Source organism: Streptomyces marincola (assembly GCF_020410765.1).
In the GTDB taxonomy this organism is placed as follows: Bacteria; Actinomycetota; Actinomycetes; order Streptomycetales; family Streptomycetaceae; genus Streptomyces; species Streptomyces marincola.
In genome coordinates this window covers 6300616-6415958 of the sequence record NZ_CP084541.1, presented here as the reverse complement: position 1 = coordinate 6415958, position 115343 = coordinate 6300616, and the positions used below count along the sequence as shown (strand labels likewise).

At 72.6% G+C, this 115343-nt stretch carries 62 protein-coding genes and 5 pseudogenes (2 of these 67 only partly in view); 41 read left to right on the top strand and 26 right to left on the bottom strand.

The genetic code is table 11. The features are described 5' to 3' along the window. The 3 genes and pseudogenes from LC193_RS28180 to LC193_RS28175 form a co-directional block, all read right to left on the bottom strand. Positions 1 to 4718, bottom strand: a pseudogene (locus tag LC193_RS28180) (SDR family NAD(P)-dependent oxidoreductase) (its annotated part extends 15580 nt beyond the left edge of the window); the annotation flags it as partial. Positions 4719 to 4814: 96 nt separating this feature from the next. Beyond that, a pseudogene (locus tag LC193_RS29275) lies at positions 4815 to 4865 on the bottom strand (polyketide synthase docking domain-containing protein); the annotation flags it as partial. A gap of 64 nt (positions 4866 to 4929) precedes the next feature. Further along, the gene (locus LC193_RS28175; RefSeq protein ID WP_226078199.1) at positions 4930 to 52353 is read right to left on the bottom strand and encodes a type I polyketide synthase; all 47424 of its coding nucleotides are present in this window, start codon (positions 52351 to 52353) and stop codon (positions 4930 to 4932) included. A gap of 430 nt (positions 52354 to 52783) precedes the next feature. Between LC193_RS28175 and LC193_RS28170 the strand changes: the two genes are divergently transcribed. Together LC193_RS28170 and LC193_RS28165 are read left to right on the top strand one after the other, a co-directional pair. Beyond that, positions 52784 to 53236, top strand: coding sequence for a nuclear transport factor 2 family protein (locus tag LC193_RS28170; protein ID WP_226078198.1), 453 nt, complete (start codon positions 52784 to 52786; stop codon positions 53234 to 53236). Between the two features lie 27 nt (positions 53237 to 53263). Then, positions 53264 to 53686 (top strand): nuclear transport factor 2 family protein, encoded by a 423-nt coding sequence (locus tag LC193_RS28165; protein WP_226078197.1) that lies wholly within the window; start codon positions 53264 to 53266, stop codon positions 53684 to 53686. Between the two features lie 88 nt (positions 53687 to 53774). Here the strand turns inward: LC193_RS28165 and LC193_RS28160 are convergent, their stop codons facing one another. Together LC193_RS28160 and LC193_RS28155 are read right to left on the bottom strand one after the other, a co-directional pair. After that, a complete protein-coding gene (locus tag LC193_RS28160) occupies positions 53775 to 55208 on the bottom strand; it encodes an FAD-dependent monooxygenase (RefSeq protein ID WP_226078196.1) in 1434 nt (477 codons plus the stop codon). Between the two features lie 307 nt (positions 55209 to 55515). Then, entirely contained in the window at positions 55516 to 56052 is a 537-nt protein-coding gene (locus LC193_RS28155) for a GbsR/MarR family transcriptional regulator (RefSeq protein ID WP_226078195.1), read from the bottom strand. Between the two features lie 90 nt (positions 56053 to 56142). Here LC193_RS28155 and LC193_RS28150 point away from each other — a divergent pair, with 90 nt between their 5' ends. The 3 genes from LC193_RS28150 to LC193_RS28140 all read left to right on the top strand — a co-directional run bounded on the left by LC193_RS28150 (position 56143) and on the right by LC193_RS28140 (position 62309). Next, a complete protein-coding gene (locus LC193_RS28150; RefSeq protein WP_226078194.1) occupies positions 56143 to 57063 on the top strand; it encodes an ABC transporter ATP-binding protein in 921 nt (306 codons plus the stop codon). After that, a complete protein-coding gene (locus tag LC193_RS28145) occupies positions 57060 to 58667 on the top strand; it encodes an ABC transporter permease (protein ID WP_226078193.1) in 1608 nt (535 codons plus the stop codon). Before LC193_RS28150 ends, LC193_RS28145 begins: the two co-directional genes overlap by 4 nt. 822 nt (positions 58668 to 59489) lie before the next feature. Then, complete coding sequence (locus LC193_RS28140; protein ID WP_226078192.1) at positions 59490 to 62309, top strand: AAA family ATPase; 2820 nt, start codon at positions 59490 to 59492, stop codon at positions 62307 to 62309. 221 nt (positions 62310 to 62530) lie between these two features. Here the strand turns inward: LC193_RS28140 and LC193_RS28135 are convergent, their stop codons facing one another. Further along, complete coding sequence (locus tag LC193_RS28135; RefSeq protein ID WP_226078191.1) at positions 62531 to 63241, bottom strand: GntR family transcriptional regulator; 711 nt, start codon at positions 63239 to 63241, stop codon at positions 62531 to 62533. Between the two features lie 346 nt (positions 63242 to 63587). Here LC193_RS28135 and LC193_RS28130 point away from each other — a divergent pair, with 346 nt between their 5' ends. After that, the gene (locus LC193_RS28130; protein ID WP_226078190.1) at positions 63588 to 64637 is read left to right on the top strand and encodes a zinc-dependent alcohol dehydrogenase; all 1050 of its coding nucleotides are present in this window, start codon (positions 63588 to 63590) and stop codon (positions 64635 to 64637) included. A gap of 7 nt (positions 64638 to 64644) precedes the next feature. Here LC193_RS28130 and LC193_RS28125 read toward each other — a convergent pair whose 3' ends face one another. Then, positions 64645 to 65127 carry a MarR family winged helix-turn-helix transcriptional regulator gene (locus tag LC193_RS28125; protein WP_226078189.1) on the bottom strand — a complete coding sequence of 161 codons (483 nt, stop codon included), beginning with the start codon at positions 65125 to 65127 and terminating at the stop codon, positions 64645 to 64647. Between the two features lie 93 nt (positions 65128 to 65220). Here LC193_RS28125 and LC193_RS28120 point away from each other — a divergent pair, with 93 nt between their 5' ends. The 9 genes from LC193_RS28120 to LC193_RS28080 all read left to right on the top strand — a co-directional run bounded on the left by LC193_RS28120 (position 65221) and on the right by LC193_RS28080 (position 76233). After that, positions 65221 to 67311 carry an MMPL family transporter gene (locus tag LC193_RS28120; RefSeq protein ID WP_226078188.1) on the top strand — a complete coding sequence of 697 codons (2091 nt, stop codon included), beginning with the start codon at positions 65221 to 65223 and terminating at the stop codon, positions 67309 to 67311. Between the two features lie 89 nt (positions 67312 to 67400). Further along, positions 67401 to 68648: a helix-turn-helix domain-containing protein gene (locus tag LC193_RS28115; protein ID WP_226078187.1), complete on the top strand. Its 1248-nt coding sequence runs from the start codon at positions 67401 to 67403 to the stop codon at positions 68646 to 68648. 105 nt (positions 68649 to 68753) lie between these two features. After that, complete coding sequence (gene exaC, locus LC193_RS28110) at positions 68754 to 70271, top strand: acetaldehyde dehydrogenase ExaC (protein WP_226078186.1); 1518 nt, start codon at positions 68754 to 68756, stop codon at positions 70269 to 70271. Beyond that, positions 70271 to 70678, top strand: coding sequence for a DUF779 domain-containing protein (locus tag LC193_RS28105; protein WP_226078185.1), 408 nt, complete (start codon positions 70271 to 70273; stop codon positions 70676 to 70678). Before exaC ends, LC193_RS28105 begins: the two co-directional genes overlap by 1 nt. 213 nt (positions 70679 to 70891) lie before the next feature. Beyond that, positions 70892 to 72868, top strand: a complete 1977-nt coding sequence (gene htpG / locus LC193_RS28100) for a molecular chaperone HtpG (protein ID WP_226078184.1) — start codon at positions 70892 to 70894, stop codon at positions 72866 to 72868. Positions 72869 to 73130: 262 nt separating this feature from the next. Then, positions 73131 to 73922, top strand: a complete 792-nt coding sequence (locus tag LC193_RS28095; protein ID WP_226078183.1) for a cupin domain-containing protein — start codon at positions 73131 to 73133, stop codon at positions 73920 to 73922. A gap of 74 nt (positions 73923 to 73996) precedes the next feature. After that, complete coding sequence (locus LC193_RS28090; RefSeq protein ID WP_226078182.1) at positions 73997 to 74563, top strand: type 1 glutamine amidotransferase domain-containing protein; 567 nt, start codon at positions 73997 to 73999, stop codon at positions 74561 to 74563. After that, positions 74563 to 75312 carry an HAD family hydrolase gene (locus tag LC193_RS28085; protein ID WP_226078181.1) on the top strand — a complete coding sequence of 250 codons (750 nt, stop codon included), beginning with the start codon at positions 74563 to 74565 and terminating at the stop codon, positions 75310 to 75312. Before LC193_RS28090 ends, LC193_RS28085 begins: the two co-directional genes overlap by 1 nt. A gap of 144 nt (positions 75313 to 75456) precedes the next feature. After that, on the top strand, positions 75457 to 76233 hold the full coding sequence (locus LC193_RS28080) for a type 1 glutamine amidotransferase domain-containing protein (protein ID WP_226078180.1): 777 nt from the start codon (positions 75457 to 75459) through the stop codon (positions 76231 to 76233). Here the strand turns inward: LC193_RS28080 and LC193_RS28075 are convergent. Both LC193_RS28075 and LC193_RS28070 read right to left on the bottom strand, forming a co-directional pair. Beyond that, positions 76205 to 76510 carry a putative quinol monooxygenase gene (locus LC193_RS28075; protein ID WP_318842196.1) on the bottom strand — a complete coding sequence of 102 codons (306 nt, stop codon included), beginning with the start codon at positions 76508 to 76510 and terminating at the stop codon, positions 76205 to 76207. The two genes, LC193_RS28080 and LC193_RS28075, sit on opposite strands and share 29 nt — an antisense overlap. 86 nt (positions 76511 to 76596) lie before the next feature. After that, positions 76597 to 77325: a type 1 glutamine amidotransferase domain-containing protein gene (locus LC193_RS28070; RefSeq protein WP_226078179.1), complete on the bottom strand. Its 729-nt coding sequence runs from the start codon at positions 77323 to 77325 to the stop codon at positions 76597 to 76599. Between the two features lie 217 nt (positions 77326 to 77542). Between LC193_RS28070 and LC193_RS28065 the strand changes: the two genes are divergently transcribed. Further along, positions 77543 to 78235: a type 1 glutamine amidotransferase domain-containing protein gene (locus LC193_RS28065; protein ID WP_226078178.1), complete on the top strand. Its 693-nt coding sequence runs from the start codon at positions 77543 to 77545 to the stop codon at positions 78233 to 78235. Between the two features lie 183 nt (positions 78236 to 78418). Next, positions 78419 to 79315, top strand: coding sequence for a LysR family transcriptional regulator (locus LC193_RS28060; RefSeq protein ID WP_226078177.1), 897 nt, complete (start codon positions 78419 to 78421; stop codon positions 79313 to 79315). A 173-nt stretch (positions 79316 to 79488) separates the two neighbouring features. Here the strand turns inward: LC193_RS28060 and LC193_RS28055 are convergent, their stop codons facing one another. The 4 genes and pseudogenes from LC193_RS28055 to LC193_RS28040 form a co-directional block, all read right to left on the bottom strand. After that, positions 79489 to 79734 (bottom strand): hypothetical protein, encoded by a 246-nt coding sequence (locus LC193_RS28055; protein ID WP_226078176.1) that lies wholly within the window; start codon positions 79732 to 79734, stop codon positions 79489 to 79491. A gap of 36 nt (positions 79735 to 79770) precedes the next feature. After that, positions 79771 to 80625 (bottom strand): helix-turn-helix domain-containing protein, encoded by an 855-nt coding sequence (locus LC193_RS28050; RefSeq protein ID WP_226078175.1) that lies wholly within the window; start codon positions 80623 to 80625, stop codon positions 79771 to 79773. Positions 80626 to 80646: 21 nt separating this feature from the next. Continuing rightward, positions 80647 to 81168, bottom strand: a pseudogene (locus tag LC193_RS28045) (DUF6879 family protein). After that, positions 81149 to 81406 carry a hypothetical protein gene (locus tag LC193_RS28040; protein WP_226078174.1) on the bottom strand — a complete coding sequence of 86 codons (258 nt, stop codon included), beginning with the start codon at positions 81404 to 81406 and terminating at the stop codon, positions 81149 to 81151. The pseudogene LC193_RS28045 and the gene LC193_RS28040 overlap by 20 nt, the downstream one beginning before the upstream one ends. 195 nt (positions 81407 to 81601) lie before the next feature. On the opposite strand from LC193_RS28040, the gene LC193_RS28035 reads away from it, so the two are divergent. The 6 genes from LC193_RS28035 (at position 81602) to LC193_RS28010 (ending at position 83681) form a co-directional block, all read left to right on the top strand. Next, positions 81602 to 81979, top strand: coding sequence for a hypothetical protein (locus LC193_RS28035; protein ID WP_226078173.1), 378 nt, complete (start codon positions 81602 to 81604; stop codon positions 81977 to 81979). Then, positions 81976 to 82137: a hypothetical protein gene (locus LC193_RS28030; protein WP_226078172.1), complete on the top strand. Its 162-nt coding sequence runs from the start codon at positions 81976 to 81978 to the stop codon at positions 82135 to 82137. The genes LC193_RS28035 and LC193_RS28030 overlap by 4 nt, the downstream gene beginning before the upstream one ends. Positions 82138 to 82146: 9 nt before the next feature. Continuing rightward, positions 82147 to 82326: a hypothetical protein gene (locus tag LC193_RS28025; protein ID WP_226078171.1), complete on the top strand. Its 180-nt coding sequence runs from the start codon at positions 82147 to 82149 to the stop codon at positions 82324 to 82326. Beyond that, positions 82323 to 82556 (top strand): hypothetical protein, encoded by a 234-nt coding sequence (locus tag LC193_RS28020; RefSeq protein WP_226078170.1) that lies wholly within the window; start codon positions 82323 to 82325, stop codon positions 82554 to 82556. The genes LC193_RS28025 and LC193_RS28020 overlap by 4 nt, the downstream gene beginning before the upstream one ends. A gap of 209 nt (positions 82557 to 82765) precedes the next feature. Further along, positions 82766 to 83041 carry an endonuclease/exonuclease/phosphatase family protein gene (locus tag LC193_RS28015; protein WP_226078169.1) on the top strand — a complete coding sequence of 92 codons (276 nt, stop codon included), beginning with the start codon at positions 82766 to 82768 and terminating at the stop codon, positions 83039 to 83041. Positions 83042 to 83147: 106 nt separating this feature from the next. Next, positions 83148 to 83681 carry a glycine-rich domain-containing protein gene (locus LC193_RS28010; RefSeq protein WP_226078168.1) on the top strand — a complete coding sequence of 178 codons (534 nt, stop codon included), beginning with the start codon at positions 83148 to 83150 and terminating at the stop codon, positions 83679 to 83681. A gap of 112 nt (positions 83682 to 83793) precedes the next feature. Here LC193_RS28010 and LC193_RS28005 read toward each other — a convergent pair whose 3' ends face one another. After that, positions 83794 to 84630, bottom strand: coding sequence for an NAD(P)-dependent oxidoreductase (locus tag LC193_RS28005; RefSeq protein ID WP_226078167.1), 837 nt, complete (start codon positions 84628 to 84630; stop codon positions 83794 to 83796). Continuing rightward, positions 84627 to 85964: a hypothetical protein gene (locus LC193_RS28000; RefSeq protein WP_226078166.1), complete on the bottom strand. Its 1338-nt coding sequence runs from the start codon at positions 85962 to 85964 to the stop codon at positions 84627 to 84629. The genes LC193_RS28005 and LC193_RS28000 overlap by 4 nt, the downstream gene beginning before the upstream one ends. A gap of 318 nt (positions 85965 to 86282) precedes the next feature. Between LC193_RS28000 and LC193_RS27995 the strand changes: the two genes are divergently transcribed. The 6 genes from LC193_RS27995 (at position 86283) to LC193_RS27970 (ending at position 90327) form a co-directional block, all read left to right on the top strand. Then, positions 86283 to 86444 (top strand): hypothetical protein, encoded by a 162-nt coding sequence (locus LC193_RS27995; RefSeq protein WP_226078165.1) that lies wholly within the window; start codon positions 86283 to 86285, stop codon positions 86442 to 86444. Positions 86445 to 86453: 9 nt separating this feature from the next. Next, positions 86454 to 86621 (top strand): hypothetical protein, encoded by a 168-nt coding sequence (locus LC193_RS27990; RefSeq protein ID WP_226078164.1) that lies wholly within the window; start codon positions 86454 to 86456, stop codon positions 86619 to 86621. Beyond that, complete coding sequence (locus LC193_RS27985; protein WP_226078163.1) at positions 86618 to 86845, top strand: hypothetical protein; 228 nt, start codon at positions 86618 to 86620, stop codon at positions 86843 to 86845. Before LC193_RS27990 ends, LC193_RS27985 begins: the two co-directional genes overlap by 4 nt. Positions 86846 to 87180: 335 nt before the next feature. Next, the gene (locus tag LC193_RS27980; RefSeq protein ID WP_226078162.1) at positions 87181 to 88833 is read left to right on the top strand and encodes a PP2C family protein-serine/threonine phosphatase; all 1653 of its coding nucleotides are present in this window, start codon (positions 87181 to 87183) and stop codon (positions 88831 to 88833) included. Then, positions 88830 to 89930 (top strand): cobalamin B12-binding domain-containing protein, encoded by a 1101-nt coding sequence (locus LC193_RS27975; RefSeq protein ID WP_226078161.1) that lies wholly within the window; start codon positions 88830 to 88832, stop codon positions 89928 to 89930. Before LC193_RS27980 ends, LC193_RS27975 begins: the two co-directional genes overlap by 4 nt. 13 nt (positions 89931 to 89943) lie before the next feature. Further along, positions 89944 to 90327, top strand: coding sequence for an STAS domain-containing protein (locus LC193_RS27970; RefSeq protein WP_226078160.1), 384 nt, complete (start codon positions 89944 to 89946; stop codon positions 90325 to 90327). 33 nt (positions 90328 to 90360) lie between these two features. On the opposite strand, the gene LC193_RS27965 is transcribed toward LC193_RS27970, so the two are convergent. Then, the gene (locus LC193_RS27965; RefSeq protein ID WP_226078159.1) at positions 90361 to 91929 is read right to left on the bottom strand and encodes a cryptochrome/photolyase family protein; all 1569 of its coding nucleotides are present in this window, start codon (positions 91927 to 91929) and stop codon (positions 90361 to 90363) included. Positions 91930 to 92223: 294 nt separating this feature from the next. Between LC193_RS27965 and LC193_RS27960 the strand changes: the two genes are divergently transcribed. Next, the gene (locus LC193_RS27960; protein WP_226078158.1) at positions 92224 to 93834 is read left to right on the top strand and encodes an RICIN domain-containing protein; all 1611 of its coding nucleotides are present in this window, start codon (positions 92224 to 92226) and stop codon (positions 93832 to 93834) included. A gap of 111 nt (positions 93835 to 93945) precedes the next feature. On the opposite strand, the pseudogene LC193_RS27955 reads toward LC193_RS27960, so the two are convergent. Both LC193_RS27955 and LC193_RS27950 read right to left on the bottom strand, forming a co-directional pair. After that, positions 93946 to 94444: pseudogene (locus tag LC193_RS27955) on the bottom strand (Asp23/Gls24 family envelope stress response protein). Between the two features lie 338 nt (positions 94445 to 94782). Further along, positions 94783 to 95175 carry a hypothetical protein gene (locus LC193_RS27950; RefSeq protein WP_226078157.1) on the bottom strand — a complete coding sequence of 131 codons (393 nt, stop codon included), beginning with the start codon at positions 95173 to 95175 and terminating at the stop codon, positions 94783 to 94785. Between LC193_RS27950 and LC193_RS27945 the strand changes: the two genes are divergently transcribed. The 6 genes from LC193_RS27945 (at position 95156) to LC193_RS27920 (ending at position 101651) form a co-directional block, all read left to right on the top strand. Further along, positions 95156 to 95848 (top strand): pectate lyase family protein, encoded by a 693-nt coding sequence (locus LC193_RS27945; RefSeq protein ID WP_226078156.1) that lies wholly within the window; start codon positions 95156 to 95158, stop codon positions 95846 to 95848. The two genes, LC193_RS27950 and LC193_RS27945, sit on opposite strands and share 20 nt — an antisense overlap. Before the next feature lie 680 nt (positions 95849 to 96528). Then, entirely contained in the window at positions 96529 to 97356 is an 828-nt protein-coding gene (locus LC193_RS27940) for a helix-turn-helix domain-containing protein (protein WP_226078155.1), read from the top strand. Between the two features lie 209 nt (positions 97357 to 97565). After that, the gene (locus LC193_RS27935) at positions 97566 to 98591 is read left to right on the top strand and encodes a FecCD family ABC transporter permease (protein WP_226078154.1); all 1026 of its coding nucleotides are present in this window, start codon (positions 97566 to 97568) and stop codon (positions 98589 to 98591) included. Positions 98592 to 98611: 20 nt separating this feature from the next. After that, positions 98612 to 99712 carry a FecCD family ABC transporter permease gene (locus tag LC193_RS27930; RefSeq protein WP_226078153.1) on the top strand — a complete coding sequence of 367 codons (1101 nt, stop codon included), beginning with the start codon at positions 98612 to 98614 and terminating at the stop codon, positions 99710 to 99712. Further along, positions 99709 to 100605, top strand: coding sequence for an ABC transporter ATP-binding protein (locus tag LC193_RS27925; protein WP_226078152.1), 897 nt, complete (start codon positions 99709 to 99711; stop codon positions 100603 to 100605). Before LC193_RS27930 ends, LC193_RS27925 begins: the two co-directional genes overlap by 4 nt. After that, positions 100602 to 101651, top strand: a complete 1050-nt coding sequence (locus LC193_RS27920; RefSeq protein ID WP_226078151.1) for an iron-siderophore ABC transporter substrate-binding protein — start codon at positions 100602 to 100604, stop codon at positions 101649 to 101651. Before LC193_RS27925 ends, LC193_RS27920 begins: the two co-directional genes overlap by 4 nt. 22 nt (positions 101652 to 101673) lie before the next feature. Here LC193_RS27920 and pulA read toward each other — a convergent pair whose 3' ends face one another. Next, complete coding sequence (pulA, locus tag LC193_RS27915) at positions 101674 to 104373, bottom strand: pullulanase-type alpha-1,6-glucosidase (protein WP_226078150.1); 2700 nt, start codon at positions 104371 to 104373, stop codon at positions 101674 to 101676. Between the two features lie 206 nt (positions 104374 to 104579). Continuing rightward, positions 104580 to 105551 carry a GlxA family transcriptional regulator gene (locus tag LC193_RS27910; protein ID WP_226078149.1) on the bottom strand — a complete coding sequence of 324 codons (972 nt, stop codon included), beginning with the start codon at positions 105549 to 105551 and terminating at the stop codon, positions 104580 to 104582. 52 nt (positions 105552 to 105603) lie between these two features. Here LC193_RS27910 and LC193_RS27905 point away from each other — a divergent pair, with 52 nt between their 5' ends. Both LC193_RS27905 and LC193_RS27900 read left to right on the top strand, forming a co-directional pair. Then, positions 105604 to 106023 carry a cupin domain-containing protein gene (locus LC193_RS27905; protein WP_226078148.1) on the top strand — a complete coding sequence of 140 codons (420 nt, stop codon included), beginning with the start codon at positions 105604 to 105606 and terminating at the stop codon, positions 106021 to 106023. Beyond that, positions 106020 to 106724 (top strand): RraA family protein, encoded by a 705-nt coding sequence (locus tag LC193_RS27900; protein WP_226078147.1) that lies wholly within the window; start codon positions 106020 to 106022, stop codon positions 106722 to 106724. Before LC193_RS27905 ends, LC193_RS27900 begins: the two co-directional genes overlap by 4 nt. Positions 106725 to 106788: 64 nt before the next feature. Here LC193_RS27900 and LC193_RS27895 read toward each other — a convergent pair whose 3' ends face one another. Then, entirely contained in the window at positions 106789 to 108546 is a 1758-nt protein-coding gene (locus LC193_RS27895; RefSeq protein ID WP_226078146.1) for an ABC transporter ATP-binding protein, read from the bottom strand. Further along, positions 108543 to 110333 carry an ABC transporter ATP-binding protein gene (locus LC193_RS27890; protein ID WP_226078145.1) on the bottom strand — a complete coding sequence of 597 codons (1791 nt, stop codon included), beginning with the start codon at positions 110331 to 110333 and terminating at the stop codon, positions 108543 to 108545. Before LC193_RS27890 ends, LC193_RS27895 begins: the two co-directional genes overlap by 4 nt. A 95-nt stretch (positions 110334 to 110428) precedes the next feature. On the opposite strand from LC193_RS27890, the gene LC193_RS27885 reads away from it, so the two are divergent. Further along, complete coding sequence (locus LC193_RS27885) at positions 110429 to 111121, top strand: helix-turn-helix domain-containing protein (RefSeq protein ID WP_226078144.1); 693 nt, start codon at positions 110429 to 110431, stop codon at positions 111119 to 111121. 78 nt (positions 111122 to 111199) lie between these two features. Here the strand turns inward: LC193_RS27885 and LC193_RS27880 are convergent, their stop codons facing one another. From LC193_RS27880 to LC193_RS27865, 4 genes are all read right to left on the bottom strand, one after another. Then, complete coding sequence (locus LC193_RS27880) at positions 111200 to 112072, bottom strand: AraC family transcriptional regulator (RefSeq protein ID WP_226078143.1); 873 nt, start codon at positions 112070 to 112072, stop codon at positions 111200 to 111202. 214 nt (positions 112073 to 112286) lie between these two features. Beyond that, on the bottom strand, positions 112287 to 113261 hold the full coding sequence (locus LC193_RS27875) for a phosphotransferase family protein (protein WP_226078908.1): 975 nt from the start codon (positions 113259 to 113261) through the stop codon (positions 112287 to 112289). A gap of 294 nt (positions 113262 to 113555) precedes the next feature. Continuing rightward, complete coding sequence (locus tag LC193_RS27870; protein WP_226078142.1) at positions 113556 to 113879, bottom strand: DMT family transporter; 324 nt, start codon at positions 113877 to 113879, stop codon at positions 113556 to 113558. Further along, positions 113876 to 114541, bottom strand: coding sequence for an FMN-dependent NADH-azoreductase (locus LC193_RS27865; protein ID WP_226078141.1), 666 nt, complete (start codon positions 114539 to 114541; stop codon positions 113876 to 113878). Before LC193_RS27865 ends, LC193_RS27870 begins: the two co-directional genes overlap by 4 nt. Positions 114542 to 114652: 111 nt before the next feature. On the opposite strand from LC193_RS27865, the gene LC193_RS27860 reads away from it, so the two are divergent. Beyond that, positions 114653 to 115210 carry a TetR/AcrR family transcriptional regulator gene (locus tag LC193_RS27860; protein ID WP_226078140.1) on the top strand — a complete coding sequence of 186 codons (558 nt, stop codon included), beginning with the start codon at positions 114653 to 114655 and terminating at the stop codon, positions 115208 to 115210. An 81-nt stretch (positions 115211 to 115291) separates the two neighbouring features. Further along, positions 115292 to 115343, top strand: a pseudogene (locus LC193_RS27855) (two-component system response regulator) (its annotated part continues 113 nt past the right edge of the window); the annotation flags it as partial.

Here is a 115343-nt window from a genome sequence, read left to right as displayed (position 1 = left end):
GGAGCGCCGGTGCCGAGCGCCGCGTCGAACAGGGCAAGTCCGTGGTCGGCGGCCAGAGGCAGCAGGCCCTCCTCGGCCATGCGCGACCTGCTCTGCTGGTCGAGCTGCCCGGACATGCCGCCGTCCTGTTCCCACAGGCCCCAGGCGAGGGAGGTGCCGGGCAGGCCGAGGCCGCGCCGGTGCGCCGCCAGGCCGTCGAGGAACGCGTTCGCCGCCGCGTAGTTCCCCTGACCAGGCCCACCGAACACACCCGCCGCCGAGGAGAACAGCACGAACATCTCCAGATCGGCATCACGCGTCAGCTCATGCAGATTGATCGCCGCGTCCACCTTCGGCCGCAGCACCCGCCGCACCTGCTCATCCGAAAGCGACACCACCAACCCGTCGTCCAGCACACCCGCCGCATGCACCACACCCGACAACGGATACTCGGCCGGAACCCGCGCGAGCACACCCGCCAACGCCTCGCGGTCAGCGGCATCGCACGCCGCCACCTCAACCCGCGCCCCCAGCGACTCCAACTCCCCCACCAACTCCACCGCACCATCCGCCGCCAACCCACGACGACTCGTCAACACCAACGACCCCACCCCGTACCGCTCCACCAGATGCCGAGCCACCAGCGCACCCAACGCACCCGTACCACCCGTCACCAACACCGTGCCCTCCCGCTGGTGCGCCCGGTCGGTGAGGGTGTCGTCCACGGGGGGCGCGTCGGCCCTGGCGAGCCTCGGCGCGTGGGCCTGCTCCTCCCGTATCGCGATCTGCGGTTCGCCACCGGCGAGAGCGGAGGCGATGCCCGCCGCCGCGTCGACGGTGGGATCGAGGTCGAGGTCCACCAGCACCAGGCGCCCGGGGTTCTCCGTCTGCGCGCTGCGCAGCAGTCCCCAGACGGCGGCGGCGGCCGGGTCCGAGACCGGCTCGGAGGGCAGGGTGGCCACCGCGCCCCGAGTCACCACGACCAGGGTCGAGCCCGCCCCGGCGAGCGCGGGGGCGGTGAGCCACGACTGGACGAGCGCGAGGGTGTGGAGCACCAGTTCCTCGGCGGAACCGGCGATGCCGTGCGCGCCGGTGGTCTGCGGCGTGTGCACCACGACGGGCGGGAGATGGCCGTCCTCGGCGGACAGCAGCGCGGCGACATCGGCGTGGGAGGGGAGGCCGAGCGCCAGGGTGTCGGCCCCGAGAACGGCCCACTGGGTCTGTGGTTCCACGGTCAGCTTCTGGGCCACGGGCTGCCAGTCGACGCGGAACAGCGCGTCGCGCGTCACGGAGGGCGCGGCGGCGAGTTGTTCCGCGGACACGGGGCGGGTCGCCAGCGAGTCGACGGTGAGGACGGGACGGCCTTCTCCGTCCGCGATGTGCAGGGACAGCCCGTCCGTTCCCGCTCCGGTCAGGCGGACGCGCGCCGCCTCGGCGCCGACGGCGAGCAGGGAGACACCGGACCAGGCGAACGGCAGCCGCAGCGTCTCGTCGCCGCCGTCCGCGAGCCGGCCCGCGTGCAGGACGGCGTCGAGCAGCGCGGGATGCATGCCGTAACGGCCCGCCTGGGCACGGATGTCCTCCGGCAGGGCCACTTCGGCGAAGATCTCGTCACCGCGCCGCCAGGCCGCGCGCAGCCCTTGGAACACCGGGCCGTACCCGTACCCGGCCTCGGCGGCGGCCGGGTAGAACGCGGAGAGGTCCACCGGCCTGGCGTCGGCGGGAGGCCATGCGGTCAGCTCGAACGAGGCGGACGCGGCAGTCGTTTCCTCCTGAGCGAGCACGCCGTCGGCGTGGCAGGTCCACGCCTCGTCGCCGTCGGCGTCCTCCGGCCGGGAGTAGATCCGCACGGGGCGGCGGCCGGCGTCGTCCGGGGCAGCGACGACCACCTGTACCTGGACGGCACCGCGCTCGGGCAGCAGCAGCGGCGCCTGAAGGGCCAGCTCGTGCAGGTGCGGGCAACCCGCTTCGTCGCCCGCGCGGATGGCGAGTTCGACGAAGCCGGTGCCGGGGAAGAGGACCGTTCCGCCGATGGCGTGGTCCGCCAGCCACGGGTGCGTGTGCAGGGAGAGCCGGCCGGTGAGGATGACGCCGCTTTCGGCGGCCAGGGACACGGCTGCGCCGAGCAGCGGGTGTCCGGCGGCGCTCTGGCCGAGACCGGCCGGGTCCCCGATGGTCTCGTGCTCCAGCCAGTAGCGGCGGCGTTGGAAGGCGTAGGTCGGCAGGTCTGCGTAGCGCACGGCGCGCCCGGCGAAGGCCGCCTTCCAGTCCACGGACACACCACGCCCCCAGATGCGGGACAGGGCACTGGTGAACGTCTGCACCTCGTCGCGTTCGCGCCGGGTCGTGGGCACGAAGGCGGTGGTGGTGTCGTCCTCGGGCAGGCACTCCGCACCCATCGCGGTCAACGTCGCGTCCGGGCCCAGCTCCAGGAACGTCGACACACCGGCGTTGCGCAGCGCGTCGATGCTGTCCGCAAAGCGGACGGTGGCGCGCACGTGTCGCACCCAGTACCCGGCCGTGCCGATCTCCTCGCCCGCCAGCTCACCCGTGACATTGGAGATCACCGGAATCCCGGGGACCTGATAGGTGATCTGCGCGGCGACCCGCTCGAACTCCTCCAGCATCGGGTCCATCAGGCGCGAGTGGAACGCGTGCGACACCGACAGCCGCCGCGTCTTCACATCCGCCTCGGTGAACGACTCCCGCAGCCGCTCGACCACCGCCTCCTCACCGGCCACGACGACCGACCGCGGCCCGTTGACCGCCGCGATGTCCAGACCGTCGACCTCGCCCAGGGCCTCGGTGACCTGCTCGGGCGTGGCCTGTACGGACAGCATCGCCCCACCGGCCGGCAACGCCTGCATCAGCGAGCCACGCGCGGCCACCAGACGGCAGGCGTCCTCAAGACCGAACACCCCCGCCACGTGCGCGGCGGCGATCTCACCGATCGAGTGCCCCGCGACGAAGTCGGGCCTGACGCCGAACGATTCGGCCAGGCGCCACAGCGCCACCTCGACCGCGAACAGCCCCGCCTGCGTGAACACCGTCCGATCCAGATCATCACTGGTCTCGTCGGCCAGCACATCCGCCAGCGGACGCGGCAGCAGACCATCGAACCCGGCACACACCTCGGCCAGAGCATCCGCGAACACCGGGAACGCGGCAGCCAGCTCCGCACCCATCCGGGCCCGCTGCGCACCCTGCCCCGTGAACAGCACCGCGACCCGGCCCTCGACCACCTGCTCCGCAGACGAGACCTCACCCAGAGCCGCGACCAGTTCCCCGGCATCCCGGCCCCACACCACCGCGCGGGACGCCAACTCCGCACGCCCGGAGGCCAACGACCACCCGACATCCCCCGCGTCCAGCTCGGCAGCCACGCCCGCCAGCCGTTCCGCCTGCGCCAGCAACGCCTCGTTCGTGCGCGCCGAGACGACCCACGGCACCACCGGCAACCGGCCGCCCGGCAGCACGACTTCGCCCGGCTCCGCGTCCTCGGCCGGTGCCTGCTCCAGGATCACGTGCGCGTTCGTGCCCGACACACCGAACGCCGAGACACCCGCGCGGCGCGGACGCTCGTTCTCCGGCCATTCCCTGGCCTCGGTCAGCAGCTCCACCGCGCCCGCCGACCAGTCCACATGCTGCGACGGTTCATCGATGTGCAGCGTCGGCGGAAGCACACCCGCCCGCATCGCCATCACCATCTTGATGACGCCCGCGGCACCCGCCGCCGCCTGCGTATGCCCGATGTTCGACTTCACCGATCCCAACCACAACGGCCGGTCCTCGGGCCGGTCCTGGCCGTACGTCGCCAGCAGCGCCTGCGCCTCGATCGGGTCGCCCAACGAGGTGCCCGTGCCGTGCGCCTCCACCGCGTCGACGTCGGCGGCCGTCAGGCGTGCGCTGTCCAGCGCGGAGCGGATGACGCGCTGCTGCGAGGGGCCGTTCGGCGCGGTCAGGCCGTTGCTGGCGCCGTCCTGGTTGACGGCGGAACCCCGCAGTACGGCCAGGACCCGGTGGCCGTTGCGCCGCGCGTCCGACAGGCGCTCGACGAGCAGCAGGCCGATGCCCTCCGCCCAGCCGGTGCCGTCGGCCGCCGAGGAGAACGGCTTGCACCGGCCGTCGGCCGCCAGACCGCGCTGCCGGCTGAACTCGACGAAGACTCCCGGGCTCGGGAGCACGGTGACGCCGCCGGCCAGGGCCATGTCGCACTCGCCGTTGCGCAGCGCCTGCGCCGCCAGGTGCAGGGCGACCAGCGACGAGGAGCAGGCGGTGTCGATGGTCACCGCCGGGCCTTCGAGGCCGAGTGTGTAGGCGACGCGCCCGGAGAGGATGCTGGTCGCGACACCGGTCATGGAGAAGCCCTCGGCGCTCTCCGGCACGTGCAGCGTGTCGATGTAGCCGAAGTGCGCGCCGCCGACGAAGACGCCGGTGCCGTGGCCCTTGAGCGAGGTGGGGGCGATCCCGGCCCGTTCGAACGCCTCCCAGGCGGTTTCCAGCAGCAGGCGCTGCTGCGGGTCCATCGCCAGTGCCTCACGGGGGCTGATGCCGAAGAACTCCGCGTCGAACTCGGCCGCGTCGTAGAGGAAGCCGCCCTGGTCCGCGTAGCTGGTGCCCGAGTGGTCGGGGTCGGGGTGGAACAGTTCGTCCAGGTTCCAGCCCCGGTCGGCCGGGAAGTCGCCGACCGCGTCCGTGCCCTCGGCGACGAGGCGCCACAGCTCCTCGGGCGAGTTCACCCCACCGGGGAACCGGCAGGCCATGCCGACGATCGCGATCGGCTCCTTGCTCCTCGCCTCGGTGAGTTGCAGACGCTGGCGGGTTTCCCGCAGGTCGGCCGTCACCAACTTGAGGTATTCGCGGAGCTTCGCTTCGTTGCTGGACATTGTGCCTCGTCTCCAGGGACGGTCGTGGTGGGGCTGCGGGGCGGGAGTGACGGAGTAAGGCGGCTCAGCCGAGGCCGAGCTCTTTGTTGATCAGGTCGAACATCTCGTCGTCCGTGGCGGTGTCGAGGGACGCGGGACCGCTCTCGGGCTCGTCGCCCGGGGCGTCGGCCGGGGTCTCGCCGTCGAGTTTCCACAGCAGCGACTGGAGTTGCTTGACCATGCGGGCGCGTTGCGTCTCGTCCAGCGGCGCGGACGTGAGGACCGCCTGAAGCCGTTCGAACTCGTCGAACGCCGTCGGCTGGGACGGGCCTCCCGCGGCGTCCTCGACGGGGAACTGCTCGTCGAGGTACGCGGCGAGCGCGGCCGGGCTCGGGTAGTCGAAGACGAGCGTGGCGGGCAGTCGCAGGCCGGTGGCGCCGCTGAGCCCGTTGCGCAGTTCCACGGCTGTCAGCGAGTCGAAGCCGAGTTCGGCGAACTCCCGTCCGGCGTCCACTGTTTGGGAGGCGCCGTAGCCGAGGGCCGCGGCGACATGGTGGGCGACCAGGTCGGTGAAGAACGCGGTCCGCTGCTCGCCGGTGAGCCCGGCGAGCCGCTGGGCCATGGACGGTCCCGCGGAGTCGGCCGCCCCGGTGGTCCGCGCCGTGGTGGGCCTGCCCGTGCCCGCGGGCGCCGGCAGGGCGCTGCTGAGCACGGTGGGCAGGAGCCCGGCCTGTGCCTTCTCGCGCAACGCGGCGGAGGCGAGGGCGGCGGCCACCAGCAGCGGCCGGCCGGTGTGCTCCGCGGCGTCGAGGAGGGCGAGTCCGGCCTCGGCGGTGAGGGGCTCGACCCCGGACTGGGTGATCCGGTCGCGTTCCGCCCGGGTGAGGGCGCCGGCCATGCCGCCGGCCTGCTGCCACAGCCCCCAGGCGACGGAGGTCGCGGGAAGGCCGTGCGCCCTGCGGTGGTGGGCGAGTGCGTCGAGGAACGCGTTGGCCGCGGCGTAGTTGCCCTGGCCGGCGCCGCCGATGACTCCCGCGATGGACGAGAAGAGCACGAACGCGCCCAGGTCGGCGTTCCTCGTCAACTCGTCGAGGTGGAGCGCCGCGTCCGTCTTCGGGCGCAGCACGGTGGCCAGTTGCTCGTCGGTGAGTGCCGCGACGAGCCCGTCGTCCACGACGCCGGCCGTGTGGAACACGCCGGTGAGGGGGCGGTCGGCCGGGATGCCGTCGAGCAGCGCCGCCAGGGCGGCCCGGTCCGCGGTGTCGCACGCGACGACGTCGGCGCGGGCACCGCTCTCGGCGAGGGCCGCGACAAGCGCGTCGGCGCCGGGCGCCGCCGGGCCGCGGCGGCTGGTGAGCAGCAGGTGGCGCACGCCTCGCGTCTCCACCAGGTGGCGGGCGACCAGGGCGCCGAGCGCCCCGGTTCCGCCGGTGACGAGGACGGTGCCCTCGGCGAGCCGGCCGTGCCGCGTGTCGTCGGCCGGCGTTCCACTCGTCGTGGCGGCGGGCGCCGACTCCGGTGTGACGCGCGGGACGAGGATGTCGGTGCCGCGCAGGGCGATCTGGGTCTCGTCCCGGGCGACGGCGCGGGCGATCGCGTCACTGAGTGATTCGTCCGCGCTGCCGACGGCCTGGTCGATGTCGACGAGGAGGAACCGCCCGGGGTTCTCGGTCTGCGCGCTGCGCAGCAGGCCCCAGGTGGGCGCGCCCGCGAGATCGGTGACGTCCTCGTCGGCGGAGGCGGCGACGGCGCCGCTGGTGACGACGACCAGGCGGGTGTCCGCCAGCCTCGGGTCGGCCAGCCAGGTGCGGACGGCGGCCAGGGTGGCGCGGGTCGCGGCGTGGGCCGCCACCGCGCGGTCGTCCGGGGCGTGCTTGGGCGAACTCGGCGTGAACAGCACCACCTCGGGTGCGGGGATGCCCGCGTCGAGGGTCGCGTTGAGGTGGTCGATGTCCTCGTAGGTGCTGACCATCATCTCGGCGTACTGGAGGGCGGCGCCGGTGGCGAGCGGGTCGGTGCCGAGTGTGGCCCAGCTGGTCCACGGCGCGGGCTCCTCGCGTTCCTGGGCCGGCAGCGGCGTCCAGTCCAGGCGGTACAGCTTGTCGGCGTGGGCCGCCGAGGTGAGCTGCTCGGGCGAGATGACGCGGAACGCCAGCGACGAGGCGGTCAGTACGGGCTGGCCGGCCGGGTCGGTGACGGTGACGCGCAGCGCGTCCGAGCCGTCGGCGGTGAGGGCGACGCGCACCCGGCTGGCGCCGCCGGCGTGGAGGGTGACCTCGTTCCAGGAGAACGGGAGCCGCAGGGCGTTGCCGCCGCTCTCGATGTAGCGGCCGGCGTGCAGTACGGCGTCGAGCAGGCCGGGGTGGATGCCGTAGCGGGCGGCCTGGCCCTCCTCGGCTTCCGGCAGGGCGACTTCGGCGAAGACCTCGTCGCCGCGGCGCCAGGCCGCGCGCAGCCCTTGGAACACCGGGCCGTAGCCGTAGCCCGTCTCGGCGGCGAGCGGATACAGGTCGGTGACGTCGATCTCCTCGGCGTCGGCCGGCGGCCAGACGACCAGGCCGGCGCCGACGGGCGCGGGGGCTTCCGGAGCGAGCAGGCCCTCGGCGTGCAGGGTCCACGGTTCGTCCGCGGCGTTGTCCGGCCGGGAGTGGATGCGGAGGTCGCGCTGGCCGGTGCCGTCGGGGGCGCCGACGCTCACCTGGACGGCGACGCCGCCGTGCTCGGGCAGCGCGAGGGGCGCCTGGAGCGTGAGTTCCCGCAGGTGGGCGCAGCCGACCTCGTCACCGGCGCGGATGGCGAGTTCGACGAAGCCGGTGCCGGGGAAGAGGACGGTGCCGCCGATGGCGTGGTCCGCCAGCCACGGGTGGGTCCGCAGCGAGAGCCGGCCGGTCAGCATCGCGCCGTCGTCGGCCGCCAGCCGCACGGCGGCGCCGAGCAGCGGGTGGCCGGCGGAGGCCAGGCCGAGCCCGGCCGGGTCGCCGCTGCCCGCGGCGGGCCGCAGCCAGTACCGCTGCCGCTGGAAGGCGTAGGTCGGCAGGTCGACCCGGCGCACGGCGCGCCCGGCGAACGCGGCCCGCCAGTCGAGGCGGACGCCGCGCGCCCACAGGCGGGACAGGGCGCTGGTGAACGTCTGCACCTCGTCGCGTTCGCGCCGCGTGGCGGGGACGAACGCGGTGGTGGTGTCGTCCTCGGGCAGGCACTCCGCGCCCATCGCGGTGAGCGTGGCGTCCGGACCCAGTTCGAGGAACGTCGTCACCCCCGCGGCGCGCAAGGCCGTGATGCCGTCCGCGAAGCGAACGGTGGCGCGCACGTGCCGCACCCAGTACTCGGCCGTTCCGATCTCCACGCCGGCCGGTTCACCGGTGACGTTGGAGATGACCGGGATCGCGGGGGCACGGTAGGTGAGCGTCGAGGCGACGTCCTCGAACTCGCCCAGCATGGGGTCCATCAGGCGGGAGTGGAACGCGTGCGAGACCGTCAGCCGCCGCGTCTTCACACCGGCTTCGGTGAGCACCGTGCCGAGCCGGTCGATCGCGGCCTCGTCACCGGCCACGACGACCGAGCGCGGCCCGTTGACCGCCGCGATGTCCAGGCCGTCGACCTCGCCCAGGGCTTCCGACACCTGCTCGGGCGTGGCCCGCACGGACAGCATCGCGCCACCGGCCGGGAGGGCCTGCATCAGCGAGCCGCGCGCGGCCACCAGACGGCAGGCGTCCGCGAGGTCGAACACGCCCGCCACGTGCGCGGCGGCGATCTCACCGATCGAGTGCCCCGCGACGAAGTCGGGCTTGACGCCGAACGATTCGATCAGCCGCCACAGCGCCACCTCGACCGCGAACAGCCCCGCCTGCGTGAACACCGTCCGATCCAGATCATCACTGGTCTCGTCGGCCAGCACCTCAGCCAGCGGACGCGGCAGCAGACCGTCGAACCCGGCGCACACCTCGGCCAGAGCATCCGCGAACACGGGGAAGGCGTCGGCCAGTTCGCCGCCCATCCGGGCCCGCTGCGCACCCTGCCCCGTGAACAGCACCGCGAGTCGGCCCTCGACCACACCCTCACCGGCCGACACCGCACGCAGCGCCGCGACCAGTTCATCGGTGTTCCGGCCCCACACCACCGCGCGGGTCGGCAGCGCCGCACGCCCGGAGGCCAGCGACCACCCGACATCGGCAGCGTCCAGCTCGACAGCGGCCTCCGCCAGCCGTTCCGCCTGCGCGGTCAGGGCGTCGGCGCCGCGCGCCGACACCGGCCACGGCACCACAGGAAGGCGGTCGCCCGGCAGCACCACCGGGCCCGGCTCGGCGTCCGCCGGCGCCTGCTCAAGGATGACGTGCGCGTTCGTGCCCGACACGCCGAACGCCGAGACGCCGGCGCGGCGCGGTCGGCCCGTCTCGGGCCAGTCCACGGACTCGGTGAGCAGTTCCACGGCGCCCGCGGCCCAGTCCACGTGCGGCGTCGGCTCGTCGACGTGCAGGGTGGGCGGCAGGACACCGGCCCGCATCGCGAGCACCATCTTGATCACGCCGCCGACACCAGCCGCGCCCTGCGTGTGGCCGATGTTCGACTTCAGCGAGCCGAGCCACAGCGGCCGGTCCTCCGCACGGCCCTGCCCGTAGGTGGCGAGCAGCGCCTGCGCCTCGATCGGGTCGCCGAGCGTGGTGGCGGTGCCGTGTGCCTCGACGGCGTCGACCTCGGCCGTGGTGAGCCGGGCGCTGGCCAGGGCCTCCCGGATGACCCGCTCCTGCGAGGGGCCGTTCGGCGCGGTGAGGCCGTTGCTCGCCCCGTCCTGGTTGACCGCGGAACCGCGGATGACCGCGAGGACGGGGTGCCCGTTGCGGCGGGCGTCAGAGAGCCGTTCCAGGAGCAGCATGCCGGCGCCCTCGCCCCAGCCGGTGCCGTCCGCGGAGGCCGCGAACGAGTGGCAGCGGCCGTTGGCGGACAGGCCGCCCTGGCGCGAGAACTCGATGAACGCGCTGGGCGTGGCCATGACGGTCGCGCCGCCGGCCAGGGCGAGCGAGCACTCGCCGTTGGTGAGCGAGCGGGCGGCCAGGTGGATGGCGACCAGCGAGGACGAGCAGGCGGTGTCGATGGTGATCGCCGGGCCTTCGAGACCCAGGGTGTAGGCGACGCGCCCGGAGATGACGGCGGCCGAGCTGCCGGTCACGCGGAAGCCCTCGACCTCCTTCGTCTCCTGCTGGAGCCGCTGGTTGTAGTCGTGGCCGACGACACCGGCGAAGACGGCCGTCCTGCTGCCGCGCAGCACCTCGGGGTCGATACCGGCGCGTTCGATGGCCTCCCACGCGGTTTCGAGGACCAGTCGCTGCTGCGGGTCCATGGTGACGGCCTCGCGCGGGCTGAGTCCGAAGAACGCCGGGTCGAAGTCGCCCGCGTCGTGCACGAAGCCGCCCTGCCGGGTGCGGCTGGTGCCCAGGCGCCCGGGTTCGGTGGAGAACAGCGCTTCCAGGTCCCAGTCGCGGTCGGTCGGGAAGTCCGACATCGCGTCGGTGCCGGTCGACACCAGGCGCCACAGCTCGTCGGGGCCGGTGACGCCGCCGGGGTAGCGGCAGGCCATGCCGACGATGGCGATCGGCTCGTCCTCCGCGGTGGCGGCGAGCGCGGGGCTCGTCTCCTGGGCCGGGTCGGCCGAGTCGGCCGGGTCGTCCCCGAGCAGCGCGGTGCGGAGGTGGTCCGCGAGCGCCTCGGACGTGGGGTGGTCGAACACGACGGTCGCGGGCAGCCGGAGCCCGGTGGCGGCGCTGAGCTTGTTGCGCAGTTCGACGGCGGTCAGCGAGTCGAAGCCCATGTCGCGGAACGCCCGATCCGCCTCGACGGCCTCGGGCCCGGAGTGGCCGAGGACGAGTGCCGCCTGCGTGCGCACGATGTCCCGCAGGATCGCGACCCGTTCGGGCGCCGTGGCGGTGGCGAGGCGTTCGGCCAGCTCGCTGTCGGCGCCCGCGGCCACGGTCTCGGACTCGGCCGCGGCGCGCCGCGCCTCGGGGATGTCGGCGAGCAGCTGGCTGGGGCGCGCGGCGGTGAAGCCGACGACGAACCTGGACCAGTCGATGTCCGCCACCACCAGGTCGGGCTGGTCGTCCCGGATGGCGTGGTCGAGCGCTTGGAGCGCCAGTCGCGGCTCCATCGGTGACAGGCCGCGGCGGCGGAGCTGCGCACCGCCCTCGCCGCTGCCCATGCCGCCCTCGTCCCACAGGCCCCAGGCGACGGACGTGGCGGGCAGGCCGCGGGCACGCCGCCGCTGGGCCAGGGCGTCCAGTCGGGCGTTGGCGGCGGCGTACGGGCCCTGGGCGCGCCCGCCCCAGATCGCGGCTCCCGAGGAGAACAGCACGAAGGCGTCGAGTTCGGCGTCCGCGCCGAACAGCTCGTCCAGGTGCGCGGCTCCGGCCGCCTTGGCGTCGGCTGCTTCGGCGAGTTCGGCCGGCCCCGCCTCGTCCAGCGGGACGGTGGTCGCCATGCCGGCCGCGTGGAAGACCGCGCGGAACGGGGTGCCGGTGGCCGCCATGTCGGCCACGACGCGGGCCAGGGCCTCCCGGTCCGCCGCGTCGCAGGCCACGACGGTGGCCTCGGCGCCCAACTGCGCCAGTTCCTCGACCAGTTCAGTTGCCCCGGGGGCGGCCGTGCCGCGCCTGCTCGTCAGCACGATCCTGTCGACGCCGTTGCCGGCGAGGTGCCGGGCGAGGTGTGCGCCGACCGCGCCGGTGCCGCCGGTGATCAGCGCGGGGCCGCGCGGGGGCTCGGGCCGGCTGTCCGGCGCGGTGTCGAACGGGTAGCGGCGCAGGCGGCGCGCGAAGAGGCCGGTGGCGCGCAGCGCGATCTGGTCCTCGTCGTCGCGCCCGGCCAGCACCGCGCACAGGCGGGTGAGGTCCCGGCTTTCGAGCGCGGCGGGCAGGTCGATCATCCCGCCCCAGCGGCCGGGGTGTTCCAGGGCCGCGACGCGGCCGAGTGCCCAGATCATGGCCTGGGTGTCGTCGCGCACGGCATCGTCGCCACCGGTGGAGACCGCGCCGGACGTGAGGCACCACAGGCGTCCGGTCACGTTCGCGTCGCCCATGGCCTGGATGAGCGCCATGGTCGTGGGAAGCGCGGACGAGAACGCGGAGCCGGTTCCGGCCTCGGGGTCGCGGGCCAGGGCGAGGGTGGAGACGACCCCGGCGACCTGGCGTTCCCCGACGGTCTCCGTCAGGAGCGCCGCCAGCTCCTCGCGGTGTGCCGCGTCCGCGGGCACCGTGAGGCGCCGCACCGTCGCGCCGCGCTCGTCGAGGGCGCGGCCGAGGTCATCGGCCCAGCCCGAGGTGTCCTCGGCACCGGCCGGGGTGACCAGGAGCCAGGTGCCGGTGAGGTCGGGAGCCGTGGTGTCGGGCAACGGGGTCCAGGCGACCCGGTAGCGCCAGTTCTCGACGGTGGTCAGCGAGTTCCGCCTGCGCCGCCAGGAGGCGAGTTCGGGCAGGACCGTCTGCCAGGAGTCCCGTTCGCCGTCGACCGGGAGCGTCGCGGACAGGGCGTCGAGGTCTTCGCGTTCCACGGCCCGCCAGAACGCGGCCTCGACGGAGTCCGAACGCTGTGCGCGGGCGTCCTCGCCGGTGTCGGTCTCGTCGGCGCGCTCGATCCAGTAGCGCTTGCGTTGGAAGGCGTAGGTGGGCAGGTCCACGCGGTGCACGGCGCGCCCGGCGTAGAACGCCGTCCAGTCCACCGTGGCGCCGTTGACCCACAACTCGGCAGCGGACGCCACCAACCGCGCGGCCTCGTCCTCGTTGCGGCGCAGCGTGCCCACGACGACGACCGGCCCGGTTTCGGTCTCCTCGGCCACCGCCTGCACGCTCATCGTCAGCACCGGGTGGGCGCTGACCTCGACCACCGACCGGAACCCCAACGACAAAGCCGTGCCCACCGCGTCGGCGAACCGCACCGGCTGCCGCAGATTCCGATACCAGTACCCCGCATCCATCCCGGCCGTGTCCAGCACCTCACCCGACACCGCCGACACCAACGGCACCCGCGACGCCCGAGGCTCGATCGGGGCGAGGTCGGCCAGGATGCGTTCCTCGATGGCTTCGACGTGCGGGGAGTGGGAGGCGTAGTCCACCGGCACCCGACGCGCCCGCACCCCCGCCGCCTCCGCGGCAGCGATCACCGCGTCGAGCCCCGCCACATCACCCGCCACCACCGTCGCCGACGGCCCGTTCAACGCCGCCACCGACACCCCACCCGACACACCGGCCTCAGCCAGCAGCTCCTCCACCCGCTCCGCGCCCGCGGCCAGGGACACCATGCCCCCGCCACCGGCCAACTCACGGATCGCGAGCGAGCGCAGCGCCACCACCCGCGCGCCATCCGCCAGCGACAACGCACCCGCCACCACAGCAGCCGCGATCTCGCCCTGGGAATGCCCCACCACCGCCGAGGGCACCACACCCACCGACTCCCACACCGCCGCCAACGACACCATCACCCCCCACAACACCGGCTGCACCACATCCACCCGCTCCAGCCAGCTCTCATCCGCACCCCGCAGCACCTCCACCAACGACCACTCCACGAACGGCGCCAACGCCTCCCCGCACTCACCCAACCGCGCCGCGAACACCGGCGACGCATCAAGCAACCCACGCCCCATACCGATCCACTGCGACCCCTGCCCCGGGAACACAAACACCGGCCCAGAGGCAGAACCGGAAGCCGCGACACCACGCGCCACATTCACCGCGGCGTCGCCATGACCCACCGCGCGCACCCCGGCCAGCACCTCACCGGCCTCCGCGCCCCACACCACGGCCCGGTGCTCCAACACCGCACGCGACGACGCCAACGCCCAACCCACATCCACCGCATCCACACCAGCACCGCCGACCGCCTCCGCGAGCCGGCCCGCCTGACCCGCCAACGCCTCCGCACCACCCGCGGAAACCACCCACGGCAGCACCTGTGCGCCGGTCAGGGCGGGTTCGCCGGAGACGATGAGCGGGCTGTCGGCCGCGGCCTCGACCTCGGCAGGCGGCTGCTCGACGATGACATGGGCGTTCGTTCCCGACATGCCGAAGGCGGACACGCCGGCGCGGCGCGGACGGTCGTGCGTGGTCCACTCCCGGTCCTGGTCGAGGACCCGGACGGCGCCGGAGGACCAGTCGACGTGCGGGGTCGGTTCGTCCGCGTGCAGCGTGCGCGGCAGGACACCGGCTCGCATCGCCATCACCATCTTGATGACGCCGGCGACCCCGCCGGCGGCCTGGGTGTGGCCGATGTTCGACTTCACCGAGCCGAGCCACAGCGGCCGGTCCGCCGGCCGGTCCTGGCCATAGGTGGCGATCAGTGCCTGGGCCTCGATCGGGTCACCGAGCGGCGTGCCGGTGCCGTGGGCCTCCACGGCGTCCACGTCGGCGGTCGCGAGACCCGCGTTCGCCAGGGCCGCGCGGATGACGCGCTGCTGCGACGGGCCGTTCGGCGCGGTCAGACCGTTGCTCGCACCGTCCTGGTTGACCGCAGAGCCCGAGACCACGGCCAGCACCCGGTGGCCGTTCCGCCGGGCGTCCGAGAGGCGTTCGAGGAGCAGCATGCCGACGCCCTCGCCCCAGCCGGTGCCCTCCGCGCCGCCGGCGAAGGCGCGGCAGCGCCCGTCGCTAGACAGCCCGCGCTGCTTGCTGAACTCGATGAACGCGCCGGGCGTGGACATCACGGTGACGCCGCCGGTGAGCGCCAGGTCGCATTCGCCGTTCCGCAGCGCCTGGGCGGCGAGGTGCAGGGCGACCAGCGACGAGGAGCACGCCGTGTCGACGGTGACCGTGGGGCCTTCGAGCCCGAGGGCGTAGGCGATCCGGCCGGAGACGACGGCGGCGGAGGAGCCGGTGGCGTGGTAGCCCTCGACGAGTTCGGCCGCTTCGCTCAGCAGGGTGCTGTAGTCCTGGAGGTTGGAGCCGATGAACACGCCGGTGCCGCTGCCTCGCAGCGTCTGCGGGTCGATGCCGGCGCGTTCCAGGGTCTGCCAGGACGTCTCAAGCAGCAGGCGCTGCTGCGGGTCCATCGCCAGCGCCTCACGCGGGCTGATCCCGAAGAACCCGGCGTCGAAGTCCGCGACGTCGTGCAGGAAGCCGCCCTCCCTGACGTAGGAGGTGCCGGGGCGTTCGGCGCGCGCGTCGTACAGCGCGTCCAGGTCCCAGCCGCGGTCGGTGGGGAAGGAGCTGATGGCGTCGGTTCCGTCGGCGATCAGGCGCCACAGGTCCTCGGGGGACTCCACGCCGCCGGGGAAGCGGCAGGCCATGGCGACGATGGCGATCGGCTCGCGGGTGCCCGCGCCGCCGCCCGTTCCGGCCACGAGCGCGGCATCGGTGCGCACGCTGTCCTGGGCCGGCTGCCCGGTGCCGAGCAGTTCACCGCGCAGGAAGCCGGCGAGCGCGTGCGGCGTCGGGTAGTCGAAGACCAGCGTGGCGGGCAGGGAGAGGCCGGTCGCGGCGTTGAGCCGGTTCCGCAGGTCGACGGCGGACAGGGAGCTGAAGCCGAGGTCCTTGAACGTCTGCGCGGTCTCGATGCGGTCGGCGGACGCGTGCCCGAGGACGGCGGCGGCCTCGGTGAGCACGATGTGCGCGAGTGCCTGCTGCTGCTCGGCGGCGGAGAGGCCGGAGAGCCGCCGGACGAGGTCGGAGTCGCGCGGCGCGGACGGCCGTTCCGCGGCTTCCGGGGCCGCGAGGTGGCGGCGCGCCTCCGGCAGGTCGGCGAGCAGCGCGCTCGGCCGGGTCACGGTGAACGCCGGGACGAACCGCTCCCAGTCCAGATCAGCGACCGTGACGGTGGTGTCCCCGTGGTCGAGTGCCTGCTGAAGGGCGCTGATCGCGAGCGCGGGCCGCATCGGCCGGATGCCGAGCCGCAGCATGTGCTCGACCTTGTCCTCGGTCACCATGCCGCCCTCGGCCCACGCGCCCCAGGCGACGGCGGTGGCCGCGAGGCCGCGGGAGCGGCGGTGTTCCGCGAGGGCGTCGAGGTAGGCGTTGGCGGCTGCGTAGGCGCCCTGGCTTCCGCTGCCCCAGACACCGGAGATGGACGAGAAGAGGACGAACGCGTCGAGCGCGCGGTCGCCCAGGAGTTCGTGCAGGTGCGTGGCGCCGGCCACCTTGGCGGACAGCACGTGGGACAGCTCGTCCTGGTCCATGGCCGCGACGGCGGTGAACTGGCCGGTGCCGGCGGCGTGCACGACCGTGGTGAGCGGCGGCAGCTCCTGCGAGCCGTCGAGGTCGGCCAGGAGCCGCGCGACGGCTGCCCGGTCGCTGACGTCGCAGGCGGCGACGGTGACCTCGGTGCCGGTGGCGCGCAGTTCCTCGGCCAGTTCAGCCGCGCCCGGGGCGTCCTCGCCGCGCCGGCTGGTGAGCACCAGGTGCTCGGTACCGGCGTGGGCGAGCCAGCGGGCGACGTGTGCGCCCAGGCCGCCGGTGCCGCCGGTCACCAGCGCGGTGCCCGCGGGGCGCCAGGTCCCGGCGCGGCCGTCCTCGGTGGTGAGGGAGGCGCGTGCGAGGCGGCGCAGGAAGACGCCCGAGGGCCGGACGGCGCACTCGTCCTCACCCGCGCTGTTGCCCAGCACGTCGGCGTACCGGTCGGCGGTGGCGGTGTCGATGGTGGCCGGGAGGTCCACCAGACCGCCCCAGGCGTGCGGGTGTTCCAGGGCGAACGTGCGGCCGAGGCCCCACAGTTGAGCCGCGGCGGGGGCGTCGGTGCCCTCGGCGGGCGTGGTGGCGACCGCTTCACGGGTCACGCACCACAGGGCCGCGTCGAGACCGGCGTCCACCGTCGCCTGCATGAGAGCGAGCGTCGCGCCGAGGCCGGCGGACACCGCGGGGCGGCCGGGCAGCGGCTGCTCGGCAAGCGCGAGGTAGGAGAGAACGCCCGCGACCGGGCCCGCGGCGGTGGCGGACGCGAGAAGGGCGGCGAAGCCCTCGCGGTCGGTGGTGGCCGGGTCCACGACGAGCCGCTCGGCACGGATGCCGCGGTCCTCAAGGGCGCGGAGGGACGCTGCGACCCAGTCGGCGGCGACGGGGGCCGGGCCGCCGTCGGCGGCGGGGCCGGTGCCCGGGGCGGCGGGCAGGACGACCAGCCACGTGCCGGCGAGCGGCCCGGTCGGCAGCTCGGCGACGGGCTGCCAGGTCACCCGGTAGCGCCAGGTGCCGCTGGTGGTGCGCTCGCGCTGTGTGCGGCGCCAGGCGGCGAGGGCGGGCAGCAGGGCGTCGGGGTCGGTGCGCGGGTCGGTGCCCGCGGGCAGCTCCAGGCCGAGCGTTCCGGCGAGGTCGCCCAGGTCACCGCGTTCCACAGCCGCCCAGAAGCGGGCATCCACCTCGTCGGTGGCGTGGGCGCGTTCCGCACCCGCCGGGGCCGCCGCGTTCTGGAGCCAGTACCGCTCCCGCTGGAACGGGTAGGTGGGCAGGGCGATCGTCGTCGCGCCGGTGCCGGCGTAGTGGGCGGTCCAGTCGACGGTGATGCCGCGGACGTGCAGTTCGGCCAGCGCGCGCAGCAGCGTGACCGGCTCCGGCTGGTCGCCGCGCAGTGCGGCGGTGAGCAGCGGCGGGGCGGATGCGGTGCCGTCATCCTCGGGCGAGGCGTCGGCGGGGCCGGCGGCGAGGCAGTCGTCGGCCATCGCGGTGAGGGTCCCGTCCGGGCCGAGTTCGAGGAACGCGGTGACGCCCTGGGCGCGCAGCCAGCGGATGCCGTCGAGGAAGCGGACCGGCTGCCTGACGTGCCGGACCCAGTACTCGGGCGACGTCAGCTCCGCGGCCGGGGCGGCCGTTCCGAGCAGGTTGGAGACGACGGGGATGCGCGGCTCGTGGAAGGTGAGGGTGCGCGCGAAGGCGGCGAACTCCTCCAGCATGCCGTCCATGTGCGGGGAGTGGAAGGCATGGCTGACCCGCAGGCGCTTGGTCCTGCGGCCCCTCGCCCGCCACACCTCGACGACCTCGGCCAGGGCGTCGGCGTCGCCGGCGATGACGACGGAGTCGGGGCCGTTGATCGCGGCCAGGGCAACGGTGTCGTCCCGCCCGGTCAGGGTTTCGACGACTTCTTCCTCGGTGGCCTGGATCGCGGCCATCGCGCCCCCGGCGGGCAGCGCCTGCATCAGCCGGCCGCGGGCCGCGACGAGGGCGGTCGCGTCGGCGAGCGAGAGCACTCCGGCGACGTGGGCGGCGGCCAGCTCGCCGATCGAGTGACCGGCGACGAAGTCGGGCCGCACGCCGAGGCGTTCGACGTGGCGGAAGAGAGCCACCTCGATGGCGAACAGCGCGGGCTGGGTGTAGGCGGTCTGGTCGAGCAGATCGGCGTCCGGGCCGTCCGGTGCCGCGAAGACCGCGTCGCGCAGCGGCCGTTCGAGGTGCGCGTCGAATCCGTCGAGGATGGCGTCCAGGTCGGCCGCGAACGTTGGGTCCGCCGCAGCCAGCGCCTGCCCCATGCCCAGGCGCTGGCTGCCCTGACCGGTGAAGAGGAAGGCGACGGAGCCGTCGGCCGCCTCGGTGGTGCCGCGCACGAGTGCGGGCGCGGTTCCCCCGGCGGCGAGCGCTTCCAGCGCGCGGAGAGCGGCGGCCTCGTCGTCGGCGACGATCACGGCGCGGTGCTCAAGGGCCGCGCGGGTCGAGGCCAGCGAGTGACCCACGTCGAGGAGCGACCCGGTGCCGCCGGGCTGGGCCGCGCGTTCGGCGGCGAACGCGGCCATGCGTCCGGCCTGGGCGTGCAGCGCGGCCTCGGTGCGGCCCGAAAGGGCCAGCGGCACCACGGGCGGCTGGGCCTTGGCAACCGGCTCCGCGGGCGCTTCCGGCTCGGCTGCCTGCTCGATGATGACGTGCGCGTTCGTGCCACTGATGCCGAACGACGACACGCCCGCCCGACGGGGCCCGTCGTGCTCCTGCCACGGCTGGGCCCGGCCGAGCAGCGCCAGACCGCTGGTCTCCCAGTCGACCTGCGGCGAGGGCTCGTCGATGTGCAGGGAGCGCGGGAGCACGCCCTGCCGCATGGCCATCACCATCTTGATGACGCCGGCGATGCCGGAGGCGGCCTGGGTGTGGCCGATGTTCGACTTCAGCGAGCCGAGCCACAACGGCCGGTCCTCGGGCCGGTCCTGCCCGTAGGTCGCGATGAGCGCCTGGGCTTCGATGAGGTCGCCGAGGGAGGTGCCGGTGCCGTGGGCCTCGACGGCGTCGATGTCGGTGGTCGCGAGGCCGGCGTTGGCCAGGGCCTGGCGGATGACGCGCTGCTGCGAGGGGCCGTTCGGCGCGGTGAGGCCGTTGCTGGCGCCGTCCTGGTTGATCGCCGAGCCGCGCACCACCGCGAGCACCTGGTGGCCCTTGCGCCGCGCGTCCGAAAGCCGCTCGACGACCAGGACGCCGACGCCCTCGCTCCACGCGGTGCCGTCGGCCTGCGCGGAGAACGTCTTGCAGCGGCTGTCGGGCGCGAGGCCGCGCTGCCGGCTGAACTCGACGAACATGTTGGGCGACGGCATGACCGCGACGCCGCCGACCAGCGCCATCTCGCACTCGTCCTGGCGCAGGGCCTGGGTGGCGAGGTGCAGGGCGACCAAGGCGGAGGAGCACGCCGTGTCCACCGTCACCGCGGGCCCCTCAAGCCCGAACGTGTAGGCGAGTCGGCCGGAGGCGACGCTCGCGGCGTTGCCCAGCCCGAGGAAGCCCTCGACGTTCTGCGGCACCTCGGGAAGCCGGGAGGCGTAGTCGGCGGACACCATGCCGGCGAAGACACCGGTCTGGCTGCCGCGCAGTGAGGTGGGGGGCAGGCCGGCGCGTTCGAGGGCTTCCCAGGACGCTTCCAGCAGCAGGCGCTGCTGCGGGTCCATCGCCAGCGCCTCGCGCGGGCTGATCCCGAACAACTGCGGATCGAAGTCCGCCGCGTCATACAGGAACCCGCCCTCACGGGCGTACGACGTACCGGAACGCGCCGGGTCCGGGTCATACAGACCCTCCAGGTCCCAGCCACGGTCGGTCGGGAACGCACCGATCGCGTCCACACCCTCCTCGACCAGCCGCCACAGCCCCTCGGGCGAGGACACCCCACCCGGGAACCGGCACGCCATACCCACAATCGCGATCGGCTCATCCACCGACACCACCGACACAGCCGACGCCGCAGCCACCGGCGCCGCCTCATCCCCGCCCTGCCACACCTGCCCCAGCACGAACGCGCCCAGAGCAGCCGGAGTCGGGTAGTCGAACACCACACCCGCCGGCAACCGCACACCCGCCGCCGCGTTCAACCGGTTCCGCAACTCCACCGCCGTCAACGAGTCGAAACCCAACTCCTTGAACGACCGGTCCACCGCCACCGCCTGCGCCGACCCATGCCCCAACACCGACGCCACATGACCACGCACCACATCCACCACATACCGCTCCCGCTCCACCGCCGTCCCCAACCCCGCCAACGCCGCACCCAACGCCCCACCACCGGAACCACCCGACACACCCTCCGCCACACGCCGACCCGCACCACGCACCAACCCACGCAACACCGACGGCACCACACCCCCACCAGCCACACGACCCCGCAACCCCGCCACATCCAACCGCGCAGCAACCAACAACCCCTCATCCACCCCACACGCCACATCGAACGCCGCGAGTCCATCGGCGTTCGACAACGGCTGGATGCCGCTGCCGGCCATCCGGCCCAGTTCAGCACTGCCGAGGTGGCCGGTCATCCCGCTGCTCTCGCCCCACAGGCCCCAGGCGAGGGAGGTGGCGGGCAGGCCGTTCGCACGACGGTGGACAGCCAGGGCGTCGAGGAACGTGTTCGCCGCCGCGTAATTCGCCTGCCCCGGATTACCGAACACACCAGCAGCCGACGAATACAACACGAACAACGACAGACCCGCATCACGCGTCAACTCATGCAGATTCCACGCAGCCTCCACCTTCGGCCGCATCACCCGCCGCAACCGCTCCCCAGACAACGACCCCACCACACCGTCATCCACCACACCCGCAGCATGCACCACACCGGTCAGCGGGTGCTCAGCCGGAACAGCGGAAAGCACAGCGGCCAGTTCATCACGGTCGGCCGCGTCGCAGGCGGCGATCTCGACCCGCGCGCCCGCCTGCTCCAACTCAGCCGCCAGCTCCACCGCGCCCGGGGACTCAAGGCCCCTGCGACTGGTCAGCACCAGCGAACGCACCCCGTGCTCGACCACCAGATGACGAGCCAGCAGCGAACCGAGCGTCCCCGTACCACCCGTGATCAGCACCGTGCCCCGCGAGTCGAGAGCCGGCGGCACGGTCAGCACGATCTTCCCGATGTGCCGGGCCTGGGACATGAAACGGAACGCCTCCGGCGCCCGCCGCACATCCCACGACCTCACCGGCAACGGACGCAGCACACCCCGCTCAAACAGCTCCAACAACTCACCGAGCATCCCAGCAATACGATCCGGCCCCGCATCCTGCATATCAAACGCCGCATACCACACACCCGCAAAATCAGCCGCAACCCGATCCGCATCACGAATATCCGTCTTCCCCATCTCCAAGAACCGCCCACCACGCGGCAGCAACTCAAGAGAGGCGTCCACGAACTCACGCGCCAGCGAATCCAACACCACATCCACACCCGCACCACCGGTCGCCGCAAGGAACGCGTCGCGGAAGTCCAGGTCGCGCGAGGACGCGATCCGCTCCACCGGCACCCCCAGCTCCCGCACAACCTCCTGCTTGGCCTCACTGGCCGTGGCGAACACCGTCGCGCCCAGGTGCTGGGCGAGCTGCACCGCCGCCATGCCCACGCCGCCCGCGGCGGCATGGACCAGCACCGACTCCCCCGCCCGCAACCCGGCCAGATCCACCAGGCCGTAGTACGCGGTCAGGAACACCACCGGCACCGACGCCGCCTGCTCGAACGACCACCCCACCGGCATCCGCGCCACCAACCGCGCGTCCACCACCGCCAACGGACCGAACCCGCGCTGGATCAGACCGAACACCCGATCCCCCACAGCCAGACCCTCAACACCCTCACCCACCTCGACCACCACACCAGCAGCCTCACCACCCAAAACCGCCTCACCCGGATACATCCCCAACCCCATCAACACATCACGGAAGTTCAACCCCGCAGCACGCACCGCAACCCGCACCTCACCCGCACCCAACACACCCCGAGCCCCCGGCTCCCCCACCAACGCCAACGACTCCAACGTCCCCCCACCCACAGACTGCACCGACCACGCCACCTCACCCACCGGCGGCACCAAACCAACCCCACCACCCGACACCACCCGCACCAACCGCGGCACCAACACCACACCACCCCGCACCACCACCTGCGACTCACCCGAGGCCAAAGCGGCTTCCACCGCACCGACAAGGTGCTCGTCACCGTCTCGGTCGATGTCGACCAGGAGCAAGCGGTCGGGAAGTTCGGACTGGGCGGAGCGGATCAGACCCCATACCGGGGCGTGCGCGAGATCCGTCACGTCCTCGCCCGCACCCGCGGCCACCGCACCCCGCGTCACCACGACCAGACGCGACCCCGCCAACCGCTCATCCGCAACAAACTCCCGCACCCACTCCAACACCCCACCAGCAACCTGAACCGCACCCTCAGCACCCACACCACCCGACACCAACGGCAACACCACCACCGACGGCACCACACCACCCTCCAGCTCACCCAAAGACCCCACCCGCGCAACCCCAAGCCCCACCCCATCCTCACCCAACACCACCCAATCACCCGCAGAACCCACCCCGGCCCCGGCAACCTCCCCACCCACCGGCGTCCACTCCACCCGGAACAACGTCTCCAACTCCGCACCCGCACCCGCCGCAGCCGACAACTGCCCCACCGACACCGGCCGCAACACCAACGACTCCACCCGCGCCACCAAACCACCCACACCATCCGCCACCACCACCGACAACCCATCCACCCCAGAACGCACCAACCGCACCCGCACCGACACCGCACCCGACGCCACCAACGACACACCCGACCACACAAACGGCAACCGCAACCCCGACACCCCACCATCCATCACCAACGCCCCATGCAACACCGCATCCAACAACGCCGGATGCATCCCAAAACCACCCGCACGCTCCCGCTCACCCTCCGGCAACACAACCTCGGCGAACACCTCGTCCTCACCACGCCGCCACACCCCACGCAACCCACGGAACGCCGGCCCATACCCATACCCCGCCCCAGCAACCTCCCCATACAACCCCGACACATCAACCGCCACCGCACCCACCGGCGGCCACTCCACCAACCCCGTCACGGCGGAGACAGACTGCTCCCGTGCGAGCACGCCTTCCGCATGCATGACCCAGACCTGGTCGGTGTCGTTGTGCTCAGGGCGGGAGTAGACGCGCACGTCCCGCTGACCGGAGTCGTCGGCCCCACCGACAACCACCTGCACCTGCACCCCACCACGCTCCGGCAGCACCAAAGGCGCCTGAAGCGTCAGCTCCCGCAGATGACCACACCCGACCTCGTCACCAGCACGAATCGCCAGCTCGACAAACCCGGCCCCCGGGAACAACACCGCCCCACCCACCGCGTGGTCCGCCAGCCACGGGTGAGTCCGGAGAGAAAGCCGCCCGGTCAGCACCAGGCCGTTGTCCCCCGCCAGGTTGACGGCGGCACCGAGCAGCGGGTGTTCGGCCGCGCCGAGGCCGAGTCCAGTCGGGTCGCTGCTGGTGTCGCCTTCGAGCCAGTACCGCTGCCGCTGGAAGGCATACGTCGGCAAGTCGACCCGGCGCACCGCGCGCCCGGCGAACGCAGCCTTCCAGTCCACGGACACACCACGCCCCCAGACCCGGGACAGGGCACTGGTGAACGTCTCCACCTCGTCACGCTCACGCCGCGTGGCAGCGACGAACGCGGCGGTGGCGTCGTCCTCGGGCAGGCACTCCGCACCCATCGCGGTGAGCGTCGCGTCCGGCCCCAGCTCCAGGAACGTCGACACACCGGCGTCACGCAGCGCGGCAATACCGTCCGCGAACCGCACCGTGGCGCGCACGTGCCGCACCCAGTACTCCGCCGACCCGATCTCCACCCCGGCCAGCTCACCCGTGACGTTCGACACCACGGGAATGGCGGGGGCGCGGTAGGTGAGCGTCGAAGCGACCCGCTCGAACTCCTCCAGCATCGGATCCATCAGCCGCGAGTGGAACGCATGCGACACCGACAGCCGCCGCGTCTTCACACCAGCTTCGGTGAACGACTCCCGCAGCCGCTCGACCGCCGCCTCCTCACCGGCCACCACAACGGACCGCGGCCCGTTGACCGCCGCCACATCAAGCTCAGGAACATCCGCCAGGGCCTCGCTGACCTGCTCCGGCGTGGCCTGAACCGACAGCATCGCACCACCGGCAGGCAACGCCTGCATCAGCGAACCGCGCGCCGCCACCAGACGGCAGGCGTCCTCAAGACCGAACACCCCCGCCACGTGCGCGGCGGCGATCTCACCGATCGAGTGCCCCGCGACGAAGTCCGGCTTGACGCCGAACGACTCGATCAGCCGCCACAGCGCCACCTCGACCGCGAACAGCCCCGCCTGCGTGAACACCGTCCGATCCAGGTCGTCACTGGTCTCGTCGGCCAGCACCTCAGCCAGCGGACGCGGCAGCAGACCATCGAACCCGGCACACACCTCGGCCAGGGCCTCCGCGAACACCGGGAACGCGGCAGCCAGTTCCGCACCCATCCGAGCCCGCTGCGCACCCTGCCCCGTGAACAGCACCGCGACCCGGCCCTCGACCACCTGCTCCGCAGCCGAGACCTCACCCAGAGCCGCGACCAGTTCCTCAGTGTCCCGGCCCCACACCACCGCACGAGACGGCAGCGCCGCACGCCCGGACACCAACGACCACCCGACATCCGCCGGATCCAGCTCAACAGCGGCCTCGGCCAGCCGTTCCGCCTGCGCCACGACGGCATCCGCATCCCGCGCGGACACCACCCACGGGATCACCGGCAGGCGGTCGCCCGGCAGCACCACGGGCTTCGGCTCGACGTCCTCGGCCGGGGCCTCCTCCAGGATCACGTGCGCGTTCGTGCCCGACGCACCGAACGACGACACACCCGCCCGACGCGCACGCCCCGTCTCCGGCCAGGCCCGCTCCTCCACCAGCAGCTCGACCGCACCCGCCGACCAGTCCACATGCTCCGACGGCTCATCAATGTGCAGCGACCGCGGAAGCACACCCTCCCGCATCGCCATCACCATCTTGATCACACCAGCCACACCCGCAGCCGCCTGCGAATGACCGATGTTCGACTTGATCGACCCCAACCACAACGGCCGGTCATCCGCCCGATCCCGCCCGTACGTCGCCAGCAACGCCTGCGCCTCAATCGGGTCACCGAGGGTCGTACCGGTGCCGTGTGCCTCCACCGCATCGACCTCGTCGGACGCGAGGCCGGCGCTGGCCAGCGCGGCCCGGATCACGCGCTGCTGCGAGGGGCCGTTCGGCGCGGTGATGCCGTTGCTGGCGCCGTCCTGGTTGATCGCCGAACCGCGCACCACCGCCAGGACCTGGTGGCCGTTGCGCCGCGCGTCCGAAAGACGCTCAAGCAACAGCACACCCACACCCTCGGACCAGCCCGTGCCGTCCGCCGCCGAAGCAAACGACTTGCAGCGGCCGTCCGCCGACAAACCACGCTGCCGCGAGAAATCAACGAACGTCGTCGGCGTCGACATCACCGTCACACCACCGGCAAGCGCCATCTCGCACTCACCGTTCCGCAACGCCTGCGCTGCCAAATGCAACGCCACCAGCGACGAGGAGCACGCCGTGTCCACCGTCACCGCGGGACCCTCAAGCCCGAACGTGTAAGCCAACCGACCGGAAACGGCACTACCCGATGCACCGATTCCGACGTAGCCCTCCATGTCCTCCGGAATCCTGCTGAACCTGCTGGCGTAGTCGTGGTACATCGATCCCACGAAAACGCCCGTGCGGGACCCACGCACACCATCCGCCGGAACACCAGCCCGCTCGAACACCTCCCACACCGTCTCCAACAACAACCGCTGCTGCGGATCCATCGCCGTCGCCTCACGCGGACTGATACCAAACAACCCCGCATCAAACTCCGCCGCGTCATACAAGAACCCACCCGCACGCGCATACACCTTCCCCCGCGCATCCGGATCCGCATCATACAAACCCTCATCCCAACCCCGATCCACCGGAAAATCACCCACCGCATCCCCACCCGCACGCACCAACCCCCACAAATCCTCAGCCGAACCCACCCCACCCGGATAACGACACGCCACACCCACAATCACCACCGGATCATCCACCACACCCGAACCCACCGACACCACACCAGAACCCACACCCTCCACCACACCACCCATCAACTCACCCAACACAAACCGCGCCAACGCCACCGGCGTCGGATAATCAAACACCAACGTCGCCGGCAACCGCACCCCCACCAACTCACCCAACCGATTACGCAACTCCAACGCCAACAACGAATCAAACCCCAAATCCTTGAACGCCCGCTCCCCACCAATCACCTCACCCGACACATGCCCCAACACACCAGCAACCGCACCCCGCACCACCTCCAACACCACACCCAACCGCTCACCCTCCGACACCCCCACCAAACGCCCCACCAACCCCGAACCCCCACCCACAACCCCACCACCACGCACCACACGCCGACCCCCCACCGACACCAACCCACGCAACACCGACGACCCCACACCACCACGCACCTGCCCCCGCACCACACCCCAATCAAAACGCACCCCAACCACCAACCCACCCAACCCCACACCCCGATCAAACACACCCAACCCCTCACCCACCGACAACCCCACCACCACACCCGCACCCACACCACGACCCACCACACCACCAGTCAACCCCGACTCCACACCCCACAACCCAAACGCCAACGACACACCCGACAACCCCAACCCACGCCGATACGCCACCAACCCATCCACAAACGCATTCCCCGCCGCATAATTCCCCTGACCCGCATTACCGAATATGCCGGCAGCCGAGGAATAGACGACGAACAGCGACAGGTCGGCATCACGCGTGAGGTCGTGCAAGTGCAGTGCCGCGTCGACCTTCGGGCGCATCACCGCATGCAGCCGCTCGTCGTTCAGCGAGGTGATCAGCCCGTCGTCGAGGACGCCGGCCGCGTGCACCACACCACGCAACGGGAACTCCGCCGGCACCGACGCCAACGCCCGCGCCAACTCCTCACGATCCGCCGCATCACACGCCACCACCTCGACGGACGCACCAGCCGCCCGCAGCTCCGCCACCAACTCCACCGCACCATCCGCCGCCAACCCACGACGACTCGTCAACACCAACGACCGCACCCCATACCGCTCCACCAGATGCCGAGCCAGCAACCCACCCAACACACCCGTACCACCCGTAATCAGCACCGTCCCCGACGCATCCACACCCTCAACCCCAGCCCCAACCGCGGCCTGCTCCGAACCCGCCCCGGCCCGCACCAACCGCGGCACCACCACACCACCACCACGCACCGCTACCTGCGGCTCATCCAACGCGAGAGCATCTTCGATCCACGCCGCGCCCCGTGCGTGCTCGTCCGTGCCGACCGCTTCGGGATCAAGATCGACAAGGAGCAGGCGCCCGGGGTTCTCCGACTGGGCGGAACGCACCAGGCCCCACACCGCGGCTTGCGCCAGCCCGGTCATCCGCTCGTCGTCGCCGGCGGCCACCGCGCCCCTGGTCACCACGACCAGACGGGACTCGGCGAAACGCTCGTCCGCCAGCCACCGTTGCACCGTGTCGAGCACCCGCGCCGAGGTCTCGTGCACGACTCCGGCCAGGTCGCTGCCGACCTCGCCCTCCAGCACGTCGCCGCCCACAGGCAGGAGCACCACGGGCGGCACCTCGCCGGCCGCCAGCTCATCCAGTTCCGCGACACCGCGCAGGCCGAGACCGAGGTGGTCCTCGCCCAGCGAGACCCAGGTCTCCGGCGAGGCGACCTGGTGCGTCTCGTCCGCGGGCAGGCCCGTGGCGGTCCACTCCAGGCGGAAGGCGACGTTGTCCACATCGGAGCCGCCGGCTCCCGCGGTCGCCAGCTGCTCGGCGGACACCGGCCGGACAGACAACGAGGCGACCGTCGCCACCGGCCGGCCGGCCGTGTCCGCGAGATCGACGGACAACGCGTCCTCACCCACCACGGACAGCCGGACCCGCACCGAGGCCGCGCCCACGGCCAGGAGGGACACTCCCGACCAGGCGAACGGCAGACGCACGTCTCCCTCCGTGCCGGCTACGAGGCCGTTCGCGTGGAGGGCGGCGTCGAGGAGCGCGGGGTGGATACCGAACGACGCGGCCGAAGCCTGCTCGTCCTCCGGCAGGGCGACCTCGGCGAAGATCTCCTCACCGCGCCGCCAGGCCGCACGCAGCCCCTGGAACACCGGCCCGTACCCGTACCCCGCCGCGGCGGCCTCCGAGTAGAACTCCGACACGTCGACCGGCTCCGCACCCACCGGCGGCCACACCGACAGATCCGCCCCGTCGGCCGCGTCGACCCGCTCGCCAAGCAGCACACCTTCGGCATGGCAGGTCCACGCGTCACGAGGATCGGCGTCCTCGCCACGGGAGTAGACATGGACGTCTCGTCGCCCGGCACCGTCCGGCGCCGCGACAACGACCTGCACCCGAACCCCACCGCGCTCCGGGAGCACGAGCGGCGCCTGCAACGTGAGCTCGGCCAGGTGCTGGCAGTCGACTTCGTCGCCGGCGCGGATGGCCAGCTCGACGACACCGGTCCCCGGGAACAGCACCGTGCCGTTCACCGCGTGATCCGCCAACCACGGATGCGTACGCAACGACAACCGGCCCGTCAGCACCACAGCGCCATCGGCCGCCAGCGTGACCGAGGCACCGAGCAACGGGTGCTCCGCCGCCGCCAGCCCCGCACCACTCACATCCCCACGACCCGACTCCTCCACCAACCAGAACCGCTCACGCTGGAAGGCGTAGGTGGGCAGGTCCACGCGGTGCACGGCGCGCCCGGCGTAGAACGCCGCCCAGTCCACCGTGGCGCCGTTGACCCACAGTTCGGCAGCGGACGCCACCAACCGCGCGGCCTCGTCCTCGTTGCGGCGCAGCGTGCCCACGACGACGACCGGCCCGGTGTCGGTCTCCTCGGCCACCGCCTGCACGCTCATCGTCAGCACCGGATGCGCGCTGACCTCGACCACCGACCGGAACCCCAACGACAGAGCCGTGCCCACCGCGTCGGCGAACCGCACCGGCTGCCGCAGATTCCGATACCAATACCCCGCATCCATCCCGGCCGTGTCCAGCACCTCACCCGACACCGCCGACACCAACGGCACCCGCGACGACCGAGGCACAATCGGCGCCAGGTCGGCCAGGATCCGCTCCTCGATCGCCTCGACGTGCGGGGAGTGGGAGGCGTAGTCCACCGGCACCCGCCGCGCCCGCACCCCCGCCGCCTCAGCGGCAGCGATCACCGCGTCGAGCCCCGCCACATCACCCGCCACCACCGTCGCCGACGGCCCGTTCAACACCGCCACCGACACCCCACCCGCACCAGCAGAAGCCAGCAGCTCCTCCACCCGCCCCGCACCCGCAGCCAGGGACACCATGCCCCCGCCACCGGCCAACTCACGGATAGCCAACGAGCGCAGCGCCACCACCCGCGCGCCATCCGCCAACGACAACGCACCCGCCACCACAGCAGCCGCGATCTCACCCTGCGAATGCCCCACCACCGCAGAGGGCACCACACCCACCGACTCCCACACCGCCGCCAACGACACCATCACCCCCCACAACACCGGCTGAACCACATCCACCCGCTCCAACCACCCCTCATCCGCACCCCGCAGCACCTCGACCAACGACCACCCCACAAACGGCGCCAACGCCTCCCCGCACTCACCCAACCGCGCCGCGAACACCGGCGACGCATCAAGCAACCCACGCCCCATACCGATCCACTGCGACCCCTGCCCAGGAAACACAAACACCGACCCAGCACCCGCATCAGACCCCGCCACACCTACGACGGCCCGGCCCGACACCTCACCCGACAGCACACCCCGCAACCCGGACACCAACTCGCCGGTCTCCGCACCCCACACCACGGCCCGGTGCTCCAACACCGCACGCGAGGACGCCAACGCCCAACCCACATCCACCGCATCCACACCAGCACCGCCGACCGCCTCAGCGAGCCGACCCGCCTGACCCGCCAACGCCTCCGCACCACCCGCGGAAACCACCCACGGCAGCACCTGACCCTGCCAAACGGGGCCGTTGTCCGCGCGGACGACCAGCGCACCCGGGTCGCCGTCAACCGGCGCCTGCTCGATGATGACGTGCGCGTTCGTGCCACTGATACCGAACGAGGACACACCTGCCCGGCGCGGGCGGCCGTTCTCCGCCCACTCCCGCGCCTCGGACAGCAGCTCCACCGCACCCGCCGACCAGTCCACATGCGACGTCGGCTCGTCAATGTGCAGGGAACGCGGCAGCACGCCCTGCCGCATCGCCATCACCATCTTGATGACGCCGGCGATGCCGGAGGCGGCCTGGGTGTGGCCGATGTTCGACTTCAGCGAGCCGAGCCACAGCGGCTGGCCCTCGGGCCGGTCCTGCCCATAGGTGGCGATCAACGCCTCGGCCTCGATCGGGTCCCCGAGCGGCGTGCCGGTGCCGTGGGCCTCGACGGCGTCGATGTCGGTGGTCGCGAGGCCGGCGTTGGCCAGGGCCTGGCGGATGACGCGCTGCTGCGAGGGGCCGTTCGGCGCGGTGAGGCCGTTGCTGGCGCCGTCCTGGTTGATGGCCGAGCCGCGCACGACGGCCAGGACCTGGTGGCCCTTGCGCCGCGCGTCCGAAAGCCGCTCCACCACGATGACGCCGACGCCCTCGGCCCACCCCGTGCCGTCCGCCGCCGACGCGAACGGCTTGCACCGCCCGTTCGGCGCCAGCCCACGCTGCCGGCTGAACTCCACGAAGATGCCGGGCTTCGGCATCACCGTCACACCGCCGGCCAGCGCCATCTCGCACTCGCCGTTCCGCAGCGACTGCACCGCCAGGTGCAGCGCCACCAGCGACGAGGAGCACGCCGTGTCCACCGTCACCGCGGGACCCTCAAGCCCCAACGTGTACGCCACTCGGCCGGAGATCACGCTCGTCGTCGTGCCGGTGAGAGAGAAGCCCTCGGCGACGTCCGGCGTGTGCTGGAGGTCCGAGAGGTAGCTCGGGTAGCCGGCACCGATGAAGACTCCGCTGGCCGTGCCCTTCAGTGAGGTGGGAGGCAGGCCGGCGCGTTCGAGGGCTTCCCAGGACGCTTCCAGCAGCAGGCGCTGCTGCGGGTCCATCGCCAGCGCCTCACGCGGGCTGATCCCGAACAACTGCGGATCGAAGTCCGCCGCGTCATACAGGAACCCGCCCTCACGCGCATACGACGTACCGGAACGCGCCGGGTCCGGGTCATACAGACCCTCCAGGTCCCAGCCACGGTCGGTCGGGAACGCACCGATCGCGTCCACACCCTCCTCGACCAGCCGCCACAGCCCCTCGGGCGAGGACACCCCACCCGGGAACCGGCACGCCATACCCACAATCGCGATCGGCTCATCCACCGACACCACCGACACAGCCGACGCCGCAGCCACCGGCGCCGCCTCATCGGCGGCCTGCCACACCTGCCCCAGCACGAACGCGCCCAGAGCAGCCGGAGTCGGGTAGTCGAACACCACACCCGCCGGCAACCGCACACCCGCCGCCGCGTTCAACCGGTTCCGCAACTCCACCGCCGTCAACGAGTCGAAACCCAACTCCTTGAACGACCGGTCCACCGCCACCGCCTGCGCCGACCCATGCCCCAACACCGACGCCACATGACCACGCACCACATCCACCACATACCGCTCCCGCTCCACCGCCGTCCCCAACCCCGCCAACGCCGCACCCAACGCCCCACCACCGGAACCACCCGACACACCCTCCGCCACACGCCGACCCGCACCACGCACCAACCCACGCAACACCGACGGCACCACACCCCCACCAGCCACACGACCCCGCAACCCCGCCACATCCAACCGCGCAGCAACCAACAACCCCTCATCCACCCCACACGCCACATCGAAGAGCTTCAACCCCTCGTCGGCCGTGAGAGCGACAACGCCGGAACGTCCCAGACGGGCCACGTCGGCCTCGTCCAACTCACCGCCCATGCCGCCGACGCCTCCCCACAGGCCCCAGGCGAGGGAGGTGGCGGGCAGGCCGTTCGCACGACGGTGGACAGCCAGGGCGTCGAGGAACGTGTTCGCCGCCGCGTAATTCGCCTGCCCCGGATTACCGAACACACCAGCAGCCGACGAATACAACACGAACAACGACAGACCCGCATCACGCGTCAACTCATGCAGATTCCACGCAGCCTCCACCTTCGGCCGCATCACCCGCCGCAACCGCTCCCCAGACAACGACCCCACCACACCGTCATCCACCACACCCGCAGCATGCACCACACCGGTCAGCGGGTGCTCAGCCGGAACAGCGGAAAGCACAGCGGCCAGTTCATCACGGTCGGCCGCGTCGCAGGCGGCGATCTCGACCCGCGCGCCCGCCTGCTCCAACTCAGCCGCCAGCTCCACCGCGCCCGGGGACTCAAGGCCCCTGCGGCTGGTCAGCACCAGCGAACGCACCCCGTGCTCGACCACCAGATGACGAGCCAGCAGCGAGCCGAGCGTTCCCGTACCACCCGTGATCAGCACCGTGCCCTGCGAGTCGAGAGCCGGCGGCACGGTCAGCACGATCTTCCCGATGTGCCGGGCCTGGGACATGAAACGGAACGCCTCCGGGGCCCGCCGCACATCCCACGACCTCACCGGCAACGGACGCAGCACACCCCGCTCAAACAGCTCCAACAACTCACCGAGCATCCCAGCAATACGATCCGGCCCCGCATCCTGCATATCAAACGCCGCATACCACACACCCGCAAAATCAGCCGCAACCCGATCCGCATCACGAATATCCGTCTTCCCCATCTCCAAGAACCGCCCACCACGCGGCAGCAACTCAAGAGAGGCGTCCACGAACTCACGCGCCAGCGAATCCAGCACCACATCCACACCGGCGCCGCCGGTCGCGGCGAGGAACGCGTCGCGGAAGTCGAGATCGCGCGAGGACGCGATCCGCTCCACCGGCACCCCCAGCTCCCGCACAACCTCCTGCTTGGCCTCACTGGCCGTGGCGAACACCGTCGCGCCCAGGTGCTGGGCGAGCTGCACCGCCGCCATGCCCACACCACCCGCGGCAGCATGGACCAGCACCGACTCCCCCGCCCGCAACCCGGCCAGATCCACCAGGCCGTAGTACGCGGTCAGGAACACCACCGGCACCGACGCCGCCTGCTCGAACGACCACCCCACCGGCATCCGCGCCACCAACCGCGCGTCCACCACCGCCAACGGACCGAACCCGCGCTGGATCAGACCGAACACCCGATCCCCCACAGCCAGACCCTCAACACCCTCACCCACCTCGACCACCACACCAGCAGCCTCACCACCCAAAACCGCCTCACCCGGATACATCCCCAACCCCATCAACACATCACGGAAGTTCAACCCCGCGGCACGCACCGCAACCCGCACCTCACCCGCACCCAACACACCCCGAGCCCCCGGCTCCCCCACCAACGCCAACGACTCCAACGTCCCCCCACCCACAGACTGCACCGACCACGCCACCTCACCCACCGGCGGCACCAAACCAACCCCACCACCCGACACCACCCGCACCAACCGCGGCACCAACACCACACCACCCCGCACCACCACCTGCGACTCACCAGCAGCCGCCTCAACACTCAGCGCCGAGGAGACCGCAAACGCGATGGCCTCGTCCGACACCTCGACTGCCGCGTCCAGGTCGACCAGCAGCAAACGCCCCGGCAGCTCGGACTGGGCGGAGCGGATCAGACCCCATACCGGGGCGTGCGCGAGATCCGTCACGTCCTCGCCCGCACCCGCGGCCACCGCACCCCGCGTCACCACGACCAGACGCGACCCCGCCAACCGCTCATCCGCAACAAACTCCCGCACCCACTCCAACACCCCACCAGCAACCTGAACCGCACCCTCAGCACCCACCCCACCCGACACCAACGGCAACACCACCACCGACGGCACCGCACCACCCTCCAGCTCACCCAAAGACCCCACCCGCGCAACCCCAAGCCCCACCCCATCCTCACCCAACACCACCCAATCACCCGCAGACCCCACCCCGGCCCCGGCAACCTCCCCACCCACCGGCGTCCACTCCACCCGGAACAACGTCTCCAACTCCGCACCCGCACCCGCCGCAGCCGACAACTGCCCCACCGACACCGGCCGCAACACCAACGACTCCACCCGCGCCACCAAACCACCCACACCATCCGCCACCACCACCGACAACCCATCCACCCCAGAACGCACCAACCGCACCCGCACCGACACCGCACCCGACGCCACCAACGACACACCCGACCACACAAACGGCAACCGCAACCCCGACACCCCACCATCCATCACCAACGCCCCATGCAACACCGCATCCAACAACGCCGGATGCATCCCAAAACCACCCGCACGCTCCCGCTCACCCTCCGGCAACACAACCTCGGCGAACACCTCGTCCTCACCACGCCGCCACACCCCACGCAACCCACGGAACGCCGGCCCATACCCATACCCCGCCCCAGCAACCTCCCCATACAACCCCGACACATCAACCGCCACCGCACCCACCGGCGGCCACTCCACCAACCCCGTCTCGACAGGCTGGGCCACCTCGGCAGCGAGCAGACCCTCGGCGTGGCAGGTCCACGCCTCATCAGCCTCGGCGTTCTCCAGACGGGAGTAGACGCGCACGTCCCGCTGACCGGCGTCATCGGCCCCACCGACAACCACCTGCACCTGCACCCCACCACGCTCCGGCAGCACCAAAGGCGCCTGAAGCGTCAACTCCCGCACATACCCGCACCCGACCTCGTCACCAGCACGAATCGCCAACTCGACAAACCCGGCCCCCGGGAACAACACCGCCCCACCCACCGCGTGGTCCGCCAGCCACGGGTGGCTGCGCAACGACAGACGGCCGGTGAGCATGGCACCGCCTCCGGCCGCCAACGTGACGGCCGCGCCGAGCAGCGGGTGCTCGGCCGCGCTCTGGCCCACGCCGCTCAGGTCGCCGCTGGTGTCGCCTTCGAGCCAGTACCGCTGCCGCTGGAAGGCATACGTCGGCAAGTCGACCCGGCGCACCGCGCGCCCGGCGAACGCAGCCTTCCAGTCCACGGACACACCACGCCCCCAGACCCGGGACAGGGCACTGGTGAACGTCTCCACCTCGTCACGCTCACGCCGCGTGGCAGCGACGAACGCGGCGGTGGCGTCGTCCTCGGGCAGGCACTCCGCACCCATCGCCGTCAGCGTCGCGTCCGGCCCCAGCTCCAGGAACGTCGACACACCGGCGTCACGCAGCGCGGCAATACCGTCCGCGAACCGCACCGTGGCGCGCACGTGCCGCACCCAGTACTCCGCCGACCCGATCTCCACCCCGGCCAGCTCACCCGTGACGTTCGACACCACGGGAATGGCGGGGGCGCGGTAGGTGATCTGCGCGGCGATGCGCTCGAACTCCTCCAGCATCGGGTCCATCAGGCGGGAGTGGAACGCGTGCGAGACCGACAGCCGCCGCGTCTTCACCCCAGCTTCGGTGAACGACTCCCGCAGCCGCTCGACCGCCGCCTCCTCACCGGCCACGACGACCGAGCGCGGGCCGTTGACGGCCGCAATGTCCAGACCGTCGACGTCGTCCAGAGCCTCGCTGACCTCTTCCGGCGTGGCCTGAACCGACAGCATCGCGCCACCGGCAGGGAGCGCCTGCATCAGCGAACCGCGCGCGGCCACCAGACGGCAGGCGTCCGCGAGGTCGAACACCCCCGCCACGTGCGCGGCGGCGATCTCACCGATCGAGTGCCCCGCGACGAAGTCGGGCTTGACGCCGAACGATTCGATCAGGCGCCACAGCGCGACCTCGACCGCGAACAGCCCCGCCTGTGTGAACACCGTCCGATCCAGATCATCACTGGTCTCGTCGGCCAGCACCTCAGCCAGCGGACGCGGCAACAACCCATCGAACCCGGCACACACCTCGGCCAGAGCATCCGCGAACACCGGGAAAGCGGCAGCCAGCTCGGCACCCATCCGGGCCCGCTGCGCACCCTGCCCCGTGAACAGCACCGCGACCCGGCCCTCGACCACCTGCTCGGCAGCGGAGACCTCACCCAGAGCCGCGACCAGTTCCTCAGTGTCCCGGCCCCACACCACCGCACGAGACGGCAGCGCCGCGCGCCCGGACACCAACGACCACCCGACATCCACCGGGTCAAGACCAGGCGTGACGTTCGCGAGTCGTTCCGCCTGCGCCGCCACAGCGTCGGCGCCATGGGCGGATATCACCCACGGGATCACCGGCAGGCGGTCGCCCGGCAGCACCACGGGCTTCGGCTCGATGTCCTCGGCCGGGGCCTGCTCCAGGATCACGTGCGCGTTCGTGCCCGACGCGCCGAACGACGACACACCCGCCCGACGCGCACGCCCCGTCTCCGGCCAGGCCCGCTCCTCCACCAGCAGCTCGACCGCACCCGCCGACCAGTCCACATGCTCCGACGGCTCATCAATGTGCAGCGACCGCGGAAGCACACCCTCCCGCATCGCCATCACCATCTTGATCACACCAGCCACACCCGCAGCCGCCTGCGAATGACCGATGTTCGACTTGATCGACCCCAACCACAACGGCCGGTCATCCGCCCGATCCCGCCCGTACGTCGCCAGCAACGCCTGCGCCTCAATCGGGTCACCCAACCGCGTGCCGGTCCCGTGGGCTTCGACCGCGTCCACGTCCGCAGCTGCCAGACCAGCGCTGGCGAGTGCCTGCCGAATGACGCGCTGCTGCGAAGGACCGTTCGGCGCGGTCAGACCGTTGCTGGCGCCGTCCTGGTTGATCGCCGAACCGCGCACCACCGCCAGGACCTGGTGGCCGTTGCGCCGCGCGTCCGAAAGACGCTCAAGCAACAGCACACCCACACCCTCGGACCAGCCCGTGCCGTCCGCCGCCGAAGCAAACGACTTGCACCGGCCGTCCGCCGACAAACCACGCTGCCGCGAGAAATCAACGAACGTCGTCGGCGTCGACATCACCGTCACACCACCGGCAAGCGCCATCTCGCACTCACCGTTCCGCAACGCCTGCGCCGCCAGGTGCAGCGCGACCAGCGACGAGGAGCACGCCGTGTCCACCGTCACCGCGGGACCCTCAAGCCCGAACGTGTAAGCCAACCGACCCGAGATCACGCTGCCGGAAGAACCCGTGCCGATGTAGCCCTCGATGTCTTCGGGGACTCGATTCAGGCGGCTCGTGTAGTCGTGGTACATCGATCCCACGAAAACGCCCGTGCGGGACCCACGCACACCATCCGCCGGAACACCAGCCCGCTCAAACACCTCCCACACCGTCTCCAACAACAACCGCTGCTGCGGATCCATCGCCGTCGCCTCACGCGGACTGATACCAAACAACCCCGCATCAAACTCCGCCGCGTCATACAAGAACCCACCCGCACGCGCATACACCTTCCCCCGCGCATCCGGATCCGCATCATACAAACCCTCATCCCAACCCCGATCCACCGGAAAATCACCCACCGCATCCCCACCCGCACGCACCAACCCCCACAAATCCTCAGCCGAACCCACCCCACCCGGATAACGACACGCCACACCCACAATCACCACCGGATCATCCACCACACCCGAACCCACCGACACCACACCAGAACCCACACCCTCCACCACACCACCCATCAACTCACCCAACACAAACCGCGCCAACGCCACCGGCGTCGGATAATCAAACACCAACGTCGCCGGCAACCGCACCCCCACCAACTCACCCAACCGATTACGCAACTCCAACGCCAACAACGAATCAAACCCCAAATCCTTGAACGCCCGCTCCCCACCAATCACCTCACCCGACACATGCCCCAACACACCAGCAACCGCACCCCGCACCACCTCCAACACCACACCCAACCGCTCACCCTCCGACACCCCCACCAAACGCCCCACCAACCCCGAACCCCCACCCACAACCCCACCACCACGCACCACACGCCGACCCCCCACCGACACCAACCCACGCAACACCGACGACCCCACACCACCACGCACCTGCCCCCGCACCACACCCCAATCAAAACGCACCCCAACCACCAACCCACCCAACCCCACACCCCGATCAAACACACCCAACCCCTCACCCACCGACAACCCCACCACCACACCCGCACCCACACCACGACCCACCACACCACCAGTCAACCCCGACTCCACACCCCACAACCCAAACGCCAACGACACACCCGACAACCCCAACCCACGCCGATACGCCACCAACCCATCCACAAACGCATTCCCCGCCGCATAATTCCCCTGACCCGCATTACCCATGATGCCCGCGTACGACGAATACACGGCGAAGAGCCGGATATCCATGTCCAGCGTCAATTCGTGCAGGTTTATCGCCGCGTCGACCTTCGGGCGCAGAACGCGTTCGAAACGCTCCGGGGTGAGGTTCTGCGTGAGCCCGTCGTCGAGGACGCCGGCCGCGTGCACCACACCACGCAACGGGAACTCCGCCGGCACCGACGCCAACGCCCGCGCCAACTCCTCACGATCCGCCGCATCACACGCCACCACCTCGACGGACGCACCAGCCGCCCGCAGCTCCGCCACCAACTCCACCGCACCATCCGCCGCCAACCCACGACGACTCGTCAACACCAACGACCGCACCCCATACCGCTCCACCAGATGCCGCGCCAGCAACCCACCCAACACACCCGTACCACCCGTAATCAACACCGTCCCCGACGCATCCACACCCTCAACCGCGGCCTGCTCCGAACCCGCCCCGGCCCGCACCAACCGCGGCACCACCACACCACCACCACGCACCGCCACCTGCGGCTCATCCAACGCGAGAGCCGAGGCGAGGGCAGACGTCACCCCTTCTTCCGCACCGGCGCTCGGGTCCAGGTCCACGAGCACCAGGCGCCCGGGGTTCTCCGACTGCGCCGACCGGATCATGCCCCACACCGACGTGTGGGCCAGGTCCGTGACGTCCCCGTCCGCCCCAGCGGCCACCGCGCCCCTGGTCACCACGACGAGACGGGACTCGGCGAAACGCTCGTCCGCCAGCCACGCGCACACCTGCTGCCACACGCGCAGCACCGAGGCATGCACGGCCGAAGCCATCTCGCCGGCGGCAAGCGCGGCGGAGGTGGCCTCCCGCCCGGCGTCCGCGGCGCACAGGACCACGGTGGCGGGGACGGTGCCGTCCTCCAGAGCCTCAAGCCCGGCCATGGTCGGCCCGGAAACGCCGAGGGTGTCGTCGCCCCACACGGTCCAGTCGGGGGCGGGAACGGCTTCCGGCGTCGGCAGAGCAGGCCAGTCCAGCCGGAACAGCACGTCCTGCCCAGCCGGCGCCGCGCCGAGCAGCTGCTCGTCCGTGATGGACCGCAGAGTCAGGGAGTTGACAGCGGCGACCGGCTGCCCGGTCCCGTCGGCGATGTCGACGGCAAAGGTGTCCTGGCCCAGCATCTCCAGCCGGACCCGAGCCGCCACGGCGCCCGAGGCCAGCAGGGAGACGCCTGACCAGGTGAACGGCAGCCGCAGGCCACCGTCTCCCTCCGACACCATGGCGTGGAGGGCGGCGTCGAGAAGCGCGGGGTGGATACCGAACGACGCGGCCGAAGCCTGCTCGTCCTCCGGCAGGGCGACCTCGGCGAAGATCTCCTCACCACGCCGCCAGGCCGCACGCAGCCCCTGGAACACCGGCCCGTACTCGTAGCCGGCTTCGGCGGCGGCCGGGTAGAACGCGGAGACGTCGACCGGCTCCGCGCCCTGCGGCGGCCACACCGACAGGTCCGGGCCCGCAGCCGCGTCCGCCGGTTCCTCCGTCAGCACGCCTTCGGCGTGACAGGTCCAGGACTGTTCGATGTCCGCGTTCTCCGGCTGGGAGTAGACGCGCACCTCGCGGCGCCCGGAGGCGTCGGCGGCGCCGACGACGACCTGCACCAGCACGGCTTCGCGCTGCGGCAGGGGCAGCGGGGCCTGGAGGGTCACCTCACGCAGGTGGCCGCTGCCGACTTCGTCGCCGGCGCGGATGGCCAGCTCGACGAACCCGGTCCCCGGGAACAGCACCGTGCCGTTCACCGCGTGATCCGCCAACCACGGATGCGTACGCAACGACAACCGGCCCGTCAGCATCACACCGCCATCGCCGGCCAACCGCACCGCCGCACCGAGCAACGGGTGCTCCGCCGCCGCCAGCCCCGCACCACTCACATCCCCACGACCCGACTCCTCCACCAACCAGAACCGCTCACGCTGGAAGGCGTAGGTGGGCAGGTCCACGCGGTGCACGGCGCGCCCGGCGTAGAACGCCGTCCAGTCCACCGTGGCTCCGTTGACCCACAACTCGGCAGCGGACGCCACCAACCGCGCGGCCTCGTCCTCGTTGCGGCGCAGCGTGCCCACGACGACGACCGGCCCGGTTTCGGTCTCCTCGGCCACCGCCTGCACGCTCATCGTCAGCACCGGGTGGGCGCTGACCTCGACCACCGACCGGAACCCCAACGACAGAGCCGTGCCGACCGCGTCGGCGAACCGCACCGGCTGCCGCAGATTCCGATACCAGTACCCCGCATCCATCCCGGCCGTGTCCAGCACCTCACCCGACACCGCCGACACCAACGGCACCCGAGACGAACGAGGCACAATCGGCGCCAGGTCGGCCAGGATCCGCTCCTCGATCGCCTCCACATGAGCCGAGTGGGAGGCGTAGTCCACCGGCACCCGCCGCGCCCGCACCCCCGCCGCCTCAGCGGCGGCGATCACCGCGTCGAGCCCCGCCACATCACCCGCCACCACCGTCGCCGACGGCCCGTTCAACGCCGCCACCGACACCCCACCCGCACCAGCCCCGGCGAGCAGCTCCTCCACCCGCTCCGCGCCCGCGGCCAGGGACACCATGCCCCCGCCACCGGCCAACTCACGGATCGCGAGCGAGCGCAGCGCCACCACCCGCGCGCCATCCGCCAGCGACAACGCACCCGCCACCACAGCAGCCGCGATCTCGCCCTGGGAATGCCCCACCACCGCAGAGGGCACCACACCCACCGACTCCCACACCGCCGCCAACGACACCATCACCCCCCACAACACCGGCTGCACCACATCCACCCGCTCCAGCCAGCTCTCATCCGCACCCCGCAGCACCTCGACCAACGACCACTCCACGAACGGCGCCAACGCCTCCCCGCACTCACCCAACCGCGCCGCGAACACCGGCGAGCACTCCAACAACCCACGCCCCATACCCACCCACTGCGACCCCTGCCCCGGGAACACAAACACCGACCCGGAAGCAGAACCGGAAGCCGCGACACCACGCGCCGCGTTCGCCACCGCCGCCGCCGAAGCCACACCGGCAAGACCGGACACCAACTCGCCGGTCTCCGCACCCCACACCACGGCCCGGTGCTCCAACACCGCACGCGAGGACGCCAACGCCCAACCCACATCCACCGCATCCACACCAGCACCGCCGACCGCCTCCGCGAGCCGACCCGCCTGACCCGCCAACGCCTCCGCACCACCCGCGGAAACCACCCACGGAAGGATGGGGCCGTCCCACACCGGACCGCGGTCGGCCGCGACGACCACCGCGCCCGGCTCGGCATCCGCCGGCGCCTGCTCGATGATGACGTGCGCGTTCGTCCCGCTGATACCGAACGAGGACACACCCGCCCGACGCGGGCGGCCGTTCTCCGCCCACTCCCGCGCCTCGGACAGCAGCTCCACCGCACCCGCCGACCAGTCCACATGCGACGTCGGCTCATCGATGTGCAGCGAACGCGGCAGCACACCCTGCCGCATCGCCATCACCATCTTGATCACACCAGCCACGCCCGCAGCCGCCTGCGAGTGGCCGATGTTCGACTTCAGCGAGCCCAGCCACAGCGGCTGGCCCTCGGGCCGGCCCTGCCCATAGGTCGCGATGAGCGCCTCGGCCTCGATCGGGTCACCGAGCGCCGTGCCGGTGCCGTGCGCCTCCACCGCGTCGACATCGCGTGTGGTCAGCCCCGCGCTGGCCAACGCGGCCCGGATGACGCGCTGCTGCGAGGGGCCGTTCGGCGCGGTCAGGCCGTTGCTGGCGCCGTCCTGGTTGATCGCCGAACCGCGCACCACCGCGAGCACCCGGTGGCCCTTGCGCCGCGCGTCCGAAAGCCGCTCGACGACCAGGACGCCGACGCCCTCGGCCCACCCCGTGCCGTCCGCCGCCGACGCGAACGGCTTGCACCGCCCGTTCGCCGCAAGACCGCGCTGCCGGCTGAACTCAACGAACATGCCGGGCGTGGGCATCACCGTGATGCCGCCGGCCAGCGCCATCTCGCACTCGCCGTTCCGCAGCGACTGCACCGCCAGGTGCAGCGCCACCAGCGACGAGGAGCACGCCGTGTCCACCGTCACCGCGGGACCCTCAAGCCCCAACGTGTACGCCACCCGGCCCGACACAACGCTCGCCGTGCCACCGGTCAGGGCGTAGCCCTCAACGTTCTGAGACGCTTCGTGCAGCCGGGAGCCGTACTCCTGCGCGATGGCTCCGGCGAAGACACCGGTCCGGGTGCCGCGCAGGGAGGTGGGGGGCAGGCCGGCGCGTTCGAGGGCTTCCCACGACGTTTCCAGCAGCAGGCGCTGCTGGGGGTCCATCGCCAGCGCCTCGCGCGGGCTGATCCCGAACAACTGCGGATCGAAGTCTCCGGCGTCGTAGAGGAAGCCGCCCTCACGGGCGTAGGAGGTGCCGGAACGCGCCGGGTCCGGGTCGTACAGCGCGTCCAGGTCCCAGCCACGGTCGGTCGGGAACGCGCCAACGGCGTCCACGCCCTCCTCGACCAGCCGCCACAGGTCCTCGGGCGAGGACACCCCGCCCGGAAGTCGGCAGGCCATGCCGACGATCGCGATCGGCTCGTCCACCGACACCGCCGACACGGCCGACGGCGCGGCAGCCGCAGCCGTCTCATCGGCGGCCTGCCACACCTGCCCCAGCACGAACGCGCCCAGAGCGGCCGGAGTCGGGTAGTCGAACACCACGCCCGCCGGCAACCGCACACCGGTCGCGGAGATCAGGCGGTTGCGCAGCTCGACTCCGGTGAGGGAGTCGAATCCCAGTTCCTTGAACGTCCGCTCGACGGCGACCGCCTGTGCCGAGCCGTGGCCGAGCACGGAGGCGACGTGTCCGCGCACGACATCGATGACGTAGCGCTCGCGTTCTTCCGCGCTGGGCAGCGCGGCGACGGCGGCGCCGAGCAGTCCGTCCGCGCTTCCGGTGCCGGCTGCCTCGGCCGTGCGCCGACCGGAGACGCGCACCAGTCCGCGCAGCACGGGGGGCAGCTCCGCGCCGCGTTCCACGCGCCTGCGGAGTCCCGCCAGGTCGAGGCGGGCGGCCATGACGACGTGCTCGTCCACGCCGGAGGACGCGTCGAACAGGCGCAGGCCCTCGTCGGCCGGCATGGGGACCAGCCCGGCCCGTCCGAGGCGGGCGATGTCGGCGTCGGCGAGCGCGCCGCCCATGCCGCCGCCCGAACCGTCCCACAGTCCCCAGGCCACGGAGGTGCCGGTCAGCCCTTGGGCGCGGCGGTGGGCGGCCAGGGCGTCGAGGAAGGTGTTCGCCGCCGCGTAGTTCGCCTGCCCGGCGTTGCCGAGCAGGCCGGCGCAGGAGGAGTAGGTCAGGAAGAGCCGCAGGTCGGCTTCCTGGGTGAGGGTGTGCAGGTTGAGGGCGGCCCTGACCTTGGGGCGCATGACCCGTCGTACCTGGTCGGCCGACAGCGACCCGACGACGCCGTCGTCCACCACGCCGGCGGCGTGGACGACGCCGGTCAGCGGGTGTGCGGCCGGGATGGCGGACAGGACGGCGGCCAGTGCGTCGCGGTCGGCCGCGTCGCAGGCGACGATCTCGACCCGGGCTCCCGACTCGGCCAGTTCAGCGGCCAGTTCGGCGGCGCCCGGCGTCTCAAGACCCCTGCGGCTGGTCAGCACCAGCGAACGCACCCCGTGCTCGGCCACCAGGTGGCGGGCGAGGAGCGAGCCGAGCGTTCCGGTGCCGCCGGTGATCAGCACCGTGCCCTGCGGGTCGAGCCCCGCCGGCACGGTGAGCACGATCTTGCCGATGTGCTTGGCCTGGGACATGTACCGGAACGCCTCGGGCGCCCGCCGCACGTCCCACGACTTCACCGGCAACGGACGCAGCGCGCCCTGTTCGAAGAGGCGCACGATGTCGGTGAGGAGTTCGTTCGTGCGCTCGGGGCCTGCTTCGGCCACGTCGAAGGCGCGGTAGCGGACGCCGGGGTGGTCGGCGGCGACCTGTTCCGGGTCGCGGATGTCGGTCTTGCCCATTTCCACGAACCGGCCGCCGCGCGGCAGCAGTTCGAGGGAGGCGTCCACGAACTCCCGCGCCAGCGCGTCCAGCACCACATCCACACCGGCGCCGCCGGTCGCGGCGAGGAAGGTGTCCCGGAAATCCAGATCGCGCGAGGACGCGATCCGCTCCACCGGCACCCCCAGCTCCCGCACGACCTCCTGCTTGGCCTCACTGGCCGTGGCGAACACCGTGGCGCCCAGGTGCTGGGCGAGCTGCACCGCCGCCATGCCCACGCCGCCCGCGGCGGCATGGACCAGCACCGACTCCCCCGCCCGCAACCCGGCCAGGTCCACCAGGCCGTAGTACGCGGTCAGGAACACCACCGGCACCGACGCCGCCTGCTCGAACGACCACCCCACCGGCATCCGCACCACCAACCGCGCGTCCACCGTCGCGAGGGAACCGAAGCCACGCGGGATCAGGCCGAACACGCGGTCGCCGACGGCCAGTTCGGTGACTCCTTCGCCGACCTCGACGACGACACCGGCGGCCTCGCTGCCCAGCATCACGTCGCCCGGGTACATGCCCAGACCCATCAGCACGTCACGGAAGTTGAGGCCGGCGGCACGCACCGCCACCCGCACCTGCCCGGCAGGCAGCACGCCCGCTTCCTCCGGGGCCGGCACCAGCGCCAGCGACTCCAACGTCCCCGCGCCCAGCACGTCCAGGCGCCACGCCGACTCACCCACCGGCGGCACCAGACCACCGCCACCGGCCGACACCCGCACCAACCGGGGCGCCAGCACCACGCCGCCGCGCACCGCGACCTGCGGCTCGTCGCGGCTGAGGGCGGCGTCGACGGCCGCGGGCAGGTGGGACGTGTCCGGGGCGCCGGCCGGGTCGAGGTCGAGCAGGACGACGCGCCCCGGCTGCTCGGTCTGCGCCGCGCGCACGAGGCCCCAGACGGGGGACTGCGCGAGGTCGGCCAGGTCGCTGTCACGTTCCGCCGCGACCGCGCCGCGTGTCACCACGACCAGCCGCGAGTCGGTGAACCGCTCGTCCGCGAGCCAGGCGGTCAGGGTGGCCAGCGCGTCGACGACAGTGTTCTCCGCGGCTTCCGCCACGTCGCCGTTCCGACCGTCCGCTGCCTGCACCGGGAACAGCACGGTGGTGGGGAGGGTGTCGCGGTCTGCGAGCTGGTCGAGGTGCGCAGCGGTCGTGACGTCCAGGCTCAGGTCGTCATCACCGAGGACGGCCCAACCAGCGGTGGTGGGCGCTTCGTTGACGGCGTCCGCCTCGATGGGCGTCCAGTCCACCCGGAAGAGGGAGTCCCGGTCCGTCCGCTGTGCCAGCGAGAGCTGGCCGACCGAGACGGGTCGCATCACGAGCGACTCGACCGCCGCGACGGGCCGGCCGGCGGTGTCGGTGACGGCGATCGCGTACGTGTCGGCGCCCGCGGGAGCGAAACGCGCCCGGAGCTGCGTCGCGCCGGTGGCGGACAGCGCTACGCCGGACCAGGTGAACGGCAGCCTCAGCCCCTGGCCCGCGTCCAGCAGCAGGCCGTGCAGAACGGCGTCGAGCAGGGCGGGGTGCAGTCCGAACCGGGCACCGTCCGCTTGCAGCGGTTCCGGGAGGGCGACGTCGACGAAGATCTCGTCGCCGCGCCGCCAGGCGGCGCGCAGGCCCTGGAAGCCGGGACCGTAGTGGTAGCCCGTCGCCGCCGCGGCCGGATAGAACGTCGAGATGTCCAGGGCCTCGGCGCCCTGGGGCGGCCAGACAGCCAGGTCCGTGCCGGGCTCCGTGGCCGGCTGCCGGCCGAGGACGCCCTCGGCGTGGCAGGTCCAGGCTTCCTCGTTGTCGGCGTTCTCCGGTCGCGAGTAGATGCGCAGGTTCCGGTGGCCGACTTCGTCGGTGACGCCCACGACGACCTGCACCTGGACGGCGCCGCGTTCGGGCAGCACGAGTGGCGCCTGAAGGGTGAGTTCCCGCACCTGCCCGCAGTCGACCTCGTCGCCCGCGCGCATGGCGAGTTCGACGAAGCCGGTGCCGGGGAAGAGGACGGTGCCGCCGATGGCGTGGTCCGCCAGCCAGGCGTGGGTACAGAGTGAGAGGCGGCCGGTGAGCATGACGCCACCGTCGGCGGCGAGATGGACGGTCGCGCCGAGCAGCGGGTGGCCGGCGGCGCTCTGGCCGAGCCCGGCCGGGTCGCCGCTGGTCCCGGACTCCAGCCAGTAGCGCTTGCGCTGGAAGGCGTAGGTCGGCAGGTCGACCCGGCGCACGGCGCGCCCGGCGAACGCCGCCTTCCAGCCCACGGACACACCACGCCCCCAGATGCGGGACAGGGCGCTGGTGAATGTCTCCACCTCGTCACGCTCGCGCCGCGTGGTGGCGACGAACGCGGCGGTGGCGTCGTCCTCGGGCAGGCACTCCGCACCCATCGCGGTGAGCGTCGCGTCCGGCCCCAGCTCCAGGAACGTCGACACACCGGCGTCACGCAGCGCGGCAATACCGTCCGCGAACCGCACCGTGGCGCGCACGTGCCGCACCCAGTACCCGGCCGTGCCGATCTCCTCGCCCGCCGGCTCACCCGTGACGTTGGAGATGACCGGGATGGCGGGGGCCTGGTAGGTGATCTGCGCGGCGATGCGCTCGAACTCCTCCAGCATGGGGTCCATCAGGCGCGAGTGGAACGCGTGCGACACCGACAGCCGCCGCGTCTTCACACCCGTTTCGGTGAGCACCGTGCCGAGCCGGTCGATCGCAGCCTCGTCACCAGCCACCACAACGGACCGCGGCCCGTTGACCGCCGCGATGTCCAGGCCGTCGATGTCGCCCAGGGCCTCGGTGACCTGTTCCGGCGTGGCCTGCACGGAAAGCATCGCGCCACCGGCAGGAAGCGCCTGCATGAGCGAGCCGCGCGCGGCCACCAGACGGCAGGCGTCCGCGAGGTCGAACACGCCCGCCACGTGCGCGGCGGCGATCTCACCGATCGAGTGCCCCGCGACGAAGTCCGGCCGCACCCCGAAGGACTCGATCAGCCGCCACAGCGCCACCTCAACGGCGAACAGCCCCGCCTGCGTGAACACCGTCCGATCCAGATCATCGCTGGTCTCGTCGGCCAGCACCTCAGCCAGCGGACGCGGCAGCAGACCGTCGAACCCGGCACACACCTCGGCCAGGGCACCCGCGAACACCGGGAAGACGCCGGCCAGTTCGGCACCCATCCGGGCCCGCTGCGCGCCCTGCCCCGTGAACAGCACCGCGAGCCGGCCCTCGACCGGACCCTCACCGGCCGAGATCCCGCGCAAGGCCGCGATCAGCTCATCGGTGTTCCGGCCCCATACCACCGCACGCGCGGACAGCTCCGCACGCCCGGAGGCCAACGACCACCCGACGTCCACCGGGTCAAGACCAGGCGTGGCCTCCGCCAGCCGTTCCGCCTGCGCCGCCACGGCGTCCGCGTTGCGCGCGGACACGACCCACGGCACCACTCCGAGGCGGTCGCCCGGCAGCACCACCGGGCCCGGCTCGGCGTCCGCGGGTGCCTGCTCGATGATGACGTGCGCGTTCGTCCCGCTGATGCCGAACGACGACACGCCCGCCCGGCGCGGGCGGCCGTTCTCCGCCCACTCCCGCGCCTCGGACAGCAGCTCCACCGCACCGGCCGACCAGTCCACATGCGACGTCGGCTCGTCGATGTGCAGGGAACGCGGCAGCACGCCCTGCCGCATCGCCATCACCATTTTGATCAGGCCGGCGGCACCGGCCGCCGCCTGCGTGTGGCCGATGTTCGACTTCAGCGAGCCGAGCCACAGCGGCCGGTCCTCCGCACGGCCCTGCCCGTAGGTGGCGATGAGCGCCGACGCCTCGATCGGGTCGCCGAGCGTGGTGCCGGTGCCGTGGGCCTCGACGGCGTCGACCTCGTCGGGGGTGAGGCCGGCGCTGGCGAGCGCGGCCCGGATGACGCGCTGCTGCGAGGGGCCGTTCGGCGCGGTCAGGCCGTTGCTCGCGCCATCCTGGTTGATCGCGGAACCGCGCACCAGCGCCAGCACCTGGTGCCCGTTGCGCCGCGCGTCGGACAGGCGCTCGACCACGAGAACGGCGACGCCTTCGCTCCAGCCGGTGCCGTCCGCCGCCGAGGCGAACGGCTTGCAGCGGCCGTCGGCCGCCAGACCGCGCTGCCGGCTGAACTCGACGAACATGCCGGGCGTGGGCATCACGGTGACGCCGCCGGCCAGCGCCATGTCGCACTCGCCGTTGCGCAGCGCCTGCGCGGCCAGGTGGAGCGCGACCAGCGACGAGGAGCACGCCGTGTCCACCGTCACCGCAGGGCCCTCAAGGCCGAACGTGTAGGCCACGCGGCCCGACACGACGCTCGCCGCGCCGCCGGTCAGGCCGTAGCCCTCGGTGCGTTCCGACGTCTCGTGCAGCCGGACTCCGTAGTCCATGGACATCGCACCGGCGAAGACACCGGTCCGGCTGCCGCGCAGCGAGGTGACGGGCAGTCCGGCGCGTTCGAGTGCCTCCCACGAGGCTTCCAGCAGCAGGCGCTGCTGCGGGTCCATCGCCAGCGCCTCACGCGGGCTGATGCCGAAGAACTCCGCGTCGAAGTCGGGGGCGTCGTGCAGGAACCCGCCTTCGCGGGTGTAGGAGGTGCCCGACTGCGCGGGGTCGGCGGCGTAGAGGGCGTCCAGGTCCCAGCCGCGGTCGGCGGGGAAGGGGGTGAGGACGTCGCGGCCCTCGGTCACCACCCGCCACAGGTCCTCGGGGGACGTGATGCCGCCGGGGAGGCGGCAGGCCATGCCGACGATCGCGATCGGCTCATCGGACACGGCAGGTCCTGTGACCTGGACGGCCGTGTCCTCGTGCAGGTCGAGAAGGGCCGCGCGGAGGTGGGAGGCGAGCGCCTCGGGCGTGGGGTAGTCGAACAGGAGGCCCGAGGAGAGGCTGAGTTCGGTGGCGGCGGCGAGTCGGTTGCGCAGTTCGACGGAGGTGAGTGAATCGAAGCCGATGTCCTTGAAGGACCACCCGGTGTCGATGCTGTCGTCGGGTCCGTGGCCGAGGACGATGGCGATTTCGGCCGTCACGCGGTCGAGAACGGCCCGGACCTGTTCGGCGGGCGACAGGCCGGCGAGGCGTTGGCCCCAGGCGGTCACGGGTTCGGGCTGCGCGTCGATGGGGTCTTCGGCGGTGGGCGGTGCGGTGGTTTCGGGCAGGGGGTCGGGGGTGTGGGCGGGAAGTGCCGTGTCCCCCGGCCGCATCCAGTAGCGCTTGCGTTGGAAGGCGTAGGTGGGCAGGTCGACGCGGTGCACGGCGCGCCCGGCGTAGAACGCCGCCCAGTCCACCGTGGCGCCGTTGACCCACAACTCGGCAGCGGAAGCCACCAACCGCGCGGCCTCGTCCTCGTTGCGGCGCAGCGTGCCCACGACGACGACCGGGCCGGTTTCGGTCTCCTCGGCCACCGCCTGCACGCTCATCGTCAGCACCGGGTGGGCGCTGACCTCGACCACCGACCGGAACCCCAACGACAAAGCCGTGCCCACCGCGTCGGCGAACCGCACCGGCTGCCGCAGATTCCGATACCAATACCCCGCGTCCATCCCCGCCGTGTCCAGCACCTCACCCGACACCGCCGACACCAACGGCACCCGCGACGAACGAGGCACAATCGGCGCCAGGTCGGCCAGGATGCGCTCCTCGATCGCCTCGACGTGCGGGGAGTGGGAGGCGTAGTCCACCGGCACCCGCCGCGCCCGCACCCCCGCCGCCTCAGCGGCAGCGATCACCGCGTCGAGCCCCGCCACATCACCCGCCACCACCGTCGCCGACGGCCCGTTCAACGCCGCCACCGACACCCCACCCGCACCAGCCCCGGCGAGCAGCTCCTCCACCCGCCCCGCACCCGCCGCCAGGGACACCATCCCCCCGCCACCGGCCAACTCACGAATCGCGAGCGAGCGCAGCGCCACCACCCGCGCGCCATCCGCCAGCGACAACGCACCCGCCACCACAGCAGCCGCGATCTCACCCTGCGAATGCCCCACCACCGCAGAGGGCACCACACCCACCGACTCCCACACCGCCGCCAACGACACCATCACCCCCCACAGCACCGGCTGCACCACATCCACCCGCTCCAACCACCCCTCATCCGCACCCCGCAGCACCTCCACCAACGACCACTCCACGAACGGCGCCAACGCCTCCCCGCACTCACCCAACCGCGCCGCGAACACCGGCGAGCACTCCAACAACCCACGCCCCATACCCACCCACTGCGACCCCTGCCCCGGGAACACAAACACCGACCCGGAACCAGAACCGGAAGCCGCGACACCACGCGCCACATTCACCGCGGCGTCGCCATGACCCACCGCGCGCACCCCGGCCAGCACCTCACCGGCCTCCGCGCCCCACACCACGGCCCGGTGCTCCAGCACCGCACGCGAGGACAGCAGTGACCAGCCGACATCGACCGTGTCCGCCTCGGCCACGGCGGCGGCCAGGCGCCTGGCCTGGCGTTCGAGGGCGCGGGGGCTGCGGGCGGAGAGCAGCCAGGGCAGAGGCGGCCGGCCGGTGAGGGCGGGGTCGCCTGAGACGACGCGGGTCCGCGCGTCGGCGGCCTCGGGCGGGGCTTCGGCGAGCACGATGTGGCAGTTGGTGCCGCCCATGCCGAAGGAGGAGACGCCCGCGACGAGCGGCTGGTCCGCGCGCGGCCAGTCGCCGTGGTCGGTCCGCACCCGCAGGCGCAGCTCGTCGAGCGGGATCTCCGGGTTGGGGTTTTCGTAGTTGAGGCTGGCGGGCAGCTCGCGGTGGTGCAGGGAGAGGGCGACCTTGAGCAGGCCGGCGACGCCGGCGGCCCCTTCGAGGTGGCCGATGTTGGTCTTCACCGAGCCGACGGCGAGGGGCTGTTCCGGGTCGCGTGCGGTGCCGAGGACGGCGCCGAGGGCGGCGGCTTCGACGGGGTCGCCGCGGCGGGTGCCGGTGCCGTGGAGTTCGACGTACTGGACGTGGGAGGGGTCGACTCCGGCCTGGGCGTAGGCGTCGCGGAGCACCTGCTCCTGGCCGTCGGTGGTGGGAACGGTGAGGCCCTCGCCGCCGCCGTCGTTGTTCATGGCGCTGCCGAGGATGACGGCGTAGACGGTGTCGCCGTCGGCGATGGCGCGGTCCAGGGGCTTGAGCACGACGAGGCCGGCGCCTTCGCCGCGCACGTAGCCGTTGGCCCGGGAGTCGAAGGTGTAGCAGCGGCCGTCCGGGGAGAGGGCGCCGAACTTGGCGGGGCCGACGGTGCTTTCCGGGATGAGGTTGAGGTTGACGCCGCCGGCGACGGCGATGTCGCAGGCGCCGCTGCGCAGGTTCTCGCAGGCCAGGTGGACGGCGACGAGGGAGGAGGACTGGCCGGTGTCGACCGTCATGCTGGGTCCGCGCAGGCCGAGCGCGTAGGAGACGCGGTTGGCGATGATGCTGCGGTGGAGGCCGGTGACGGTGTGGGCGTTGATGTCCTGGGCGCCGTGGCGGTAGAGCAGGGTGGCGTAGTCGTCCCAGATGGCGCCGAAGAAGACGCCGGTACGGGTGCTGCCGAGGGAGGCGGGGACGATCCCGGCGTGTTCCATGCCCTCCCAGCTCAGTTCGAGCATGAGGCGCTGCTGGGGGTCCATGGCGGTGGCCTCGCGGGGCGAGATGCCGAAGAACGAGGCGTCGAACCGGTCGACGTGGTCGAGGAAGCCGCCCCAGCGGGTGTTCATCTTGCCGCGGCTTGAGATGTCCTCGTCGAAGTAGGTGTCGGCGTCCCACCGGTCCGCGGGTATGGAGGTGATGGCGCTGGTGCCGTTTTTCAGCAGGTCCCAGAACGCGTCGGGGCTGGGCGCGGCGGGCAGCCGGGAGGCGAGGCCGACGATGGCGATGCGGCCGTCGCGCCCTTCGTTCTTCCATCCGGGAATCGTGGTCGTCGCGGGGAAGCCCGAATCTGCCACCAGAAACTCCATTGATCTCGGAATGCCAGGGCGCGGCCCGAAGTGGCCACACGCCCTGGAATGCGGACCGCCGCCGGCACTGGCCGGTGCGCCGTCTCCTCGTGAGACGAGGAAGATGCTGATCACAGTAGGAGAGCGGGTGGCGCGAGGTGTACCCCTATTCCTGCTGGGCAGGCGGGTGCGGGGGTGAGGGGCCGGTGCGCCGGGTCGGCGCGGGTCAGGGCGCCCGGGGTGGGTCGCGGCGGGGTTCCGGCGGGGTCCCGCGGGTGCAGGTGCGGGGCCCCGGTCTCCGGTGTAGGGGGTGGCGTCGGCGGTTTAGGGGTTCCCCTGGTTCGCCGTGCGCTGTGGGGTGGTTGGACGGGGAGTCGCCGGTGCCGGAATGTCGTGGCCGGGTGGGCTCCCCGCCGCCGCGTCTTTCCTGGGGGACTTCTTGCCTGATGAAGCGACGACCAAGGAAATGGCTCTGGAGCATTGCCGCCGGGTCAATGCCGGGGAATTGGAGGAGTTGCTGAAGCTGTACGCGCCGGCGGTGCGTTTCGAGGACCCGGTGGGGTCGGGCGAACGGATCGGGCACGGCGCGCTGCGGTCGCACGTGCGCAACGCGATGGCGTGCCGGGTGAACGAGGTTCCGGTGGCGGAGCCTGTGGGTTCCCCGACGGGCAGGTATGCGGCGATCGAGGTGACCTCGACGATGAACTATCTGCCGAACGGGCCGCTCATGGCGCGGACGGGGGTGTTCGCGCCGCCGGGCGATCCGGAGACCGCGCGGATCCGCATCGCGTGCGTGATGGTGATCCGGGTGGGTGCGGACGGCCTGATCGATGACATGCGCTCCTACTGGGGGCCGTCGGACGTGATTCTGCTCGAAGGGTCTGACCAGTGATGATCCGTTGTGCCTGGGGGTGCGGCCGTGGCTGACGACGCGACGCGCAAGGCGCTTGCGCTGGAGTACTGCCGTTTGCTGAACGCGGGTGATCTGGAGGGGGTGCTGGCGCTGTTCGATCCGGGGATCCGGTTCGAGGATCCGGCGGGCACGCCGCCGCGGGTGGGCAAGGAGGCGGTGCGGCAGTACCTGTCGGGAGTGATCGGCGCGGGCATCGAGGAGGTGCCCGGTGAGCCGCGGACCTCGATGGAGGGGCAGATGGTGGTGCTTCCTGTGACCGGTGAGATGGACGCGCCGCCGGAGCTGAAGGCGCCGGCGGGGTCGCGCATGCGGTTCCGGATGGTGAGCCTGATCCGGGTGGGCGCGGCCGGTCTGGTCACGGAGGTGCGGGTGCTCGTGGGCCGGACGGACTGCCGGGTCGTCGCTCCTTCGGGGGCGCCGGCGGGCTGATTCCGCCGGTGCGCGGGACGTGATGCGGCCGGCCGCGGCCCTCGGGTGGAGGTTTCCCGGGGGGCGCGGCCGGCCGTTTCCGTGGTGGTCAGTTGTCGTCGAGGGGTTCGGCCGTGGCCAGGGCCCATTCCTCGTCGGTGAGGGTCGGCGTGTCGGGTGCGGGGGTGGGGGTGGCGGTCCGGTCGCGGAGGGCGCCGAGGACGGCGGGCGACTGGAGGCTTGTCGCGGGTGCGGCGAGGGCGCTGACGCCGGCGACGGCCGCGGCGACGGGCGCGGTGGTGAGGCCCGCGGTGCAGACGAGTTCGGTGAAGCGTTCCTGGCTGTTGAGTTCTTCTTCGAGGCGGGGGTCGTCCGCGTTGACGCGGCAGTCGGGGTAGAAGATGTCCTGGGCGGTGGCCAGGTTCCAGGGGTCGTCGACGGCGCGGGAGATGCCGCGCAGGGCGCTGGTGGCGAGGTCGGGTGTGCCGAGGTTGCGTTGCAGGGCGCGGTCGAGGGCGGCGGCGCTGCGGGCGGCGGCGGACATGCCGTGGCCGTAGACGGGGTTGAAGCCGGCGACGGAGTCGCCGAGGGCGATGAGGTTGTCGGGCCAGACGCTGTTGCGTTCGAAGTAGCGGCGCCGGTTGGCGGTGCTGCGCGAGCCCTGGACGGGGGTGAGGGGGGTGGCGAGCCCGATGAGTTCGCTGATGAGCGGGTGGGCGAGTTCTTTGGCGAAGGCGGCGAATCCGGCTTCGTCGGTGGGGGGTTCGCTGCCGCGGGTGCCGGAGAGGGTGACGATCCACTGGCCGTTCTCGACGGGCAGGATGAGGCCGAACCTGCCGGGTTGCCGGGTGCGGTAGTCGCTGTGGATGCTGACCATGGGGAACGCGCCGGCGCTGCGCCCCGGGGCGCGGTAGACGCGGGTGGCGTAGGTGATGCCGGAGTCGACGACGTCTTCCTGCGGCGGGGGGACGTCGAGGGCGTCGAGCCACTGGGCGAGGCGGGAGCCTCTGCCTGTGGTGTCGACGACGACGTCGGCGGTGAGGTCGGTCGAGGCGCCGTCGTCGAGGTCGCGGATCGTGACGCCGGTGACGTGGGTGGCGTCGCCGAGCAGGGCGACTGCCTCGGTCCGCTGCCTGAGGGTGATGGCCGGGTCGGCGAGGGTGAGGTCGCGGATGGTCCAGTCGAGGAGTGGGCGGCTGGCGGCGTGGAGGAACTGGGTTTCCGGGAAGCGCTGCTGCCAGCCGTAGGAGGTCAGCGAGACCATGTTCCGGTAGACGCCGATGCGTTGCGCGCCCGCGGCCTTGAGGCGTTCCGTGGTGCCGGGCAGCAGGGAGTCGATGAGGCGCGCGCCGCCGGACCACAGGAGGTGGGAGTGGCGGGCCTGCGGGAGCCCTTTGCGGTGCTGGGGGCCGTCGGGGAGCGCGTCGCGCTCGATGACGGTGACCTGGTCGAGATGCCGCCGCAGCACGCGTGCTGCCAGCATCCCGGCCAGTCCCCCTCCGAGTACCAGCCCGTGTGTGGTTCGGGTCCCCGACAAGGTCATCATTCCTTCCTGGCGCGGTATCCGCTGGGCGCGAGGCGAACGAGGGCTCGCGGCGGGCGGGTTCGCGCGGCGGCGCCGGCCCGGTCGCGGGCGGGCGCGCCGGGCCGTCGTGCATGGCGGTCTGTGCCGCCATGCTGTCCGGTGGCCGTCGGGTTCGGTAACCCTTGACCTTTCCCCCTACACCCCTGTCTTGGTGGCCCGTTCGCGGTGTTCCGCCGGGGCGGGCCGGGGGTGGTGGGCCCGGATCGCGGGCAGGTCGGGATGTTTTGCCCGTTTTTGCCGGTGCGGCGTCGCGGCCGGGTACCCCCTATGGCCGCGGCGGGTCGTCGGCGCGGGCGCGTTCGGCGCGGTGCCGGCGCCAGTCGTGGACGATATCGTCCAGCTTGGGCATCACGAAGAGGGCGAACTCGCGCATGGTGGCGAGGCGTTCCGCGGCCGGGGTGCCCTCGTCGAGGCGGCCGATGTCCTCGGCGGCGCTGCTGGCGAAGTCGCGGAGCCAGTGGCCCCGGATGGCGAAGACCTCCGGCCACGGGTCGTCGAGGACCCGGTAGAGGTCGCGCCGGGAGCCGGGGACGTTCTCGCGGGTGATCAGGCCGAGTCCCGTGAGGTACTGGACGGATGTGGAGACCGTGCCGGAGCTGACGCCCAGGCGCCGGCACAGTTCGGCCGCGGTGAGCGCGCCCTCGTCGGAGATGACGAGGGCGGCGAAGATCCGTGCCGACATGCGGGACAGGCCCGTCTGCGCGAACCGGTTGCCCAAACGTTCGATGGCGCGTGCCTCCTCGGCGCTCCAGCCGCCGTCCGGGCCGGTCGTGCCCCCGGTTGTCTCTTGTTCTGTCGTCACGACGCTCCCTTCTCCCCCGGAACCCTAACCGCACCTTCACCGTTCTTTCAATTCTCGCAAAATGCTGAAACCTACACTAGCCTTGGCCGCATGACGACGCAGATCTCAATCTCCTCTCTCGTCAAGACATTTGGGGCAACACGCGCGCTCGATGGTCTTGAGCTGACGGTCGAGGCCGGTGAGGTGCACGGTTTCCTCGGCCCCAACGGCGCGGGCAAGACGACCGCCATCAGGGTGCTGCTGGGGCTGCTGCGCTCCGACTCGGGCACGGTCGAGCTGCTGGGCGGTGATCCGTGGCGGGATGCCGTGGAGCTGCACCGGCGGCTGGCGTACGTGCCGGGGGACGTGACGCTGTGGCCGACTCTCTCCGGCGGAGAGGTCATCGACCTCCTCGGCCGGCTGAGGGGACGGGTGAACGCCAAGCGTCGTGACGAGTTGATCGAACGCTTCGAGCTCGACCCGCGGAAGAAGGGGCGCGCCTACTCCAAGGGCAACAGGCAGAAGGTGTCGCTGGTGGCCGCCTTCGCCTCGGACGTGGAACTGCTGATCATGGACGAGCCGACCTCGGGTCTCGACCCGCTGATGGAGTCGGTCTTCCAGGACTGCGTGGCCGAGGAGCGCGACCGCGGGCGGACCGTGCTGCTGTCCAGTCACATCCTGTCCGAGGTGGAGAAGCTCTGCGATCGGGTGAGCATCATCCGCAGCGGTCGCACCGTGGAGTCGGGGACGCTGACCGAGCTGCGGCACCTGACCCGCACCTCGGTGCGGGCCGAACTGGCCGAGCCGCCGACGGACCTCTCCCGGCTGCCGGGCCTGCACGACGTGCGGGTGAACGGCAACCAGGTGGAGTTCGATGTCGACGCCGACAACCTCAACACCGCGATGCAGCACCTCACGGCCCTGGGCATGCGGAGCCTGATCAGCAGTCCCCCCACACTGGAAGACCTGTTCATGCGCCACTACACGACGGCGGGCGACCGGGACGCGGCGGAGTCGGAGGCGGTCCGTTGAGGGACTACGCCGGCACGGGCGAGCTGCTGAGGCTCGCTCTGCGACTCGACCGCATCCGGGCGAGCGCGTGGATCATCGGCATGGTGATCTTCACGGTCGCCTCGGCCTCCGCCAACAACGACCTGTACAGCACCGCGGCCGAGCGCGAGCAGTTCGCGGAGAGCGTGCGGAGCAACCCGGCGCTGCTCGCCCTGGGCGGCCGGGCGTTCGACCTGTCGACCACCGGCGGGATCAACGCCTACCAGCTCATCGCCTTCATGGGCACGCTGGTCGGCCTGATGAGCATCCTGTTCGTGGTGCGCCACACCCGGCTTGAGGAGGAGAGCGGCCGGGCGGAGCTGGCCGGGTCCGCGGTGCTCGGCCGCAAGGCGTGGCTCGCCAGCGGCCTGCTGCTGACCATCGGCGTGAACGTGGCGATCGCCGTGCTCACCGCTCTCGGACTGATCGCGACCGGGCTGCCCGCGGGCGGGTCGGTCGCCTACGCGCTGGGAGTCGCCGGCATCGGCGTCCTGTTCGCGTTCGTCGCCGGGCTCACCGCGCAGCTGACCGACTCGGCCCGCAGCGCGACCGGGATCGCCGCGGCCGTGCTGGGCGGGTCGTATCTGCTGCGCGCCGCGGGCGACGCCGCGAGCGGCACCGACGGCGGGGCGATGGCGAACCTGACCTGGCTCTCCCCCATCGGCTGGGCCGAGCTGGCCAGGCCCTGGGCCGGGGAGCGGTGGTGGGTGCTGCTGGTGTTCGCCGGCGCCGTCGCCCTGCTGGTCCTCGGGATCGGCGCGCTCGTGGACCGCAGGGACATCGGGTCGGGCGTGCTGAAGCCCAAGCTCGGCCCGGTCAACGCCTCCGCCGGGCTGCGCAATCCGCTGGCCCTGGCGTGGCGCTTGCAGCGCGGCTCGCTGGTCGGCTGGGGCCTCGGCTTCCTGGTGGTGGGCGCCGCGTTCGGCGCGCTCGCCGAGGGAACCGTGAGCATCGCGGAGGACAACCCCGACATCGACGAGCTGCTGCGCGACCTCGGCGGCAGCGGCGACATCGTGGACGTCTTCCTCGCCACGATCATCTCGCTGACGGCGATGATCGTGGGGGCCTACGCCGTGCAGTCCGCGCTGCGGCTTTCGGCCGAGGAGTCGGGGCACCGCGCCGACCCGGTGCTCACCACGGCCGTGCGGCGGCTGAGCTGGGCCGGCAGCCACCTGATCGTCGCGGCGGTCGGCTCGGTGGGCATGCTGGCCCTGGCCGGCGCCGCCGCCGGCCTCACCCACGGGCTGAACAGCGGCGACCTCGGCGAGGTGGCCCGGGTGACGGGCGCCGCGCTGGCGCAGGTGCCCGCGGTGTGGACCCTGATCGGTGTGTGCGCGCTGCTCTTCGGACTGCTGCCCCGCTACACCGCCGTGAGCTGGGCGGTCCTGCTGGTGGCCCTGGTCATCGGCCAGTTCGGCGACCTGCTGAGGCTGGACCAGATGGTGCTCAACCTGTCGCCCTTCTCGCACATCCCCGACCTGCCGGGCGCCGCGTTCGAGGCTCCGCCGCTGCTGCTGCTCCTCGCCCTGGCGGCCGGGCTCACCTGCGTCGGCCTGGCCGGGCTGCGCCGCCGCGACATGGCCTGAGTGTGCCGGCGCCCACGGGCGCCGGCGCACGGGCGCCCCCCGTGCGGCAGGGTCCGAACGTCCACCGGACGCGGCGCCATCGCCTCACGGACGCTTCGCAAGACCCCGCGCGCGGCATTTCCCCCGGAAAGTGCGGGCTTCCGCGCCGTCGCCTGGCCATGAGCCGTTCCGGGGGTGTGCGGTGGCATTCGCCCCGCCGGCGGCGCCCGGCCATCCGCACCGGCGCGGTACACGTGGATCGGTCCTTCCTGGCGGAATGGTTCCTTCCCCGAGCCGACCGTGACGTTACCGGTCAAGATGCAGTCGAACGTTAACCGGGACGAGCTAGGAACCCGCCCGCGCACCCCTGTAAGCTACCGGCCAACCCAGAGCATTCGGGCGGTCGTCGGTATGCCGTGCCCGCCCGCACGAGGTCCGGCAGGGATATGCGCGGAGGTGGTCCTGGCAAGCTTTCTGCGCCGGCGCTCGCGAGGCCGCCTGCTCGGCTGACCAGGGACGACAGTGCCACCGTCCGTCCCGCCGAGTGAACGGAACGCCCGCTCACGTCGTCCGTGACCCGCGAAACGGCGCGCTCGCACCACCATCTCCTCGGTTGAAACATGTGCTTCCGCATGCCATTCACCATTCACCCGCTCGCCCTTGCCGGAATACGACATTCCGCCACCGGGCCGCGCGGCACCGCACTTCTGGTCCAGACCTATTCGCCGCGGCACGGGGTAAACGCCCGTGGCGTCACCCGGTTTTCCGGCACCGGGAGGACAGGACCCGCGAGTCATCACAGGACAACAGCACAGCGCTTCGCGCGTAAGGGGGAACACGCGAATGACAACAACGCAACGAGAAACGGTTCTGGCGCGCTTGTGCACGGCTTTCGACGCCTGCGACAACCGGCTCGGCGGTTCGGTCCGCCGGGTCGTCGGAGCGGTCGGCAGCGGTAAGACCACGCTTCTCGAAGCCTTCAACGACCACACCGCACGGCGCGGCAGCGTCGTGATGAGCGCGATCGGTTCGCGCGCGGAGCGGGATCTTCCGCTCGGCGTGCTGAGCCAACTCGTCGACACCGCCGGCCTGAGCCGGGAGTCCGCCCGGCGCATGACCGCCCTCCTGGGGCGTGTGGTGCCCGAGGAGGCGCCGCCGCGGCCGAACGCCGACGGGACGGCGCACGGGGCGGGCGGCAGCGTGACGGCCCCTGCGGTGCACGAACTGTTCATGTCGCTGCTCGACCTGGCCAAGGAACGGCCGCTCGTCGTCACCGTGGACGACGCGCACCACGCCGACGACGCCTCGCTGCACTGCCTCATGTACGCGATCAGGCGCTTGCGCTGCAAGCGGATCATGGTGGTGCTCACCGAGTCGCCCACCCTGCGCGACGCGCATCCGCTCTTCCACGCCGAGTTGCAGAGCCAGCCGCACTTCGCGGGCCTCACGCTCGGCCCCCTGCCGGAGGACGCGCTGGGCGCGCCGGCGGAGGAACCGGCCGGGGACCGGCCGGGGTTGCCGCCGGCCGGGGAGCTGTTCGCGCTCACCGGCGGCAGCCCGCTGCTGCTGCGCGGACTCATCGACGAGGAGCCCGGAGCGGGCCCGCGGTCCGCGGACACCTCGGCGTCGCGCCCCGGCGGCCCGTTCGACCAGGCCGTGCTGCGCTGCCTGTACCGGCACGAGCCCGAGGTCCGGGCGACGGCCCGCGCCCTGGCGGTCCTGCGCGGGCCCGCTTCCCCGCAGATGCTGGCCCACCTCACCGGACTTGAGACGGAATGCGTGACCAAGGCCCTGGGGCTGCTGCGGATGTGCGGTCTGGCCGGGACCGACCGCATCCGCCATCCGCGGATCGCCCGGGCGGTGCTGGCCGACCTGCCCGCGGAGGAGAGCCGGAGGCTGCACCGGGCGGCGGCGACCTACCTCCAGGAGCACGGCGGGGAACCCGAGGCGGTGGCCGGGCACCTGGTGCACGCCGACTGGGCCGAGCCGTCCTGGGCGGTCGCCACCCTGCACGAAGCGGCCCGGCAAGCCATGGCCAAGGGACGGCCCGATCTCACCGGGGACTGCCTGCGCCTGGCCGCGCGCGCGAACACGGGCGCCTCCCGGCACGCGGACATGGACGCCCTGCTCATCCGCTGCTCCTGGCAGATCAACCCGCTGTCGGTCACCGCGCAGCTCGACGGGCTGCGGGAAGCCGTGGCCGCCGGGCGCGCCCAGGACCCGGCCGCCGCGGCCACCGTCCCGCTGCTGCTGTGGCACGGCCGGGCGGACACCGCGAAGAACCTGCTCACGGCGTTCGCCGAGGGCGACGGGCCGAACGCCGCGGACGGCCGCCTGCGCGCGGTGCGGCTGCTGACCTCCCTGGCGTACCCGGACCAACTCGCCGAGGGGCCCGAGCGAGGCCGGCCCGTGGCGGGCACCGGCACCGGCACCGCGACCTCGGCCGCGGGGCGGCAGATCGACGCCGTGGCGCTGCTGGCGGACGCGCTGATCCCGGAACGCGCCGGACGCGACGTCGCCACGACGGCGGAACGCATGGTGCAGCGCTACATGGCGGAGCCCGGCGCGCTTGGCACGCTCACCGCGCCGCTGGTCGCGCTGCTGTGCAGCGGCATGTCCGACCTGGTCAACGCGTGGACCCGGGTGCTGCTCGACCGCCCGCAGATCCACAGGTCCCCGGTGTGGAAGGGCATCCTGCACGCGATCCGCGCCGAGGCCGCCCTGCGGCTCGGCCGGCTCGGGCAGGCCGAGGAGCAGGCCAGGGCGGCGCTGCGTGAGGTCCCCCTGGAGGCCTGGGGCGTGGCCGCCGCCGCGCCGCTCGCGACCCTGATCACCGCGGCCACCGAGTCCCAGCTGTTCATGGAGGCCAACCAGTGGCTGGCCAGGCCGTTGCCCGCCGACACGTTCAGGACGCCGCTCGGACTGCACTACTTGGCGGCGCGGGCCCGTTTCCACGCGGCGACGGGCCGGCCGCAGGCCGCGGCCGACGATCTGCGCTGGTGCGGCGAGACGATGCGGAAGTGGGGAATGGACACGGCGGGGCTCGTGCCCTGGCGGCTCGAACTGGCCCGGGTGCTGCTCGGCGCCGGTGACCGGGCGGAGGGGACGCGGCTGTTGCGTGAGCAACTCGCCGAGGGGCGCGGCGCGGATCAGCGCACGCGGGGCGCGACCCTGCGCCTGCTGGCGGCCGAGGCGCCGGCGGCCGAGGCCGAGGCACTGCTGACCGAGGCGGTCGATGTGCTGGAGAACTGCGGTGACCGGCTCGAACTCGCCCGGGCCACCGCCGACTTGGGTGACGTGCTGCGCCGGGGCGGCGACGCGGACGGGGCGCGCGGGATGTTCCAGCGGGCGCAGCAGCTCGCGCAGTCGTGCGGCTCGCCCCGGCTCGCGCAGCAACTGGCGCGGGCGGGCAGCGAGCCGGCCGCCTGCCCGCCCGAGGGACACAGCGGCGACGGCGCGCTGAGCCAGGCCCAGCTGCGGGTGGCGGTGCTGGCCGCCGAGGGGCACACCAACCGGGAGATCTCACGGAAGCTGTTCATCACGGTCAGCACCGTGGAGCAGCACCTGACGCGGATCTACCGGAAGCTGAACGTCAAGCAGCGCGACGAGCTGGCACACCTGCTCTCGTCGGCGCACGCGGGCGCGGTGCCCCGCGAGGCGTGAGGGGCGCGTGGCGGGCCGGGCGTTCCGCGGGCCGAGCGGTGCGGTTCACGCGGTGCCGCGGACCCGCGCCGGTGAGGCCCGGCGCGAACGCCTTGGTCACCGCCGCGGCAGCGGCCGGGCGGACGCCCCGGTCCGGCCGTTCCGCCTCCTCGGACGGGCCTACGGGAGTGGCCACCCGCCGGCGGGCGCCGCCCGCCGCGCCGCGGAGTCCGTCACGGCCGTCACGGCCGCGGCTCCTGCTCCCCGGCGCGCCCGCCGGGCGCCGGCCCCGCGGCGCCGTCGGCGTCCGGCGGGAAGGCGCGCCGGACGAAGCCCTCGATGTGGTCGCTCAGCGCGGCGCCCGCGCCCGCCGCGTCGCCCTCCTCGGCGCGGGCGAGGATCGCGCGGTGCTCGGCCGCCTCGCGGTCCCACGTGGGCAGCGTCTGCCAGGCGAAGGACGAGACCAGGGCGGCCTGGTCGCGCAGGTCGTCCAGCATGCCGACGAGGAGCGGATTGCCGCAGGGCAGGTACAGGGCGCGGTGGAAGTCCCGGTTGGCGAGCGACCGTTCCGCGGCATCGGTGGCCGCGTCCGCGCGGGCGAGCGCCGCGTGCGCGGCGGCGAGGCCGGCGCGGGCCGTGACGGTGCGCCGCAGCGCCTCCGGCTCCAGCAGGACGCGCACGTCGTAGACGGAACGGGCCATCGCCGCGTCCACCCCGCGCACCGCGGCGCCCCGGTACTCGGTCATGACGACCAGGCCACGCCCCGCCAGGCTCTTGAGCGCCTCGCGGACCGGCGTCTTGGACATCCCGAAACGGGCGGCCAGTTCGGTCTCGACGAGGGGCGAGCCGGGCGGCAGGGCGCCGGTGAGGATTTCGTGCTTCACCTGCTCCAGGACGTACTGCGTCCTGGAGGGCACGGGAACCGGCGCCGGGGGCGGCGGAGTTGCGCTCATGGGGTACGGGCTCCGGATTCCACGGCAGGCGTTCGCATCTGAGGTATCTGAGATATCAGGTACGGCATATCAGACATGACGATAAGTCGACCGCAATCACGCAGTCAACTCCTACCTCCGGGTAACTAGACGAAAAGCGTCAGAAACGAAGGATTCAACACCCGGGATTCGCACCATTTCAGACAGAAAGCCACATCCCGAGGGCCGGAGGGACGACAGGACCGGACAGCCGCACCCGGACCTGCCGGAAGGCGAGCGGCGCACGGTGTTGGATGGGGAGAAACCTGGCATATGTCACGTTCTTCAGGTTCTTCACATCGAGGCATCGAACGCAGAGGAGATCTCCGTGAGCCGGTCAGGACAACGCTACGCGCGGGTGGCAGGCCCGCGGGAGCTGGAACTGGTGCCCGAGGACGCACCGGACGAACCCGCGGCGGACGGCGTCGTCGTCGACATCACCTACTGCGGCATCTGCGGCACGGATGTCCACGGGTACACCGACGGCCACATGCTGCCGCCGGCCGTCTTCGGGCACGAGTGGACGGGTACCGTCCGCGCGGTCGGCGCTGAGGTGACGGGCCTCGCGCCCGGCGTGCGCGTGGTCGGCGCGGTCGGCCCGGCCTGCGGCAGGTGCCGGCAGTGCACGGCCGGCCACGCCAGGCAGTGCGAGACGGTCTTCGCCGAGGCCAACGGGGTGGATCCGGCCGCGCCCGCGCACGGCGGGTTCGCCGACCGGGTGCGGGTCTCGGCGCGGCGGGTGGTGCCCGTTCCCGAGAACCTGTCGGATGTCGAGGCGGCCCTGGTGGAACCCGCGACCGTGACCTTCCACGCGGTGCGCAGGACCGCCATGGAGTTCGGCTCGCTCGTCGTCGTGCAGGGCGCCGGGCCGATCGGCCTGCTGACGGCGCAGCACGCGCGCAACGCGGGCGCGGGGCTGATCGTGGTCTCGGAGCCGTCGCCCGCCCGCCGGGCGGCGGCCGAACGGCTCGGCTTCTCCGGCACGGTGGCGCCCGATGACCTGCCGGCGGCCCTGGCCGACGTGTCGGGAGGGCTGGGGGCCGATGTGGTGTTCGAATGCGCGGGGGTGGCCTCGCTGCTCCAGCCGTCGGCCGAACTGGTGCGGCGCGGCGGGGTGCTGGCGCTCCTCGGCTACCCGTTGACCGAGTCGCGCGTGAGCTACGGGGACTGGCAGAGCAGGGAACTCACCGTGGTGGGCTCGCTGGCCTACAACCACGAGGACTTCCTGGGCGCCATGCGGGCCGTCGCCGAGCGCAGGATCGATGTCGCGGCCCTGCACACGGGCACCATCGGCCTCTCCGGACTCGGCGACATGCTGGAGGAACTGGACTCCGGGGGCAGCGCGCAGGCGAAGGTGCTGGTCGACCCGCGCTCCTGAGGCGGCGTCAGCGACCGGCGGCCAGTTCCTCGTTGAGTGCCTGGAGGAAGGCGAGGACGGTGGCCAGCTCCTCGTCGGAGAAGCGGGCCCGCGCGGCCTTGGTGCCGCGCGAGAGGGGTTCGAAGTAGCTGCGGGCGGCTTCCCGCGCGGCGGGCAGGTAGTGGAGGTGGACGACCCTGCGGTCGGCGGTGTCCCGGGAGCGCGCGATGTGCCCCGCGCGCTCCAGCCGGTCGAGGCACGCGGTGACGGCGCCCGAGGTGAGGTCGAGCTGCTCCCTCAGGCGGCCGGGAGTCATGGGCGACCCGTCGCGGGTGGTGGCGTCCATGATCGCGGCAAGAGCGTGCACGTCGGTGGCGTGGAGCCCCTGGCTGCCGGCGAACACGTGCGCCGCGCGGTTGACCTCCGCGGTGAGCCTTCGCAGCTGGACGGCGAAGAGTCGCAGGTCCTGGCTCGCGGCCTCGGTCGAGGGTGCCTGTTCTTCGGAGGTCATGCACCGATCCTAGTATCTCTCGATTATTGAGATACCCAATCGTTGATATACCTTGCTCCCCGGAAGACGTCCGCACCGGCGACCGAGGACACCATGAAACGCACCGGACAACCCGCCCGCTGGCTCATCCCCGTGGTACTGGCCGTCACCTGGCTGATCCTCGGCGGAGTCTTCGGCCCGTTCGCGGGCCGGCTCGGCGAGGTCTCGACGAACGACCAGGCCGCGTTCCTGCCGGAGAGCGCCGAGTCGACCCGGGTGATCGAGGCGCAGGCCGCCTTCGACCAGGACGAGACCCTGCCCGCCATCGTCGTGTGGACCTCGGACGAGCGGCCCGTCCCACCCGAGGCCGCCGACCGCGCGACGGCCGCGCTCTCCGGACTGGCCGACGCCCCCTGGGCCGCGGGCCCGAGCACGCCGGCCATCCCCTCCGCCGACGGCCTGGCCCTCCAGGGCGTCGTGCAGCTCGACCCCGGGATCGAGGACGAACTCCCCGCGGTGCTCGACGAGATCCGGGACGCGGCGGGCGGGGTCCCGGGCACGGAGGTCCACATCGCGGGGCCAGCGGCCACCCAGGCCGACCTGTCGGACGCCTTCGCCGGCATCGACGGCCTGCTGCTCGGCGCCGCCCTGATCACCGTGCTGCTGATCCTGCTGCTCGTCTACCGCAGCCTGCTGCTGCCCTTCGTGATCATCGTCAGCTCCGTGCTCGCGCTCGGTGTCGCCTGCGCCGTCGTCTACGCGCTGGCCGACGCCGACGTCGTCCGCGTCGACGGGCAGGTCCAGGGCATCCTGTCCATCCTGGTCATCGGCGCGGCGACCGACTACGCGCTGCTGCTGACGGCGCGGTTCCGTGAGGAGCTGGCCCGCACCGGCGACCGGGCCGCCGCGGCCGTGACGGCGGCCAGACGCTCGTTCGGCGCCATCACCGCGAGCGCCGCGACCGTGGCCATGGGCCTGCTCGCCCTGCTGCTCAGCGACCTCACCAACAACCAGGCGCTCGGCCCCGTGGGCGCCATCGGCATCGCCTGCGCCGTGCTCTCGACCCTGACGTTCCTGCCCGCCGTCCTCGCGCTGACCGGCAGGGCCGCCTACTGGCCCGCCCGCCCGCGCGCGGCCGACGAGGACACCGGCGGCCACGGCCTGTGGCGCCGGGTCGCCCGCCAGGTCGACGCGCGGCCCCGCCGCCTGTGGGCGGGCACCCTGCTGGCCCTGACCGCCTGTGCGGCGCTCTCCCCCGCGCTGAACTCCGACGGCGTTCCGCTGGACGAGCTGTTCGTGAACGACGCCCCCTCGGTGGGCGCGCAGGAAGCGCTCGGCGAGCACTTCCCCGGCGGCTCAGGGCAGCCCGCGGTGATCATCGCCTCCGCCGAGCACGCGGACCGGGTCGCACGGACGGCCGCCGACGTGCCCGGGGTCTCGGGCGCCGAGCCGGTCACCGCCGCGGGCGCGCCGGGCGGCGGGCCTCCCCACGTCGTCGACGGCCGGGTCCGCATCGACGCGACGCTCACCGACAGTCCCGACAGCGAGGCGGCCCAGAACACCGTGCGGGAGCTGCGCGACGCGCTGTCCGGCATCGACGGGGCGGACGCCCTGGTGGGCGGATACACCGCTCAGCAGTACGACACGCAGCAGACCGCGGAACGCGACCGGCTCGTCATCATCCCCGTGGTCCTCGTCACCATCCTGCTGATCCTCGTCGCGCTGCTGCGCTCGCTGCTGCTGCCCGTCCTCCTGGTCGGCACGGTCGCCCTCAACTACCTGGCCACCATCGGCATCGCCGGCCTGGTCTTCACCCACCTGTTCGGCTTCAGCGGCACGGATGCCTCCGTCCCGCTGTACGGGTTCGTCTTCCTCGTCGCGCTCGGCGTGGACTACAACATCTTCCTGATGTCCCGGGTGCGCGAGGAGACCCTGCTGCACGGCACCCGGCAGGGCGTACTGCGCGGGCTGATCGCCACCGGCGGGGTGATCACCTCGGCGGGCGTGGTGCTCGCGGCCACGTTCGCGGCCCTGATCGTCATCCCGCTGGCGTTCCTCGCCCAGCTGGCGTTCATCGTCGCGTTCGGCGTGCTCCTGGACACGCTGGTGGTGCGTTCGCTGCTCGTCCCCGCGCTTGTGCGCGACATCGGCCCGCGCGTCTGGCTGCCGGGCCGCGCCGCCCGCGTGGAGCCGCCCCGCGAGTGAGGCGCGGGGGGACGCCGGGGTGGTGCGGCGCGGCGCGTTCCGCGGAGAATACGCGGAGGGTCTTCTGGACGACGAGGTCGGGGAGAGTCATGCCGCAACCAGCCGAACTGCGCGCCCGCCGGACCGTTCTTGAGGAGGAGTGGGCGCGCTGGGTGCCGGGGTCCGCGGGGGGCGCGCGCCCCTGCGGTCCTCCCCCGGTGCGCCCCGAGGTCGCGGAGTCGTGGGCCCGTTCGGTCGGCACCGTCGACCCGCACCGCGACAGCGCCCCCGTGAGCGACGGCGGCGTGGTGCACCCGCGCTGGGCGCGTTCCGCGCTGCGCGGGCCGGTGACGGCGCTCGCGGACGAGCTGAACGCCGTCGCCGAGGCCGGGTTCATCGCCGCCGTGACCGACGCCTCGGGCACGATCCTGTGGACCACGGGCGCGCGGGACATGCGCAGGCGCGCCGAGCGGGTCAACTTCGCGCCAGGCGGGCGGTGGGACGAGCAGGCCATGGGCACCAACGCCCTGTCGCTCGCGCTGCGCACCGGCCGGCCGAGCACCGTGTTCTCGGCCGAGCACCTGGTGGCCGCGCTGCACGGCTGGGTCTGCTACTGCGCGCCGATCCGCGGCCCCGAGGGCACCGTGCTCGGGGTGCTCGACCTCTCAAGCACCTGGGACCGCTCGCACCCGCTGGCCATGCCCACCGTGCGCACCCTCGCCTCCGCCGTCGAGGCGCGGCTGCCGACCCGCGCCCGCCCGCCCCGCCCGGCGCGCGCCCCCCGGGCCGCGGCCGGGACGGTCCTGCTGACCTGCCTCGGCGCCGCGCGCGCGACCCGCGGCGCCCGGCCGCTCGCACTCAGGCCGCGGCAGATCGAGATCCTCACCCTGCTCGCGCTCGAACCGCGCGGGCTCCCGCCGCAGCGGCTGCGCGCCGCCCTCTACGGGGACCGCCCGGTGGGCGCGTCGACGTTCAAGGCGGAGGTGTCGCACCTGCGGCGGGCCCTGGGCGGGCAGGTCGCCCTGCGCACCTACGCGCTCACCGCCCCGGTGGCCTGCGACGCGCTCGACGTGCTGCGCGCGCTGGAGGCGGGTGACGCCGCCGAGGCGGTCCGCCGGTACGGGGGCCCGCTGCTGCCGCACTCCGAGGCGCCTGGCGTCCTCGCCTGGCGTGCGCACCTGGAGGTCGCGGTGCGCGAGGCGGTGCTCGCCGACGACCGGCCCGAACTCGCCCTGCGGTACGGCGAGGTGGCGCCCCACGAGGTGGAGGCGCACGAGCACGCCCTGCGCCTGCTGGCCCCGGGCGACAGGCGGCGGCCGGTCGCGGCGGGCCGGCTGAGCGCCGCCCTCCGGGCCTGACCGGCGGACGCGGCGGCCCCGGCCCCGCGCCAACCTTCCGCCAACCCTCCCGGCGCACAGTGGGAACGCGCCCCCGTTTCCCGCGCCCCGAGGAGGAACAGCCCCATGGTCTACGCGCCGCCCGGCACCGAAGGCAGCATCGTCAGCTACGCCGCGCGCTACGACAACTTCATCGGCGGCGAGTGGGTCGCCCCGGTAGAGGGACAGTACTTCGACAACCCCTCCCCCGTGACCGGGCGGACGTTCTGCCAGGTCGCCCGCTCCACCGCGGCCGACGTCGAGCTCGCGCTCGACGCCGCGCACGCCGCCGCGGGCCGCTGGGGCAGCACCTCGACCACCGAGCGGTCCGTCATCCTGAACCGGATCGCCGACCGGATCGAGGAGAACCTGGAGCGCCTGGCCGTCGCCGAGACCTGGGAGAACGGCAAGCCGGTGCGCGAGACGCTGGGCGCCGATCTGCCGCTGGCCGTCGACCACTTCCGCTACTTCGCCGGGGTGATCCGCGCCCAGGAGGGCAGCATCGCGGAGATCGACGCCGACACGGTGGCCTACCACTTCCAGGAGCCGCTGGGTGTCGTCGGCCAGATCATCCCCTGGAACTTCCCGATCCTGATGGCCACATGGAAGCTCGCCCCCGCGCTGGCCGCGGGCAACTGCGTGGTGATCAAGCCTGCGGAGCAGACCCCGGCGAGCCTGCTGCTTCTGCTCGACCTCGTCGCCGACCTGCTGCCGCCCGGTGTGGTCAACGTCGTCAACGGCTTCGGCGTCGAGGCCGGCAAGCCGCTGGCGTCCAGCCCCAGGATCGCCAAGGTCGCCTTCACCGGCGAGACGACCACCGGCCGCCTGATCATGCAGTACGCCAGCGAGAACATCATTCCGGTCACGCTCGAACTCGGCGGCAAGAGCCCCAACATCTTCCTGCCCGACGTGACCGCGGCCGACGACGACTACCTCGACAAGGCCGTCGAGGGCTTCGTGATGTTCGCCCTCAACCAGGGCGAGGTCTGCACCTGCCCCTCCCGCGCCCTCATCCACTCCTCGATCTACGACGCGTTCATGGCCCGCTGCGTCGAGCGCACCGAGGCCATCGTCGCGGGCGACCCGCTGGACCCGGCGACCATGATCGGCGCGCAGGCGAGCAACGACCAGTTCGAGAAGATCCTCTCCTACATCGAGATCGGCCGTCAGGAGGGCGCGGAGCTGCTGACGGGCGGCCGGCCGCGCACCGTCGAGGGCTGCGAGGGCGGCTACTACATCGAGCCGACCATCTTCCGCGGCACCAACGACATGCGCGTCTTCCAGGAGGAGATCTTCGGCCCCGTGGTGTCCGTCACCACGTTCGACTCGGTCGACGAGGCCCTGAAGATCGCGAACGACACGATGTACGGGCTCGGCGCCGGGGTGTGGACCAGGGACGGCAACGCCGCCTACCGCCTCGGCCGGCAGATCAAGGCGGGGCGGGTGTGGACGAACTGCTACCACGCCTACCCGGCGCACGCCGCCTTCGGCGGCTACAAGAAGTCCGGGATCGGCAGGGAGAACCACCGGATGATGCTCGACCACTACCAGCAGACCAAGAACCTGCTGGTCAGTTACGCGCCGGGCAGGACGGGCCTGTTCTGATGACCGAACGGACCCGGCTCGTCGATCTCACGCCGGCCGCGGCCGAGCTGCTGGAACGCCTGGTCGCGCGGCACGGTCCCGTCATGTTCCACCAGTCCGGCGGCTGCTGCGACGGCAGCGCCCCGATGTGCTACCCGCGCGGCGAGTTCAAGGTCGGCGGCCAGGACGTGCTCCTGGGCGAGGTGGCCGGGGGCACGCCGTTCTGGATCGGCGCGGACCAGTACGTCCACTGGCGGCACACCCACCTGACGGTCGACGTGGTGCCCGGCCGGGGCAGCGGGTTCTCCCTCGAAGCGCCCGAGGGCGTGCGTTTCCTGCTGCGGTCGAGGCTGCTGACCGAGGAGGAGGCCCGCCGGGTCGCGGCCGAGCCCGCGCTGCCGACGGGCGCCGACCTCGACCGGCCGTGACGCGGGGCGGGCCGGGCGCGGCAGCCGCGGCATGCCGTCGCGACCGGAAAGGGGCGCGGCGGCGGAACCGGTGCCGCGCGGCCTGAACGAACCGCCGGAGCGGGCCGCGGCGGTCGGCTTACCATCACTGTGGCAGATCAACTCGGGGGCCCGCGCACGCGACGCCGCGTGCGGCTCCCGTCAACAGACCACAGGGTGAGGGAATTCAGGACCATGCCGACGGAGACGTTCGAGTTCCAGGTGGAGGCGCGCCAGCTCCTCCAGATGATGATTCACTCAATCTACTCGAACAAAGACGTGTTCCTGCGGGAGCTGATCTCCAATGCCTCCGACGCGCTGGACAAGCTCCGCATCGAGGCACTGCGCGACGATTCGCTGGCCGCCGACGTCTCGGACCTGCACATCGCCATCGAGGCCGACCGGGAGGCGCGGACGCTGACGATTCGCGACAACGGCATCGGCATGTCGCACGACGACGTGGTGCGGCTGATCGGCACCATCGCCAAGTCCGGCACCGGGGAGTTCCTCCAGCAGCTGAAGGAGGCCAAGAACGAGGCGGCGGCCGAGGGCCTCATCGGGCAGTTCGGCGTCGGCTTCTACTCCAGCTTCATGGTGGCCGACGAGGTGACGCTGCTGACGCGCCGCGCCGGGGAGGACAAGGGCACGCTGTGGACGTCCTCGGGCCAGGGCAGCTACACCATCGCGACGGCCGACGAGGCACCCCAGGGCACGGCGGTCACGCTGCGGCTGAAGCCCGAGGACGCCGAGGACCGGATGTTCGACTACACGGACCCGGCGAAGATCCGCGAGATCGTCAAGCGCTACTCGGACTTCATCACCTGGCCGATCCGGCTGGTCGGCCAGGCGCCCGGCGGTGCCCCGGAGGCGACGGCGGACGGCGCGGGAGAGGACGGCGCGGAGGGCGAGGAGTCCGCGCCGCGGGGCGCGGAGGAACAGCCGGAGCCCGAGACGCTCAACTCCCGCAAGGCCCTGTGGGCCCGGCCGAGGAACGAGGTCTCCGACGCCGAGTACCACGAGCTGTACAAGCACATCAGCCACGACTGGGCCGACCCGCTGGAGATCATCCCGATGCGGGCGGAGGGCACGTTCGAGTACCAGGCGCTGCTCTTCCTGCCCTCGCGCCCGCAGCACGACCTCTTCTCGCAGGACAGCAAGCGGGGTGTGCAGCTGTATGTGAAGCGCGTCCTCATCATGGAGAACTGCGAGGCGCTCGTCCCCGATTACCTGCGTTTCGTCAAGGGCGTCGTCGACGCGGCCGACCTCTCACTGAACGTCTCGCGCGAAATTCTCCAGCAGGACCGCCAGATCCAGCTGATGCACCGCCGGCTGGCGAAGAAGGTCCTCTCCACTGTCAAGGAGATGAAGGCCAAGCGGCCCGACAACTACGCGGCCTTCTGGCGCCACTTCGGTGCCGTGGTCAAGGAGGGCCTGCTCAGCGACTTCGACAACCGGGACACGATTCTGGGCGTGTCCTCGTTCGCCACGACGAACGACGCCGAGCAGCCGACGAGCCTCCAGGAATACATCGACCGCATGAAGGAGGGGCAGCAGCACATCTTCTACATGACGGGCGAGTCGAGGAACGCCGTCGAGAGTTCGCCGCACATGGAGGCGTTCCGGGAGAAGGGGTACGAGGTGCTGATCCTCACCGACCCGGTCGACGAGGTATGGGTCGGGGCCGTTCCCGAGTTCCAGGGCAAGGAGTTGCGGTCCATCGCCAAGGGCGAGGCCGGGCTCGACGGCGGCGAGGAGGAGACCGAGGAGGCGAAGGCCGAGCGGGAGCAGCAGCGGGAGGACTACGCCGCGCTGCTGACCTGGATGGGCGAGCAGCTGAGCGAGTCGGTGAAGGAGGTGCGGCTCTCCTCGCGGCTCACCGTCTCGCCGGCGTGCGTCGTCTCCGACCAGAACGACGTGACCCCCGCCCTCCAGAACCTGTACCGCGCCATGGGGCAGGACGTGCCGGCGGGCAAGCGCATCCTGGAGCTGAACCCGGGCCATCCGCTCGTCGAGGGGCTGCGCCGCGCGCACACCGACCGGGCGTCCGACCCCGGGCTGCCCGGGACCGCCGAGGTGATCTACGGGATGGCGCTGCTCGCGGAGGGCAGCCAGCCCGACGACCCGGCGCGCTTCACCAAGCTGCTCGCCGAGCGGCTCGAACGCGCCCTGTGACGCGGCGGCCCGCGCACTGACGCGGCACCGGCATCGCGCGCCCGGGCGGGCTTCCGCCCGGGCGCGCGGCCATCGCCGGTGCCCGGGGGCGCGGCAATCGCCCGCGGGAAATGCCGGAAGAACTCACGGGTAATGGTTCCCTCCGTCACACTGCTGTGACATCACGCCACGTATACCGCCCCCAGGAATCTTTATTTGAGCGCCTCCCCCGGAATCGCTTAGGTTGACTTCCGGTAGGAGCCTGCACTCAAGGGGGGAGCACATGGCTGTTACTGAGGGGATCATTCCGGTCCCACTGACTGTGGCGTCCTTTCTTCCGGTACGGCTGAACGCGGGGAAATCGGACATCGCTCAGCTCAACCGGCTCGTGCGCTCAGGCGCGCGGGTCGCGAATGAGCAGTTCGACGAGGACAGCCACCTGGACCAGGTCATTCCCAAGCCATGGGGATACGAGTACCGGGCGTTCGTGGATGACTTCTTCGACCTGTGGGCGTTGCACATCGACGCACCGCACAGCACCTCGGTGCACGTGCACCCGCGGAAACTGACCTATCTGCTGTGCCTGGGCGGGCAGGGCGTCACCATCGGCCTCGACCGGCCGGACGTGCCGATCTCCGCCGGTTCCGTCCTGCGCATCGGACCTGGGGCGTTCCACGGCACCAGGAACACCGGTGACGAACCGCTGGAACTCATCGAGGTCGAAGTGCCACGAAACAAATTCGACCTGATCCGGCTCAAGGACGACTACAACCGGGCGGGAACCGCCTACGAATCGACGTCGCTCGACCAGCCGCAGAACGCTTTGCGCAGCGTTCCGGCGTTCCCGCACACGCGCATGCGGCGCCGCACGCCCGACCGGCGCTTCTCGTTCGAGTTGCGCACCGGTATGGACATCTTCTACCGGCGGCGGGCGCGGGACCTGTTCCACATCCCGCTGTGCCTGTCGGGGGCCGTGGAGCGCGACGTCGAGATCCTCACCGGGCACCCCGAGGACAAGCGGCGCCCGCAGACCGACAAGCAGTACCTGACCATCAGCGCCGTGGGGGGCTCGTGAGCAACGCTCACGGCGAAACGGCGCACACCGGCGCTCGGCCGAGCGCACCTCACACCAGCACACAGGGGGACAACGTGTCACGCAACGCGGTCATCATCACCGGACCCGGCTTCCAGGACCACGACGTCGTCTTCAGCTACTACCGGCTGCTCGAAGAGGGCTGGAACGTGGACGTCGCGACCCGGAACGCCGACCCGGTGACGGGCAAGTACGGCATTCCGCTGCCGATGGACAAGACGGCGCGCCCGCTCATCGCGTTCGAGGACCTCGCGGTGGAGGACTACGACGTCGTGGTCCTCACCGGCGGCCACGAGGCCCCGGACCGGGTCCGCCAGGACCGCGGGGTCCTGGACTTCGTCGCCGGGATGGACCGCGCGGGCAAGGTCGTGGCCGGCCTGTGCCACGGGCCGTGGATCATGGTGAGCGCGGGCGTGCTCAAGGGCCGCAAGGCATGCGCCTACATCGGCCTGCGGGACGACGTCGTCAACGCGGGGGCCGAGGTGGTGGACAGCGACGTCATCGTCGACGGCAACATCATCACCTGCTCCTACTACGGCTACATGGGCGCCTTCATGCGGGCGGTGTTCGAGACCGCCGAGAAGCTGGCGTCCGACCGCGGCGCCGCCGGGGCACGGGCCTGATGAGCCGGGTGCTGGCGCTCGACTTCGACGGGGTGATCGCCGACGCGCTCGACGAGTGCGCGCTGGTCACCCTGCTCGGGGCGCAGCCTCTCGACCGGGCCGTCCCCGGCCGGGAGCAGATCGCGTCGATGCGGGCCCGGGAGGGCGGCGCGTACCTCGCCCGGTTCCGGCACGTGCGCGACTACTCCCGGCTGCTGGACCACTTCGTCGTGGCCCACCTGCCGGAGGGGGGCAGGGTGGCGGACCAGGCGGCCTTCGACGCGCTGTTCCGGACGCTGCCCGCCGGGCACGTGCGGGACTTCACGGCGCGGGCCACCGCGGCACGCGAGTGGTTCCGCACGCGCGAACCCGAATTCTGGCTCGACCTGCACACCCTGTACCCGGGGGTGGCGGAGCTGCTGCGGCGGCGCCGCGGCTCCGTGGTCGTCGTCACCGCCAAGGACGAGGGCTCGGTCCGCGCGATCCTGCGCAGGCACGGCCTGGAGGACACCGTCCGCGAGGTGTTTGGCGAGTGCGCGCGCAAGGCGGACACCGTGCGCGACGTGGCCGGGCGGTGGGGCGTGTCGCCGGCGGACGTGACGTTCGTCGACGACAACCTCGCCAACGTCCGCGCCGTCGCCGCCACGGGCGCGGACGCGCGGTGGGCCCGCTGGGGCTACCAGACCCCTGAGCACCGTGCGGAGGCCGAACGGTACGCCGTTCCCTCCCTGGAGCTGGCGGATCTTGCCGCACTGGCGCCCGTGGCGTAGCGGGGGCCGCGCGGGGGCCGGGGCCGGTCGGCCCCGGCCCCCGCTGCGTCCGGACACCGGGCACCGGACCCGTTGGGCGGACGTCCGCGTCCCGGCGCGGGTCACCCGGCCGGGCAGAACGGCGATGCGAAGGAGAGAAGACCGATGACGATGCGACAGCCGGCCGCGGACGCGCCGGCGCACGGCGCCGCGCGGGTGCTCGCGGTGCTCACCAGCCACGGGGTACTGGGGCCCGCCGGTGCGCGCGGGGGCCGCCCGACGGGCTTCCACCTGGGTGAACTGGTGGAGCCGTGGCGGGCGTTGCGCGCCGCGGGCCACCGCGTGGACATCGCGTCCGTGCGGGGCGGGCCGCCACCGATGATCGGGCACGCCCCGGACGACCCCGCCCAGGCCGCCTTCCTGGCCCATCCCGCGGGAGGCGGTCTGCTCACGCGCACCCCCGCGGTGCGGGACGTCGACGCCGGCGCCTACCGGGGCGTGTACTTCGTGGGCGGGCACGGCACGATGTGGGACTTCAGGGACCCGGCACTCGCGCTCCTCACGCGCCGGGTCTGGGAGAACGGCGGCGTCGTCGCCGCGATCTGCCACGGCCCGGCCGCGTTGATCGATGTGCGGCTGGCCGGCGGCGGCCACCTCGTGGCGGGCCACGCGGTGACCGCGTTCTCCGACGAGGCCGAGGCGGCCCGCGGCCTGGCGGCCGTGGTCCCGTTCTCGTTGCAGCGGGCGCTGGAGGAACGCGGCGCCCGGTACCGCGCCGCGCCGGACCGGGAGCCGAACGTCGTGGTGAGCGGGCGGCTGGTCACCGGCCAGAACCCGGCGTCGGCGGCCGGTCTTGGCCGGGCGGTCGTGGAACTGCTGCGCCCGGGGGCCGGCACTGCCCCGCCCGCGCCGGTCAGCGCGGGCCGGCCGCCACGTCCGTGAACCTGCCGACCTGCCGTGTTTCGAGCAGTCCGACCACCTGGCCGAGGACAAGGGTGCGGAAGTGCTCCGACGCCCTGTGCTCCGCGAGGGCCTCCTCGCCGGCGTACTCCTCGACGAGGGTGAACTCCCGCGGGTCGTCGACCGAGCGCACCGGCCGGTAGAGCAGGCAGCCGGGTTCCGCGCGGCTCGCGGCGGCCAGTTCCCGGAGAATGCCGGCCACCTGCTCCTGGGTCTCTTCCCTCGCCCGCCAGCGGGCCACCACCACGATGGACACCATGGGTTTCCTTTCCGCTTCGGCGCCGGTCGCCGTTATTGAATACCCGGCGGCGGAGCCGTGGCCAATAAAAAATGTTTTTCCCCGGATCAATGGGCGGGCGCGGGAGCACGCAGCCAGTTGGCCGCGAGCGGCCGGCCGGTGGCAAGGGCCATGCCCGCCTCCGTCACCGCGGCGGCGGATGCGGGATTCTGCCCGGTCACCACGGTGCCGTCGCACACCACGTGGCTGCGGAACGGCTCGCCCGCCTCGTAGTGCGCGCCGCGCGCGGTCAGCGCCTCGTCGAGGAGGAACGGCAGCACCCCGGCGAGGCCGGCCGCCCGTTCCTCGGCCTGCGAGAAGCCGGTCAGCCGCAGCCCCTCGACCAGCGCGCCGCCGTCAGGCCGCGGCACGTCGAGCAGCGCGGCGACGCCGTGGCAGACCGCGGCGATGACGCCCCCGGCCGCGTGGAACGCGCCGAGGAACCCGCTCAGCCGCCGGTCACCCGGCAGGTCGAACAGCGCGCCGTGCCCGCCGGCGACGAACACCACGCCGTAGTCCGCCGGGTCGAGCAGGTCCGCGGTCACGGTGTCGGCCAGCCGCGCGGCGACCCGCGCGTCCCCGAGGAACATCCGCTGCGGCGGGTCGGAACGGTCGACGCCGCCGGCCGGCGGAGCGCCCGCCGCCGTGGCGGCGAACCGGAAGTCCCAGCCCGCGGAGAGCAACGCGCGCCACGGGTAGGCGGCCTCGGGCAGCCAGAACCCCGCGGGGCGGCCGTTCGGCAGGCGTTCAACGGCGCTGAGCACGATCAGACCACGAGCGGGGGGATTCTTCGGCATCGGCCTCTCGCTTTCGCCGGCTGCGGAACGCAGCGAGTAAGGGAGACATAAAACCCTACCGCATAAAGGTTTTTATGCTTCGCATGCGAATCGCTATTTGAAACACCCCGCGACCCGCGCCTACATTCGACGCTGGTCATCACCCCACCCGGGCGGCCCCGGGACAGGCCCGGTGATCCCTTTCATCCCCGCGCCATCGTTATCTGGAGAAGGCATCATGCCCAAAAAGGTTCTCTTCGCGCTCACCAGCCACGGCGACCTCGGCGACACCGGCCGCAGGACCGGGTTCTACGTGCCCGAGGTCGCGCACCCCGCGGACGTGTTCCGCAGGGCCGGTTTCGAGATCGCCTACGTCTCGGTCAGCGGCGGCGCCCCGCCGCAGGACGGCATCGACCCGGAGGACGCGGTCGTGGCCGAGTTCCTGGCCGACCCCGGGACGCGCCGGGCCCTGGCCGCCACGCCGACCCCGGCGCAGCTCGACCCCGCGGACTACGACGTCATCTACTTCGCCGGCGGCCACGGCACGATGTGGGACTTCCCCGAGTCGGCCGAGCTGGCCGGGCTCGCGGCGGGGGTGTACGAGCGGGGCGGCGTCGTCGCCGCGGTCTGCCACGGCCCGGCGGCCCTGGTCAACGTCAAGCTCACGAACGGTTCTTACCTGGTGGCGGGCAAGCAGGTCGCGTCGTTCACGGACGACGAGGAGGAAGCCGTCGGGCTGACCTCGGTCGTGCCCTTCCTGCTGGAGACCGCCCTGGTCGAGCGCGGCGCCAAGCACACCAAGGCGCCCAACTTCGCACCCCACGCGGTCGCCGACCAGCGCCTGGTGACGGGCCAGAACCCGGCGTCGGCCGCGCAGGTGGCCGAACTCGCCGTGGCGGAACTCGCGGCGGCCCGCACCGGCGCCGCCTGATTTTCCCGCCCTCCCGGCTCCGCGGTCCGTATTCTGGACCTTGGACCACCCACTCCCGGGGCCATCGGACCAGGTCCGCGCCGGTCCCGGGAGTCCGGCCGTGGTCCACCGCGGACACCGGCCGGTGCGGCGCGGGGGCGGTGCGCGGCAGGGACGCCGACATGGGGGGCGGGGCGTTTGTCCATGCAGCTCGGCTGGTTACGCACGTTCGTCACGGTCTACCGGCTCGGCTCGTTCACCAAGGCGGCCCAGCAACTGGGCCTGTCCCAGCCGGCCGTGACCCACCAGGTGCGCAATCTCGAACGGGAGCTGGGCCGGCCGCTGTTCGAGAGACTGCCGAAGGGCGTGCGGCCCACCGCCGCCGCGGAGAGTCTCGTCCGCGACGTGCAGGGCCCCATCGACAGCCTCAACGGCATCGTCGGCCGCTACCGCAGCGGGCGGCCCGGCGACCAGCCGCTGCATGTGGGCGGCCCCGCGGAACTGATGACCAGCCGCGTGATTCCCGCGATCAGCGACCTCATCGGTGAGGGCATGCACTTCAGGCTCGCCTTCGGGCTCGCCGACGACCTGCTGAGCGACCTCGCCGACCGCCGCCTCGACCTCGTGATCTCCACCGTCCGCCCCCGGATCCGGGGCATCGCGTCGACCCCGCTGGTCGACGAGGAGTTCGCCCTGCTGGCCTCCGTCGAACTGGCCCGCACCCTGCCGACAGAACGCCTCAAGGCCGAGGGGCCCGGCGTTCTGGACGCCTACCCACTGCTCGCCTACTCCGAGTCGCTGCCCATCATCCGCAGGTACTGGCTGTCCGTCTTCGGCGTGCGCCCCAACGCGGTGCCCCCGCTGATCGTGCCCGACCTGCGGGGCGTGCTCTCCGCGGTGAAGTCGTCCGCCGGGCTCTCGGTGCTGCCGACCTACCTGTGTGCCGAGGAACTCGCACAGGGCGAGGTCGTACCGCTGCTCGAACCCGACATCCCGCCGATCAACACCTTCTACCTCGCCGTGCGCCAAGGTGAGTTGGGCAGAGCGGACTTGGCCGTCCTGCACGGCCACCTGCTGCTCAAAGCGCGGTTGTGGGCCTGAGAGCCCGCGCGGGCGCGCAGGTGGTAGCGCGGGTTCGCATCCCGTTGGGGGTACGAGCTGATCAAAGCCCGACCTGCGCCGAAACGCGGTCGGGCCTTCAGCGTGCCACCGACTTGGGAACACGCCGGGAACACGATCTTGTGTGATGGTCGCTTTGTCCGGCCATGACAAGCCTAGTGAATCGACCCCTCAAGGAGGGCACTTGCACGTACCAGGTGCGGTGGTGGGAAGTCGGCAAGTGGCAGGACGAGCGCTTCGACGACATCGCCATCGGGCTCGGGCGCGTAGTCCGCCCGGGCTTCCCATCCGTCAACGATGTGATGTGCCCCGGTCGCGCTCTGCTCGTCCGTCCACTCGGTCGCCTCGAACTGCTGTCCGTCGAGAGGGCCGCCGGTGAAGCGCACCATGCGCGTCGTCATGGGGTCCATGGTGGCAGCGGCCGGCGTCGCGCGGAGTCAGCGGAGCGCTTCGATCGCCCGCACGATCAGCGCGCGGGCGTCCGCGCCGTACACGGCCAGCGAGCGCAGCTCGTCGAACGCCTTGATGTAGAGAGCGATCTCACTGGGCTGCGTGATGTTCACCTGGGCGGACAGCAGCTCGACGGATACCAGCGTGTCGTCGTACACGTGGAAGGTCTCGTGCGGCCACTGTGACCGCTGGGGCCGGTCCGCTGGGATCACTCCGAACGAGACAGAGGGGAGCGCCCCGGCCGCGAGCAGGTGGCCGAGCTGAGCGGCCATGGCCTCCGAGTCCCCCAACTGGTAGTAGAGCGCAGCCTCTTCCACGAGAAGCACGAAGCGGTGGCCGGGCTCGTGGATGACGCGCGAGCGTTCTACACGCGCTGCCGCCGCTTCGGCTCCATCGTTGACAGGGATCTCGCGGAAATCCGCGATCGCGGTGAGGAGAGCGGCTGCGTATCCCTCCGTCTGAAGCAGGCCGGGGATGAGGGTGGACGAGTAGACGCGGAACAAGCGAGTGCTTCTGAAGAACTGGACCCAGCTGTCCTGGAGCTGGCGCATGCCATTGCGCACCTGGTGCCGCCACTCGCTGTAGGCGGTCTCCGCGCTGAGGGATTGCACCACGATGTCGCCGACCTGCTCTGGCGCGCCGCACGCCCGGCACCACGCGTCGATGTCGGCTGAGGAGGGTCCCGTGCGCGCGTTCTCGATCCGGGACGTTTTGGAGTGGTGCCATCCGCACGCAGCGGCCAGCTCAGTGACAGAGAGCCCGGCGGTCTTCCGCAAGTTGCGCAGCCTTCGGGCAACGGATTCCCGCGCCGCTTGGGCGGATGACGACGGGGAAATGGTCATGGGCTGGCCTGCCGGTGTCCGTTAGTGGATCTTGTACTCGTGGTGCGGGATGGCCCGGCCCCATACCTCTGCGAACGCGGTGGAGCAGAGCCGCGCCGCAGCTGGGTCGTTGGTGATTTCCTCGCCGGTCGATGCCCCATCCCCAGCGAAGTGATTCCAGTGGACCCACTCATCATCGAACAGCCAGAAGTCGTTTCCCGGGAGCGCGATGGTCGACGCCTGCCGGCGGGGGAGCCACCGCACTTCCTCGCCGGCGGCTACGTTGGTGAACGTCCCGTCGTAGAGGAACTTGGTGTACTCGCTGACGGGTTCGGACACGATGCGGGCACGGTGTACCACCACTCCTCGGGCCGTGGTTTCCGAGATCAGGTCGAGTCACGGACGCCACCACGACGCGCGGTCTGCTGGGTCGTGGCGGAAGCCGTCCCGCCATCGTGCGAAAGGGCCGTCCTCGTAGTCGACGGCGTATGAGTCCCGCATCTCCAGGTGCACAGCTGTGCGTGTGCACCTGGCGATCAACTCGTCAAATGTGGGGCTGTTCAACGGTGTCGCATGCCTCCCTGATCATGGCCGCCATGCGGGCCGGGATACGGATCACTGCCTCGTTCTCCGGGATGCCTCGGGCGTGGCCCGGTACTTCGGTGGCGGCGCACTCGGCCTCCAGTTCGGGGTTGGGCTTCCAGCCCTGGAAGACCAGTTCACGGTTCTCCAGGTCCACCCAGAGGGTGGGGCTCTGCTTGTCGCCAGTGTCGGGGCCGATCCCGATGAACAGTAGTCGCATGGTGCCCTCCTGCGGAGTGCCGTGCAGAGTTGTGCACCCAGCGTCATCACCTTCCGGTCGCTCGTCAAGGGCGCCCCTTCTGGCGCGTCAGTTCAGGTGACGGCCGTGCACAAAAGTGCACGGGAGTAGCGCGGTCTCGGGCCGCCTCCCTACCGTCCTGGGCACGGACTCCTTGGCGCGGGAGGCGCGATGACGATGTCCGAGACAGCACCCTCGTGGCTGCCGTCCGCCGGGTTCGGGGCGATACTGCCGTCCGGCCGCTGGTGGGACGCCGTCCGCGTCTCGTCCCTCGCCGGTACCCGCGCGGTCGGTCTGCTGCTCGTCCGGTCCGGGCCGGTGGTCGAAGACCAGCTCGCGCGGACCATGACGTGGTTCGTTCCGCCCGAGGCGACGGCCGGGTGGGACGCCGCGCAGCTGGGCGTGCAGCTGCTCGGGCGCGGGGGCGTGCTTCTCGTGCCGGCCGCTGACGCGCCCGACTCGCGCCAGTCGGCAGTCTGGTGGGCGATCCCTCCGAACGCCACGTGCCTGACCGACCCGGACGCGCTGCTCGGCGCGTTGGAGCAGGCGCGGTGACCGGGCCCGCGTTCGGCCGCGCGCGGCACCGCCGCCGGCCGCGCCGCATGGCGCGCGCCGTGGGATGGGTTGCCGACAACGCTGGGGAAGTGGTCCTCGCGACGCTCACGGTCGCCGCGTTCGCCGTCACCGCCCTCTACCTCGCCCTCGCCGCGTAGGAGCACGCCGTGTCCGCATGTCGCCACCTCGCCCGGGAGCTGGACCGCCGCGACGACGGCGCCCACTGCCCCGACTGCGACATCCTGATCTACCCCGCGATCGCCTGCGTCGGGCAGGTTCCCCCGCGACCTGACCCGCCCCCGTCGCCCCGGCCCGACACCGATCGGGCCGAGGGGGTCGGCCAGTGAAGGGCGTGCTCGTCGCGGAGGAGGTCGACGCCGCCTCGGTGCGCGTCGGGGACATCGTCGTGATCGGCGGGCAGCCGTTCGTGGTGCGGGACTTGACCGCGCTGGGCCCCGGGCGGAAGCGTAAGCGGCTTCTCTTCGTCTCGGGCGAGACGTTCGAGATGGGGCCCGCGACCGTGTTGCGGGTCTCCCGCCGCTACGACCCCCGCATCCCCCGCGGCCGGCCCGAGTGACCGCCGCCGCCACAGTCCTGGCCGCGCACTTCGCGGCCGGCTGCCTCGCGTGCTGGCTCATCGTCCGCGCCATCGCCGCGGACCCCTGACCCCCTGCCACCGGTAGGCGCGCCAATGGGCCGGCGCGCCGCGCGATCAGGCGATCTCCGCCGGTGGCAGGGCCCACCACCTCACCTCACCTCACCTCACCTCACCAGCGAAGGAGAACGATGCCCGAACCCCTCCGGTTCCTCACCTGGAACCTCCAAGACGGCGGTGGCGACCAGCACCGCACTGAGCAGCAGCGCTACCTGACTGCCGAGCGCCCGGACATTTTCGGGCTCACGGAACTCAGGGGCTGGGAAGACGACGGGTGGCGCGCGCTGCACGACGTGGAGGACGCCACCGGCACCAGCCCGATGGCGGGCGAAACGCGCGACTACCGCTTGCACAACACCGAGCTGCTGCGCGCGCTGTCCGACCACCTGCCCGTCTCCGCCACGTGACCTCACCGGCACCTGCACGCACCCCGAGCCCCGCTCCGGCGCCCACGCCTGGACAGCCCGGCGCCGGAGCGGCCCGCCCACCCCAGCCCTCGAAAGGACGACCGGAATGAGCACCGCAACCGTACCCGTGGCACGGAACGCTCGCGAGTTGCTGACGCCCGAGGAGTTCGCGGCCGTCGCGGCCACCGTGCAGGACACCAGCGGCGTGAACGAGCACGTAGCCGCACGCATCACCGAACAGGCCCTCGCGTTCGTCGCCGTCGCGGCCGACGCGCCGCACGCCGCGCTCGCGCCGTCCCGCACGGTCGACGAGGGCTGGCACGCCCTCATCCTCCACACTCGCGTCTACGAAAGGCTGTGCCGCCGCCTGGGTCGGGTCGTGCACCACCACCCGGAGCGCCCCGGCAGCACGGACGCGACCTGCACCGCGGACTGGCTCACCCGCACTACGGACGCCATCCGCCAGGCCGGGTACGGCATCGACGAGGAGCTGTGGCGGGGCCCCGACGACCCGGAAGCGGTCCACGTGGCCGCGCCCGTTCAGCACACGCCCCGGCCGGCCAACTGCTCACCGATCGAGACCCGACCGAAGCCCAAGCCCAAGTCGGCACCGACACCGGCCGAAGCCGGTACCGTCTGAGACCCGTATTCAGGAAAGGGGCGCCGATGAACGAGGACCAGGGCGGCGAGGAACAGCCCGAGCCCACCGCGTGCCCGTGCTGTCCCGCAGCCGTCCGCACCGGGTCCGAGGGCTACCGGTCGCGCAGAAACGGAAGAACGTCGTCGGGGGACAGAGACTCCGCCGCTACGTCCTTCATCGAATCCCAACGGGACATCAGGTCGGCCGCACCTTCGGCGATCCCGGAGGGCAGGCCCGCACCGCGCAGAGCCTGCGCCACTTCGCGCATCTCGTGCTGCCACCGCCATGCGCGGCTGGCGAGCGTCGGAATGAAACCCGGGTCGGTCAGGTCGGCTCGCGGCATGTCCTGCGCCTCGGCCAGAACCTCGGCGACGACACCGTGCTCCTCGGCGAGAGCGTAGGCCAGGGCGGCGAGCGCTCGCGCACTGCGCTGGTAGGCGCTGAACGCCAACTTCAGGGCGGAGGCGCTGCCGAAGCCCCCCGAGACCGGGCGGACATCGACTCGCGTGCCATGAAAGACCGTTCGGAGCAGGCCAAGGGCGTTGGCCTGCTCGGCCACGTAGATCCGGGCGATCCGCTGACGGTCGGCGTCGGGCCCGAAGATGCACGCATCGATCACCGGGCGGGGAGCCATCAGAGCGGCAATCCGTTCCAGACGGGGCACGGCGGTCGGGTTGGCGTCGATGTACATCCCGTCGAACGGCACACCGGCCACTTGCTCAGCCACGCCATCGGCGGCATGGGCAGGGCACACCGAAAGCACGACGTCACTTGCGGCCACGGCCGCCGACAGGGAGTCCACCGCTTCCAACCCGGCCTGCTCGGCGCGTTCGCGGGTGGCGGCGCTGCGGCCGAGTGGCACCCACAGCACGCGCGTTCCTGCTCGGACGGCCTCCGCACCGATGGCCGCGCCCATGCTGCCCGGGTGCAGCAACGCAACGGTGGTCACTGGACATCTCCCCCCGGGATCGCGCGCGGTCCCCGACGGCGGTGCGCTTCGATGGCCTCCTGCACACCGAGGGCAACGCGCGACGCTCCGGCCGGTGTGCCGGCCAGGTCGCGGGCGAACCGGTCGAGGCAACGAGTCACGCTCTCGGTGCGGCGCCGCGCCGCGATGCCGAGCACGGTGTGGACTTGAGCGGCGGCCCCTTCGACATCGCTGGCCATGAGTCGGGAGCGGGCCAAGTCCAGCCGGGCGAGACTCAGCTCTCCGAGCCTGCGCTCGCCAGGCTGTGCGCTCTCGTAGAGCCGGACGGCTTCTCCGGCATGCTGTTCGGCCTGTTGGACGGCATGGGTATCGCCCCGCCACAGCAACGTGGTGCTCGCGTAGAACAGTTGCTTTTCGCGCGGGAACTCCATCATGCCGCCGAGGTCGCCGTCACCGGTCGCCTGCCCGCGCAGTTCGTCCGCGAGCGCCAGCGCGTCCTGCGCGTCGGTGTGCATGCCGAGCTGACCGTAGGCCCGGGCCGCGATGCTGGCCAGCCGCACACCTGCGGTGCCTCCCTCGGGCGGGAATTCCAACCCGGCTTCGGCCAAACGCACCGCGTCCCGTCCTCTGCCGTCCCAGTAAGCCATCAATGCCTGGAGGCCACGCAGCCATGCGCGCAGCCCGTTATGACCCGCTAGTTCAGCGCAGAGGAAGCCCACGCGGGCCTGCGTCTCGGCGGCTTCCAGGCGGCCGAGATCGAAACTCGCGTTGGCCAGGATTCCGCACAGCACGCCAGCGGCCAGGTAGAGGTCCCTCGTGTATGCCGGGGGCTGACGGCCTTCGAGCAGTTCGAAGGTACGATCCCGAATCTCCTTGACCTCCCAGAACAGGGGCTCAACGGAGCGGTTGGGGTAGGTGGCGAGTATCCGCATGATGTCGGCCCGGATCTGGTCGAGTGTGTGGGGGCCGACGTTGGTCTGCTCCGCACGAGCTGCGAAGCGGGCTGAGTCACGGGCCGCAGACATCACCACGTCCTCCTTGAGTCCGGCTTCGAACGCCGGGCGGTGCGCCGACGTCTCAGACACGTTCGCGCCCGGGGATGCCGTACCAAGGAGCTGCTCAACGGGCATTTCAAACAGATGCTCCAAGATGAGGCGTGCGTCATGGCGCGGGGCCGATTCCACCTCGCCTTTCATCCAGCGCGTGAATTGGCGGGCGCTGATGGTCGCGGTACGCAGCTGCGGCCGGCGAAGCCGATCGGCCAACGTGCGAGCGGCGGCCTCGTAGCGCCTTTGAAAAACACTGAACCGTTGCCATCCGCGCTCGGTGGCGAGCGTTTCGAACGGAGTCCTCACGCAATCCCCTGTCCTGACCCATCTGATCCACGACCCTTCTACCCGACCAGGACGGGTGGCAAGACGCCTGCCGCGAAGACGGCGGCGAGACGGCAATACATGTCCGCGAATGGCACCGAACGCCGATGGTCGCGTCCTTGCGGAGCGTGGATGCTGGCAGCCCACTACCCAGAGCCCATTGGCGATCACGCTGAGTGCCTCGGGTGGTGCGTGCCAGGTCACAGACGTGCAGCCGCAGTAATCAACGCGCCATAGGAGCCGATCATGCCGGACACTCATCGCCATCCCCCTGGACAACTGCGCGTTGGAGCGGGCGCGGTGAGCGCGTCGACACGCGGTCGTGCGCGGCACCGCCGCCGACCCCACCGCGCCGCCCGCGCCGCCGGGTGGCTGGGCGCGCACACCGGCGAACTGCTGATCACGGCCACCTGCGCCGCGCTCGCCTGCCTGCTCGTCGCATGCTTCGTTCTCGCCCCGTAGGAGCACGTCATGTCCGCATGTCGCCACCTCGGCCCGGAGCTGGACCGCCGCGAGGACGGCGCGCACTGCCCGAACTGCGACGCCCTGATCTACCCCGCGAGCGCCTGCGCCCACCTGCGCCCGCCCGCCCCTCAACCCGCCCCCGACACCGAACCGACCGAGGAGACCAACCGGTGAACGGCGTCATCATCGCCGTGGAGATCGACGCCCGCACCGTCGCCGTCGGCGATCAGATCATGATCGGCGGACAGCCCCTCGTCGTACGCGACTTGACCGCACTGGGCGCCGGACGCAAACGGCTTCAGTTCCACTCGGGCGAGACATTCGTCATGAACCGCACCACCGTCCTGTGGGCCGCCCGCCGCCACAACCCCCGCATCCCACGCGGCCGACCCGAGTGACGGCCGGCCCACAGCCCACCGCGCACGCGCGCCGGGCATCAGCGCCCGCGTGCGCCCGCCGACGCGTTACACCGTCGGGCGTTCCCGTACGCGGGGCCTCGCGGTGCCGCCGAACGGCAGCGGGGCAACGGCGCTTCGTCCGTGGTGAGTGACCCACACGCCGCGGACGCGCACCGGACGCATACGCATCGCGTCGGTGACACATCCGCGCGGGCGCGCGCCGGTGCCAGGATGGCGCCACTTGTCCGCGCCGCCCTCCCGGGGGCATGGTGAGGAGTGACCCCGGCTTCGTCCCACGGAAGGTGGTGGGGCTCGCGGCACGCGGGCCTCCGATCGTGACTATCTCCCAGAACGCCGCCCTCCAGGGGCAGGCTTCGCCCCCGAGCCTCGGTCCCGCCTGGCTCGACGCCCCCTGCCCTGTGCTCGTCGCGGACCGCTCGGGCGTCGTTCGCGGCCTCAACGCGCGGGCCGCCGCCCTGTTCCCACGCGCCAGGTCGGGCGCGGGGCTGGAGGGAGCCGTTCCCGGGTGGCTGACCGATGCGCACCCGCGGGACGGCGGGGGCGGGGCGCAGGCCGTGCGCGGAACCCACGGCGGGCGCACGCTGTCGGCCCACCCGACGCCGGGACAGGACGGGGACGTGGTCTGGTGGCTGCTCGACGACACCGAGCGGGCCGGCGCCGAGGCGGCGCTGCGCGAGGAGCGGCGGCGCACCGCGTTCCTCTCGAACGCGTCGACCGCGCTGCTCGCCTCGCTGAACGTGGACCGGTGCCTTGAGGTGGCCGCCCGGATGGCCGCCTCGCACCTCGCGGACGCCGCCGTGGTGGTCGCCGCGCCCACCGGCAGGCGCGGCCACGCCGTCACCCACGGCCTGCCCTCGGGCGAGGTGACCTCCACGGTGGTCGACCTCTCCCCGGCCGACGTGCCCGGTCTCGACGAGGCGCTCCGCGGCTTCCCCCCGGTGCCGTCCCGGTGGATCGACCCGTCCGCCCTGCCCGCGTGGGCCGTTCCCGACGGCCTGCCCGGCCCGGTCGGCTCCGTCGTGGTCACTCCGCTGCCCGGTCACGGTGTGCCGGCCGGCGCCCTGATCCTGCTGCGCCGCACCGACCACGCGGCGTTCGACGAGGGCGAGGAGATACTCGCGCGGCTGTTCGCGGCCCGCGCGGGAGCCGCCGTCTCCGCGGCGCGGCTCTACGCGGAGCAGGCCGGGATCACCGCCACGCTCATGCGGGAACTGCTGCCGCCGCGGCTGCGCCGCGTGAACGGGGTGGAGTTCGCCGGTGGTTACCGCCCCTCGCGGGTCACCGAGCGCGTCGGCGGCGACTTCTACGACGTCCACCCGGGCGCGGGAGACGAGCAGGAGTCCCTGGCCGTGCTGGGCGACGTGTGCGGCAAGGGCCTGGACGCGGCTGTGCTCACGGGAAAGATCCGCAGTACGCTGCATGCTCTGCTCCCGCTCGCCGCCGACCACGGACAGGTTCTGAAGTTGCTCAACGGCGCTCTGCTGACCTCGCACCACGCCAGGTTCGCGACGCTGGTTCTGGCGTCGGTGGCCAGGGCGGGCTCCCGCGTGCGGCTGCGGCTGACCAGTGCGGGTCATCCCGCGCCGCTGATCGTGCGCGACGCCGGCCCGGTGGAGGCGGCCGAGACCGGGGGGACGCTGGTCGGGGCGCTGCCCGAGGTCGGCGCCACCACCGCCACCGTCGAACTGGCGCCGGGCGAGACGTGCCTGCTCTACACCGACGGCATCAGCGAGGCGCGGGGCGGCCCGCTCGGGAACACCGAGTTCGGCGAGGAACGGCTCAGGGCGGCCCTGGCCGGCTGCGCCGGGATGCCCGCGGAAGCGGTCGTCGAACGCGTCCAGATGCTCGCCTCCGAGTGGGTGGGCGACGGCCGGCACGACGACATGGCCCTGCTCGCGATCACCGCGCCCGGCGCACCGGCTTCCGCAGCGATATCGGGACGTGCGCCGGGCAGGCGGACCGCATGACGTCTCTCATCACCGCGGACCCGTCCCGTTCCTCGGGGCCCGCGTTCCTGGCCGACGCCCGTGCCGCCCTGTGGCAGGCGCTCATGGACCGGGACGAGTTCGCCGCCGGGCGCGCCGTACGTTCGGCCGTGGACGCGGGCGCGGAGATCGAGGATGTGCTGCTCGACGTGATCGCGCCGACGCAGGCGCGGGTCGGCGCCGAGTGGGCAGCCGCCCGCATCGGCGTCGCGCAGGAGCACGCCGCGACCGCCATCAACGACCGCGTGATCGCCGACCTCCCGCCGCGCGCCGCGCCGCGCTCACCCGCGGGCCCGGGGCCGCGGGTGACCGTGGCGTGTGTGGACGGGGAGTGGCATGCCCTGCCGGCGAGGCTGCTGGCCGAGGTCCTGCGCCGCCGCGGTTTCCGGGTCGACTTCCTCGGCGCGCAGGTGCCGACCGCGCACCTCGTGGCGCACCTCCACGAAACGGGACCCGACGCGGTGGCGCTGTCCTCCTCGATCGCCACCCGGCTGCCCACCGCGCACGCGGCGATCACCGCGTGCCAGGCGATCGGGGTGCCCGTGCTCGCCGGCGGCGCGGCGTTCGGTCCGCACGGCCGCTACGCGCGTCTCCTCGGCGCGGACGCCTGGGCACCGGACGGGCGGGCCGCGGCGGCGGCGTTCGGCGAGGGGCCGCCGCGCACACGGCCGCGGCCCACGCAGCAGGCCGTCGACGACCTGCCGCACCTGACCGACCAGGAGTACACCCTCGTGGCGCGCGGCCGGCGGGCCCTGGTCCGCGCGACGGCGGCGGGGCTCGAAGAGCGCCTGCCGTTCATGCGCGGCTACACCGAACCGCAGCGGGAGCACACGGCGCAGGACGTCGCGCACATCGTGGACTTCCTGGCCGTGTCGCTGTACGTCGACGACGCGGACCTCTTCAGTGGCTTTCTCGCCTGGACGGCTGACATCCTTGAGGCCAGGGGCGTGCCGTCGTCGTCACTGCCCCCCGCCCTCGACCTGCTCGCCGGGGAACTGACGGACTTCCCCCGTGCCACCCGCCACCTGGCGCACGGCCGGGCGGCACTCGGCTCCCGCCCGTCACCGCCGCTCCCCTGAACCGGAAAATCGCATGCACTCGCTCCCCGACCACACGTTCAGCCTCGCCACGAGCACCGACAGCGCCGGCGATGTCTCCATATCCATCACCGGCGACCTCGACTACGACACCTCGGACGAACTGCTCGCCACAGCGGAGCGCCAGTTGGAACGGCGACCCGCGCCCCGGCACCTGCGGCTCGACTGCGCCCGGCTGGCCGGCTGCGACTCCGCCGGCCTCTCGATCCTGCTGATGATCAGGCGCCGCGCCGACGTGACGGGCACCCGGCTGCACCTGGACAACCGGCCGGCCGCGCTGGAACGCGTTCTCGGCATCACCGGGACGCTCGCGCACTTCACCGACGCGCCGGCGCCCGACCAACCGGCTCCTGAACAACCGGCTCCGGGCCAGCCCTGAGACCTTCGGCGCGCTGCCCTGCGTGCCGGGCGGTCACGGCGGCGCGTCGCCCGCACGCCGCAGCTGGCGGAGCGCCTTGTCGAGGTCCTTCAGCCGCTTCAGGTTCGCCAGGGGACGCCGCATGCGGGCGCTGCCGGAGAGCCGGTCGCGCTGGCGGTGCAGGAAACCCCAGTAGCCCGCGGTGTAGGGGCAGGCCCGCTCGCCCACGCGGTCGCCCGGGCGGTAGGCGCACGGGCCGCAGAAGTCGCTCATCCGGTTGATGTAGGCGCCCGCGGAGGTGTACGGCTTGGTGGTCATGCGCCCGCCGTCCGCGTACTGGGACATGCCGACGACGTTCGGCAGCATCACCCAGTCGTAGCCGTCGACGAAGCAGCGGTGGAACCAGTCGGTCACCGCCTCCGGATGCCAGCCGCGCTGGAGGGCGTAGCTGCCGAGCACCATCAGGCGCGGGATGTGGTGGGTCCAGCCGGTGTCGCGCACCTGCGCGAGCACGGTGGACAGGCAGCGTGCCGTCACCGCGTCCGCGTCGAGCTCCGTGAACCAGTCGGGCAGCGGGGCGGTGTGCTCCAGCGCGTTCTCGCGGCGGTAGTCGGGGCCGAAGTACCAGTACAGGTGCCACATGTACTCGCGCCAGCCCGCCACCTGCCGGATGTAGCCCTCGGCGCTGGGCAGCGGCACCGAGCCGGAACGCCAGGCGTCCTGCGCCGCCGCGACGCACTCGGCCGGGTCGAGGAGCCCGAGGTTGAGGGAGGAGGAGAGCAGGCTGTGGCTCATCACCGGATCGTCGGCGAGCATGGCGTCCTCGTGCGGCCCGAAGCCCGCGAGCCGCCGTTCGGTGAAGCGGCGCAGCGCGGCCAGCGCCTCCCGCCGGGTGGCGGGGAAGAGACGCGGCCCGTCGCGCCCGACGAAGGAGACCTCGCCGTCGCGTTCCCAGCGGTCGAGGTCCCGCCTGACCTCGTCGTCGATGTCGTCCTCGCGCGGCCGGTAGGGTCCCGAAACGTCCAGGGTTCCGGCGTCGCGCGGCGGCGGCTCGCGGTTGTCGCGGTCGTAGTTCCACCGCCCGCCCTCCGGGTCGCCCTCGTCCATCAGCAGGTCGTGGCGCCTGCGCACCCAGTGGTAGAAACCCTCCTGCCGCAGGCCCTGCGCGCCGCCGTGCTCATCGGCCCAGGTCCGGAAGTCGGCGAGCGGCACGAGGAACCCGCGCGCCGGCAGCACCGTCACCCGGTCGATGCCGTTCACCAGGCCGAGCGCGGCCCACGACGTCGGGTGGTGCACCGTGAGCCGCCCGCGCGGCGCCGCCTGCGCGAGTCCTTCCCCGTAGGTGCCGGCCCGCACGTAGTGCACGCGGTCACCGAGTTCGGCGGCGCGGTGGCGCATCGCGGACAGGACGAGGTGGGCCTTGGCGCGGTGGAAGCGGCGGCGGCGCAGCACCGCGCGCGACTCGATCATCACCACGGGCGCGTCCGGCCCCGGGCCCTCCTCCGCGGGCGTGAGGAAGTGCGGGCCCAGCTGGTCGCCGAACAGCCAGTGGGCCTCCCCCGCCGATCCTGAACGCCGCCTCCGCTGTTTCCTCCGGTCCGCTTTCGTGCCCGTGCCGGCCATGTCACTCCCTCGTCGGGTGCCTGTGGTGCCCCTGGGGTCAGGAATGCCATACGAAGGGCGTCGGCTCCGGGTGGCGCGCGGAGGGCCGGACGGGTTTCCCCTGCACGCTTATTGTCCTGCACATGATCACGCTGCTACGTTTCAGGCGCGCTGGGAGCGCTCCCAAACGGCCGCTGCCCCGCGCGCGCCCCGCGCACGATCTGAATCGATTCACGTCGGTGTGGCGAGCGGTGCCGCGGACACGGCCGATGCCGCAAGGAAGTTCTCACGCGGAAAGAACGAGAAGGAGCCGCCATGTTTCTCCGATACGCGGGCAGCCTGCGGGGGCTGCTCGCCGCGACGCTGGTCGCCCTCCTGGCCGGGGTGTCCCTCGTCGCGCTGCCCGCGCCGCGCGCCGCCGCCGCCCAGGTCGACACGGACTCCTGGTACGTCCTGGTCAACCGGCACAGCGGCAAGGCACTCGACGTCTACGACCTGGCCACGCACGACGGTGCCGGGATCGTGCAGTGGGACCGCAACGACGGCGCCTGGCAGCAGTGGCAGTTCGTCGACTCGGGCGGCGGGTACTACCGCCTGAAGTCACGGCACAGCGGAAAGGTCCTCGACATCGCGGGCTGGTCCACCGCGGACGGGGCGAACGTCCACCAGTGGACCGACAACAACGCGGCCAACCAGCAGTTCGCCGTCGCCGATTCCGGAAACGGCCATGTCCGGCTGATCAACCGCAACAGCGGCAAGGCCCTTGAGGTCTGGGAGTGGTCGACGGCCGCGGGCGGGCGCGTGTCGCAGTTCGCGGACCTGAACGGCGCGAACCAGCAGTGGGCCCTGATCCCTGTGGACGGCGGCGGGAGCGCGGCATGCGGCTCCGGCACCTACCACGCCGAGGCGACGGTCAGCGGCAGCACCTGGACCGCGCGCCGCGGCAGCAGCACCGTGTACACCGGTTCCAGCATGCGGGACGCGGTCCAGGCGGCCATCGGCAGCCTCACGCCGAACCGCGGCTCCAAGGAACGCGTCGTCGTGCGCGGGTCGGGGTCGATGAGCGCCGGTACCCGGATCTCGCTGCCCAGCCACACGGCCATCGACGTCTGCGGCACCATCAACGTCACCGGCTCGGGCTCGGGTGACCAGGCCCCGATCTACGCCAGGGGCGCCACCGACATCGAGGTCGGCCACCTGAACGTCACGGGCGCGCCCCTGTACGGCATCTTCATGCGCAACGTCACGAACGTGGTGCTCGGGCAGATCGACCTGCGGCTCTCGGGCGGGCTCGGCATCCGCATCGACAACCACGGCGACCGCTCGGTCCGTTCGCGCAACATCCGCATCGACAACGTCTACGTCTCCGGCGCCGGCAACCAGGGCGTGGAGACCTACGGAGTCGACGGCCTGACCATCGGAACGGTGACCGCGCGCAACGTCGCCTACTCCGGGCTGCTGCTCAACGACACCATCAACGCGACCGTGACCCGGGTCGACGCGGAGAACACCGGCACCGGGACCGGCTACGCCGCGTTCCGCATGGCCAACCGCAACGGCCGGGTCGGCGACTCCTACCCCACCAACATCCGCGTCGGCGAGGTCATCGCGCGCGGCGGCGGGCGCGGCGTGTTCTGCGTGTCCGAGAGCGGTGGCGCCGTCATCGACCGGATCACGCTGACCAGCACGGGCAACAACGCCATCCTCATCGAGAACTGCTACAACGTGAACATCGCCGCGCAGAGCGGGACCGTCAGCGGCGGGGGCGAGGTGCGGCTCGCGGCCCGTAGCGAGTTCCCTGGCAACCGTGACATCACGCTCCAGAACCTGACCCTGAACAACACGGCGCTGCGCGAAAGCCCCTGCGGCACCAACATCGTCTACCGCAACCTCACCCTCAACAACACCTCGCGCCAGACCTGCTGAGACCCGCCCGTGCGAGAACGGCCCACCGGCCGAGTGCCGGTGGGCCGTTCCCGTGCGGCCACCGGTGGTGCGGGCCCGCGCGTTCCGGGCGGGCGGGCCCGCACGGCGCGCTCACGCCACCCGGCTCTCCTCCGGCTCGTCGTCCTCCGGGAGGTGGACGTCACCGACGGAGATGTTGACCTCGATCACCTCAAGTCCCGTGGTGCGTTCGAGGGCCGCGACGACGTTCTCGCGGATCGCCGCGGAAACGCCGGGGACGGACTCGCCGTACTCGATGACGATGTCGAGGTCGATGGCGGTCTGCCGCTGACCGACCTCGGCCCGCACGCCGCGGGCCGCGTTCGCGCGCCCGCCCGGCACCCGGTCGCGCCACCGCGCCGAGGGCCCGCACCAGTCCCCCGCCCAGGGCATGCACCCCGGAGACCTCGCGGGCCGCCATGCCGGCGATCTTCTCCACCACGCCGTCCGCGATGACGGTCCTGCCGCGCGTGGCCGCGGGCTCCTGCGGGCCGCTCGCGCCTGCACTCACCGTGGTCCCGCCCTGCGGCGCCGACGAGGAGGGGCGCGGCGACGCCCCGGCCGGGGCCTGGGCGGCTGTCGTGGTCGTCATGCAACTCTTCCTTGCCTTCGCGTTCTTTTCTGACCGCTGCCGTGCGCTTCTCGCACCGGACTGGCCCCTTCCGGGTGCTTTCCGGTCGTTCTTGTCGGCTTACCGTGATCGGCGGACGTACTCGGGTCCGCGCCTCCCTGTTTCGCCCGCCGCGCCCGCCTCCGCGGCCGTGCGGACGGGCGTCCGGCGGCGAGGCGAAAGCCTTCCCGGGCGGGCGGGACTCGAATACGCGTCGCGGGAAGACGCGTGGACGGCGCGTTCCCGGGAACGCCGCGAGCAGACCGGAATAGTGCACACGGCGCCCGCCATCGTCCACACCCTTCGGGCTTAAAATCGTTTCACATGCCGGGTCGGGCGGGATTTTTTCCGCAGGCATCGCACGTGTTCCACCGCCATCCCATCCCTCGCACCATTCGCTGCGAATCGGAGAAGGTCATGCGCAGGACGAGCGCGAGATTCACCATGGCCGGTATCGTCGCCTTCGCGACGGCGGCCACCCTCACCGTCGCCGTGGCGGGACCGGGTTCCGCCACGGAATCCGCCGCGCCGCAGACATTGGCGGTCGGCAGCCCGACGGGCTTCGGCGCCTCCACCACGGGAGGAGGGAACGGCACCGTCCACAATGTGTCGAACGCCTCCCAATTCACCTCCGCCGTACAGAGTTCAGGGTCCAAGCAGGTCCGGGTGAGCGGGACGATCAACCTCAGCAGCATGGTCAAGGTGTCTGCCAACACCACGATCATCGGGGTGGGTTCCAATGCCCGCATCGAAGGCAGCGGACTCAACATCTCCCGCGTCAACAACGTGATCGTGCAGAACCTGACGTTCAGCAACTCGGACGACGACGCCATCAACGTCGAGTACGCCACGAACGTCTGGATCGACCACAACACCTTCACCAACCCGAACGACGGAGCCCTGGACATCAAGCGGGCCTCCGACCGGATCACCGTGTCGTGGAACCGCTCCTACGACGTCGACAAGAACATGCTGCTCGGCCACTCGGACAGCAACGGTTCCGAGGACTCGGGGAAGCTGCGCGTCACGTACCACCACAACTGGTTCGACGGCACGAACCAGCGCAACCCGCGGGTGCGCTTCGGCAACCCGGTCCACGTCTACAACAACTACTTCGACAGCGTGGGCAGTTACGGTGTCGCGTCGACGGAGAACGCCGGCGTGCTCGTCGAGGGCAACTACTTCGAGAACACGGACGACCCGTTCCACCTCGGCGAGGGCTCGTCGGACGAGGGCTCTCTCGTGGCCAGGAACAACCACTTCGTGAACTCGGGCTCGGGTCAGCAGGGCGGATCGGTCAACTCGATTCCCTACGGGTACTCGCTCCAGAGCGCGAGCAGCGTCAAGGCGAGCGTGACCGCGGGCGCGGGCGTCGGAAAGATCTGACCCCGCGAACCTCGCGAGGAGCCGTTCCGCACCGGGCCGCCGGCGCGGAACGGCTTCACGCGCGCGAGCGGGCGTGCCGCCGGTGTGAATCACCAGAGGGCGTGCCCGGATTCCGTGTAACGCGGCCTTCCCGTCCCGAGCGCTTCGACAGCCCGGCCGACCCGGTCACGGATGCGTGGGCGCAGCGCGACGATCGCCTCGTCGGGCGTGAAAAACGTCCTCCCCGTGCACGCACATGCATCAGCTTCCACGGCGTACAGACGGGCATGCAGCATCGGCGGAAAGTTGTCCAAAATGGGCAACTTATCGCCCCGATTGCACAAGTGCGGCACTGACGGTCGCACCCATCGCCTGCGAGGTCACCTCCCACGGCCATCTCGGCAAGCCGAGCATGTCACCGGAAATACCGAAGCCATCGGCAGCACGTTCGATTACATGCGTGCCGCGAAATGCTTCGGACGCTCCCATGAGCCCCCCGGCAGGGACGGGAAATGATCCCGCCCAGGGCAGCCCCGGCGGCGGAGGCGTCGTTCGGCATTGCTCGCCGAGCGCTCCGCTCGGCATTCCGCCGCGGCTCGGCCGCCCGGGATTTCGTGGGCCGTTCCGCGCGTGGCTACCGTAGGGGCCCGGCGGGCCCGGTGGCGGTCCTCGGCAGGGCGCGGCGGCGGAAGCGAGGGGTGATGGACGGGCTGGCACGACGGCGCGACGCGGCGGCCCCCGCGGAGACGCGCAGCCCCGAGGCGGGCGCCCCGGGCGCGGCCGAGGTGGTGCCGTTCACGATTTCGAGCGAGGCGGAGACGTTGCGCCGCGCGACCCGATGGACGACGCACGAGCACCCGGTGCACGAGCTGATCTGGAGCGCGCGGGGCGTGCTGAGCATCACGATCGGCCGGCGGCTGTGGGCGTTGCCGTCCCGGGTCGGGCTGTGGATACCGGCGGGTGTCCCGCACGCGGGGAGCGCGGCGGACGGGACCCGTTATCACGCGAGTTTCTTCGCGCCCTCGGCGTCCGCCGACGTGTTCCGCGAGCCGGTGTGTCTCGACGTGGCGCCGCTGCTGCACGAGTTGCTGATCCACCTGGGGGGCCCGGGCCTCACGCCGGACGCCAGGAGCAGGGCCGAGGCGGTGGCGTTCGACCTGCTGCGGCCGGCGCGGCGGCGGCATCACGTGGTGCTGCCCGACGACCCGCGGCTGCGGGCGATCGCCGAGGCCGTCGCGGCCGATCCGGCCGACGGGCGCGCCCTGGGCGACTGGGCGGCTGAGCTCGGTGTCAGCACGCGCACGCTCGCCCGCGCGTTCGCCGGCACGACGGGGATGGGGTTCACCGCGTGGCGCGCGGTGCTCAGGGTGCACGCGGCGCTCGCGCTGCTGTCCGAGGGGACGTCGGTCGCCGAGGTCGCGCAGGCCGTGGGGTACAGCAGCCCGAGCGCGTTCACGGCCGCGTTCCGCCGGGTGACCGGCCGCACGCCCAGCACCCACCAGGGTGCGACCGTGTCCGAAACGCGATAGCCGGCGTCTCATTCGCGCGATTGCGCCATCAGGGGCCGCTGCATAGCATGTGGCGAACTTAGGGCTGCCTAACCTAACTCGGCGCGGCGTTCCGTCCTGCCGTTCCCCGTCCCCGTCCGTCCTTCGCACGGCACACCGCCGTCCGTGCCTCACCCGCACCGGAGTGCCGCCATGTCACCGCCCCCGAGACGCCGAGGCGCGAGCCCGCGATGACACCGGCACTCCGAACGGCCGACCGCCCCCGCGCCCTGCGCCGCGCCGCCCTGCCCGGGTCCGCGCTGCTGCTCGCCGCGCTGTGCGTCACCAGCTTGTTCGTCGGCTCGGGCGGCATCGGCTTCGCGCAGACCCTGGACGCGCTGACGGGTGGGGGTGAGGACGACACCACCACCCTGCTCGTCCGCGAGTACCGCGTGCCCCGCACCGTCCTCGCCCTGCTCGTCGGGGCGGCGCTCGGCCTGGCCGGCACGGTCGTGCAGGCACTGACCCGCAACCCCCTGGCCGACCCCGGCATCCTCGGGGTCAACGCCGGCGCCTACACCGCCGTCGTGTTCGGCGCCGCGTTCCTGGGGGCCGGCGCCACCGCGGGGCAGGTGTGGTTCGGCCTGGCAGGCGCCGCCGTCACCGCGACGCTCGTGCACGTGATCGGCACCACGGGAGCGCAGGCGGGCAGCCCGGTGAAGCTGGTGCTCACCGGGGTGGCCGTGGGCGCCGTGCTGAGCGGCGTGGCGTTCGCGGTCAGCATCGTGCGGCCCGAGGTCTTCGACCGCGTCAGGTTCTGGCAGGTCGGTTCGCTCCAGGGGCGGCGCTGGGAGACCGTGCTCGCGGTCCTGCCGTTCGTCGTGGTGGGCGTGGCCCTCACGCTGGCCCTCACCCGGCCGCTGAACGCGCTCGCCCTCGGCGACGACACCGCGGCCTCGCTCGGCACGCGGGTCCTGGTGGCCCGGCTGGCCGGTCTCGCCGCGGTCACCCTGCTGTGCGGCGCGGCGACCGCGGCGGCCGGGCCGATCTCGTTCCTCGGCCTGATGGTCGCGCACGCCGTGCGCGCCGTGACCGGACCCGATCTGCGGCGGGTGCTGCCCGTGAGCCTGCTGGCCGCGCCGGCGCTGTTCCTCGCCGCCGACATCCTGGGCCGCGTCCTGGTCCCCTCCGAGCTGCCGGTGGGCATCGTCACCGCGTTCCTCGGCGCTCCCCTGCTGATCCTCCTGACGCGCAGGCGAGGCGGCGGACGCCTGTGAACCTGCCCCGGAGATCCCCCGTGCGCCCCACCGCCACCACCATGGCGCGCAAGCCGAACGCGCGCCCGCAGGAGCGCCTGTGGACGCGCAGGACGCCCCTGCTGCGCCTGCCGTGGCCGGACGCCGCGGTCCGCGTCGACCTGCGCGCCACGGTCGTCACCGTCCTGCTCGCCGCCCTGGCCGCCGGCGTCGGAGCCTGGTCGCTGACGGTCGGGGAACTGGCCCTGTCCCCCGGCGAGGTGCTGGCGGCGTTCACCGGCGACGCCGACAGCGGCACGGAACGCGTGGTGCTGGAGTGGCGGCTGCCGCGCACCGTGATCGCGCTCGTGGCCGGGGCCGCGCTCGGCGCGGCGGGCGCGGTCTTCCAGAGCATGACCCGCAACCCGCTGGGCAGCCCCGACGTCATCGGCTTCAACGCGGGCGCCTACACCGGGACGCTGATCGCCGCGCTCACGGTCGGCGGCACCCGCTTCGGCGCGACCGCGGGCGCCCTGATCGGCGGCCTCGCGACGGGCGTGCTCGTCTACCTGCTCGCGTTCCGCGGCGGCGTGCAGGGCCAGCGGCTGATCGTCGTCGGCGTCGGCGTCGGCGCGCTGCTCACCTCGCTGAACGGCTACCTGCTGATCAACCTCCGCCTCGAAGAGGCCATCGCCGCCGCGACCTGGGGGGCGGGCTCGTTCGCCGACGCCGGGTGGTCCGAGGCGCGGCCCGTGCTGGTGGCCACCGCCGTGCTGCTGCCCGCCGGGGTCCTGCTCCAACGCCGCATGCGCCTGCTCGAACTCGGCGACGACGCCGCCCGGGCCCTTGGCGTGCCCGTGGAACGCACCCGGCTGGCCCTGCTGTTCCTCGGAGTCGGGCTGACCGCGGTCGTGACCGCGGCGGCGGGACCGATCGCGTTCGTCGCGCTGGCCGCGCCCCAACTGGCGCTCCGGCTCGCCCGCACCGGCGGCGTGCGGCTGTTGCCTGCCGCCGCCATGGGCGCGCTGCTGCTCGTCACCGGCGACCTGCTGGCCCGCACCCTCACCGCCCCGGCCCAGCTGCCGGTCGGTGTCGTCACCGTCTCCCTGGGCGGCTGCTACCTGGTGTGGCTGCTGTCGTCCCGTTCCCGGAGGACTTCATGACCGACGCCCGCACCGACGCGGAACGCGCCGCGGCCGTTCCCGGCGCGCCCCGCGCCGACGCCGCCGCGCTCGGCACCCGGGGGCTGACCGCCGGGTACGAACGCGCCGCCGTCCTGCGCGAACTCGACGTGGACATCCCGGAGCGGTCGTTCACCGTGATCGTCGGCCCCAACGCCTGCGGCAAGAGCACGCTGCTGCGCAGCATGGCCCGCCTGCTGCGCCCGGCGGCCGGGCAGGTCGTGCTGGGCGGCGAGGACATCGCGCGGTTGCGCGCGAAGGAGCTGGCCAGGCGCCTCGGCCTGCTGCCGCAGAGTTCGACCGCGCCGGACGGCATCACCGTGGCCGACCTGGTCTCCCGCGGCAGGCACCCGCACCAGTCGCCCCTGCGGCCCTGGTCCTCGCGGGACGAGGCGGCCGTCCGTGAAGCGCTCGCGGCCACCCGGCTCACCCCGCTGGCGCGGCGCCCGGTGGACGCGCTGTCCGGGGGCCAGCGGCAGCGCGTGTGGATCGCGATGGTGCTGGCGCAGGAGACGCCGCTGCTGCTGCTCGACGAGCCGACGACGTTCCTCGACCTGGCGCACCAGTTGGAGGTGCTGGACCTGTGCACGCGGCTGCACCGGGAGGGCCGGACGCTGGTGGCCGTCCTGCACGACCTGAACCAGGCCGCCCGGCACGCCACCTGGCTGATCGCCATGAAGGACGGGCGGATCGCCGCCCAGGGCCCGCCGGGCGAGGTGGTCACCGGCGCGCTCGTCGAGGAGGTCTTCGGCGTCAGGGCCCGCGTCATCGAGGACCCCGAGACGGGCACGCCGCTGGTGGTCCCGCGCGCCCGCCCCCTGCTCCACCACCCCGACCATCCCGCTCCCCCGACCGACCGGAGACACCCATCGTGAACGCCCCGCCCCGCGCCCCTCGCCCGTACCGCAGGGCCCGCAGGACTTCGGCCCTCGCCGCCCTGGCCGCCCTCGGCCTGCTGCTGACCGCGTGCTCAGGCTCCGACGACTCCGGGGAGGGCGGCGAGGCGGGCGGCGGCGACCTGCTCGCCTCGGTGGAGACCATGTTCGGCACCGTGGACATCCCCGAGCCCGCCGACGGCGACCTGACGGTCGTCGCCCTGGGCTGGTCGGACGCCGAGGCGGCGCTCGCCCTGGGCGTCAAGCCGGTGGCCGTCTACGACTGGCTGCCGTTCGGCGAGGAGAACAAGGGCGTCGGGCCCTGGGCCACCGACCTGTTCGGCGAGGACACCCCGACGGTGATCGAGAACGTCGACCAGTCGCTCAACTACGAGCAGATCCAGTCGTTCGAACCGGACCTGATCCTCAACGCGCGGTCCGCGAACGACGAGGCGCAGTACGAACGGCTGTCGTCCATCGCACCCACCGTGTACGCGCCCGAGGGCACGGCGGCGTACGCCACCGACTGGCGCACGCACACGCGGCTGATCGCCGAGTCCCTGGGCCGGGCCGAGGAGGGGGAGGAACTGGTCGCGCAGGTCGAGGGCCGGATCGAGGAAGCCGCCGCCGAGCACCCCGAGTTCGCGGGCCTCTCCGCGGTCACCGGCTCCAAGTTCGGTGAGGCGTACGGCGCGTACCTGCCCGGGGACGCCAGGTTCGACCTGCTGGAGCAGCTGGGCTTCGCCCTGCACGCGCCGGTGGCCGACCTGCCCGCGTCCGGCGGGTTCTTCGCGCCCGTCGCGGCAGAGCAGGTCGAGGTGCTGGACGCCGAGGTCGCCGTGCTGTTCCCCATCGGGTACACGCTGGACGAGCTGCGGGCCGACCCGTTGATCCAGTCGCTCGACGTGGTCGAGGAGGACCGCGCGGTCCTCCTCGACGCCGACGGCGATGTGTCGATGGCGTTCAGCGCCGCGAGCGTGCTGAGCATCCCGCCGGCGCTGGACGGGCTGCTGCCGCAGCTCGCCGACGCCGCGGCCACCGCGTGACCGGGCGCCGGCGCGCCGGGCGTCAGCCGCGGGTGAACACCGCGACGGTCCTGCCCGGCACCTCGAAGGCGCCGTCGGCCGGGTCGAACGCCGCCGCCTTGACGGTCGGGTCGGCGCCCGCGGCCTGCACCGGGTGCAGCGCGTAGTCCCGGTCGGCGAACTCGGGTGCCCGCTGCCTGACGGTCCCGGGCGTGGCGTTGAAGACGACGGCCAGGTCACCGGCCGTCATCACGATCACGCCCGGGGTCTCGTCGGGTCCCGACAGCGGGAACGCGACCTGCCGCTGCACGGCCTCGGCCGTCGGCAGGGCGAACGCCTCCTCGGCCGCGCGGATGGCGAGCAGGTCGCGGTAGGCGGCGCCGGCCGCGTCGGTCTCGGCGCAGCCGACCCGCGGGCCCGGCAGGGCGAGAGCGGGCCCGGCCCACGGCCAGTAGTGCTCGTTGTCCCACGCGGGCGGCAGGCCCCGGCCGAAGCCGTTGCCGGCCCGGCAGTCCCAGTGGATCGCGTTGTACCAGTCCCCGGAGTCGTAGGAGTTCCGGTCGAGGGACTTCGAACGCAGCAGGTCGGTACCGGCCTGGCCGAGCACCGGGCCCTGCGAGAACAGCGCCGTGGCCTGCGCGAGCACCTGGGCGCGCGCCCGCTCCCCGGGCGCCGTGCCGGTCGGCAGCTTGTACGTGAGGGCGTCGAACAGGGTCTCGTTGTCGTGCGCGTCCACGTAGGCGAGCGCGTCGCCCGGCCGCTCCGCGTACCCGGCGGGCGCGCCATTGTAGTCCACCTCGGCGCCCCGCACCGTGCGGCCGGTGCTGTCGGTGAAGGTGTAGTCGGCCAGGTTGCCTGTGAGTCCGACCTTGATTTGGTCCTGGTGGTGCAGCAGCCGGCGCCGCTGCTCGGCCTCCGTCCCGTTGGCGGGCGAGTCGTTGGGGTCGGTGTACAGGCCGCTGGCGAAGCCCTGCACGCGCGGGTCCGCGTCGAACGGGCCGCCGCCGCGCACCGCGTCCCTGGCGCGGTCGGAGAAGGTGGCGATGCCGGTGCCCGCCATGTTCGCCTGCGTGGCCTGCGTGAACCGGGCGTCGCCCGCGACCTCGCCGAAGTCCCAGCCCTCGCCGTAGAGGAGGATGTTCCGGCCGTCGACGCCGTCCTCGCGCAGGGTCAGCGCGTCGAGGGCGGCGCGCACGTCGAGGATGTTCTGCCGTGGGTGGTGGCCCATCAGGTCGAAGCGGAAGCCGTCGACCTTGTACTGGGTGGCCCAGGTGACCACCGAGTCCACCACGAGCTTGCCCATCATGGCGTGCTCGGGCGCCGTGTTGGCGCAGCAGGTGGACGTGGCCACGCTGCCGTCATCGAGCAGCCGGTGGTAGTAGCCGGGCACGATGCGGTCGAGGACCGCGTGCTCGTGCTGGCCGGCCGCGGTGGTGTGGTTGTAGACGACGTCGAGCACGACGCCGAGCCCCGCGCCGTTGAGCCCGCGCACCATGCGGCGGTATTCGAGGGTGCGCGCCGGCCCTTCGGGATCGGTGGCGTAGGAGCCCTCGGGCACCGTGTAGTGCAGCGGGTCGTAGCCCCAGTTGTAGGCGTCCTGGCCGCGGACGCGGCCGACGCACTCCTGCTGGGCTGCGGAGTCGGCGGGGAGGGAGGCCAGGTCGCAGTCGGGCGCGGCCTGGTCGCCCGGCCGTTCCGGGATGGTCGCGATGTCGAACGTCGGCAGCAGGTGCACGTGGGTCGTGCCCGCGTCGGCGAGCGCGCGGAGGTGGCGCATCCCGTCGGAGGCGGTGTCGGTGAACGCGAGGTACCGGCCGGGGTGGCGGGCGGTCGGGTCCGCGACGGAGAAGTCCCGCACGTGCAGTTCCTGAATGGTGGCCCGGGCCGCGGGCACGGGGTCCGGCTTGTCGAGGTCGCGCCAGCCGGCGGGGGCGAGCGCGGGGTCGTCGAGGTCGATCACCAGAGACCGCTCGGAGTCGGTGGTGAGGGCGGTGGCGTACGGGTCGGTGACGCGGTTGGTGACGACCTCGCCGGCCTGCGGCGCCCACACGGTGACCCGGTACCGGTAGGGCTGGCCGTACCAGCTGCGGTCGCCGGTGGCCGACCACACGCCGCTGTCGTGGTCGCGGCGCATCGGGACGGTTCTTCCGCCGAGTTCGAGGGCGACCCGGCGGGCGGTGGGCGCCCACACGGACAGGGTCGGCCGGCCGCGTCGGTCGAACACAGGACCGAGTTCCGCGTCGGTGGCGGCCTCGGCATAGCGGTCGTCGAGCACCCCGGGGAGCTGGACGCCGGTGGCCGCCGTCACCGTGCCGTCCCGGGCTTCCTGGACCGCGACGACCTGGCCGCGCAGCGCGGTCTCCACCCGGTGGACGTCGCGGGGGTGCACGGCGAACGCGGGGTGGGCGGCCAGGTGCGGGTGGGCGGCGCGCTGGGCGTCCGTGAGGCGGGTGGGCGACAGGCGCAGGCCGCGGTCGGCGGCCCCGGCGATGCGGCCGTCGTCACCGACGCGGATGCGGCCGGCGCCGTCGTGCACGAGCCGGTGCGCGGCGCCGGGGCCGGCGGCGACGGGCCAGACGACGGTGGTGGTGTCGATCCAGTGGGCGCGGGCCTCGGAGAGGTCGGCGCGCGCGGGGGCGCGCGTGTCGTCGGCGCCCGCGGGGGGCGCGGGGCCGAGCAGTACGAGTGAGGCGAGGGCGACGACTCCCGCGCACAGGGCGCGGGCGCGTGCGTGACGGGGCAAGAGGGACCTCCCGGAGGGAACGAGGTGATGGGGCCGCCGTCGGAGGGCAACGCGCCGTGCCCATGAGGCCGTTGGTCTCGGAGAGCCATCGGTTGAAAGCTCTTGCTGAAAGTTCTTTCAGTTGCGAGACCGTAGACCGCGCCCCCGCGCCGGTCAAGGCCGCGGGCCCGCGCGGGGGCGCGCCGGTGGGGTCGCGCGCGGCGGGCTCACGCGCCGGGCGCGGGCCCGAAACGGCGCCGGTAGGCCGTGGGGGTCAGGCCCGTGTGGCGGCGCATCCACGTCCGCAGGCCGGCCGCCGTGCCGAAGCCGCTCGCCGCGGCCACCCGGTCCAGCCGCGTCTCGCCGCGTTCGATCAACCGGCAGGCCAGCGCGACGCGTTCGGCGGCCAGCCACGCCAGCGGAGTCGTGCCGAGCTCGGCCCTGAACCGGCGGTGCAGCGTCGCCGGGCTCGCCGCTGCCCGCGCGGCCAGGTCCGCGACGGTGAGCGGCCGGTCGAGCCGTTCGCGGGCCCAGGCGAGCACGGGCGCGAGTGAGGAGTCCGGCACGGCGGGAACCGGACGCCGGACGAACTGCCGCTGCCCGCCGTCGCGGTGCCCCGCGAACACCAGGCGCCGCCCGACCGCGTTGGCCACCTCGGCCCCGTGGTCGCGGCGGATCAGGTGAAGACCGAGGTCGAGCGCGGCGGCGCTGCCCGCGGCGGTGTGCGTGTTCGCGTCGTCGACGAACAGCACGTCGGGTTCCAGGCGCACGCGCGGGAAGCGGCGCGCGAACTCCGCTGCCCAGCGCCAATGGGTGGTGGCGCGCCGCCCGTCGAGAACGCCCGCCTTCGCGAGGGCGAACGCGCCGGTGCAGAAGCTGACCAGTCGCGCCCCCCGGGCCGCCGCCCGCCTGATGGCGTCGAGCACCGCGGGCTCCGGAGGGACCTGCGGATCGGGCCGGTTGGGCACGATCAGCGTGTCCGCCGTGTCGGCTGCCGCGAGCCCGGGGACGCCGGAGAGGGAGAACATGCCCAGGTGCATACGGACGGCGCCGCCCGGGGCGCACAGGGTGAAGTCGTACCAGGGCCGGTCGAGTTCGGGGCGGCGCAGCCCGAACAGCTCGGTGGCCACCCCGAGTTCGAACGGATTGGAGCCCTCGTCGACGAGCACCACCACGCGGTGCGAGAATCCTGCGCCCATGTGCGATTCCTAGCACTCGCCCCGGGCCTGCGCCAGGGGCCACGATGGGCCCATGACCAGTCATCCGACCGATTTGACCGCGGCGCTCGCCTCGTTCGACGCCGTGTGGAGCCCGCGCATCGTCGCCGCCGTCAACGACTACGACGTACGGCTCGCCCGGTTCCACGGCGAGCACGTCTGGCACGTGCACGAGGAGACCGACGAGTTCTTCCTGGTGCTCGACGGGGAGATCGACATCGCCCTGCGCGAGGCGGGCGGGGAGCGCGTGGTCACGGTGCCGGAGCGTTCGGTGTTCGTGGTGCCGCGCGGTACGTTCCACAAGCCGTCCTCGCGGGAGGGCGCGGCGGTGCTGCTGGTGGAGCCGGCCGGGACGCTGTCCGTCGGGGACCGGCACGAGGCCGTGCCCGCGCACGTGGACGTCACCACGGGGCACGCGCTGGACGCCGGCGGGACGGGGGGCGGGCGGCCGTGACGACGACGGACCTCTCGGCGTTCGCGGAGCTGTCCACGCCGCTGGTGGCCGACGGCTGCCTGCGCGCCGGGGTGCCGCCGCGGGTCGCCCCGCCCGGCATCGCGGCGGTGCTGCCCGGGCAGCGGCTCGCGGGGCCTGTCCTCGCGGCCCGGCACTACGGCAGCGTGGACGCGTTCCTCGAAGCGTTCGGCCGGGCGCGGCCAGGGGACGTGCTCGTCGTCGACAACGGGGGCAGGACCGACGAGGCGTGCGTCGGGGACCTGGTGGTGCTCGAAGCCGTCGCGGCGGGCCTGGCCGGGCTGGTCGTGTGGGGGCTGCACCGGGACACCGCGGAGCTGCGGGAGATCGGGCTGCCCGTGTTCAGCTACGGCCCCTACCCGGCGGGCCCGGTGCGGCTGGACGCGCCGGAGCCGGACGCGCCGCCCGGCGTGCGGTTCGGTCCGCACCCGGCCGGGCCGGGCGACGTGGTGTTCGCGGACGAGGACGGGGTGCTCTTCGTTCCGGCGCCCGAGGCCGACCGGGTGCTCGCGGCGGCCCGTTCGATCGCGGAGAAGGAACGGGAGCAGGCCCGCCGGATCCGGGCGGGCGAGACGCTGCGCGCGCAGACCCGGTTCGACGACTACCTGGCCCGGCGCGCGGCCGACCCGGCGTACACCTTCAGGCGGCACCTGCGGCGGATCGGCGGCGCCGTCGAGGAGTGAGCCGGGGCAGGGGAGGCCCCGGTGGCCGCCCGGCCGTCCTGGGGGCGGCCGGGCGGCGCGGCCGTCACGGCTGCCGGGCCCGCGCCGCCAGGCGCCACGCGCGCGCCTCCCGCTGCCTGGCGTCGAGCCGGGCGAAGAAGCCGCCGGCCGCGCGCAGTTGGTCCGGCGTGCCGGCCTCGACGACCCGCCCGGCGTCCAGGACGAGGACGCGGTCGCAGGCGGCGAGGGTCGCGGGCGCGTGCGCGATGACCAGGACGGTGCGCTCCGGGTCGCGCGCCAGGGCGGCGATGGCGTCCGCGACGGCGCGCTCGTTCTCCGGGTCGAGCGCGGAGGCCGCCTCGTCCACGAGAACGATGCGGGACCGCTTGAGCAGGGCGCGGGCGATGGACACGCGCTGGCGTTCGCCGCCGGAGAGCCGGGCGCCGCCCTCGCCGACGCGCGTGTCCCAGCCGTCCGGCAGGCGCGCGACGACCTCCGTCAGGCGGGCCGCGTCCGCGGCTGCCAGCAGTTCGGCGCGGGTGGCGTCGGGGCGGGCGATCCGCAGGTTCTCCTCGACGGTGTCGTCGAACAGGTACACGTCCTGGAGGACGACGGCGATGTCGGCCAGGAGCGCGGCGGGGGCGTGGTCGCGCACGTCACGGCCGCCGACGCGCACGGAGCCCGTGTCGGCGTCGAAGAACCGGGCGATGAGCCGCACGACCGTGGACTTGCCCGCGCCCGACGGACCGACGAGCGCGGTGCTGCTGCCGGGCGGGCACGTGAAGGAGACCCCGTCGAGCGCCGGCGCCGAGCCCGGGCCGCCGTAGGCGTAGCCGACCGAGGCGAACGCGACCTCCGGCACCCCGACGGCCGTCACCGGGTCGGGCGGCACGGGCAGCGGCGGGACGGCGAGGAGCGCGCGGACGCGGCCGACGGCGTTGTCCATCGCCCGCAGCGCGCCGATGAGTTCGACGAGGGTGGCCAGCGGTTCGAGGAAGCGCACGGCCAGCACGAGCAGCGCCACGGCCTCGGCGACGGCCAGCTCGCCGCTGGTCAGCCGCAGGGCGGTCACGGCGAGGACCGCGACGAACCCGGCCATGACGACGGCGGTGAACGTCAGGTCGGGCACGAGGGCGCGCCGCAGGCCGCGGCGGTAGACACGGCGGTGCGCGAGGAGGGCGTCGCGCATGCGGGCCGTCCCCGTCCCGCCCCGGCCCGCGGCGCGCAGGACCGGCTGGGCCTGGCCGAACTCCACGGCGCGGCCTGCGATCCCGGCCGCGGCCTCCTCAAGTTCGGTCTCCACCTCGGCGTTGACGCGGCCCGCGCGCCGGATCGCAGGCCAGGCGAACGGCACCACCGCGAGGAACAGCAGGGCCGTCGTCACGTCGACGGCGAGGGTGACCGCGATGACCGTGGCCGGGACCAGCGTGGCCGTGATGGCCGGCCCGCCGGTGGTCACGGCCAGCTGGCCGATGGCCCCGGCGTCCGAGGTGACCGCGCGGGCCAGGCGGGCCCTGTTGCGCGCGGTGAACCAGCCGAGCGGCAGCGTCGCGACGTGCCGGATGAGGTGGTGGCGCAGCCGGGCGCCCAGCTCCATGGAGGCGGCGAAGCCGACCGGCACGGCCAGCACGGCGAGCACGCCGTACAGGACCGTGCCGAGGCCGCCGACGAGCAGCCAGGGCCCGGCGGCGCCGAGGTCGGGCTCGGGGCGCAGCAGGGCGTCGAGCACGGGGACGAGCACGCCGAGCAGCAGCCCCTGGAGCACCGCGAGCGCGGCCTGGAGGGCGCCCAGGCGCAGCAGCAGGCCGGGCCGGGGCAGCAGGGTGTACAGGCGGCGGATCACTCGGGGGCTCCGTTCTGCTGGGCGCGCCACATGCGGGCGTACAGCCCGTCGCGGGCGATGAGCCGGGGGTGGGTGCCGCGTTCGACCAGCCGCCCCTGGTCGAGGACGAGGATCTGGTCGGCGTCGGCGACGGTCCGCAGCCGGTGGGCGATGACGAGGACGGTCCTGTCCTCGGCGAGCGCGGCCAGTGCCCGCTGCACGGCGGCCTCGCCGTCGGGGTCGAGGGACGCGGTGGCCTCGTCGAGCACGACCAGGGGGGCGGCGGAGAGGATGCAGCGGGCGATGGTCAGCCGCTGGCGTTCCCCGCCGGAGAGGCCGGTGCCGGCCGCGTCGAGCACGGTGTCGTAGCCCTCCGGCAGGGCCTCGATGACGTCGTGCACGCACGCGGCGCGCGCGGCGCGGCGCACCTCCTCGTCGCTCGCGCCGGGTCGGCCGAGGCGGATGTTGTCCGCGACGGTCTCGTGCAGCAGCACGACGTCCTGGAAGACCAGGGACATCGAGGCGAGCAGGTCGGCCTGCGGGATCGCCCTGATGTCGGCCCCGCCGATGCGGATGGCGCCCCCGGTCACGTCGTGGAACCTCGGCAGCAGCGCGGCGAGGGTGGATTTGCCGGCGCCCGAGGGCCCGACCAGCGCGGTGACGGTCCCGGGCTCGCAGGTCGCTCGGATGTCCCGGAGCGCGTCGGTGCGGCCGTCGTAGGAGAACGAGACGCGGTCGAGTTCGACGCGGTGGCCGACGGGCCGCGCGGGCCGTGCGGCCTGCGGCAGCGCCGGGTGGTTGAGCAGGTCCTCGATGCCCGCGGCGGCGGCGCGGCCCTTGCGCAGGCCCTGGGCGCCCTGGATGGCCGGGAGGACGGCGGTGGGCAGGCCGACGCCGACCACCAGGAACGGCAGCAGGCCGGCCATGGTGAGCGAGTCTGCGGCGACCAGCGGCAGTCCGGCCGCCGCGACGGCGGCGAGCACGGTCAGCTCCGAGCCGAGCAGCCGGGAGGCGGCCGAGCTGTACCGGGTCTCGGTCACCCAGGCCCGCATCGCATCGGTGTACGCGCGTACGCCGTCGTCGAAGCGGGCCAGCACGCGCCCGCCGGTGCCGTACGCCTTCACCACCGCGATGCCGTCCGCGTACTCGACGGCGGCGGCGCTGATGCGGCCCTCGGCGGCGAGCAGGTTGGCCATGTGCACGGTCATCGAGCGCATGGCGACGCGGTAGGTGACGGCGGTGAGGGCGAGCACCCCGCCGGTGACCAGCGCGAGGCGCCAGTCCACGAGGAGCAGGTAGGTGAGGCCGACCGTGACGGCCGTGGCGGCGCCGACGAGTTCGCCGAGCGCGTGCGCGATCAACTGGTGCATGTCCTCCAGGTCGTTGGTCATCCGCCGCTTCACCAGGCCGGAACCGCTGCGCCGGAACCAGCCGAGCGGCAGGACCCCGAGGTGGGCGACCATGCGCTGCCTCAGCCGGTGCAGGAGCTCCGCGTCGGCGTAGTGGCCGACGCGTGAGGAGGCGAACAGCAGGACCAGCCGCAGGCAGGCGCCGGCCGTGCCGGCCAGGACCCAGGCGTGGATCGTGTCCCGGGCGCCGGAGGGACCGGCGGGGCCGAGGGCGGCCCGGGCGATCTCGGCGACCGCGACGTAGGGCAGGAGACCGGCCGCCGCGCCGCCGGCGGAGAGCAGCGCGCACGCGGCCAGGTGGGCGCGGACCGGCCGCATGAGGCGGGTCAGGGGGCCGGGGCGGAGCAGCCGGGGCGGCCCGGCGGCCACGGTGCTCCGGGAGTGCTGAAGCAGGGTCATGGGCTTCCTCGAAGGGGTGACCGGGCCGGAGGCCGAGTCGAAGTAAGGGTGCCCTTACCTTGCTGCGTGAAGCTGACGTGATGTCAAATGCCGGTATGAGTCACCCCGTGGTCGGCATCGGTGAAGCCGCAGCGCTGTACGACATCGCCCCCTCGACCCTGCGCTGGTGGGAGCGGCAGGGGGTGCTGCCTCCGCCGGAGCGCGTGCGGGGGCGGCGGGCGTACCCCGACGCGGAACTGCGCCGGATCGGGCTCGCCTACCTGTGCTGCGTGACCGGGGCGATGCCGCTCGCGCACGCCGCCCGGGTGGCCTCGGGGCGGGAGCGGAACGCGGCCTGGCAGGCGACGGTACGGGAGCAGATCACGCGGCTCGACGAGCAGGCCGCGCGGCTCACCGCGGCCCGCCGCTATCTGGAGCACCTGCTCGGCTGCCCGGACGACGACCCCGTGGCGCGGTGCCCGGTGCTGGACGAGGACCTCGCCGCGCACACGCCGCGCGGCCGGGTGCCCGAGGCGGACCTGACGGCCGCGGCCAGGGCGGCCAGGGCCGGGGGGACCGCCGCCCCGCGTGACGAAAACCCGGAGCGGGGGCCGGAGCGTGACGCAACGGGCGCACGGGGCGGCGCGGTTCCGTGCGCGGGCTGCGGCCGTGCGGTGGCCAGGGCGCCGCGCGGGCGGCCAAGGACCCACTGCTCACCGGCCTGCCGCCAGCGCGCCTACCGCGCGAGGACCGCGCGGCAGCGGCAGGGCGCGGGGGCCGAGGAGCGCCCGCGTCCGGCCGGGCGCTGAGCATCGCCTCGCGTGCGCGGGCCTCGCCGGTGCGGCGGCCCCCCGCCCGCCCCGGTCCGGGCGGGGGGCTCGCGTGGCTCAGCTCCCGGTCGGGGCGACGGGAATCCACAGCGCGGTCTCCGCCCGCGCCCCGTCCTCCCCCAGCTCTGCCGTCCACACCATCTCGGGCCCAGGACGGGACTCGTAGGGGTTGGCCGGGAACCACTGGGTGAAGACGTCGCGCCACAGCGTCTGGAGACTTTCGGGGAAAGGCCCGGAGTTCTCAAAGACGGCCCACTTCCCCGCGGGGACGTGCAGGGTGTCCAGGTCCGCGGGCGCGTCGTCGGCGACGCGCACCACGGCGTGGTAGTAGTCCAGCTCCGTCCCCTCCTCGCGGCCGTCGCTGAGCTTGTCCACGACGGCGAGCAGCCCGGAGGGCTCGGTGTCGGACAACTCCTCGATGCGGGCAACGAGTTCGGGGTCCAGGCCGCGGATGAAGTCGGCGATGGCAGGGTTGACGCCCTCGTGGACCAGGGGGACGCGCGCCCGCGCGCCCACGACGTGGAACGCGGGCATGTCGACGACCCGGTACCGCATGGTGCTGCTCCCTTCGACGATGAGGCGGAAGGACATCCGGGGCTGGGACCGCAACGCGGCTCCGGTCCGCCGGGCCATGCCGGGGCCGATGCCGTGGTGGGCGCGGAACGCCCTGGCGAACGCCTCGCCCGAGCCGTAGCCGTAGCGCAGGGCGATCTCCAGCAGCGGGCGCTCCCCGGCCAGGACCTCCGCCCCGGCCACGGTGAGCCGGCGGCGCCTGACGTACTCCGACAGCGGTATCCCGGCCAGGGCCGAGAACATCCGCCGCAGGTGGTACTCCGATGTCCAGGCGATCCGCGCGAGTTCGGTCGCGTCCACCGTCCCGTCGAGTCGTGACTCGATGTGCTCCATGGCCTCGTTGAGCCGGTCAAGCACCGGTGCTCCTTCCCTCTGACGCCTCCCACGCTAGGCAGCGCGCCCTTCCCGGCGCCCGACAATCCGTGCCCGCGCCGATCGGGTCGCCCGGCCCCCGCGACGCGGGGCAGCAGGACCGGGGACCAGGGACGAGGAGGCGCCCGCGGGCTCCCTGCGCGGGCCCGGGACCCGCGCCCCGGCCGTTCCGGGGTACGCCTCGGGGCACCGGGGCCGTTCAGCGGTGGACCAGTTCCAGCGCCTGCTTCAGGTTGTACTCGGCGATGCCCGCCATGACGGCCCGGTCGGGGAAGTCCCCGTCGAGCAGCCGCAGTGGCCCCGCCGTGAGCGAGAGGCGCTGCGCGAGCATGTACAGCGCGAGCCGGTCCTCGTCCAACCCCTCCACCTCCAGCGGCCGGTAGGCATCGTGCAGGCGAATCCGGAGAAAGACGTGCTCCCACTCGACATCGAAGTACATCAATCCCTCGATATCGATCGCCACGGGGTTCCCCTCCGTGTCCACCAGGACGTGGTCAGGGCCCAGTTCGCCGTGCACGACCGCGTACTCCGTGCGCGGCCGTACCGCCGCCGCCAGGCCGAGCAGCCGCTCCTCCAGGCGGTCGCGGGCGCCCGCGATCCGCGGATCGCGTGAGGCCGCCTCGGCGAGGTCCCGCAGCGCACGGTCGAGGACGACGCCCTCGCACGACGTACCGCGCGACGTTCCGCCCGCGTCGACCACGGCCGCCTTGCCGTACGCCGGCGCCCGGTGGCCCCGCATCGCCTCAAGCGACTCCGCGAGCCGGGCCATGACCGGAGCAGCCGCGTCCGGGTCGCGCGCGAGCAACTGCTCCAGGCTCTCGCCCGGAAGGTCCTCGACGATCGCGAGATCGGCCGGGCAGTGGGCGCCGACGCGGTCGACGAAACGGATCGCCGGCACGCGGACGCCGAGCCCGTCCAGCCGCGTGTGCGCGGCCTCGAACAGGTCGAGCCCGAGGCCGGGCGAGAACGGGTCGGTGAGGTCGTCGTCGCCCTCGGTCGTCGGCCAGTGGTTCTCGGCCTCGTCCCACACGTAGGCGATCGCCGTCGTCGCGTCGTCCATCACCAGGCGGTACACGCCCTTCTTGGTGCCGCCCGCGACCCGCTCGACCGCCGCCAACCGCCGCCCGCCGCCCAGCGCGGCCCGCGCCGCACCCGCCAACCGCTCCCGTGTCACCGACCTGGTCGCCACGCCCGGAACCGCCCCTTCTCCCTCGCAACCAGCGCACCCTACGCGAGCAACGGCCCCGGAGCGATCGGATTCTCCGGCACGCGACGCCCACCCACCATCCGACCTCGGAGGCCGTCGGCGTCCTCCGCGCCACGGTGTGCGGCCGTTCCCGCGCGGCGGAAGGTGCCGGCACCCGGCCGCCGGGCGACTCGCCGCCGGGCTCAACGGGCGCCGGGCCGCTGCGGGTCGCCGCCGCCGAGCAGGGCGTCGACGCGGGTGCGTGCCGCGGACCGCCCGTCGTCAGGTGTCCGGGGCGGTCACGCGGGCCAGGGCCACGCCCCCGACGATCAGAGTGAGCGCGAGGACGCGTCCCGCGGTCACGGGGTCCTTGTGCACGATGACGCCGAGGGTGATGGCGCCGACGGCGCCGATACCCGTGAACACGGCGTAGGCCGTACCGACCGGCAGCTCCAGCATCGCCAGGGACAACAGGTAGACCGCGACGGCGGCGAGCGCGAAGCACACCAGCGTCGGCAGCGGGCGGGTGAAGCCCGCCGTGGGCTTGATGCTCTGCGACCAGGCGACCTCGACCAGGGCCGCGGCGATGAGCAGCAGCCAGCTCACAGGGCTGCTCCGAGCATCCTGGCCGCCGCCAGTGCGTCCGCGCGGGACGTTTCGTGGGCCTCACGGCGATCGGCGAGTGCGGGGTCGACGCGGGAGTTGACCAGTTCGGTGCCGAGGAAGGTCATCGCCTCGTGCGGGACGGCGAAGTGCCCGGCGAAGAAGTCACGCAGGTAGCGCTCCTGGTGGTCGTAGGGGTGGCGCGGAGCACCGGGTCCGTAGGCCCCGCCCCGGGCATGGGCCACCACGAAGCGCCGTCCGGCCAGGGACATCTTCGGGAAAGTCACCTGGTCGATCCACGCTTTGAGCGACGCGGGGACGGAGAAGTTGTACATGGGGGCGACGATGAGGACGGTGTCAGCGGCGACGAGCTCGGTCAGCAGCGGCTCGACGATCGCCCAGGCCGCGGCCTGATCCTGGCTGCGCACCGCCTCCTTGTACCGGGCGATCTCGGTGATCCGGTGCGCCAGGACGTAGTCGCACAGCTCGGTCCAGGCTTCGCTTATCTGGGGGACCGGAGTGAGCGCGAGGTCGCGCCGGAGGTAGGTGCCATCGGGATGGGCGCGACGCCAGGCATCCGCGACGGCGTCACCGATCTCCCGGCTGAAGGAGGTGCGGCGGGCGCTGGAGTCGATGCGCAGCAGGGTCGGTGCGGCAGTGGGCACGGCGGATCTCCTGTTCGGGCGACACAACCGGACGCGGCGTCCAGTTACGGGGCGACCCTACCAACCGGACAGCATGTCCGGTTATTCCCGGGGCGGCGTAGACTCATCCGCGTGGAGACGAGGGAACGCGCGGACGCGGCGCGCAACCGAGCCAGGGTGCTCTCCGCGGCGGCCCGGCTGCTCGCCGAGGACGACCCCCGCATGGTCACGATGGAGGACATCGCCCGCGCCGCCGGCGTCGGACGGGGCACCCTCTACCGCCGCTACCCGGACGTGTCATCCATCGCGGCGGCGCTGCTCGACGAACATGAACGACTGCTCCAGGGCGAGCTGTTGCGCGGCGCCCCGCCGCTGGGCCCCGGAGCGCCGCCCCACGAGCGACTCGCCGCCTTCCTCTCGGCCATGGTCGACCTGCTGGACCGGCACAGCCACCTCGCCCTCGGAGCCGAGGTCGGAGCCAAGCGCTACACGGTCGGCGCCTACGGCTTCTGGCGCGCTCACGTTCTCGCGCTTCTTCGCCAGGCCGGCGCCCCTGATCCCGAAGCCCTCGCGGATGTCGTGCTCGCGCCCCTCGCGCCCGAGCTCTTCCTCCACCAGCGCGCCCAGGGGGTGACGACCGACCGCATCAAGGCCGCGCTCACCCGGCTCGCGCACGCGACCACGGCATGACCAGGCGCGCTGGTCGGCCAGTTCAGCTGTCTTCCGCTGAAAAGGACCCGACGGGCGTCCGTCGGGTCCTTTTCAGCGCTGCCGGGCGACCTGTCCGCCGCCGAGTGCGCGGCGGCCAGCGGGCTGTCCCGGG

Coding starts and splice junctions, on each gene's coding strand:
- LC193_RS28160 (WP_226078196.1), bottom strand. CDS start 55,208: ATGACCTTGTCGGGGACCCGAACCACACACGGGCTGGTACTCGGAGGG.
- LC193_RS28150 (WP_226078194.1), top strand. CDS start 56,143: ATGACGACGCAGATCTCAATCTCCTCTCTCGTCAAGACATTTGGGGCA.
- LC193_RS28140 (WP_226078192.1), top strand. CDS start 59,490: ATGACAACAACGCAACGAGAAACGGTTCTGGCGCGCTTGTGCACGGCT.
- LC193_RS28135 (WP_226078191.1), bottom strand. CDS start 63,241: ATGAGCGCAACTCCGCCGCCCCCGGCGCCGGTTCCCGTGCCCTCCAGG.
- LC193_RS28125 (WP_226078189.1), bottom strand. CDS start 65,127: ATGACCTCCGAAGAACAGGCACCCTCGACCGAGGCCGCGAGCCAGGAC.
- LC193_RS28120 (WP_226078188.1), top strand. CDS start 65,221: ATGAAACGCACCGGACAACCCGCCCGCTGGCTCATCCCCGTGGTACTG.
- LC193_RS28115 (WP_226078187.1), top strand. CDS start 67,401: ATGCCGCAACCAGCCGAACTGCGCGCCCGCCGGACCGTTCTTGAGGAG.
- exaC (WP_226078186.1), top strand. CDS start 68,754: ATGGTCTACGCGCCGCCCGGCACCGAAGGCAGCATCGTCAGCTACGCC.
- LC193_RS28105 (WP_226078185.1), top strand. CDS start 70,271: ATGACCGAACGGACCCGGCTCGTCGATCTCACGCCGGCCGCGGCCGAG.
- htpG (WP_226078184.1), top strand. CDS start 70,892: ATGCCGACGGAGACGTTCGAGTTCCAGGTGGAGGCGCGCCAGCTCCTC.
- LC193_RS28095 (WP_226078183.1), top strand. CDS start 73,131: ATGGCTGTTACTGAGGGGATCATTCCGGTCCCACTGACTGTGGCGTCC.
- LC193_RS28085 (WP_226078181.1), top strand. CDS start 74,563: ATGAGCCGGGTGCTGGCGCTCGACTTCGACGGGGTGATCGCCGACGCG.
- LC193_RS28080 (WP_226078180.1), top strand. CDS start 75,457: ATGACGATGCGACAGCCGGCCGCGGACGCGCCGGCGCACGGCGCCGCG.
- LC193_RS28075 (WP_318842196.1), bottom strand. CDS start 76,510: ATGGTGTCCATCGTGGTGGTGGCCCGCTGGCGGGCGAGGGAAGAGACC.
- LC193_RS28070 (WP_226078179.1), bottom strand. CDS start 77,325: ATGCCGAAGAATCCCCCCGCTCGTGGTCTGATCGTGCTCAGCGCCGTT.
- LC193_RS28065 (WP_226078178.1), top strand. CDS start 77,543: ATGCCCAAAAAGGTTCTCTTCGCGCTCACCAGCCACGGCGACCTCGGC.
- LC193_RS28060 (WP_226078177.1), top strand. CDS start 78,419: ATGCAGCTCGGCTGGTTACGCACGTTCGTCACGGTCTACCGGCTCGGC.
- LC193_RS28055 (WP_226078176.1), bottom strand. CDS start 79,734: ATGACGACGCGCATGGTGCGCTTCACCGGCGGCCCTCTCGACGGACAG.
- LC193_RS28050 (WP_226078175.1), bottom strand. CDS start 80,625: ATGACCATTTCCCCGTCGTCATCCGCCCAAGCGGCGCGGGAATCCGTT.
- LC193_RS28040 (WP_226078174.1), bottom strand. CDS start 81,406: ATGCGACTACTGTTCATCGGGATCGGCCCCGACACTGGCGACAAGCAG.
- LC193_RS28035 (WP_226078173.1), top strand. CDS start 81,602: ATGTCCGAGACAGCACCCTCGTGGCTGCCGTCCGCCGGGTTCGGGGCG.
- LC193_RS28015 (WP_226078169.1), top strand. CDS start 82,766: ATGCCCGAACCCCTCCGGTTCCTCACCTGGAACCTCCAAGACGGCGGT.
- LC193_RS28010 (WP_226078168.1), top strand. CDS start 83,148: ATGAGCACCGCAACCGTACCCGTGGCACGGAACGCTCGCGAGTTGCTG.
- LC193_RS27990 (WP_226078164.1), top strand. CDS start 86,454: ATGTCCGCATGTCGCCACCTCGGCCCGGAGCTGGACCGCCGCGAGGAC.
- LC193_RS27975 (WP_226078161.1), top strand. CDS start 88,830: ATGACGTCTCTCATCACCGCGGACCCGTCCCGTTCCTCGGGGCCCGCG.
- LC193_RS27970 (WP_226078160.1), top strand. CDS start 89,944: ATGCACTCGCTCCCCGACCACACGTTCAGCCTCGCCACGAGCACCGAC.
- LC193_RS27965 (WP_226078159.1), bottom strand. CDS start 91,929: ATGGCCGGCACGGGCACGAAAGCGGACCGGAGGAAACAGCGGAGGCGG.
- LC193_RS27960 (WP_226078158.1), top strand. CDS start 92,224: ATGTTTCTCCGATACGCGGGCAGCCTGCGGGGGCTGCTCGCCGCGACG.
- LC193_RS27945 (WP_226078156.1), top strand. CDS start 95,156: ATGGTCAAGGTGTCTGCCAACACCACGATCATCGGGGTGGGTTCCAAT.
- LC193_RS27940 (WP_226078155.1), top strand. CDS start 96,529: ATGGACGGGCTGGCACGACGGCGCGACGCGGCGGCCCCCGCGGAGACG.
- LC193_RS27935 (WP_226078154.1), top strand. CDS start 97,566: ATGACACCGGCACTCCGAACGGCCGACCGCCCCCGCGCCCTGCGCCGC.
- LC193_RS27925 (WP_226078152.1), top strand. CDS start 99,709: ATGACCGACGCCCGCACCGACGCGGAACGCGCCGCGGCCGTTCCCGGC.
- LC193_RS27910 (WP_226078149.1), bottom strand. CDS start 105,551: ATGGGCGCAGGATTCTCGCACCGCGTGGTGGTGCTCGTCGACGAGGGC.
- LC193_RS27905 (WP_226078148.1), top strand. CDS start 105,604: ATGACCAGTCATCCGACCGATTTGACCGCGGCGCTCGCCTCGTTCGAC.
- LC193_RS27890 (WP_226078145.1), bottom strand. CDS start 110,333: ATGACCCTGCTTCAGCACTCCCGGAGCACCGTGGCCGCCGGGCCGCCC.
- LC193_RS27885 (WP_226078144.1), top strand. CDS start 110,429: ATGAGTCACCCCGTGGTCGGCATCGGTGAAGCCGCAGCGCTGTACGAC.